Source organism: Photobacterium piscicola (assembly GCF_046058925.1).
Classification (GTDB): Bacteria; Pseudomonadota; Gammaproteobacteria; order Enterobacterales; family Vibrionaceae; genus Photobacterium; species Photobacterium piscicola.
Genome location: NZ_CP175534.1, coordinates 1,211,104 through 1,326,446, shown reverse-complemented (window position 1 = coordinate 1,326,446; position 115,343 = coordinate 1,211,104). Strand labels below are relative to the sequence as shown.

Annotated in this window: 105 protein-coding genes, 1 tRNA gene, 1 pseudogene and 1 riboswitch (2 of these 108 only partly in view); of the genes and pseudogenes, 50 read left to right on the top strand and 57 right to left on the bottom strand. The window is 39.9% G+C overall.

Features of this window, described 5'->3' with window-relative positions; genetic code table 11:
* Nucleotides 1-266: the final stretch of a diguanylate cyclase gene (locus tag ACJZU6_RS06560; RefSeq protein WP_408900835.1), read on the top strand. 1,336 nt of this gene lie to the left of the window's left edge; only the last 266 of its 1,602 coding nucleotides appear in the window; the start codon falls outside the window, past its left edge; it ends in the stop codon at nt 264-266.
* Nucleotides 267-306: 40 nt separating this feature from the next.
* Here the strand turns inward: ACJZU6_RS06560 and oppF are convergent.
* The 10 genes and pseudogenes from oppF to moaA form a co-directional block, all read right to left on the bottom strand.
* A pseudogene (oppF, locus tag ACJZU6_RS06555) lies at nt 307-1,293 on the bottom strand (murein tripeptide/oligopeptide ABC transporter ATP binding protein OppF).
* On the bottom strand, nt 1,290-2,258 hold the full coding sequence (locus ACJZU6_RS06550) for an ABC transporter ATP-binding protein (RefSeq protein ID WP_408900834.1): 969 nt from the start codon (nt 2,256-2,258) through the stop codon (nt 1,290-1,292). Before ACJZU6_RS06550 ends, oppF begins: the two are co-directional and overlap by 4 nt.
* Nucleotides 2,259-2,411: 153 nt before the next feature.
* Complete coding sequence (oppC, locus tag ACJZU6_RS06545) at nt 2,412-3,323, bottom strand: oligopeptide ABC transporter permease OppC (protein WP_080158160.1); 912 nt, start codon at nt 3,321-3,323, stop codon at nt 2,412-2,414.
* Nucleotides 3,324-3,339: 16 nt separating this feature from the next.
* Nucleotides 3,340-4,260, bottom strand: a complete 921-nt coding sequence (oppB, locus tag ACJZU6_RS06540) for an oligopeptide ABC transporter permease OppB (RefSeq protein ID WP_408900833.1) — start codon at nt 4,258-4,260, stop codon at nt 3,340-3,342.
* 76 nt (nt 4,261-4,336) lie between these two features.
* Complete coding sequence (locus ACJZU6_RS06535) at nt 4,337-5,968, bottom strand: ABC transporter substrate-binding protein (protein WP_408900832.1); 1,632 nt, start codon at nt 5,966-5,968, stop codon at nt 4,337-4,339.
* A gap of 468 nt (nt 5,969-6,436) precedes the next feature.
* Nucleotides 6,437-6,598, bottom strand: coding sequence for a hypothetical protein (locus ACJZU6_RS06530; protein ID WP_162841603.1), 162 nt, complete (start codon nt 6,596-6,598; stop codon nt 6,437-6,439).
* Between the two features lie 523 nt (nt 6,599-7,121).
* The gene (gene moaE / locus ACJZU6_RS06525) at nt 7,122-7,568 is read right to left on the bottom strand and encodes a molybdopterin synthase catalytic subunit MoaE (RefSeq protein WP_080157913.1); all 447 of its coding nucleotides are present in this window, start codon (nt 7,566-7,568) and stop codon (nt 7,122-7,124) included.
* A 1-nt stretch (nt 7,569) separates the two neighbouring features.
* On the bottom strand, nt 7,570-7,815 hold the full coding sequence (gene moaD / locus ACJZU6_RS06520; protein ID WP_080157914.1) for a molybdopterin synthase sulfur carrier subunit: 246 nt from the start codon (nt 7,813-7,815) through the stop codon (nt 7,570-7,572).
* Entirely contained in the window at nt 7,812-8,291 is a 480-nt protein-coding gene (moaC, locus tag ACJZU6_RS06515; RefSeq protein ID WP_045027816.1) for a cyclic pyranopterin monophosphate synthase MoaC, read from the bottom strand. Before moaC ends, moaD begins: the two co-directional genes overlap by 4 nt.
* A 91-nt stretch (nt 8,292-8,382) precedes the next feature.
* Entirely contained in the window at nt 8,383-9,372 is a 990-nt protein-coding gene (moaA, locus tag ACJZU6_RS06510) for a GTP 3',8-cyclase MoaA (RefSeq protein ID WP_107276389.1), read from the bottom strand.
* A riboswitch (molybdenum cofactor riboswitch) is annotated at nt 9,361-9,535 on the bottom strand. It overlaps the preceding gene by 12 nt.
* A gap of 184 nt (nt 9,536-9,719) precedes the next feature.
* On the opposite strand from moaA, the gene ACJZU6_RS06505 reads away from it, so the two are divergent.
* The 3 genes from ACJZU6_RS06505 (at nt 9,720) to yvcK (ending at nt 11,722) form a co-directional block, all read left to right on the top strand.
* Complete coding sequence (locus ACJZU6_RS06505; RefSeq protein WP_080157916.1) at nt 9,720-9,947, top strand: hypothetical protein; 228 nt, start codon at nt 9,720-9,722, stop codon at nt 9,945-9,947.
* Between the two features lie 193 nt (nt 9,948-10,140).
* Nucleotides 10,141-10,719: an LON peptidase substrate-binding domain-containing protein gene (locus ACJZU6_RS06500; RefSeq protein ID WP_107276388.1), complete on the top strand. Its 579-nt coding sequence runs from the start codon at nt 10,141-10,143 to the stop codon at nt 10,717-10,719.
* A 106-nt stretch (nt 10,720-10,825) separates the two neighbouring features.
* Complete coding sequence (gene yvcK / locus ACJZU6_RS06495; RefSeq protein ID WP_408900831.1) at nt 10,826-11,722, top strand: uridine diphosphate-N-acetylglucosamine-binding protein YvcK; 897 nt, start codon at nt 10,826-10,828, stop codon at nt 11,720-11,722.
* On the opposite strand, the gene ACJZU6_RS06490 is transcribed toward yvcK, so the two are convergent.
* From ACJZU6_RS06490 to pepE, 4 genes are all read right to left on the bottom strand, one after another.
* Nucleotides 11,684-12,043 carry an Hpt domain-containing protein gene (locus ACJZU6_RS06490; protein WP_080157919.1) on the bottom strand — a complete coding sequence of 120 codons (360 nt, stop codon included), beginning with the start codon at nt 12,041-12,043 and terminating at the stop codon, nt 11,684-11,686. The two genes, yvcK and ACJZU6_RS06490, sit on opposite strands and share 39 nt — an antisense overlap.
* Nucleotides 12,043-13,503, bottom strand: coding sequence for a quorum-sensing sigma-54 dependent transcriptional regulator LuxO (luxO, locus tag ACJZU6_RS06485; protein ID WP_408900830.1), 1,461 nt, complete (start codon nt 13,501-13,503; stop codon nt 12,043-12,045). Before luxO ends, ACJZU6_RS06490 begins: the two co-directional genes overlap by 1 nt.
* Nucleotides 13,504-13,887: 384 nt before the next feature.
* Complete coding sequence (gene uvrB, locus ACJZU6_RS06480) at nt 13,888-15,915, bottom strand: excinuclease ABC subunit UvrB (protein ID WP_080157921.1); 2,028 nt, start codon at nt 15,913-15,915, stop codon at nt 13,888-13,890.
* A 1,102-nt stretch (nt 15,916-17,017) separates the two neighbouring features.
* Complete coding sequence (gene pepE / locus ACJZU6_RS06475; RefSeq protein WP_080157922.1) at nt 17,018-17,755, bottom strand: dipeptidase PepE; 738 nt, start codon at nt 17,753-17,755, stop codon at nt 17,018-17,020.
* A gap of 407 nt (nt 17,756-18,162) precedes the next feature.
* Here pepE and rsxA point away from each other — a divergent pair, with 407 nt between their 5' ends.
* The 7 genes from rsxA to nth all read left to right on the top strand — a co-directional run bounded on the left by rsxA (nt 18,163) and on the right by nth (nt 25,051).
* Nucleotides 18,163-18,744: an electron transport complex subunit RsxA gene (rsxA, locus tag ACJZU6_RS06470; protein ID WP_080157923.1), complete on the top strand. Its 582-nt coding sequence runs from the start codon at nt 18,163-18,165 to the stop codon at nt 18,742-18,744.
* Nucleotides 18,744-19,328, top strand: a complete 585-nt coding sequence (rsxB, locus tag ACJZU6_RS06465) for an electron transport complex subunit RsxB (RefSeq protein WP_080157924.1) — start codon at nt 18,744-18,746, stop codon at nt 19,326-19,328. The genes rsxA and rsxB overlap by 1 nt, the downstream gene beginning before the upstream one ends.
* Nucleotides 19,329-19,330: 2 nt before the next feature.
* Entirely contained in the window at nt 19,331-21,865 is a 2,535-nt protein-coding gene (gene rsxC, locus ACJZU6_RS06460; protein ID WP_408900829.1) for an electron transport complex subunit RsxC, read from the top strand.
* A gap of 2 nt (nt 21,866-21,867) precedes the next feature.
* Nucleotides 21,868-22,914: an electron transport complex subunit RsxD gene (gene rsxD, locus ACJZU6_RS06455; RefSeq protein WP_080157926.1), complete on the top strand. Its 1,047-nt coding sequence runs from the start codon at nt 21,868-21,870 to the stop codon at nt 22,912-22,914.
* A gap of 14 nt (nt 22,915-22,928) precedes the next feature.
* Complete coding sequence (gene rsxG, locus ACJZU6_RS06450; protein ID WP_080158161.1) at nt 22,929-23,561, top strand: electron transport complex subunit RsxG; 633 nt, start codon at nt 22,929-22,931, stop codon at nt 23,559-23,561.
* A 2-nt stretch (nt 23,562-23,563) separates the two neighbouring features.
* On the top strand, nt 23,564-24,268 hold the full coding sequence (locus tag ACJZU6_RS06445; RefSeq protein ID WP_080157927.1) for an electron transport complex subunit E: 705 nt from the start codon (nt 23,564-23,566) through the stop codon (nt 24,266-24,268).
* Between the two features lie 147 nt (nt 24,269-24,415).
* Complete coding sequence (gene nth, locus ACJZU6_RS06440; protein ID WP_080157928.1) at nt 24,416-25,051, top strand: endonuclease III; 636 nt, start codon at nt 24,416-24,418, stop codon at nt 25,049-25,051.
* Nucleotides 25,052-25,130: 79 nt separating this feature from the next.
* On the opposite strand, the gene ACJZU6_RS06435 is transcribed toward nth, so the two are convergent.
* The 3 genes from ACJZU6_RS06435 to motY form a co-directional block, all read right to left on the bottom strand.
* Complete coding sequence (locus tag ACJZU6_RS06435) at nt 25,131-25,340, bottom strand: hypothetical protein (protein ID WP_408900828.1); 210 nt, start codon at nt 25,338-25,340, stop codon at nt 25,131-25,133.
* A gap of 101 nt (nt 25,341-25,441) precedes the next feature.
* Entirely contained in the window at nt 25,442-25,579 is a 138-nt protein-coding gene (locus ACJZU6_RS06430; protein WP_408900827.1) for a hypothetical protein, read from the bottom strand.
* Between the two features lie 92 nt (nt 25,580-25,671).
* Entirely contained in the window at nt 25,672-26,568 is an 897-nt protein-coding gene (motY, locus tag ACJZU6_RS06425) for a flagellar protein MotY (protein ID WP_080157930.1), read from the bottom strand.
* A gap of 201 nt (nt 26,569-26,769) precedes the next feature.
* Between motY and rnt the strand changes: the two genes are divergently transcribed.
* From rnt to ACJZU6_RS06405, 4 genes are all read left to right on the top strand, one after another.
* Nucleotides 26,770-27,432, top strand: coding sequence for a ribonuclease T (gene rnt / locus ACJZU6_RS06420; protein WP_080157931.1), 663 nt, complete (start codon nt 26,770-26,772; stop codon nt 27,430-27,432).
* A 239-nt stretch (nt 27,433-27,671) separates the two neighbouring features.
* Nucleotides 27,672-28,934 (top strand): outer membrane protein transport protein, encoded by a 1,263-nt coding sequence (locus tag ACJZU6_RS06415; protein WP_408900826.1) that lies wholly within the window; start codon nt 27,672-27,674, stop codon nt 28,932-28,934.
* Nucleotides 28,935-28,968: 34 nt separating this feature from the next.
* The gene (locus tag ACJZU6_RS06410) at nt 28,969-31,377 is read left to right on the top strand and encodes a VolA/Pla-1 family phospholipase (protein WP_408900825.1); all 2,409 of its coding nucleotides are present in this window, start codon (nt 28,969-28,971) and stop codon (nt 31,375-31,377) included.
* Between the two features lie 266 nt (nt 31,378-31,643).
* Complete coding sequence (locus tag ACJZU6_RS06405; protein WP_080157934.1) at nt 31,644-32,966, top strand: Na+/H+ antiporter family protein; 1,323 nt, start codon at nt 31,644-31,646, stop codon at nt 32,964-32,966.
* A 91-nt stretch (nt 32,967-33,057) separates the two neighbouring features.
* Here the strand turns inward: ACJZU6_RS06405 and ACJZU6_RS06400 are convergent, their stop codons facing one another.
* Nucleotides 33,058-33,396 carry a Grx4 family monothiol glutaredoxin gene (locus tag ACJZU6_RS06400; RefSeq protein WP_080157935.1) on the bottom strand — a complete coding sequence of 113 codons (339 nt, stop codon included), beginning with the start codon at nt 33,394-33,396 and terminating at the stop codon, nt 33,058-33,060.
* A gap of 330 nt (nt 33,397-33,726) precedes the next feature.
* Here ACJZU6_RS06400 and sodB point away from each other — a divergent pair, with 330 nt between their 5' ends.
* Entirely contained in the window at nt 33,727-34,317 is a 591-nt protein-coding gene (gene sodB / locus ACJZU6_RS06395; RefSeq protein ID WP_045027784.1) for a superoxide dismutase [Fe], read from the top strand.
* Between the two features lie 69 nt (nt 34,318-34,386).
* On the opposite strand, the gene asd is transcribed toward sodB, so the two are convergent.
* Nucleotides 34,387-35,502, bottom strand: a complete 1,116-nt coding sequence (gene asd / locus ACJZU6_RS06390) for an aspartate-semialdehyde dehydrogenase (protein WP_408900925.1) — start codon at nt 35,500-35,502, stop codon at nt 34,387-34,389.
* 709 nt (nt 35,503-36,211) lie between these two features.
* Here asd and nhaC point away from each other — a divergent pair.
* From nhaC to ACJZU6_RS06370, 4 genes are all read left to right on the top strand, one after another.
* A complete protein-coding gene (gene nhaC / locus ACJZU6_RS06385; RefSeq protein ID WP_080157938.1) occupies nt 36,212-37,663 on the top strand; it encodes a Na+/H+ antiporter NhaC in 1,452 nt (483 codons plus the stop codon).
* A 429-nt stretch (nt 37,664-38,092) separates the two neighbouring features.
* Nucleotides 38,093-38,824, top strand: coding sequence for a nucleoside recognition domain-containing protein (locus ACJZU6_RS06380; RefSeq protein WP_327762575.1), 732 nt, complete (start codon nt 38,093-38,095; stop codon nt 38,822-38,824).
* Complete coding sequence (locus ACJZU6_RS06375; protein WP_080157940.1) at nt 38,824-39,285, top strand: YjiG family protein; 462 nt, start codon at nt 38,824-38,826, stop codon at nt 39,283-39,285. Before ACJZU6_RS06380 ends, ACJZU6_RS06375 begins: the two co-directional genes overlap by 1 nt.
* Before the next feature lie 87 nt (nt 39,286-39,372).
* Complete coding sequence (locus tag ACJZU6_RS06370) at nt 39,373-40,497, top strand: M20 family metallopeptidase (protein WP_408900824.1); 1,125 nt, start codon at nt 39,373-39,375, stop codon at nt 40,495-40,497.
* Nucleotides 40,498-40,640: 143 nt separating this feature from the next.
* On the opposite strand, the gene ACJZU6_RS06365 is transcribed toward ACJZU6_RS06370, so the two are convergent.
* Both ACJZU6_RS06365 and yejK read right to left on the bottom strand, forming a co-directional pair.
* Nucleotides 40,641-41,009, bottom strand: a complete 369-nt coding sequence (locus ACJZU6_RS06365; RefSeq protein ID WP_080158162.1) for a nitrous oxide-stimulated promoter family protein — start codon at nt 41,007-41,009, stop codon at nt 40,641-40,643.
* 296 nt (nt 41,010-41,305) lie between these two features.
* A complete protein-coding gene (yejK, locus tag ACJZU6_RS06360; RefSeq protein WP_080157942.1) occupies nt 41,306-42,319 on the bottom strand; it encodes a nucleoid-associated protein YejK in 1,014 nt (337 codons plus the stop codon).
* A 76-nt stretch (nt 42,320-42,395) separates the two neighbouring features.
* Between yejK and ACJZU6_RS06355 the strand changes: the two genes are divergently transcribed.
* Together ACJZU6_RS06355 and ACJZU6_RS06350 are read left to right on the top strand one after the other, a co-directional pair.
* Nucleotides 42,396-42,614, top strand: a complete 219-nt coding sequence (locus tag ACJZU6_RS06355; protein WP_045027757.1) for a YejL family protein — start codon at nt 42,396-42,398, stop codon at nt 42,612-42,614.
* A gap of 52 nt (nt 42,615-42,666) precedes the next feature.
* A complete protein-coding gene (locus tag ACJZU6_RS06350; RefSeq protein WP_080157943.1) occupies nt 42,667-44,535 on the top strand; it encodes a DUF3413 domain-containing protein in 1,869 nt (622 codons plus the stop codon).
* A 62-nt stretch (nt 44,536-44,597) separates the two neighbouring features.
* Here the strand turns inward: ACJZU6_RS06350 and ACJZU6_RS06345 are convergent, their stop codons facing one another.
* On the bottom strand, nt 44,598-44,855 hold the full coding sequence (locus ACJZU6_RS06345) for a hypothetical protein (protein ID WP_235865934.1): 258 nt from the start codon (nt 44,853-44,855) through the stop codon (nt 44,598-44,600).
* 307 nt (nt 44,856-45,162) lie between these two features.
* On the opposite strand from ACJZU6_RS06345, the gene ACJZU6_RS06340 reads away from it, so the two are divergent.
* The 3 genes from ACJZU6_RS06340 (at nt 45,163) to ACJZU6_RS06330 (ending at nt 47,666) form a co-directional block, all read left to right on the top strand.
* Nucleotides 45,163-46,788, top strand: a complete 1,626-nt coding sequence (locus ACJZU6_RS06340; protein WP_327769493.1) for a GGDEF domain-containing protein — start codon at nt 45,163-45,165, stop codon at nt 46,786-46,788.
* A gap of 104 nt (nt 46,789-46,892) precedes the next feature.
* Nucleotides 46,893-47,441, top strand: a complete 549-nt coding sequence (locus ACJZU6_RS06335) for a DUF2975 domain-containing protein (protein ID WP_080157946.1) — start codon at nt 46,893-46,895, stop codon at nt 47,439-47,441.
* Between the two features lie 9 nt (nt 47,442-47,450).
* Complete coding sequence (locus ACJZU6_RS06330; protein WP_065168142.1) at nt 47,451-47,666, top strand: helix-turn-helix transcriptional regulator; 216 nt, start codon at nt 47,451-47,453, stop codon at nt 47,664-47,666.
* A gap of 105 nt (nt 47,667-47,771) precedes the next feature.
* Here the strand turns inward: ACJZU6_RS06330 and ACJZU6_RS06325 are convergent, their stop codons facing one another.
* From ACJZU6_RS06325 to ACJZU6_RS06305, 5 genes are all read right to left on the bottom strand, one after another.
* Nucleotides 47,772-49,724, bottom strand: a complete 1,953-nt coding sequence (locus ACJZU6_RS06325; RefSeq protein WP_408900823.1) for a DNA topoisomerase III — start codon at nt 49,722-49,724, stop codon at nt 47,772-47,774.
* Nucleotides 49,725-49,940: 216 nt separating this feature from the next.
* The gene (gene mnmH / locus ACJZU6_RS06320; RefSeq protein WP_080157948.1) at nt 49,941-51,029 is read right to left on the bottom strand and encodes a tRNA 2-selenouridine(34) synthase MnmH; all 1,089 of its coding nucleotides are present in this window, start codon (nt 51,027-51,029) and stop codon (nt 49,941-49,943) included.
* The gene (selD, locus tag ACJZU6_RS06315) at nt 51,029-52,063 is read right to left on the bottom strand and encodes a selenide, water dikinase SelD (protein WP_080157949.1); all 1,035 of its coding nucleotides are present in this window, start codon (nt 52,061-52,063) and stop codon (nt 51,029-51,031) included. Before selD ends, mnmH begins: the two co-directional genes overlap by 1 nt.
* A gap of 258 nt (nt 52,064-52,321) precedes the next feature.
* Nucleotides 52,322-52,870, bottom strand: a complete 549-nt coding sequence (locus ACJZU6_RS06310) for an NAD(P)H nitroreductase (protein ID WP_080157950.1) — start codon at nt 52,868-52,870, stop codon at nt 52,322-52,324.
* Nucleotides 52,871-52,946: 76 nt separating this feature from the next.
* Nucleotides 52,947-54,959 carry an FAD-dependent oxidoreductase gene (locus tag ACJZU6_RS06305; RefSeq protein ID WP_408900822.1) on the bottom strand — a complete coding sequence of 671 codons (2,013 nt, stop codon included), beginning with the start codon at nt 54,957-54,959 and terminating at the stop codon, nt 52,947-52,949.
* A 218-nt stretch (nt 54,960-55,177) separates the two neighbouring features.
* Here ACJZU6_RS06305 and sppA point away from each other — a divergent pair, with 218 nt between their 5' ends.
* The 3 genes from sppA to ACJZU6_RS06290 all read left to right on the top strand — a co-directional run bounded on the left by sppA (nt 55,178) and on the right by ACJZU6_RS06290 (nt 59,092).
* Nucleotides 55,178-57,025 carry a signal peptide peptidase SppA gene (sppA, locus tag ACJZU6_RS06300; protein WP_408900821.1) on the top strand — a complete coding sequence of 616 codons (1,848 nt, stop codon included), beginning with the start codon at nt 55,178-55,180 and terminating at the stop codon, nt 57,023-57,025.
* Between the two features lie 233 nt (nt 57,026-57,258).
* Nucleotides 57,259-58,272, top strand: a complete 1,014-nt coding sequence (ansA, locus tag ACJZU6_RS06295) for an asparaginase (RefSeq protein WP_080157953.1) — start codon at nt 57,259-57,261, stop codon at nt 58,270-58,272.
* A 145-nt stretch (nt 58,273-58,417) separates the two neighbouring features.
* Complete coding sequence (locus ACJZU6_RS06290) at nt 58,418-59,092, top strand: glutathione S-transferase family protein (protein ID WP_080157954.1); 675 nt, start codon at nt 58,418-58,420, stop codon at nt 59,090-59,092.
* Between the two features lie 3 nt (nt 59,093-59,095).
* Here ACJZU6_RS06290 and ACJZU6_RS06285 read toward each other — a convergent pair whose 3' ends face one another.
* A complete protein-coding gene (locus tag ACJZU6_RS06285; RefSeq protein ID WP_408900820.1) occupies nt 59,096-59,419 on the bottom strand; it encodes a YeaC family protein in 324 nt (107 codons plus the stop codon).
* Nucleotides 59,420-59,653: 234 nt separating this feature from the next.
* Here ACJZU6_RS06285 and ACJZU6_RS06280 point away from each other — a divergent pair, with 234 nt between their 5' ends.
* Nucleotides 59,654-60,442, top strand: a complete 789-nt coding sequence (locus tag ACJZU6_RS06280) for a DUF2989 domain-containing protein (RefSeq protein WP_080157956.1) — start codon at nt 59,654-59,656, stop codon at nt 60,440-60,442.
* Nucleotides 60,443-60,514: 72 nt separating this feature from the next.
* Here ACJZU6_RS06280 and msrB read toward each other — a convergent pair whose 3' ends face one another.
* On the bottom strand, nt 60,515-60,904 hold the full coding sequence (msrB, locus tag ACJZU6_RS06275) for a peptide-methionine (R)-S-oxide reductase MsrB (RefSeq protein WP_408900819.1): 390 nt from the start codon (nt 60,902-60,904) through the stop codon (nt 60,515-60,517).
* Between the two features lie 335 nt (nt 60,905-61,239).
* Here msrB and gap point away from each other — a divergent pair, with 335 nt between their 5' ends.
* Complete coding sequence (gene gap, locus ACJZU6_RS06270) at nt 61,240-62,235, top strand: type I glyceraldehyde-3-phosphate dehydrogenase (RefSeq protein ID WP_080157958.1); 996 nt, start codon at nt 61,240-61,242, stop codon at nt 62,233-62,235.
* A 349-nt stretch (nt 62,236-62,584) separates the two neighbouring features.
* Complete coding sequence (locus ACJZU6_RS06265) at nt 62,585-63,460, top strand: D-hexose-6-phosphate mutarotase (RefSeq protein WP_408900818.1); 876 nt, start codon at nt 62,585-62,587, stop codon at nt 63,458-63,460.
* Between the two features lie 50 nt (nt 63,461-63,510).
* Here ACJZU6_RS06265 and ACJZU6_RS06260 read toward each other — a convergent pair whose 3' ends face one another.
* Nucleotides 63,511-63,891: a VOC family protein gene (locus ACJZU6_RS06260; protein WP_080158163.1), complete on the bottom strand. Its 381-nt coding sequence runs from the start codon at nt 63,889-63,891 to the stop codon at nt 63,511-63,513.
* Between the two features lie 553 nt (nt 63,892-64,444).
* Between ACJZU6_RS06260 and ACJZU6_RS06255 the strand changes: the two genes are divergently transcribed.
* The 3 genes from ACJZU6_RS06255 to ACJZU6_RS06245 all read left to right on the top strand — a co-directional run bounded on the left by ACJZU6_RS06255 (nt 64,445) and on the right by ACJZU6_RS06245 (nt 69,312).
* Nucleotides 64,445-66,379: a PrkA family serine protein kinase gene (locus ACJZU6_RS06255; protein WP_080157960.1), complete on the top strand. Its 1,935-nt coding sequence runs from the start codon at nt 64,445-64,447 to the stop codon at nt 66,377-66,379.
* A gap of 25 nt (nt 66,380-66,404) precedes the next feature.
* Complete coding sequence (locus tag ACJZU6_RS06250; RefSeq protein WP_080157961.1) at nt 66,405-67,676, top strand: YeaH/YhbH family protein; 1,272 nt, start codon at nt 66,405-66,407, stop codon at nt 67,674-67,676.
* A 106-nt stretch (nt 67,677-67,782) separates the two neighbouring features.
* The gene (locus ACJZU6_RS06245) at nt 67,783-69,312 is read left to right on the top strand and encodes a SpoVR family protein (RefSeq protein WP_327766217.1); all 1,530 of its coding nucleotides are present in this window, start codon (nt 67,783-67,785) and stop codon (nt 69,310-69,312) included.
* Nucleotides 69,313-69,396: 84 nt separating this feature from the next.
* Here ACJZU6_RS06245 and fadR read toward each other — a convergent pair whose 3' ends face one another.
* Nucleotides 69,397-70,248 (bottom strand): fatty acid metabolism transcriptional regulator FadR, encoded by an 852-nt coding sequence (gene fadR / locus ACJZU6_RS06240; protein ID WP_080157963.1) that lies wholly within the window; start codon nt 70,246-70,248, stop codon nt 69,397-69,399.
* 520 nt (nt 70,249-70,768) lie between these two features.
* Between fadR and nhaB the strand changes: the two genes are divergently transcribed.
* Together nhaB and dsbB are read left to right on the top strand one after the other, a co-directional pair.
* A complete protein-coding gene (gene nhaB / locus ACJZU6_RS06235; protein ID WP_080157964.1) occupies nt 70,769-72,358 on the top strand; it encodes a Na(+)/H(+) antiporter NhaB in 1,590 nt (529 codons plus the stop codon).
* 142 nt (nt 72,359-72,500) lie between these two features.
* The gene (gene dsbB, locus ACJZU6_RS06230) at nt 72,501-73,013 is read left to right on the top strand and encodes a disulfide bond formation protein DsbB (protein ID WP_080157965.1); all 513 of its coding nucleotides are present in this window, start codon (nt 72,501-72,503) and stop codon (nt 73,011-73,013) included.
* An 89-nt stretch (nt 73,014-73,102) separates the two neighbouring features.
* Here the strand turns inward: dsbB and ACJZU6_RS06225 are convergent, their stop codons facing one another.
* Both ACJZU6_RS06225 and ACJZU6_RS06220 read right to left on the bottom strand, forming a co-directional pair.
* Nucleotides 73,103-73,528, bottom strand: coding sequence for a (deoxy)nucleoside triphosphate pyrophosphohydrolase (locus ACJZU6_RS06225; RefSeq protein WP_080157966.1), 426 nt, complete (start codon nt 73,526-73,528; stop codon nt 73,103-73,105).
* A complete protein-coding gene (locus ACJZU6_RS06220; protein ID WP_408900817.1) occupies nt 73,528-74,181 on the bottom strand; it encodes a YecA family protein in 654 nt (217 codons plus the stop codon). Before ACJZU6_RS06220 ends, ACJZU6_RS06225 begins: the two co-directional genes overlap by 1 nt.
* A gap of 182 nt (nt 74,182-74,363) precedes the next feature.
* Between ACJZU6_RS06220 and ACJZU6_RS06215 the strand changes: the two genes are divergently transcribed.
* The 3 genes from ACJZU6_RS06215 to ACJZU6_RS06205 all read left to right on the top strand — a co-directional run bounded on the left by ACJZU6_RS06215 (nt 74,364) and on the right by ACJZU6_RS06205 (nt 77,087).
* Nucleotides 74,364-75,041, top strand: coding sequence for an NAD-dependent epimerase/dehydratase family protein (locus ACJZU6_RS06215; RefSeq protein WP_080157968.1), 678 nt, complete (start codon nt 74,364-74,366; stop codon nt 75,039-75,041).
* A 76-nt stretch (nt 75,042-75,117) separates the two neighbouring features.
* Nucleotides 75,118-76,074 carry a tRNA dihydrouridine(16) synthase DusC gene (gene dusC / locus ACJZU6_RS06210; RefSeq protein WP_408900816.1) on the top strand — a complete coding sequence of 319 codons (957 nt, stop codon included), beginning with the start codon at nt 75,118-75,120 and terminating at the stop codon, nt 76,072-76,074.
* Nucleotides 76,075-76,220: 146 nt separating this feature from the next.
* On the top strand, nt 76,221-77,087 hold the full coding sequence (locus tag ACJZU6_RS06205; protein WP_080157970.1) for a neutral zinc metallopeptidase: 867 nt from the start codon (nt 76,221-76,223) through the stop codon (nt 77,085-77,087).
* Nucleotides 77,088-77,177: 90 nt separating this feature from the next.
* Here ACJZU6_RS06205 and ACJZU6_RS06200 read toward each other — a convergent pair whose 3' ends face one another.
* Nucleotides 77,178-77,621, bottom strand: a complete 444-nt coding sequence (locus tag ACJZU6_RS06200; protein ID WP_080157971.1) for a YcgN family cysteine cluster protein — start codon at nt 77,619-77,621, stop codon at nt 77,178-77,180.
* 292 nt (nt 77,622-77,913) lie between these two features.
* Here ACJZU6_RS06200 and ACJZU6_RS06195 point away from each other — a divergent pair, with 292 nt between their 5' ends.
* Nucleotides 77,914-78,165, top strand: a complete 252-nt coding sequence (locus ACJZU6_RS06195; RefSeq protein ID WP_080158164.1) for a YkgJ family cysteine cluster protein — start codon at nt 77,914-77,916, stop codon at nt 78,163-78,165.
* A gap of 30 nt (nt 78,166-78,195) precedes the next feature.
* On the opposite strand, the gene ACJZU6_RS06190 is transcribed toward ACJZU6_RS06195, so the two are convergent.
* Nucleotides 78,196-78,441, bottom strand: coding sequence for a TIGR02647 family protein (locus ACJZU6_RS06190; RefSeq protein ID WP_107276370.1), 246 nt, complete (start codon nt 78,439-78,441; stop codon nt 78,196-78,198).
* Nucleotides 78,442-78,723: 282 nt separating this feature from the next.
* On the bottom strand, nt 78,724-79,596 hold the full coding sequence (locus ACJZU6_RS06185) for a Tim44 domain-containing protein (RefSeq protein WP_080157973.1): 873 nt from the start codon (nt 79,594-79,596) through the stop codon (nt 78,724-78,726).
* Nucleotides 79,597-80,005: 409 nt separating this feature from the next.
* Here ACJZU6_RS06185 and ACJZU6_RS06180 point away from each other — a divergent pair, with 409 nt between their 5' ends.
* From ACJZU6_RS06180 to ACJZU6_RS06170, 3 genes are all read left to right on the top strand, one after another.
* On the top strand, nt 80,006-80,410 hold the full coding sequence (locus ACJZU6_RS06180) for a TM2 domain-containing protein (protein WP_080157974.1): 405 nt from the start codon (nt 80,006-80,008) through the stop codon (nt 80,408-80,410).
* 200 nt (nt 80,411-80,610) lie between these two features.
* Entirely contained in the window at nt 80,611-81,207 is a 597-nt protein-coding gene (locus ACJZU6_RS06175) for a TetR/AcrR family transcriptional regulator (RefSeq protein ID WP_080157975.1), read from the top strand.
* Between the two features lie 18 nt (nt 81,208-81,225).
* Nucleotides 81,226-83,100 (top strand): MFS transporter, encoded by a 1,875-nt coding sequence (locus ACJZU6_RS06170; protein WP_408900815.1) that lies wholly within the window; start codon nt 81,226-81,228, stop codon nt 83,098-83,100.
* A 55-nt stretch (nt 83,101-83,155) separates the two neighbouring features.
* Here ACJZU6_RS06170 and menE read toward each other — a convergent pair whose 3' ends face one another.
* The 5 genes from menE to ACJZU6_RS06145 form a co-directional block, all read right to left on the bottom strand.
* Nucleotides 83,156-84,580, bottom strand: coding sequence for an o-succinylbenzoate--CoA ligase (gene menE / locus ACJZU6_RS06165; protein WP_408900814.1), 1,425 nt, complete (start codon nt 84,578-84,580; stop codon nt 83,156-83,158).
* Entirely contained in the window at nt 84,568-85,542 is a 975-nt protein-coding gene (menC, locus tag ACJZU6_RS06160; RefSeq protein ID WP_080157978.1) for an o-succinylbenzoate synthase, read from the bottom strand. Before menC ends, menE begins: the two co-directional genes overlap by 13 nt.
* An 87-nt stretch (nt 85,543-85,629) precedes the next feature.
* Nucleotides 85,630-86,442, bottom strand: coding sequence for a 2-succinyl-6-hydroxy-2,4-cyclohexadiene-1-carboxylate synthase (menH, locus tag ACJZU6_RS06155; protein WP_408900813.1), 813 nt, complete (start codon nt 86,440-86,442; stop codon nt 85,630-85,632).
* Nucleotides 86,426-88,159: a 2-succinyl-5-enolpyruvyl-6-hydroxy-3-cyclohexene-1-carboxylic-acid synthase gene (gene menD, locus ACJZU6_RS06150; protein WP_408900812.1), complete on the bottom strand. Its 1,734-nt coding sequence runs from the start codon at nt 88,157-88,159 to the stop codon at nt 86,426-86,428. The genes menH and menD overlap by 17 nt, the downstream gene beginning before the upstream one ends.
* On the bottom strand, nt 88,156-89,490 hold the full coding sequence (locus tag ACJZU6_RS06145) for an isochorismate synthase MenF (protein ID WP_080157980.1): 1,335 nt from the start codon (nt 89,488-89,490) through the stop codon (nt 88,156-88,158). The genes menD and ACJZU6_RS06145 overlap by 4 nt, the downstream gene beginning before the upstream one ends.
* 399 nt (nt 89,491-89,889) lie before the next feature.
* Between ACJZU6_RS06145 and ACJZU6_RS06140 the strand changes: the two genes are divergently transcribed.
* The 3 genes from ACJZU6_RS06140 (at nt 89,890) to ACJZU6_RS06130 (ending at nt 93,222) form a co-directional block, all read left to right on the top strand.
* Nucleotides 89,890-91,104, top strand: coding sequence for a pyridoxal phosphate-dependent aminotransferase (locus tag ACJZU6_RS06140; RefSeq protein WP_080157981.1), 1,215 nt, complete (start codon nt 89,890-89,892; stop codon nt 91,102-91,104).
* Nucleotides 91,105-91,270: 166 nt separating this feature from the next.
* Entirely contained in the window at nt 91,271-91,855 is a 585-nt protein-coding gene (gene yfbR, locus ACJZU6_RS06135) for a 5'-deoxynucleotidase (protein ID WP_080157982.1), read from the top strand.
* Entirely contained in the window at nt 91,855-93,222 is a 1,368-nt protein-coding gene (locus tag ACJZU6_RS06130; protein ID WP_408900811.1) for an anti-phage deoxyguanosine triphosphatase, read from the top strand. The genes yfbR and ACJZU6_RS06130 overlap by 1 nt, the downstream gene beginning before the upstream one ends.
* 440 nt (nt 93,223-93,662) lie before the next feature.
* Here ACJZU6_RS06130 and ACJZU6_RS06125 read toward each other — a convergent pair whose 3' ends face one another.
* Nucleotides 93,663-94,271: a tRNA-uridine aminocarboxypropyltransferase gene (locus tag ACJZU6_RS06125; protein ID WP_408900810.1), complete on the bottom strand. Its 609-nt coding sequence runs from the start codon at nt 94,269-94,271 to the stop codon at nt 93,663-93,665.
* Between the two features lie 10 nt (nt 94,272-94,281).
* Here ACJZU6_RS06125 and rrtA point away from each other — a divergent pair, with 10 nt between their 5' ends.
* A complete protein-coding gene (gene rrtA, locus ACJZU6_RS06120; RefSeq protein ID WP_235865939.1) occupies nt 94,282-94,824 on the top strand; it encodes a rhombosortase in 543 nt (180 codons plus the stop codon).
* 68 nt (nt 94,825-94,892) lie between these two features.
* Here the strand turns inward: rrtA and ACJZU6_RS06115 are convergent, their stop codons facing one another.
* The 8 genes from ACJZU6_RS06115 to ACJZU6_RS06080 form a co-directional block, all read right to left on the bottom strand.
* Nucleotides 94,893-95,195 (bottom strand): ComEA family DNA-binding protein, encoded by a 303-nt coding sequence (locus ACJZU6_RS06115; protein ID WP_408900809.1) that lies wholly within the window; start codon nt 95,193-95,195, stop codon nt 94,893-94,895.
* A gap of 129 nt (nt 95,196-95,324) precedes the next feature.
* Nucleotides 95,325-97,217, bottom strand: coding sequence for a peptidylprolyl isomerase (gene ppiD, locus ACJZU6_RS06110; RefSeq protein ID WP_080157986.1), 1,893 nt, complete (start codon nt 97,215-97,217; stop codon nt 95,325-95,327).
* 425 nt (nt 97,218-97,642) lie between these two features.
* Complete coding sequence (gene hupB, locus ACJZU6_RS06105; RefSeq protein WP_080157987.1) at nt 97,643-97,915, bottom strand: nucleoid-associated protein HU-beta; 273 nt, start codon at nt 97,913-97,915, stop codon at nt 97,643-97,645.
* Nucleotides 97,916-98,131: 216 nt separating this feature from the next.
* A complete protein-coding gene (lon, locus tag ACJZU6_RS06100; protein ID WP_080157988.1) occupies nt 98,132-100,504 on the bottom strand; it encodes an endopeptidase La in 2,373 nt (790 codons plus the stop codon).
* 197 nt (nt 100,505-100,701) lie between these two features.
* A complete protein-coding gene (gene clpX / locus ACJZU6_RS06095) occupies nt 100,702-101,985 on the bottom strand; it encodes an ATP-dependent protease ATP-binding subunit ClpX (protein WP_080157989.1) in 1,284 nt (427 codons plus the stop codon).
* Between the two features lie 111 nt (nt 101,986-102,096).
* Nucleotides 102,097-102,720, bottom strand: a complete 624-nt coding sequence (gene clpP, locus ACJZU6_RS06090; protein ID WP_080157990.1) for an ATP-dependent Clp endopeptidase proteolytic subunit ClpP — start codon at nt 102,718-102,720, stop codon at nt 102,097-102,099.
* A gap of 105 nt (nt 102,721-102,825) precedes the next feature.
* A complete protein-coding gene (tig, locus tag ACJZU6_RS06085; protein ID WP_080157991.1) occupies nt 102,826-104,124 on the bottom strand; it encodes a trigger factor in 1,299 nt (432 codons plus the stop codon).
* 434 nt (nt 104,125-104,558) lie between these two features.
* Nucleotides 104,559-104,635 (bottom strand) — tRNA-Arg (locus tag ACJZU6_RS06080).
* Nucleotides 104,636-104,984: 349 nt separating this feature from the next.
* Here ACJZU6_RS06080 and folD point away from each other — a divergent pair.
* Nucleotides 104,985-105,842 carry a bifunctional methylenetetrahydrofolate dehydrogenase/methenyltetrahydrofolate cyclohydrolase FolD gene (gene folD / locus ACJZU6_RS06075; RefSeq protein WP_080157992.1) on the top strand — a complete coding sequence of 286 codons (858 nt, stop codon included), beginning with the start codon at nt 104,985-104,987 and terminating at the stop codon, nt 105,840-105,842.
* Nucleotides 105,843-105,918: 76 nt separating this feature from the next.
* On the opposite strand, the gene rfaH is transcribed toward folD, so the two are convergent.
* Nucleotides 105,919-106,422 (bottom strand): transcription/translation regulatory transformer protein RfaH, encoded by a 504-nt coding sequence (gene rfaH, locus ACJZU6_RS06070; RefSeq protein WP_080157993.1) that lies wholly within the window; start codon nt 106,420-106,422, stop codon nt 105,919-105,921.
* A gap of 448 nt (nt 106,423-106,870) precedes the next feature.
* Here rfaH and ACJZU6_RS06065 point away from each other — a divergent pair, with 448 nt between their 5' ends.
* Nucleotides 106,871-108,265, top strand: coding sequence for a peptide MFS transporter (locus ACJZU6_RS06065; protein WP_080157994.1), 1,395 nt, complete (start codon nt 106,871-106,873; stop codon nt 108,263-108,265).
* Between the two features lie 76 nt (nt 108,266-108,341).
* Here ACJZU6_RS06065 and ACJZU6_RS06060 read toward each other — a convergent pair whose 3' ends face one another.
* A complete protein-coding gene (locus ACJZU6_RS06060; RefSeq protein ID WP_408900808.1) occupies nt 108,342-109,391 on the bottom strand; it encodes a response regulator in 1,050 nt (349 codons plus the stop codon).
* Nucleotides 109,392-109,751: 360 nt separating this feature from the next.
* Here ACJZU6_RS06060 and ACJZU6_RS06055 point away from each other — a divergent pair, with 360 nt between their 5' ends.
* On the top strand, nt 109,752-110,636 hold the full coding sequence (locus ACJZU6_RS06055; RefSeq protein ID WP_408900807.1) for a LysR family transcriptional regulator: 885 nt from the start codon (nt 109,752-109,754) through the stop codon (nt 110,634-110,636).
* A 330-nt stretch (nt 110,637-110,966) separates the two neighbouring features.
* Here ACJZU6_RS06055 and purF read toward each other — a convergent pair whose 3' ends face one another.
* The 5 genes from purF to accD form a co-directional block, all read right to left on the bottom strand.
* Nucleotides 110,967-112,484: an amidophosphoribosyltransferase gene (purF, locus tag ACJZU6_RS06050; RefSeq protein WP_080157997.1), complete on the bottom strand. Its 1,518-nt coding sequence runs from the start codon at nt 112,482-112,484 to the stop codon at nt 110,967-110,969.
* Between the two features lie 86 nt (nt 112,485-112,570).
* Nucleotides 112,571-113,062, bottom strand: coding sequence for a colicin V production protein (gene cvpA / locus ACJZU6_RS06045; RefSeq protein WP_045035698.1), 492 nt, complete (start codon nt 113,060-113,062; stop codon nt 112,571-112,573).
* A gap of 64 nt (nt 113,063-113,126) precedes the next feature.
* A complete protein-coding gene (gene dedD / locus ACJZU6_RS06040) occupies nt 113,127-113,777 on the bottom strand; it encodes a cell division protein DedD (protein WP_080157998.1) in 651 nt (216 codons plus the stop codon).
* A gap of 62 nt (nt 113,778-113,839) precedes the next feature.
* A complete protein-coding gene (folC, locus tag ACJZU6_RS06035) occupies nt 113,840-115,102 on the bottom strand; it encodes a bifunctional tetrahydrofolate synthase/dihydrofolate synthase (RefSeq protein WP_408900806.1) in 1,263 nt (420 codons plus the stop codon).
* Nucleotides 115,103-115,300: 198 nt separating this feature from the next.
* A protein-coding gene (gene accD, locus ACJZU6_RS06030; RefSeq protein WP_408900805.1) for an acetyl-CoA carboxylase, carboxyltransferase subunit beta crosses the window boundary here: on the bottom strand, nt 115,301-115,343 show its final stretch. 881 nt of this gene lie beyond the right edge of the window; only the last 43 of its 924 coding nucleotides appear in the window; its start codon lies beyond the right edge, outside the window — the gene reads right to left on this strand; the stop codon is at nt 115,301-115,303.

The window sequence follows — 115,343 nt, the reverse complement described above, 5'->3', positions numbered from 1 at the left end:
CCGATTTAGAACAAGCATTATTAATGGCAGATCGCTTAGAATTAGCTATTTTTAGCGGCTATTTTTGTCATTATCATATAAAAGTAGCGATTTCTACTGGTTGTACGGTAATTAAGCCGAATGAAAATTTACATGATGCTTTAATTCGAGCTGATAAAACTTTGTATAAAAATAAAGAAAATAAAGCTGAAAATAGAAAAGCACTGCAACAGCAGCTAAATAATTATGTATTTAAATCTCCACCGTCTTTTCAAAAAAAAGAGTAACGCTCAATAAATAATTGAAACGTTACTCATCTTTTAGCCATTAAATCTGTAGGCACGAAACTGCATGTTGGTGAGTACCTACTAATACCGGTTTTTCTTTCGCACAATGGGCAACAGCTTTAGGGCAACGGGTACGGAAGACACAGCCTGATGGTGGGTTCATCGGTGATGGTAAATCCCCCTCTAACAACTCAATCTGCTTATTACGTTCTAACTCAGGATCGGGAATAGGTACAGCTGACATTAATGCTTTGGTATAAGGGTGCTGAGGATTAGCAAATAAAGCTTTACTGTCCCCCATTTCAACCGCATGGCCTAAATACATCACCAGCACTCTATCAGAAATATGTTTTACGACCGATAAATCGTGTGCGATAAAGATTAAGCTTAATCCCATCTCTTTTTGTAACGATTTAAGCAAATTCACCACTTGCGCTTGAATTGATACATCCAACGCAGAGACAGGTTCATCACAAATAATCATCTTGGGTTTTAAGATTAATGCACGTGCTATACCAATTCGTTGGCATTGTCCGCCAGAAAATTCATGAGGATAACGATTGATTACGTTCGGTAATAGTCCGACTTTGGTCATCATTGCTTGTACTTGTTGTTTGATTTCTTCAGCTGATAATTGGCTGTAAAATGCTTTTAATGGCTCGGCAATAATTTAGCCAACGGTCATACGCGGATTTAATGATGCTAATGGATCTTGAAAAATCATCTGAATCTGTTTGCGAGTTTCACGTCGAGCGCTGTGATTAAGCTTGGTCAGATCTTGTCCTAGCCATACCACTTGCCCTTCAGTCGCTTCGACCAAACCAATAATCGCGCGAGCAAATGTTGATTTACCACAACCTGATTCGCCAACAACACCTAACGTTTCACCTTCATAAACACTAACATTAATACCATCAACCGCTTTTAATTTGGTTGGTTGACTCCAAGGCCATGCTGATTTAGACGCAATACTAAAATGGACTTTAAGATTGGTAATATCTAATAATAATTTCTTTTCCGTCTTCATGACTGTGCTCCCATATCAGCAAAACAAGCACGTAATCTATCGTGTGCAAATGGCATTAATATTGGTGATTCTTGCTTACAACGCGGCAATACACGATGGCAACGTTCTTGATATGGACATCCAATAGGCAAGGATAATAAGTTAGGTGGGTTCCCCGGAATCGTTGGTAAATCGTCACCTTCGGTATCCAAACGAGGAATGGCGCGTAACAACCCTTCGGTATATGGATGGCTCGGACGATAAAAAATATCATTGATATCACCATATTCCATCGTCCGTCCGGCATACATCACTAACACTTTGTCACAGCTGCCAGCGACCACACCAAGATCATGGGTGATCATAATGATCGAGGTATTAAAATCAGATTTGAGATCGTTTAATAATGTCATAATCTGAGCTTGAACGGTTACATCAAGTGCTGTTGTCGGTTCATCAGCAATCAACAACTTAGGACGACATAATAACGCCATTGCAATCATAACCCGTTGACGCATACCACCAGAAAACTCATGGGGATACATAGTAATACGCTGACGCGCTTCTGGAATTTTAACTGCATCCAACATTCTTACGGATTCTTCAAACGCTTGAGATCTGCTCATGCCTTTATGCAGCATTAGTACTTCCATTAACTGTTCACTAACCTTCATATAAGGATTTAATGACGTCATTGGATCTTGGAAAATCATTGCTATTTGTTCTGCTCGAATACGATTTAATTCTTTTTCGGGTAAATTTAAAATCTCGCGACCTTCAAATTTAGCGCTGCCACTGATAATGCCGTTCTTGGCTAATAAACCCATGATTGCAAATACAGTTTGGCTTTTACCTGAGCCTGATTCACCTACAATACCTAAGGTTTGACCTTGCTCTAATGAAAAATTAAGATCATTTACCGCAGTAACATTGCCATCTGGCGTGGTAAATTCTACTCGTAAATCTTTAATTTCTAACAAACTCATACTACTTCCTTGTTATCAACAATAAGCACCGTACATTCGCTTCGGTTATTATTTATTATCAAGTGAATGATATTGGCGATACCTACTTTATTAGCTTCATAGTACTGTTCAATCACCGCTGCTATGATTAATAAAATAGGTCGCTGCTTATTTTTATCTATCTTTAGGATCTAACGCGTCACGTAAACCATCACCAACATAGTTAAAACAGAACAAGGTGATCACCATAAATCCCGCGGGGAATAAGAGCTGCCAAATAGCGACTTCCATTGTTTGTGAGCCTTCATTTAATAATGCCCCCCAGCTGGTCATCGGTTCTTGCACTCCAAGTCCGAGGAAACTTAAGAACGATTCGGTCAAAATCATAGCGGGTACTAATAATGTTGAATAAACGGCGACAATACCGAGCACGTTTGGCACAATATGACGGGTTATAATTCTCCAGCGGCTAACACCACAAACATGTGCAGCCTCAATAAACTCTTTACCTCGTAATGACAACGTCTGACCACGTACAATACGCGCCATATCCAGCCAAGAAATGGCACCAATAGCGATAAAGATCAGCATGATGTTACGACCAAAAAAGGTCACTAATACAATCACAAAAAACATAAACGGAATCGAATACAATATTTCCAAAATACGCATCATGACCCGATCAGTTTTACCACCAATAAACCCTGATGCGGCACCATAAAGCGTACCAATAATCACCGCAACTAAAGCACCTAATAGTCCTACCATCAGTGAAATACGACCACCAACTAAAGTACGTGTATAAAGATCACGCCCCAGACTATCCGTTCCAAAAAAATGTCCTTCAGCCCCTAATGATGGCGCAGCATGCAACGCATACCAATCGGTATCATCAAACGCATATTGACTGACCATCGGACCAAAAATTACCGCCAGTGTAATTAAACCTAAAATCACTAATGAGACCATTGCTGCCTTGTTACGAAAGAAACGTGAGCGAGCATCTTGCCATAAGCTACGGCCTTCTATTTCAAGGTTTTCAGAAAATTTCTCAAGAGCCTCGACATTATCTTTTTTTGTTAAAATCATAATTATCAGCCTCTTAATAACGAATTTTAGGATCGATCATCGCTAACACGATATCAACAATGGCATTGAAGATAATCGTTAACGAACCAATCAAAATCGTAACACCAAGCACTAATGAATAATCACGATTAAAAGCTGCATTAACAAACAACTTACCAATACCTGGCAGACCAAAAATTGTTTCAATCACAACAGAACCTGTAATAATGCCGACAAAAGCAGGTCCCATGTATGACACCACAGGTAACAATGCAGGTCGCAATGCGTGTTTTAAAATAATATGGCGGTAACTTAATCCCTTCGCTCGTGCTGTACGAATAAAGTTACTATTTAATGTCTCAATCATACTGCCACGCGTAATACGAGCAAATGTCGCAACATATAATAATGCCATTCCTAACATTGGCAGAATAACAAACTTGAGCGATCCATCTTGCCAGCCACCAGCAGGTAACCATTGTAAATTAATGGCAAAGATATAAATCAAAACAGGAGCGAGAATAAAGGAAGGCATCACTACCCCCGCCATTGCGGTGGACATAATGGTGTAATCAAGCCATGTATTCTGTTTTAACGCAGCCAGAGTACCAACAGATACCCCCATAACTAATGCAAAAATAAAAGCAAAAAAGCCTATTTTTGCTGATACAGGTAACGCTTTAGACACTAATTCGTTAACTGTAAAATCTTTATATTTGAATGATGGACCAAAGTCACCTTGAACAATATTGCCTAAATATGTCGTATATTGTTCAAATACAGGTTTATCTAGACCATATTTTGCTTCGATATTAGCAAGAACTTCCGGCGGTAAAGGGCGATCTGAAGTAAAGGGGTTACCGGGAGCGAAGCGCATTAAAAAAAATGAGATAGTGATCAATACCAACAGTGTCGGTATCGCTTCAAAAATCCTTTTAGCAATGAATTTAATCATATAAAGCTACCGTATTAGTTGTGCAAGCGAAGGCTGCCTTTATTATCAAAGGCAGCTAATTATTATGATGAAAAAATTATTTAGCGATGAAATACAGATCTTTAGAGTAGATATTATCTTCTGCATTCTTCATTGGATAACCGCCTAATTGTGGATTCACTAATCGCGCATTAACGTAGTGATAAATAGGCATAATTGGCATATCTTGCGCTAAACTTGCTTCTGCACGTTTATAATCTGCTGCACGCTCAGCCGCTGTTGGGGCAAGAATGGCATCATCAATCGCTTTGTCATAATCAACGCTAGCATATTTAGGGTAGTTCTGTGAGTGGCCTGTACGCATAATCGCTAAGAAGGTTGAGGCTTCATTATAATCGCCACACCAACCCGCACGAGAAACATCAAAGTTGCCTTGGCGTTTACTGTCTAAATAACTTTTCCACTCTTGGTTTTCAAGTTGTGCTTCAACACCCAATCCTTTTTTCCACATTGATGCAATCGCAACAGCAATCTTTTTATGGTTCTCAGAAGTGTTATATAACACTTTAAATGTCAGTGGATTATTCTGGCTATAGCCCGCAGCTGCTAATAATGCTTTGGCTTTTTCTAGGCGTTGCTTTTGATTTAATTTAGCGTAATCCGGCATCTCAACATCAAGGCCATTAGTTGCTAATGGCGTAAAGTTATATGCAGGTGTTTCTCCTTTACCCACGATAAATTTCGCCAATACATCACGGTCAATGGCGTACGATAACGCTTTACGTACATCGCCATTATCAAACGGCTTACGTGCGGTATTAAACTCATAATAATAAGAGCATAAATAAGGGGTTACTTTGACATCTTGCGGATAATCTTTGGTTAAACGCTTGAAATGCTCATTGGGCATTTCGTAAGTCATATCGACTTCACCAGCAAGGAAACGGTTCATTGCAGCAACTTGGTTTTCAATCGGTAAAAATGTAACTTGGTTAATTACCGTCTCTTTATTATTCCAATAATTATTATTGCGGGTTAAGACAATACGCTCGTTTACAACCCACTGATCTAACTGATAAGCACCATTTGATACGTAGTTGCCCACTTTCGTCCACTGATCACCAAATTTTTCAACTGCCTTTTTATTAACAGGTTTCATTGAGGTATGCACAAGCATTGATGCAAAATAAGATAATGGCTTATCTAGCGTTACTTTTAAGGTATGAGCATCAACAGCTTCAACACCTAATGTTGCGGGTAATTTCTTACCTGCAATAATATCTGTCGCATTTGCCATGGTCGTCATATCAAGATACGACGCATAAGGTGATGCCGTTTTAGGATCTGCAAGACGACGCCATGTATAGACAAAATCGTCAGCGGTTACGGGATCACCATTTGACCATTTAGCATCGTCGCGTAGATTAAAAATCCAAGTTTTGTTATCCGTTGTCTGCCATGATTTTGCGACACCAGCAACCAGATTACCATCGGCATCTTGATTAACTAACCCTTCAAGTAAATCACGAATAACATTTGATTCAGGAACACCTGATACTTTTTGTGGATCAAGAGATTCAGGTTCAGTGCCATTCGCACGAACTAACTCTTGTGTATCGGCCAATTTAACTTCAGTGGGAACTTGTGCTGCAAAAATTGAAAAAGAAGGAAGGGCAACAGCGAGGCCAGCACCAAGTAACAAAGCTTGGGTAATTTTATTCTTATACATGCATTAACTCCAATACATCAATTTATAACGTCCATGACATTTTCAGCCGGTCATATTGATTACTGACAAAATAGTTATTCTCAATCCTAGAGAACAACTATCAAACCGAAGAATTGTCTAAAACATTAACAGGAGTTATATTAATTTGCCACAAACAGACAAATAAAACACATTTCATACTACACATTTGGTTAACAACCACCAACATTAACTAGATCAATCTCACATTTATAGTTTATTACACCTATAATCATTAAGGTTAAAGCTATTAATATTAGTAAAAATGGCTCATTTGGCCTTTTTTAAGGTTATAATTTGTACATCAATTCAGAATCAGAATAAAAAACCACTGAAACCCAGCATTACCGAGCATAAAACAAACACTAGCATGACAAACTAAAGACAAAAAGAAACATAAAAAAAGGCACTACCTAAGTAATGCCTTTCTATAATAATACCGCATAATATTTACTTATTTTGACTGTCTAGTTCAATCAGCTGCTTGTCTTGACTCACGGCTTGTTCTTTTTGTTCGAGTAATAACGGCTCTTCGTTATCGTGGTTATTATCATCCATGCCAATATCAGCCATCATCTGCTTGATTCTTTTACAAGGTATACGTTTATGCATTATTAACCTCTCCGCTGTTAAATGATGCTAGTAGACCGTTACTGCCTCTTCACTGCTTGGTCTTATACCAGCCAAAAACTCTTACGCTTAATCTTCACCTTTTAAATATGGCACATAAATAGCAACTTCACTGGCTAATTTACCTTATTGTTGCTTATTTATAACAAAAGGATCTTAAAAAGATAACAGATAGATTATTTTAGCAAACAACATCATAAGCTGGTAAGGATCCTATAATTTAGCCAATAAGCCCGCTACTATTTAGCCACTAAGAAATATATCCTGTACCAACGTCAATTTCTTAGTAATACCTCTGTCATTTCATACGGTGAGAATAAGAGTAAAATTATGAGACCTACAGGCTGCATTTCACGACCAAGTCCATCCCGTTTTCGCACGAGTTACGTTCCAACTACCACGGCAAATCGAGATAAGAATAAAAATAAAAAATAATCTTTTTCGTTAATATCTACCTATAAAAAAAGGAGCTAAAATTAGCTCCTTTTCTATATCAATCAAAATCTTATTCTGACCATCTATCAGCGGCAGAATTGTCAGTTTCTCGCGCATCTACCCAACGACTTTCTAATGGTGTTTGCTCTTTTTTCCAAAACGGTGCTTTGGTTTTCAAGTAATCCATAATAAATTCGCAAGCTTCAAATGCAGCACCACGGTGAGCGCTTGTTACACCAACAAAGACAATTTGATCACCCAAATCAAGATCACCCACACGGTGAATCACACGTGTTTGTAATAATGGCCAACGGCTACGTGCTTGCACAATAATTTCTTGGAGGGCTTTTTCTGTCATACCAGGATAATGTTCTAAAGATAACCCAGTAACAGCATCGCCTTGGTTAAAGTCACGTACTTTACCAATAAACGTAACAACTGCCCCAGCTTCATTACCTTCAGCTAGTTTGGCGTACTCATCAGCAACAGAAAAATCATCGTGTTGTACTGAAATCATATTAACCCCCAGTAACGGGTGGAAAGAAAGCGACTTCATCACCATCTTTTATCGCAGTATCTAAGTGACAAATTGTTTGATTAACTGCAACCAATAATTTGCCTGATTCTAATGCTAACTGCCATTTGTCACCACGACTTAACAAGGCTTGACGTAAATCATCTGCTGTTGCAAATTCCGCAGCAACTTCAATCTTATCAACACCCACTAACTCTTTAATTTGAGCGAAAAACAATACATTAATCATGCTTCTGCCTTAAAGTGACCAGATTTACCGCCCGTTTTTTCAAGTAATCGTACTTGACTAATAACCATGTCTTTTTGAACCGCTTTACACATATCATAAATGGTTAATGCAGCAACAGATGCTGCCGTTAATGCTTCCATTTCGACACCCGTTTTACCTGCAAGCTTACAGCAAGATTCAATGCGAACTTTATTTTCAGCCGGTATCGCTTGCAACTGGACTTCAACTTTCGTCAGTAATAGCGGGTGACATAATGGAATTAAATCCCAGGTTTTTTTTGCCGCTTGAATACCGGCAATACGTGCTGTCGCAAACACATCACCCTTATGATGTTGGCCTGAAACAATCAATGCTAATGTTGCAGGAGCCATGTGTACAAAGGCTTCTGCACGCGCTTCTCGTACTGTTTCAGCTTTTGCCGAAACATCAACCATGTTAGCTTCACCTGAAGCATTAATATGGGTAAACTGATTCATTCTATATTCCCAATAAAAGCAATAACTTAAATGCAATTAAAATTCTTATTTCGATTGCTTATTTATTATTTATAATCATTCTTCGTACTATCTAGCCACCAATAGACGCCAAATTAGGTGTCATACCCGTCTTACCTTCATCAAGGAAGTGGCTCACCGCTTTTGTGTTTAAACTGGTTTGAATACGCTCAATAAGTTGTGGCTGCTGGCTATCGTCTGCCAACAAATCGCGTAATTCAACACCATCTTCACCAAAGAGACACAGGTGTAATTTACCTTTAGCTGAAATACGAAGACGATTACAGCTTTCACAAAAGTTCTTTTCATACGGCATGATAAGGCCAATTTCACCGATATAATCAGGGTGATAAAAAACTTGTGCAGGGCCATCATTATTATCTTTTACTTTTAGTAACCACCCATTAGCGATGAGATGATTACGAATACTCACACCAGAAACATGATGTTTACTAAAAAGACTGTCCATTTCACCGGTTTGCATTAACTCGATAAAACGTAATTGAATTGGGCGAGTTTTGATCCATTCTAAAAACTTTGGCAGTTCTTGAGAGTTAAGATCTTTGAGTAATACCGTATTGATTTTTACCTGTTCAAAACCAGCGTCAAAAGCTGCATCAATGCCTTCCATTACTTGATGAAACATATTTTCACCCGTAATTTGGTAGAACATTTTAGGATCTAAGCTATCAACACTCACATTAATATGAGTTAATCCAGCTTTACGCCATTCATGAACATGTTTTGCCATGCGGTAGCCATTGGTGGTGGTTGCCACCTTTGTGATACCCGGCTGACTCGCGACAGTACGAATAATATCGGTAAAATCACGACGCAAACTCGGTTCACCACCCGTGATACGCACTTTAGTGGTACCACAGTCAGCAAAAGCCGCAGTCACTCGATGAATTTCGTCCAGCGTTAAAAAAGAAGGTTTCTTCTGATCCGTAGGCTGGTAGCCATCTGGCAAGCAATAGGTACATTTGAAGTTACATACATCTGTAACTGAGAGTCGTAAGTAATAAAATTTACGATTAAAACTATCTTCTAATTGTTTAGCCACGGAACACCTTTCCAAATGCGGGAGGCCAGTTCATTTCTAAACCAACCCTGGTGACATTATGTCACTGGCGTTAATCACTTATTGACTATTGATTATTTCCTTTATGGATCAATCAAACAGCACGTAGCAACTTAGTGAAAAAAGCTCGGAGTTATGGCAGTTGTGCCCATCAGTCGTTGATTAACTATTAATGTCACACAACGGCATTTCTTATTTAAAAGTATCAGAGTTTTTCGAAAATTGACAAATAACTGAAAAAAACAGGCTGACATTCTACCTTTCGAGCAGAAACACGACAATACTAGTTAGGTATTTAACGCTAAAATCATGTCAATTGTGGAGGATTTATGTTCAATATAATGGAATCAGCAACACTGGATGATATTGCACTTTATCTGCAACGAGAAGAAAGCCTTGATTCAGATTCTGCTCGTGCAGCAGCCCAGCAAGTATTAGGTAATTTTATTGAAATGCGCAATAAAGGTCTAATAAAAGGATGGTACTTTGATGAATTTGGCCATTTAGAGTTGCTACCGACCGACAGTGTTCAATCATGGATCGATCAAACAAAATAAACCGCCACAGGCACAATGGTTTTTATTTTGCTTACCAATAAAACCCAATATTAATAAGTGGTATTTTAACATAAACACCTGATGGTTATTTTTGCTTAACAATCAACCACTTTAGTTGTCGACGTGTGTTTTTATAACTTCGGCACCAGACTTGCTTGCCTATAAAAAAAGACATCTCATCAATGGTGTAATCATGGCAACGCTACATATACCGCTCTTATTTCAAAAACGTCATATCCTGCCGACAGGACGGATGCAGCTTTATTTATCGACCATTACTGATGCAACAACACTAAAAATTATATTATCATCAAAAACAGGCATTGGTATCTGCATGTTTAGCGATAAAAAAAACCAACAACGCTTATGCCATATAGGCACACGAGTCACGGTTGAAGACTTTAACCATGAACCTAACAAACAACGGATTAAATTAAACATCTATGGCGAAGATCTGTTTAAAATAGCAAAAATAGAGCAAGGTGAAAATAATGTCATATGGGGGAATTGTCAGCAATTACCACTCTGGCCCCAACGTGAACTCACTCTAGAACAACAATTGTTATCGACTCGATTACAGTTAATGTTTAATAAACATCCCGATTTACACAAATTACATCATCAGCAAGAATTCCATAATCTAAGCTGGTTGTGTCAACGTTGGCTTGAAATCCTACCCGTACCGACACAAGAAAAGCAGACCCTACTCAACCGTCCTGATTGTCTTTATGCTTGCGACTATCTCATGAGCATGATCCAAACCCACCATTAATTTTTAAATAATATGATCCATATCGAAATCAGCATTAACCAATAAATGCACGAACGCATATCCTTTGTTAAAATATACTCATAATATAATAATTAGAACAAACATTATGTCTACAGAGAGTACAGCAGTAACACGTATTGTTGCCATTGGCGGCGGTCACGGACTAGGTCGAGTCTTATCATCATTATCTGATTATGGCTCACAGGTTACAGGCGTCGTCACTACAACAGATAACGGGGGCTCTACAGGTCGTATCCGTGCCTGCCAAGGTGGTATTGCATGGGGCGATATGCGTAATTGTATTAATCAATTAATTACTGAGCCGTCTATTGGTTCTATGATTTTTGAATACCGCTTCCGTGGTAATGGCGAACTTAATGGGCATAATTTAGGTAACTTAATGCTAACTGCATTAGATAACCTTTGTATTCGTCCTCTTGATGCGATTAATTTAATTCGCGATATGCTCAAAGTTAAGCCTTTCATCATTCCAATGTCTGAACACCCTTCTGATTTAGCAGCTATTACCCATGACGGTCAAATCATTAATGGTGAAACCAGTGTTGATGAATTAGCTGAAATTCCCAAACGCCTCTACTTAGAACCCGCAGTACCTGCAACAAAAGAAGCTGTAAATGCCATTATGGAAGCAGATATTATTCTATTAGGACCCGGCAGCTTTCTAACAAGTATTATGCCCGTATTACTACTGCGGGATATCGAACAGGCTCTAAAAATCAGCACGGCTAAAATTGCTTTTATTACTAATATAGATAAAGAAAAAGGCCCAGCTGGAGAGATGAGCCTTAAAACGATGCTATATTGGTGTGAACGCGCAATGGCAGGAAGAAAGATTGATACCATCATCACAGATGTACATCAACCACTACTCAATCCTAAGTATCAGCAGATGGTACTGGATTTAGCGTCAAATAATCATGAATGGCGTCATGATCGTAACAAATTAAAACATGCGGTTGATAGACTCATTGCTTCCCGCTAGTTGTTTATATTCAATTGCCATTCCTGCGACCATTTGCCTAAATTGAGGTAAATGGTCAATCATCCAATCATCTTGACCTTGCCTAACACGGTATTCACATTCTTGTGCCATTAATGCTAAATCATCAGCACCAAAACTTGCGGCACTGCTTTTAATCGCATGGCTAATATCACCAATTTGATTTATTGAAGGTTGGCTTGACAGCTTTTGACAGTACTGTTCAAGCTCATCACTAAAAACATTAAGCAAGATTGCGACCGTGTCTGCCCCGACTTCATCTGCTAATTTTTTTAATGTTTCTGCATTTATATTAATTGCCATTAATCAATCTCCCGACTACCCGCCGTCTCTTGCCAAGTTTGTAATTTACGATAAATTGTTGATGGACTCACTTCTAATAACCCTGCAGCACGAGGAATATTTCCATTACAAGCATCAATAGCCCATTGAATAGCACGTTTTTCTACTATCCATAGAGGTTCAATTTTATCTTTTTGTATTTCGTCAACAAATGATGTATTTGACGTATTTATCGTTGGTGTCAATGTCGTATTTAGTTGTGGATAGACTGATACGGGAGATGCAAATTCCGCACCAAAAATAGCATTAATCGGTGGCGGTACCATTTCTTTCGTTACTTCTTCAGCGGTATTTAGCACAACAATATTACGAATAATATTTTGTAGTTCACGCACATTTCCCGGCCAAGAATAAGATTCAAATAACTGCAATACTTCTTTAGAAAAACGGCTAAAATTCTTACCTTCTTCTAATGACATTAATCCTAATAATGCATGAGCAATTTCAATAACATCATCACCACGATCACGTAATGGTGGTAAGGTGATCGGAATCACATGAAGTCGATAATAAAGGTCTTCTCGAAAACGACCTTCTTGCACCTCTTGCCATGGATTTCTATTGGTCGCGCACACAAAACGAACATCAACATGGCATGTTTTAGATGAACCGACTTTTTGATAAGTGCCGGTTTGGATAAAACGCAATAATTTGCTTTGTAAATCCAAATCCATCTCACAAAGCTCATCTAACATTAAGGTGCCATTATGTGCTATCTCAACAGCTCCTTGACGTTCAGTTGATGCCCCCGTAAAGGCACCTTTTACATGACCAAATAATTCACTTTCAATCAGTTCTTTAGGAATTGCGGCACAGTTTAAAGCAATAAACGGTTTATCATGACGTGGGCTTGCTGCATGGATAGCTTCAGCACAGACTTCTTTTCCCGTTCCACTTTCACCGGTTATAAATACTGTTGCTTTACTTGATGCCGCAGATTCAATAACGCGATAAACAGCTTGCATAGGTAAGCTATTACCAATGAAGCCTTGATATTGTGCGCCATCAGATTGTTTTGAGGGGGTATTAGATAATGATTTAGTATTACCTTTAAATACATTATTGACCGTTATTCGTAACCGATCTGCCTCACAAGGCTTAATTAGAAAATCTTGAGCCCCCTGTCGAATCGCATCAACAGCAATATCGATAGAGCCATGAGCTGTCATAATAACAACAGGAATATTACCGTGATCTTGTCGAACTAACTGTAAGACTTCCATGCCAGTCATATCAGGTAAGCGAAGATCTAATAAGATTAAATCTGGAATAACACCTTTGATAAACTGCAATGCTTCTTCACCGGTACCCACAATACTTACATTGAGTCCGAGAGGATTTAAGTAAGATTTATATAAGGCAGCCACTGACGCGGTATCTTCAACCATTAATACTTGGCGTTGTCGTGTAATGCTTTCCATCGCTCCTCCAAAAACGAACTCCTTAATCTAATTGTAATCAATACAATTGAAAGTGGGATCCTAATTTACTTTTTTTATATTATGCCAGATTCAATTGCAGAATGGTTTGCATTTTGCGAATACCATTCGTTTTATGCGCATCAATAATGAAAAATAAAGGCACTCAATCACTAGAAACAGACAAAAAAAGCCGATAGATGCTATAAAAAAAGTTGGCATGGGGTATGCAACTATAACAATGACTCTTATCTTAGGGGTCAACCTAGCCAACTGACGTTGTTGTGGATTCTTTCACTTAACAATGAAGCCAACCGAACCTTTTTCTCGGCTGGCTTTTTTTTTATCTGCATATTTCAATAAATATACACTATTAGCTACAAGCAATTAACTGTTAGCAATAAATTGCTGCCTTAATTGATGAATTTTATCCCGCGTTTCAGCAGCTTGCTCAAACTCTAAGTTTTGTGCAAAATCATACATTTGTTTTTCTAAACGCTGAATTTCAAGCTCTAATTGTTGCGGTGTTAATACCGAATAAGTCCCTTTTGATTCCGCCACTTTATGTAGCTCAGCGGCTTTATTTCGAGATTTAGTTCTTCCACTCGGCGCACCCAGTTCTAATAAATCACCAATTTTCTTATTCAATTTTTGAGGAACAATATTGTGCTCAAGGTTATATATAATTTGTTTTTCACGGCGACGTTGGGTTTCATTAATAGCCCGTTCCATAGAACCAGTAATACGATCACCATATAAAATAGCCTTACCTTCAATATTACGTGCAGCTCGTCCCATGGTTTGAATCAAGGATCGTTCTGAACGTAAAAAACCCTCTTTATCCGCATCTAAAATAGCCACCAATGAGACTTCAGGAATATCGAGTCCTTCTCGAAGTAAGTTAATCCCAACTAACACATCAAATTTACCTAACCGTAAATCACGAATAATTTCAACCCGTTCAACCGTATCGATATCAGAGTGAAGATAACGTACTTTAACACCATGTTCAGTTAGATATTCAGTAAGATCTTCTGACATTCGCTTAGTTAACGTCGTCACTAACACTCGCTCTTGTTTAGCAGATCTTATGTGGATTTCAGAAAGTAAATCATCAACTTGTGTTGCTACAGGTCGAACTTCTATTTCAGGATCAAGCAAACCTGTAGGACGTACCACTTGCTCAGCAATATCACCTGCTGATTTTTCAATTTCATAAGTACCTGGTGTCGCTGAAACGTAAATTGTCTGAGGTGCTAGAGATTCAAACTCTTCAAACTTCATTGGACGATTGTCTAGCGCTGACGGTAATCGAAAACCATATTCCACCAGATTTTCTTTACGAGAGCGATCGCCACGGAACATAGCCCCTATTTGAGACACAGTAACGTGTGATTCATCAATAATTAATAAACCATCGGCAGGAAGATAATCAAATAATGTTGGTGGCGGCTCACCCTCAGCACGACCACTGAGATAACGTGAATAGTTTTCGATACCAGAACAAAAACCAAGCTCGTTCATCATTTCGATATCAAATTGCGTTCGCTGTGAAATACGCTGTTCTTCAACCAATTTATTATTATCTAACAATTGTTGCTTACGCTGGGTTAACTCTAATTTAATCCCTTCGATGGCTTCAAGAATTTTCTCTCTGGGTGTCACGTAGTGTGTTTTAGGATAAATCGTCGTACGGGCTAAATTACGTTGAATAATGGCGCCAGTTAAGGGATCAAATGATGAAATAACTTCAACTTCATCATCAAATAATTCTAATCGAATCGCTTCTTTTTCTGATTCGGCTGGGAAAATATCAATCACTTCCCCTCGAACTCGAAACGTACCTCGCTCAAAGACAGCATCATTACGTTTATATTGCAGTTCAGCTAAGCGACGAAGAATGTCACGTTGATTGAGTACATCACCACGACGTACATGTAACATCATTTTTAAATAAGATTCCGGATCACCCAAACCATAAATAGCCGATACTGATGCGATAATAATAACGTCGCGCCGTTCCATTAATGCTTTGGTTGCTGACAACCGCATTTGTTCAATATGGGCATTAACGGAGGCGTCTTTTTCAATAAATGTATCCGTGGTAGGTACATAAGCCTCAGGCTGGTAATAATCGTAGTAAGAAACAAAATACTCTACGGCATTATCAGGAAAAAAATCTCTCATCTCACCATATAACTGAGCTGCTAAGGTTTTATTGGGGGCCATAATAAGCGTGGGACGATTAGCTTGAGCAATCACATTGGCTATCGTAAAAGTTTTACCCGAGCCTGTAACCCCAAGTAGCGTTTGCTGTGCAAGACCAGAATCAAGCCCATCCATCAATTGTGCAATGGCCGTGGGTTGATCGCCCGCTGGTGAATAATCAGATACAAGACTGAACAGCTTACTCATTACATCTACCCGTAATAACAATACTGAGTATCATTGTGAGCACCTACCCAATAATGTCAATACTGGTGTAGTGAAGTTCAATAATTGTGGTGGTAGCAGGAAAAGGATAAAAATAGCTTCAGTAATAAAACATTACTTATTAAAATTTGAACACCAAACCCAATTTTAACAGCAAAAGCCGCAACCTAGTTATTAACATGGTTGTTAACGCTAGGCCCCCTTTGGACTTTACGTTTTATTACTGAAGCAAATCAACGAATGTTGAATTAAAAATAAAACAGATATTTACACATATAATCATTTTTGGATTAAGTATCTCACCTCTTTCTAGTTTTTACGTAGAAAGATAGAAAACAATAATGAATATGGAAATACTTAATACCTCAAAATAATAAGTAAAAAAACAAGAACAATAAATACCTACTAATGAATATATCGCCTCATATAAATAACCACAATTAATGAATGGTGATGTAATTTATCAAGCGAGCATATGCACAATGTTAATAAACAATAAAAAACGTTAAATATCAATAAAGTAAATAAATATCAGCTAAATTATAATTATAATTAAAATCAGCAATTATAATATATGAAGAAATTATTCATCAAATTTTATGTCTTTTTACTCTAGACGACTCTTTAATTATATTATCTTATTTATACCCTATGGCTATCGTTGAAATTACCGTTAATAAACGCTTTATTTTCCATCAATTCTATAACCATACTATAAACGGAGTGATCACTAACCATTCAAGCTTAAATACTCTCCACCGCTTTTCCAAACATGCTTGCTTTCAATATCATCACATTATTTTTTATATTTCTTCATTATTTATAATATTTACATCTCTATTTCTTTCTCGTTATTCCTTATCATCATTATTATGACAATAGAGCCCCTCATTACATTTCTTATCAACATCAATCAAAATAACCCCCTAACATCAACATAGTTATCCACAGAAATTGTGGACAACCACCAAAAAGCCAAGTGGTTAGGCACTTCTTAAAAATCAAGTCTTTTTTTTATCCCATAAAAAAAGCTAACCTAAATGGCTAGCTCCTTATTAATGTATTAACTATAACAACAATAATATTAGTAATTAAGATCCATCAAAAACTGTACGTCATCACCGGGTTGATAATAAACAGGCTCATTACCGTAGCTAAAGAATTTTAGCGGCTTCCCGTTAGCTGCATGATAACTAATCTTATTATCTGTAACTGCTAACCAGGTACCTTCAGGAATACCAATAACAGGTTCATGTTTATTGATTTCAAGGAACTCTTGAATACGTTCATCACGCGTCTCACCCATATGACCTTCAACAGAGGCTTCTAAGTAATGCGGATTAATTTGGAAAGGCACGAAATTTAATGAAGATAGAATTGCACCAGTTACTATCGGCATATCGTTCGTTGTACGAATAGTTGGGCAACCGATGTTAGTCCCAGCACTCCAACCAATATAAGCCGTTCCTTTTTTTAGTACTGCTTTACGAATTGGACCAACTAAACCTAAATCATGTAAGGTTTTATTAAGTACCCAAGTATTACCACCACTAACAATAATACCATCAGCTTGTTCGATAGCCGTAACAGGATCTTCAGCACGGTGTAAGCCTGTTGCAACACAATCCAAACCCAGTTTATCAAATGTCGCTTGAACTAATGCTACACGATCATCATGACTTGAACGAATAACAGCGTATGGGATCACGACAAAATGCTTCGCTCCAGTACGCTTTACCTGCTCAACAATTGCATCAGCAGCAAATTCCATTACATGCGTGTTACCAGCAATTTTACCATTACTGAGTAATAAAATATCCATTGTTCCATCCTATCGCTTATGTTTATTCGTTATACGTGTAATCACGAACATTATTTATATTAAACTCAGTTATATCAAACGCAGAATTCGCTAATTTTACAACCGCTACAATCACAATTTACAAAAACACTCAGAAAAAACAGCTAAATTTTCATAACAGTTAGCAACATGTTCACCATTTAAAAACACCACCAGCACAATTAAAATTCAAAAACAACGTATTTTATTAACAACCAAACACAAGCTATTCGCTTAAAAGAAGAAATTTATTGCACTAAAAACTTATATTTCAAACAACTACTCAAATTTAAGGCCATTAATAGATAAAACCCTACCCTTGAGGAGTTGTTATAGCGCTCACAAAATCAGATAATGTTGAGATCTCTTGCAATGATAATGAACTCGGTATGACTGAATACCTTTTACTCCTGATCGGAACAGTGTTGGTAAACAACTTTGTTCTCGTTAAATTCTTAGGTTTATGTCCTTTTATGGGTGTATCTAAGAAACTAGAAACCGCTATCGGTATGGGCTTAGCAACTACATTTGTGCTAACGCTTGCTTCTGTGTGCGCATATCTTGTTGAAACCTACATCTTGGAACCATTAGGTATCCAATACTTACGCACGCTTAGTTTTATACTCGTGATTGCCGTTGTGGTGCAATTTACGGAAATGGTCGTGCATAAAACTAGCCCAACGTTGTATCGATTATTAGGTATTTTCCTACCGTTAATCACAACCAACTGTGCGGTATTAGGTGTCGCTTTACTCAATACCAATGAGCACCATAACTTCATTCAATCTGTTATTTATGGCTTTGGTGCGGCAGTGGGTTTCTCATTGGTATTAGTATTGTTTGCTTCTATGCGTGAACGAATTGCAGCGGCCGATGTACCGGCTCCTTTTAAAGGCGCTTCGATTGCAATGATCACCGCAGGCCTTATGTCTCTTGCCTTTATGGGCTTTACTGGATTGGTGAAATTGTAATGAGCGGGATCTTAATTGCTGCCATTGTAATTGCTGTTTTAGCTGCAATATTTGGCCTTATTTTAGGTTTTGCTTCAGTGCGTTTTAAAGTTGAAGCAGATCCTATTGTTGAACAAATTGATGCTATTTTGCCGCAAACTCAATGTGGTCAATGTGGTTTTCCCGGTTGTCGTCCCTATGCTGAAGCAATAGCAAATGGCGAAGTCATTAATAAATGCCCACCCGGTGGTCAAGCTACCATTGAAAAACTTGCCGATTTAATGGGTGTCGAAGTGCCTCAGGCTTCGAATGAAGTAACTAATAGTATTAAGAAAGTCGCTTTTATTCATGAAGATATGTGTATTGGTTGTACCAAATGTATTCAAGCGTGCCCTGTAGACGCCATTGTTGGCGGCACTAAATCAATGCACACCGTAATAAAAGACGAATGTACAGGCTGTGACCTTTGTGTTTCTCCTTGTCCTACAGACTGTATTGAAATGATCCCAGTTAAAGAAACACCAGATAACTGGAAATGGCAACTCAACCAAATACCGGTTGTTAATATTGCTGCGACAGCGAATGCAGAAAAGGTTAAGCCATAGTCATGCTATCGATTATTGAACAAATTAAACAAGGTAAATTGTGGGATTTCCACGGTGGTATTCACCCTGCGGAAAATAAAACATTATCAAATACGCAGCCAATTAAAACTGCGGGCATTCCTAACGAATTAGTGTTGCCACTAAAACAACACATTGGTTCTCGCGGTGATATTATCGTCAATATTGGCGATCACGTTCTCAAAGGCCAACCACTCACGCAAGGTGATATTGCGATGTGTGTGCCTATTCATGCTCCAAGCTCTGGCACTATCACGGCGATTGAGCAACGAACAACCGCCCATCCTTCTGGCTTAACCGATTTATGTATCGTAATTGCAACCGATAACCAAGATACTTGGTGTCATGCAACGCAATACCCTGATTATCAAGATCGCGATCCAGCTGAACTGATTGAAGCTATTCGTCTTGCGGGTATAGCAGGCCTTGGCGGTGCCGGTTTTCCAACCGCACGTAAACTTCAAGGTGGTTTAGGTAACGTTGATATACTGATCATCAATGCTGCTGAATGTGAACCCTATATCACTGCCGATGACCGTCTCATGCAAGATTATGCGGATGAAGTTATCGAGGGCGTGCGTATTTTACGTCATATTATTGCGCCAAAATTAACTTTAATTGGTATCGAAGACAACAAACCTGAAGCAATCAAAGCATTAGAAGCCTGTATTAGTGAAGACGATAATATTATTATTCGTGTTATTCCAACCAAATACCCTTCAGGCAGCTCTAAACAACTGGTTAAGCTATTAACAGGCCGAGAAGTACCTAGCCAAGCACGCTCAACCTCAATCGGGGTTATTATGCAGAACGTAGGTACCGCTTTTGCAATTAAGCGCGCTATTGTTAACGGTGAGCCATTAATTGAACGCGTAGTGACCTTAACAGGTGAAGCCTTTAAACAACGCGGTAATGTGTTTGCCTTATTAGGAACACCAATCGCTTATCTACTTGAAAAATTTGGTTATCAAGCCGATAAAAAACACCCTCGCGTCATTATTGGTGGCTCGCTGATGGGCTTTACATTGCCACATGCCAATGTACCAATTACCAAAATTACCAACTGTATTTTAACGCCTAAGCGTAAAGAGTTACCGCTGCATACTTACGAAATGGCCTGTATTCGTTGTTCTGCTTGTGCTGATGTTTGCCCATCGTCATTATTACCACAACAGTTACAATGGTATGCAAAAGACAAAAACTACGACAAATGTGAAGAATATAATTTAAGCGACTGTATTGAATGCGGTGCTTGTGCTTATGTTTGTCCAAGTGAAATTCCATTGGTACAGTATTATCGCCAAGCCAAAGCTGAAATTTGGGAACGCCAACAAGATGAAATGAGTGCCGAACGTGCACGTCAACGTTTTGAAGCCAAACAGCAGCGTATGGAACGCGATAAAGCTGAACGTGAAAACCGCTTTGCTAAAGCAGCAACGGATCGTCGTCAAAATATGGCAGCATCTGGTGGCGATGATGCTGTTGCAGCAGCTATTGCGCGAGTAAAAGCGAAACAAGCAGCTGCGGCAACAGAAACAACAGCACCAACCATTAAACCTGCAGTTGCTGCCGCTATTGCTAAAGCAAAAGCCAGACAAGCCGCTTCAGTACCAGAAACGAATGCTGAGCCTGATAACAGTGAAATGGCCGCCTTACGTAAGCAGCGTAAACTTCAAGCTCGCGAGCAAAAAGCAGCCAAACATGCTGAATTAATACAACAACAGCAAGCCGACTCAGATCAATCACCAGCACAAAATACAGATAAGAAAGATGCAGTTGCTGCCGCTGTTGCGCGTGCAAAAGCCCGTAAAGCGGCGCAACAAGCACCTGTTAACGATACAACAACAGACACGGCGCCTGTTGCCGAAACAAACACCGACGTTGCAGTCGATCCTAAAAAAGCGGCAGTTGCTGCTGCCGTTGCACGTGCAAAAGCCCGTAAAGCGGCGCAACAAGCACCTGTTAACGACGTAACAACAGATACGGCGCCTGTTGCCGAAACAAACACTGACGTTGCAGTCGATCCTAAAAAAGCGGCGGTTGCTGCTGCCGTTGCACGAGCGAAAGCCCGTAAAGCAGCACAACAAGCACCTGCTAACGACGTAACAACAGATACGGCGCCTGTTGCCGAAACAAACACTGACGTTGCAGTCGATCCTAAAAAAGCGGCGGTTGCTGCTGCCGTTGCACGAGCGAAAGCCCGTAAAGCGGCGCAACAAGCACCTGTTAACGATACAACAACAGATACGGCGCCTGTTGCCGAAACAAACACCGACGTTGCAGTCGATCCTAAAAAAGCGGCGGTTGCTGCTGCCGTTGCACGAGCGAAAGCCCGTAAAGCAGCACAACAAGCACCTGCTAACGACGTAACAACAGATACGGCGCCTGTTGCCGAAACAAACACTGACGTTGCAGTCGATCCTAAAAAAGCGGCAGTTGCTGCTGCCGTTGCACGAGCGAAAGCCCGTAAAGCAGCACAACAAGCAAATAAAGTACAACCCAACATTGAGGAAGAATAATCGTGGCTTTTAATATTGCCAGCTCACCCCATGCACATAACCGTCGCAGCACAAGTACCATTATGCGAACGGTTATTTTATGTGCGATTTTTGGTGTTATTGCTCAATGCTATTTTTTTGGTTTGGGAACACTTATCCAAATTGTTTTTGCATCTCTGTGTGCTCTTGCATTTGAAGCCATTGTACTTAAATTACGCCAACGTCCATTAGCACCTTATTTACGTGATAATACTGCACTATTAACCGGGGTATTAATTGGTATTTCTATTCCACCACTGGCACCGTGGTGGATCACCGTCATTGGTGTATTCTTTGCGATTGTTGTCGCAAAACACCTCTATGGCGGTATGGGACAAAACCTATTTAACCCAGCAATGGTTGCTTATGTAGTGCTATTGATTTCATTCCCTGTTCAAATGACAACATGGTTACCACCAGCATCTTTAAGTGCTAACCCTGTGACATTTATGGATAGCCTGTCTGCAATCTTTACGGGTTACACCCCTGATGGTTTTAGTATTCAACAACTCAAAATGTCAGTTGATGGCTACACAATGGCAACGCCATTAGACACCCTAAAAACATCATTAAAAACCGGAATGACGATTGCAGAAGCAATGAAAAAACCAGTTTACGGCACACTAGCAGGTATTGGTTGGGAGTGGGTTAACATTGGTTTCTTATTAGGTGGTTTGCTACTGCTTAAATTACGTATTATTCAATGGCATATTCCGGTTGCAATGCTAACGTCATTACTGGTTATTAGTAGCATTATGCATGTGCTTGATCCAAGTGTCGCAGCTTCGCCGCTATTACATATGTTCTCTGGCGCAACAATGCTTGGCGCATTCTTCATCGCCACCGATCCAGTAACGGCCTCAACAACGGTAAAAGGTCGACTGATCTTTGGTGCTTTTATTGGCATAATGATCTATCTCATTCGTACTTGGGGTGGTTTCCCTGATGGGGTCGCCTTTGCAGTGCTACTCGCCAATTTATGTGTGCCAATCATCGATTACTACACTCGTCCACGCACTTATGGACACTAATAATGAGTATGCCCATGTTTAAATCCATGAAAAAAAATGGTCTAATTCTGGCTATTTTTGCCTTATTGTCGACAGCATTAGTCTCTCTAACTCACTATTTAACGGCTGATCGTATTTTTGAACAGCAGCAACAGCAATTACTGAATACACTTAACCAAGTTATTCCTGTCGCAAGCCATGACAACTTACTTTATAAGAGTTGTACGCTAGTTAAAGATCTACGCTATATCGGCACCAAAACACCGATGCCAGCTTATATTGCGACTCAAGCAGGTAAACCAACAGGGATTGCGATTGAAGGAATTGCACCGGATGGATACAGTGGCGCAATCAAATTAATTGTAGGCCTTGATACTAAAGGGGTTATCACTGGCGTTCGTATTTTAGAACAGCATGAAACGCCAGGACTGGGTGATAAAATTGAAACCACTGTCAGTGATTGGATCTATAGTTTCACAGGTAAGCGAGTCAATGGCGCTAACGATCCTAAATTTCATGTCCGTAAAGATGGCGGTGAATTTGATCAGTTTACTGGCGCAACCATTACTCCACGCGCAGTGGTTAAAGCAGTAAAAAATATCTCGTTGTACTGGCAAAATAATCAACAGCAGATTCTGAACCAGCCACTAGACTGTCCGAGTGAATAATTATGACAACATCTTATAAAGAGTTGATGAAAAATGGCTTATGGTACAACAACCCAACTGTCGTGCAGTTGTTAGGTTTATGTCCATTATTAGCGGTATCATCAACAGCAACCAATGCGCTCGGATTAGGTCTTGCGACGACCATGGTTTTGGTAATGTCTAACTTTACTATTTCCATCATTCGAAAATGGGTACCATCAGAAATTCGAATTCCTGTGTTTGTGATGATCATTGCATCATTGGTAACCTGTGTGCAGTTATTAATGAATGCCTATGTCTATGGCTTATATAAGTCATTAGGTATTTTTATTCCATTGATTGTAACTAACTGTATTATTATCGGTCGAGCAGAAGCCTTTGCCTCAAAAAATAAGCCATTACCTGCGGTATTAGATGGTTTATGGATGGGTCTAGGTATGACATCAGCGCTATTTTTACTGGGTGCTATGCGTGAAATTTTAAGTAAAGGCTCATTATTTGATGGTGCCAACCGCTTATTAGGTGATTGGGCGTCGGTGCTGCATGTTCAAATATTTCATTTTGACAGTAGCTTTTTACTCGCGATGCTACCACCAGGCGCATTTATTGGCGTGGGTTTCATGATCGCTCTAAAAAATATCATTGATAAATATAAAGAAAATAAACAATCAACCCAAGAACAACAACAACCGAAAGTGGAACGTGCACGTATTACTGATGTTAAGTAATACCGTATTTGTGACTTTTCAGAACTAAAACTGGCTTTTAAGCCAGTTTTACTCTTGCTATGAATATGCTCAAATATGCCAACTATCCCTATAGGTGCTCACCCTTGATCATGGTGATATTGGCATTATATTGCGTCAGGAAAGACTATGAATAATCAGAAACGGGTTCAAATATTAGAACGATTACAAGCCGAAAACCCACACCCACAAACTGAGCTACATTGGACGACACCGTTTGAGTTGTTAATTTCAGTTTTACTGTCAGCACAAGCAACAGATGTTAGTGTCAATAAAGCAATGGATAAGCTTTACCCTATCGCTAATACACCCCAAGCTATTTTTGATCTTGGTGTTGATGGCGTAAAACAATATATAAAAACCATTGGTTTATTTAATTCTAAAGCTGAAAACGTCATCAAAACATGCCGTATTCTATTAGATAAACATAATGGAGAAATTCCTGAAAATCGCGAAGCATTAGAAGCCTTACCGGGAGTGGGGCGTAAAACAGCAAATGTCGTCCTTAACACAGCATTTGGTTGGCCGACTATTGCAGTTGATACTCATATTTTTCGAGTCTGTAATCGCACCAAGTTCGCTATTGGAAAAAATGTTGAAGAAGTAGAACAAAAGCTACTAAAAGTGGTGCCTGCTGCATTTAAAGTCGATGTCCACCACTGGCTTATTTTACAGGGCCGTTATACCTGTGTTGCACGCAAGCCCCGTTGTGGTAGCTGTATTATTGAAGACCTTTGTGAATATAAAGATAAAATTGACATTTAAAAGTCGACATTTGAACATCATAACGCTATAAAAAAAGGAGCATAAATATGCTCCTTTTTTGTTTTTAATCACTGCTTAATTACAATGGTTGACAGTCTTTAGTAAAGCCATTTTGTTGACGTTTAGCCGCTAACTCTGCCGCCCCTTTATCAAGCGTATCAAATAACTTTTCACGCTGTTGAGGTGACATTTTTTTACCGCCCGCATCTAACGATTGTTGTAATTCTACTTCCGCTTTTTGCTTGTCGCCTTGAAGATAACTGTCTTGTGCTAGTGCAATATAAGCCATGCTTCGCGCTAAAGGTTGCCCTTCATGACCTAACGCTTGTAATTCCGTGGCTGCACCTGATTGACATAATTGTTGATTTTTTATTGCTTCAGCAACCGGTTTTAAATTGGCTTTAACAACTTTTTTACGGTTTCTTTAGTCGTCACAGGAGCTGTTTTTTCAACACTCGTTGTGTATGTTTTAATTCCAATAATGGCCGCAATAATAATCACGATACCAATGAGTAGACGCTTCTTCATACCCAAGTCATTATATGATAATTAACACCGCTATCATAAAGTATATTCAAGTAAGCAATGTCAACGCTAGATTAACATTGCACAAGAGCGTCTTATGCTTCACTTCTACCTAATGAAATCACCACTCGGCGATTTTGATTACGGCCAACAGGAGTCGAATTATCAGCAATCGGTCGTCTTTTTCCATATGCTTCCACCTGAATTCTATTTTCAGGTAAACCTAGCCCTTTAAAATAACTTTCAATTTTTGCAGCGCGCTGTTCTGATAAACGTTGCCCTTCAACGGTACCAAGAGCAGCATCGCTATACGCAGCCACCAGCACTAAATCAATATCATCGGAATAACGAACATAATCAGCAATTTGTGCCAATCGTTTTTGCGACATATTATCCAGCTTATCACTGTCATTATTATAATGCAGAATAGTGAAGGCAATATCATCAAAGCTAAATGGCATTAAGTTATTTAAACAATGACTAAAATCTTGATATGACTTATTAAAATTCACCGCCGACAAACCAACTTCCAATTGTCGTTGCTGCTGTACGGGCCATGTTTTATAACTAAATGTAGGATTACGCCCATCTTCTAATTCCGCTAACATTTGCCACGCAGTATTTCCGCCAATATACCCATCAAATTGTTTAAAAAACTTCAAATTTGTCATCGCATAAGCCGCATCACCCGGCATCCATGACGGTGGCATCGATGTAAGCTTAACATTACGCGTCGCCCCCAATTGACGATTCATTTTTAACTCAAAATGAAGATTCATTTGTTTGCTAGAACGTGCTGAAAATTGCGCACTACCATAACCCGGAATATCATGATTTAGACGACATTCTAAGGGAGTATCAACAATCACTTGCCATTGTGATTGGCTAGGTTGCGCTAAATAATTTTTAGCCATGGCTGCTGGCATAAAGAAAAAAACACTCATGATCAATCCAATTCGCAGCCAAGGTGTTAATAATTCAATTAAATTCATTTCATAACCAAATTAGAAGAAAATAATACAGCAACAATGACAACAGTATGCCTCTATATCGGCACCCATGACGTGAGCTTTAGCCTTGTCTTACTGTATAGAAATATCAATGCATTCAATTCGAGAACGATCGCGAACAGCAATGAAATTAAGCTATTAATCTGCCATAATACCTGATTCTATTATTTTGACAGCAGTGCTATGAGCCAAGATAACCAATTCAATACCCTAAAAAGTCGCTTTCGCGGCTACTTTCCTGTCGTCATTGACGTTGAAACTGCAGGTTTTAATTCAAAAACTGATGCCTTATTAGAAATTTGTGCTGTCACTCTACAAATGGATGAAGATGGTTGGTTAAAACCTGCAACAACCCTTCACTTCCATGTAGCTCCTTTTGAAGGCGCGATTTTACACAAAGAAGCATTAGAATTTAATGGTATTCGCGACCCATTTAGCCCATTACGTGGTGCAGTATCAGAAGAAGTGGCACTGAAAGAAATTTATAAGCAAATCAGAAAAGAACAAAAACACACTGATTGCACACGAGCGATCATGGTGGCGCATAACGCAACGTTTGATCATAGTTTTGTAATGGCGGCATCAGAGCGCGCAAAACTAAAACGTAATCCATTCCATCCTTTTGCGACCTTTGATACTGCGGCGCTAAGTGGTTTAGCATATGGACAAACAGTGCTAGCTAAAGCTTGTCAAACTGCAGAAATTCCATTTGATAACCGTGAAGCACACTCAGCGTTATACGATACCGAACGCACCGCTGAACTGTTTTGTAAAATAGTCAATAAATGGAAACAATTAGGTGGGTGGCCGTTATGCACTCCCACAGAAGAGCCATCAGTAGAGTAAATCTCAATCATTCAGCAGCTCTTGTTTAAGCCCATCTTAGTATGGGTTTTTTTATGCCCCGCAACACTCCATCACTAGTTACCTTCACACCTTTCATTGAAAATAATCATCAAAATTAATAATTAGCTCGCATAATTTAACAAATATACAACATTACTCTTATACTAAATCTGTAATGCGTTTTGTTTTTCCTCATGGATGAATAAAAAATGAAATAATGATCGTTGAGAGGCAGAATAATGTCCGTAAATATACGTTATATTTCCCTTGCTCTTTGTAGCAGTCTTACCGCCACCTCCGCCTTTGCTGCGGGGTTTCAAGTATCAGAACAATCAGCATCAGGTTTAGGCCGAGCCTTTGCAGGAGAAGCCGCTATAGCTGATAATCCAGCGGTTATTTCTCGAAACCCTGCTGCAATGACACACTTTGAAACAATGGCGGTTTCAGTCGTCGGCAGTATTGTTGCACCAGATATTGATATTACCGCCCATGACGCTCCCAATGGTGTCCAAACCGCTAAAAATGTTGCACCAATGGCTTTTGTACCTGCTAGTTACTTTGTGATGCCCATCAATGATCGTCTCTCTTGGGGGGTCGCTTTATTTTCAGGTTATGGCGTAACCACCGATTACCCTGCTGATTTTTATGATGGCACTTCAGCGGGGAAAACCTCATTAGTTGCCATTAATTTAAACCCCAGTGTCGCTTATAAAGTCACCGAGCAATTAAGCCTTGGCGTGGGAATCAATGCCGTTTATGCCTCAGCTGAACTCTACCGTCACTATGGTCAGAATGCGTTGCCTTTTTATCCTGCAATTAAGCCCAGTGATAAAACAATCAACATGGAAGGTGATACTTGGAGTTGGGGCTGGAATATCGGTGCATTTTATGAGGTAAACGACAATAATCGTTTTGGTATTGCTTATCGTTCTAAAGTCGATCTCGATTTTAAAGGCGATTTTACTGACTACTCTGGACTTGTGCTTGGCAGTAGCAATAGAGGTAACACCATCAAAGGCAAACTGCCCGTCGTACTTCCCGCAACCGCTGAGTTATCAGGCTTTCATCAACTCAACCATCAAATAGCGATTCATTACAGCCTGTTTTGGACCCAATGGAGCAGCTTTAAAGAGTTACGTGCCACTAATTCACAATGTAACTTTGGCGGCCAAATGCCCGGGGTGTGTTTATTAAAAGATGAAGATTACAAAGATGCATTCCGATGGGCGATTGGCACGACTTATACTCTACATCCCAACGTAACGTTACGGGCTGGGTTTGCCTATGACGAACAAGGCGGCAAAGCCACACTCAGTATTCCTGATACCGATCGTTTTTGGTACTCGGCCGGCGCAACTTATCACTATAACTCTCAATTAAGCATTGATGTTGGTTTTAGCTACGTCTATGGCAAAGAGAGTGATTTTATTGAAAATAACGACCGTTTTACGGCCAGCAGCGTTGCTTATATTGGTGCAGCACAACTTAACTACGCCTTTTAGCCCCCATGGATAACAACATTTAATAAGGGAATATATGAATAAGTATATTTTAACGATACTGACAACAAGTTTAGGGTTAATCGGTTGTGGTGGTGATAGCAAGATTGAAGGAGCACCCACCCTTGATCCCACTATTACCGAGAGTATAAATGCAGCCACTAAAATTAATTTTGATTTAATCAGCGATCCACAAAACCCTATTCTCGTTCAACCGACGTATTTATTAATGGATAGCCGTGATGGCACCTTAAATACCGAAGCCGCAGCCGTCGATCCAAATAATAGTAGTGATCCATTAGTCGCCATGGGACAAACGGATGGTTGGAGTACGAGTCAACCGCTACAATTGCAATTCGTCGGTGTGGATCTTGATACAACAACCTTAAATAATAGTTTTTATTTAATTGAATCAATTAATCCGACCAATGATGCCGACACAACAACGCCAATAAAACTCACTCAAGCTAACGGCGACTTTGCACTCTCTGCATCAGGCACCACTTTAACGGTAGTGCTATTAAAACCATTAAAACCAGCCCATAATTATATGTTTGCTGTCACCAATGATCTGCAAGACAATAATGGTGACAAGGTTGGTATGAGCAACACTTATGCAGTATTAAAAGCGCAAGCAACAGCTCCCACTCCAGCCTTAATTCCCGCTCAAACAATCACGCACAAAACAGAAACCGAGTTTGAAAAAATAGGCATCAATAAAGACAGCATTATTTTCTCCAGTTGGTTCACCACCGCCGCTGTTGGCGATGTATTGTTTAGTGTTAAAGCAGCCACAGCACTTGCCATTCAACAAGGAGCAAACACAGTATGGAAAGGTAGTGCTGTTGCCGATAACGTGACAACCTCTGATTTACGTAACCTATTTAGCTTCTCTAACCTCACTGACACAAAAACACAGACGCCAGCTGGAAAAGGAGAAATTTACACAGGTACCGTTGCATTGCCCTATTTTTTAAATAATAGCGCCAACAACTTTGCAACCACACCTTGGCAGAGCGGTATGCCAAGCATCGCCATTATCAGCTCAGTACTCGCCAGCGGAAGTGATGCTGATAAAGCCACAATTATTGCGCAATTGGCAACACTTAATATCACCCCAGCAGATATTGCAGCCGCGGCAGATCCTCAAGTTCAAAGCAAACTCTTGGTCGCATTAGCGGGGGCTACGCTGACTTTATCGAATGGTGAACAACTTGATCCACAGCGCCTGATCACCCGTTTTAGTCCATTACCAAAATTACAATCAGTACAATATATTGATTACACTTTAATTTTACCCACAGCCGCCAAGTGTGACAATATAGGGAAAAATAGCACCACTATTTATTTACATGGTATTACCAGCAACAAAGGCACAGTAATCGCACTTGCCGACAATATTATTAATGATCATTGTCAGGCTATTTTTGCGATTGACCATCCTCTACATGGAAGCCGCACTATTGATGGTGTTCCCGGCAGTGCCAGTGATGGTCATCCTGAATATTATTTAAATTTATCAGCACTTACCGTCGCCCGTGATAATTTACGCCAAAGCACTACGGATATTATTAATTTACGAGCAACCATTGGCAAAATATTAACAACAATTATTGAAGGTGACAGTTCTACAATCAATAAATTAGGACATTTAAAAACCTTAAATCCAACCCAAGGCATCACTTTTATTGGCCACTCTTTAGGTGCCATTACCGGGGTTAGTGTCGCAAATATTGCTAATCGTAGCCTAGGATCACCACCAATAGATGCCGCTTACTTTAATATCAATGCACTTGCATTCGCCAATCCTGGCGGCGAAATTCCTTATCTACTGCTGAATTCAGGTAGCTTTGGTGATTTTGTTAAAGGTAACTTAATGCTCAGTAGCAATGCTGAATTTAAAGCGTTTTGTGACCAACAATCATTAACGGCTGCGGCGTGTTTTAATGCTTATCAAACACAGTTAATATCACAAGGCGATCCCACATCACTCGCCACATTAGCCGCTATTTATACCACCTTTAACCGCTTTGCTTATGCTGCTCAAACTGTATTAGATACCATAGATCCCACCAATCATGCGCCACAAGTTAGTTCAAATACGGCATTATATTTAGCACAAGTAAAAGATGATGCGACAATTCCTAATATGACACCACTAGGGGCAACCGTTGAGGAGACGGATATCTTACAGTCCTATTCTCCTTTTACGGGCACGACCCCTTTAATTGCCGGACTTAACCTCACAGTAACCAATCAATCCATTACTGATCAGTTAATTCAAGCTGCGGTATTATTTAATCAAGGTGGTCATTCGTCATTACTCGATCCAACCCTAAGCCCTGCAGTCACACAAGAAATGCAACAGGAGATAGCGTCATTTGTAAATACAATGGGTAAAAACATCACCATTAACGATAAAAGTGTAATTACGGCAGTACCTTAAAATTTTATTTGGTAAAACTAACCATAATAAAAGCGGGTTAAATACTCGCTTTTTTTTATCATATAAAACAATATGATATTTTCATATGACCGTTGTTAGATATAAATATCAGCATAAAATTAGTGCTCGACAAATGCTGAAAATCAAGCACACTGTGAGATATGAGATCAAAGTCTCATATATAACAATTAAATCGCGTGTTGCAGTGATTATCACTGACAAACAAACGAAGTAATAATGCAAACAACGGATGGAACTCACGTTTTATGAACCCTGTAATTATCGCCGTATGCATCATGCTGGTACTCGCTTTAATGCGTGTCAATGTCGTGGTTGCGCTTACATTTAGTGCCATTATTGGTGGCCTCATCGGAGGATTATCCCTTACCGATGCTATTTCTGCCTTTGAAGGTGGTTTAGGCGGAGGAGCAACAACAGCCCTAAGTTATGCCATGCTAGGTGCTTTTGCCGTCGCTATTTCACGATCAGGCATTACCGATGTCCTTGCTCAAAAAGTGATTAAGCACATTAGTGGCCATGAAAATATCGCCGCCGCTACTGGTGTGAAATATAGCGTTCTTATCATTTTAGTGTTACTTGCCATTTCTTCTCAGAACGTTATTCCAGTCCATATCGCCTTTATTCCGATTGTTATTCCACCGCTATTGCATGTATTTGCCAAACTTAAACTTGATCGACGCTTAATTGCCTGTGTTTTAACGTTTGGTTTAGTCACGCCTTATATGGTACTTCCTATTGGTTTTGGCGGTATTTTTCTAAATAATATTCTGCTGAAAAATTTACATGATAACGGGTTAGATGTTGTAGCAAGCCAAGTGCCGATTGCCATGATATTGCCCGCTTGTGGCATGTTATTTGGTTTATTAACCGCTATTTTTGTAAGCTACCGTAAACCACGTGAATACTCAGTAGAAAAAATTCTTGCCAGTGAGCCAGAGAAAAAAGTCATTGATATGCGCCATGTTTATATTGCTGTTGGTGCTATTTTTGCCGCATTAGGTGCACAACTTTATAGTGGTTCAATGATTGTCGGGGGTTTAGTTGGCTTTATGGTGTTTACCTTTACTGGTGTTATCAAGTGGAAAGAAACCCACGATGTATTCACTAAAGGTGTCCATATGATGGCAATGATCGGTTTTATTATGATTGCAGCGGCAGGTTTTGCGGCAGTAATGAAAGCGACAGGTGGCGTTGAAACCTTAGTTAACTCATTAGAAGGTGTTATTGGCAATAACAAACCACTGGCAGCATTGTTAATGCTTGTGGTGGGTTTATTGGTCACTATGGGTATTGGCTCATCGTTCTCTACCATTCCAATTCTAGCGACAATCTATGTTCCTTTATGTTTGTCTTTTGGTTTCTCACCAATGGCAACGATTGCTATCGTAGGTACTGCAGCAGCACTTGGTGATGCAGGCTCTCCAGCTTCTGATTCAACCTTAGGTCCAACATCGGGTTTGAATGCCGATGGACAGCATGACCATATTTGGGATTCTGTCGTACCGACCTTTATTCACTACAACTTGCCACTGATAGCCTTTGGTTGGATAGCATCAATGATACTGTAGTGATCCAATACTAAGTATTAAATACAAAAAAACCGCCATAATAGTTGGCGGTTTTTTTATCAGTGCAAAACAACACACTTAACAAACTAACTTATTCAGCCGCTTGTGCATCACGACGTGCAGCAGACTCTTTAATTAGTGTTTGTAATTCACCTTTTTGGAACATTTCCAAAATGATGTCACAACCACCAATTAGCTCACCGTCAATCCATAATTGTGGGAATGTTGGCCACTGTGCGTAAACAGGTAGTTCAGCACGAATATCAGGGTTTTGAAGAATATCTACAAACGCAAATTTTTCACCACAGTTCATTAACGCTTGTGATGCTTGTGATGAGAAGCCACAGCTTGGTAATTTTGGAGAGCCTTTCATGTACAACAAAATAGCGTTATCTGCGATTTGTTGCTTAATTTTATCGATAGTTTCCATAGCTTCCTCGTACAAATTTAATAATCATTTATTATAAACCCTACCATTCTACTTGGTTATCGTCACCAATAAAAATACTTTCAAATTATGTTTCGGTTCTCTTTTCAATAATAAAGCGTAATCTTAGTTATATTGATATCTATTAAGTGGTTATTGACCTTACCAATAACGAGGTATAGGGTATTTTTTTAAGCATAATGCTTTTAATAAACTAAAAACTTGCTAAAATAAAACGGTCAGATTCAAATAATAAGTAGGCGCCAACGTCTACTAGAAGTAATGTCGTGGGTATTAAGCCCAATAACTAAAATTAAAATGGAGAATTGAGCAATGGCATTTGAACTACCAGCTCTACCGTACGCTATCAACGCTCTTGAGCCACATATCTCTCAAGAAACGCTAGAATACCACTACGGTAAACACCACAACACTTACGTTGTTAAGCTAAACGGTCTTGTTGAAGGTACTGACCTTGCTGAAAAATCTCTTGAAGAAATCGTACAGACTTCTACTGGTGGTGTTTTCAACAACGCAGCTCAAGTATGGAACCATACATTCTACTGGCATTGCCTAAGTCCAAATGGCGGCGGCGAGCCAACTGGCGAATTAGCAGATGCTATTGTTAAAGCATTTGGTTCTTTCGCAGAATTCAAAGCTAAATTCACAGATTCAGCAATCAACAACTTTGGTTCAGGCTGGACATGGTTAGTTAAAACTGAAGATGGCGCATTAGAAATCGTTAACACGTCAAACGCAGGTTGCCCTATTGCAGAAGAAGGTCTGAAAATGACACCACTTCTAACTGTTGATGTTTGGGAGCATGCTTACTACATCGATTACCGCAATGTTCGTCCTGATTACATGGCTGCATTCTGGGCATTGGTTAACTGGGACTTCGCTGCTAAAAATCTAGCTGCTTAATTTACAGTAATAAAAACACTAAAAACCCGCTTATTTAAGCGGGTTTTTTTATTGCTCTAATATTTAAAATTAGGCTTTTGCTGCTAGTAAAATTCGTAATGTACGTCGTAATGGCTCAGCAGCGCCCCAAAGCAACTGATCACCCACCGTAAATGCATTTAAATAATCATCACCCATTGCAAGTTTACGCAAACGACCCACAGGCACTGATAATGTCCCTGTTACTTTTGCTGGGCTCAATTCTTGCACCGTAATATCACGCTCATTTGGAATCACTTTAACCCAATCATTATGGGATGCAATGATAGCTTCCACTTCATCAAGCGGTACATTTTTCTTAAGCTTTAATGTTAATGCTTGGCTATGACAACGCATTGCGCCAATACGTACACACGTACCATCAATCGGAATCGGACTATCTTGAATACCTAAAATTTTATTGGTCTCAACCGATGCTTTCCACTCTTCTTTGCTTTGACCATTATCACGCTTAACATCAATCCATGGAATCAATGAACCCGCTAATGGCGCACCAAATTGTTGAGCTGGAAAATCTGCCGCACGCAGTGTTTGCGCAACTTTACGATCAATATCTAAAATTGACGACGCTGGATTCGCTAACTCACTAGCAACGGAATCATTAACCACACCCATTTGGCTGATTAACTCACGCATATTCTTGGCACCAGCACCCGATGCAGCTTGATAAGTCTGTGATGTCATCCACTCAACCAATCCCGCTTTATATAAGCCACCCACAGCCATTAGCATCAAACTAACCGTACAATTGCCGCCAACATAAGTATTAATACCACTATGAATACCTTGTTGAATCTGATCAAAGTTAACCGGATCTAATGTAATGATTGAGTCAAGCTGCATCCGTAATGTTGATGCCGCATCAATCCAATAGCCTTTCCAACCGGCTTGACGTAATGCGGGATACACTTTCTCTGTATAACTACCACCTTGGCAGGTAATCACCACATCAAGTCGCTTTAACGCTTCAAGATCAAACGCATCTTGTAATACACCAGCATCTTTTCCAAAATTAGGCGCCGCTAAACCCACTTGTGATGTAGTAAAAAAGACCGGATCAATAACCGCAAAGTCACCTTCCTCGACCATGCGCTGCATTAATACAGAGCCAACCATGCCACGCCAACCCACTAAACCTACTGTCATCATTTGCAACTACACTCCCTGTTGTATTGAAATTTCTTTATCCATCTATAGAGATTTACATGATTAAAAACAAGTATAATTTTCAATTATAAATAAAATATATCTGTGTTTAAGATAAGCATATTTTACTGTTTTCTTATCATTTGAGTTTCTTATTAGTCATATTAGGTTTTATTATCAGCAATAAAAAATCAAAAAAACGCATAAAAACCAACCGTAATTAACCTAAAAACAAGCTTTTATGTATATTTAAAGAGCTTATTCCTAACTTATGCAATCAACTTAATAAAAAGTGACTATTGTCATATCTTTGAAAAAAATGCCTTTCCCTGATAATCTTCAGCGCTGTGATTAAGTAGCTAGATAGTTCATAACCCTTATAGTTAATAGCTTTTTATACTTTATCTCTCGCTTTTTGTGCGATTTTTATAGATACACTACGACTTTATAATAAACATAAAACACAACATAAGAACCATCAATTAACACTAAAAGAACAACTAAAGTCAGTGTTTTACGAAAGATCGGCACCAAAAAGACTTAGATCACAGAAAGAAACATTATTTATCACGATGATAAATCAATTTGATAGAGTAGCGCCGATTCAAGCGCCGTCTTTTTCAATCCGATTTAAAAACCAATGATAAATAGTATTGATTGGTTGGGTTGGACCCAATTTCAACAAGCTCGATAAAACAAGGTTAGAAGTATGGAAAAACAGACAATCGTGAAACTACCGTCAGTAATGCAAGTCATTATTGCCCTCGGTATTTTCCTTGCCCTTGCATTCTCTTTTACCTCAAAATTGAATTTGCCAATCCAACTAGCATTATATATTGGTTGGTTTGTGATTATTGCATTAGGTATTAAACTCGGACACGATTACAAATCGTTAGAAAAAGCAGCCACTAAGGGCATCGCTAACGGTTTAGGTGCAGTATTAATATTACTAGCCGTTGGCTCATTAGTAGGTACTTGGATTGCTGGTGGTATTGTGCCAACCATTATCTATTACGGACTTGAAGCGATTCACCCTTCCATTTTCTTGCTAGCGACAATGATCATTTGTTCATTGACGGCATTAGCAACAGGTACATCTTGGGGCGCAGCAGGTACCGCGGGTATTGCAATGATGGGTATTGGCCAAGGCTTAGGTATTCCCGCACCAATGACTGCGGGTGCCGTACTTTCTGGCTGCTATTTTGGTGATAAAATGTCACCACTATCAGATTCAGTGATCCTGGCCTCTTCAATGTCTAACGTTGAGATTATGGAACACATCAAAGGCATGTTACCTATTGCACTGATCAGCTATATCATCACTGGCATTCTATTTACCGCGGTAGGTTTTCACTACGCAGGTAGTGTTGATATGTCACAAGTTGATTCTGTGATTGCAGCGATGGATAAACAATTTGTTATTTCACCATTATCCTTTATTCCAGTCATTATCGTGTTGGTGCTGTTAGCGTTCCGTTTACCGTCTTTCCCTGTTATTTCATTTGGTTCACTGCTAGGTATTGCATGGGCTGTTATGGTTCAGGGCATGGATCCGCTTAAAGCGATTAATGCAGCTTGGGCGCCATTCTCTATCAGTTCTGGGGTTGAATTTATTGACGCAATCCTAAACCGTGGCGGCATGTCATCCATGCTTGGTTCTGTGGCTGTTATTATCTTTGGCTTAGGTTTTGGTGGCTTACTTGATAAAGTTGGCGTACTACAAACAATTGCCCGTTTATTTGAACGTAAAGTAAATTCAGCAGGCAGTCTTGCAGTATCAACCATTGCAACGGCTTTCCTCGGTAACGTCTTTGGTTCTGCAATGTACGTATCATTAATTCTAACGCCAAAGATTTGTGCTAAGAACTATGACCGTTTAGGTTACCAACGTAAGAACTTATCACGTAATGCTGAATTTGGTGGCACACTTACCTCCGGCATGGTGCCTTGGAGTGATAATGGTATCTACATGGCGAGTATTTTAGGTGTCGCTACCTTCTCTTACGCGCCATTCATGTGGTTAAGCTTTGTGTGTATTATTGTGACGATTGTGACGTCTTACATGGGCTGGTTTGTGGATCGCTGTCCACCAGCAAGTGCAGAGCAATTAGCTGAAGATGACGAAGATGAATTAATGACAGTGAAGCGTTTAACGTCATAAGCTGCATTGCATCATCACAATAACATTAACGCACCTCTTTTATAGGTGCGTTTTTTTTATTAAAACAAAGATAGAAAACCACACTTCCCAACCAATAAATCATCGCACAACCAATTGATACCTAAAAGGTATTTATTTAAAACCCCCTTCTATTCCGTATTCCTCCCAGTCGCAACACTCCCCGTTATTGACCCAACAGTCAGCACCTTTATAGAGCCAGTTCACAAATATAAGAACCACATTTCATCAAACTTACTTTTCCATCCAACACCTTGACCCTCGTCAATATTTCAAATTCATTTTTAATGAAAATACCGTTATTACCGAATTAACCACTAAATACAACATTTGAAAACGTAGCCATAAAAATAATTATCGGTGTTTATTTGGTAAACCATTTTTTATTTTACGTTTTATAAGGATATATCTATGAGTAACAACGCAATAGAAGGTCGTAAAGTTACCATTGGCAGCTACCTTGCCCTCGCCTTTGCCGTCATTTTCTTTTCAGGAGCATTACAATCTAATCAGTGGTATGGCGTATTTGACTTCACAACCTTAAATGGCTCATTCGGTAATGTGGTTTATTCAGTTAACGATACTGCAGAAGGCGTGGAAGCAGCTTCAACATCATTTAGAGGTAAAGGTGGTAGCGGTGCGCGTGATGGCTTTATTTTTGCGTTAACGTTAATTCCAACAGTGATGTTTGCTTTAGGTATGATCAATGTACTTGAGCATTACGGTGCGCTCGATGCTGCTCGTAAATTATTAACCCCTCTACTACGCCCATTAATGGGTATTCCGGGTAACTCAGGTTTGGCTTTAATTGCCTCACTACAAAGTACTGATGCTGGCGCAGCGATGACTCGTCAATTACAGGATGAGGGTCACTTAACCAAACGAGAAACAGATATTTTTACCATGTTCCAGTTTTCTGCTGGTGCCGCGATTGTTAACTTCTTCTCATCAGGGGCAGTGCTATTTACCTTAACCACAGCATCAGGTGAACCCGCTGTTACTTCTTCTATCGGCCTTGCGGTTGCGATTATGTTTATCTTCAAATTTGTGGGTGCGAATATTTTCCGTATCTACTTAAACATCACTGAAGGCAAAGACAACAAAGATACTAAACCAACAACAGTAAGCACGGAGAACGCATAATGACGACTGCAAAAAAACCTATGGTTACTGATATTTTTGTTGAAGGCGCTAAAAAAGGCTGGGTAATTGCAACCACTTCAACAGTGCCTAACGTATTAATGGCGTTCGTGATCATCAAAGCGCTGCAAATCACCGGCGCACTAGAAGTAATGGGAACATTATTCTCACCTATCATGGCTATTTTTGGTCTTCCTGGTGAAGCGGCGGCGGTATTGATAGGCGCATGGATGTCAATGGGCGGCGCAGTAGGTGTGGTTATTACCTTATTTGACCAAGGTATTTTAAATGGCGAGCACATTGCGATTCTTGCTCCTGCTATTTATTTGATGGGCTCACAGGTGCAATACATGGGCCGAATTATGGGACCAATTCGTACCGAAGGTCGCTATATTCCAATCATGATTGCCATTTCGGTATTAAATGCCTTTGCTGCAATGTTTGTGATGAACGTTTTAGTGTAATTGCTGAGCGCACTGAAGCCATTTAATCTTTAGTGCGTTTTCTCTCTTTTATTACCGATAAGCCATCAATGGCTCGGAGCCTTTACTATGTCTTTTTCTCTGAATAATTATCTCGAAGAGCTACGCCCTCTTATTAATATTGATTGCGGTACATTAACCGTTGATGGTATCGATGTGGTTGCAACCATCATGGCGCAAAAATACCTTGATTTAGGTTGGCATGTTAAACGCATTGATTGTGGTATTGCAGGAACTGGCTTAGAAGTACGTAATAAGCCTGACGCTGATCATATTGATGTGATGTTAATTGGCCATATGGATACCGTCTTCCCAGCAGGCACTGCTGCCGCTCGCCCAATGACCCATGATAATGAACGCGCTTATGGTCCTGGTGTCTCTGACATGAAATCAGGCTTATTAAGTGTGGTTTATGCTTTGCGTGATCTGGATCCTACCGCGCTCGATGCTTTATCCATTTGTGTATGTATGAACCCAGATGAAGAAATTGGTTCACTACACTCAGAAGCATGGCTCAAGAGCGTTGCTATTAACGCTAACCATGTTTTAGTTGCAGAAGCTGCACGTGCTGATGGTTCATTGGTTAAAGCGCGTAAAGGCATGGCGCGTTATCGTTTAAGTTTCCACGGTAAAGCAGCGCACGCAGGTAATGAGCCTCAAAATGGTCGCAGTGCAATCACCGAAATGGCACATTGGATTCTAGCCATTAACACCATGACCAATTTTGAGTCAGGCACAACCTTAAACGCTGGCGTTGTCAGTGGTGGCGCTGGCGCTAATATCGTACCTGATTTCGCAGAAGTGGTGGTTGATGTGCGTTTCTGGGATAACGATGAGTATGCGGCGGTTGATGCTCAAATTCGTACACTAACAGAAACACCGTTTGTTGATGGGGTTACGATTACAGTTGAGCGAGAAGCACACAAACCATCAATGGTGCCAAGCCCACAAACTGAAGTGTTAATGGCGCAAGTGGAAGCGGTCGGTAAAGAGCTAGGCATTGATATTACGTGGCAAGCAGTTGGTGGTGGTTCTGATGCTAACCTAACCGCAGTCTTAGGTATTCCAACCTTAGATGGTTTAGGTCCAATTGGTGCAGGTTTCCACAGTGCAGATGAATGGTTAGATTTGGCTTCAATTGAGCCACGTATTCGCTTATTGCAGCAAGTACTTGTAAAAATCGCGCAACAATAACCTATAAAAAAACATTAAAAAAGGCTGCATTTCTGCAGCCTTTTTTCTTTGTAAATAATCCACATTGGCATGATTTACAAAGAGGTACAATCTTTTCAGTTGTTAGGTTAAATCAATATCGGTTCAACAAAATCAATATGGATTTAACTCGTTTTTGCGATAATATCGGCTTTTGCGGCTGACATTTGGACACTACGTAAATTGTCTAACTTAAAGTGTATAGCCCTAAATGGGTGACGCCAAAAATAATGTGGATAACTCCAACGTAAAACGTGGATCATCTGAAGACGCTTGGCAGATTGATAGCAATGCCCAATACAATGCATACAACTTGGCTTTTCTTCGCCAAGACGACAACCTGTTACTCTCTCCTCAACATACTCGATAAGACTTTCACATTCAGAGCACATTACTGCTCCACGGTGCAACGTTTTACAATATAGGCGAATCATCGCTTTCACTGTATTCAGTTCACGCTGCGAACGAACTGAATGATTGTTAATAACTATCATAGTTGTGCCATTATCCATCCATCCCCTGCAGTGCCAATGATAAAAATCAAATTTATGCAAAAATCAGAACCTAATGGGCAAAAATCATAACCAAAATTAGACCGATGGTTATTTATTAAACTTTAATACATTGTTCGAATAAATTGCGAACAATGTACAAATATAAAAAAACATCATCGATGTTCAAGATTGACGCTTTAAATAGCAAAAAACCACTGTGATATATGCAAATATTAGTGAGTGCATACTTCACAGTGGCTTTATTTATTACTAATAGTACTGCATAACAGTCGTTATTAATTATCGCTATTTAAACGACGTAATAACTGATCTTTCAAATTAGGCGGCGTGCCTTTGATGGTTAATGTATCGGTTTCTGCATCATAAAAAATACGTTCACCTAATAACATACTGTCAAAGTTAAGCGTCATACCACCGCCTGAGCCAACAAATTTGGTCAATTTACGCATTGCAGTACGATCGGCAGGGAAACTTTCTTCTAACTCGTAACCTTGCTTTGAAGTAAAATCGTAAAAATTAGTACCATCATCTGCCGCAGGTAACTCACCGGATAGCTCTTTTACGGTAACTTCATCACCCGCTTGCAGCTGACCATTACAGTAATCATAAACTTGTTTACGATATTGCTGCTTTTCTTCTTTATCTAGACGAGAATCCGCACAAAAATCCTCTACCGCTTGCATCAAGACTTGGTTTTGAACTTTAACGTCTAAACCTACTTCTGCTTGCATAAAATCAAGGAAGAAATCAGCGATCTTACGCCCTACGCGACCTTTAGCAAAAGTAAGATAGCGGGTTGATTCTGGGTTAGTTTCCCATGATGACAAATCAATACGTGCAACGATATCCATCTTATTAATATCAAGATAGTCAGTCGCACTGATACCTAATTGATCAGTGACTTTCATGCTATGACACGTCGGTAACATACCAATAAACAAATAGTCTGTTGCCAATGACTGGTATTCAGCCATCACTAAAGTACCCGCTTCAGAAAACGGATATTTCGCTAATTCAACCTGTAAACGTTGCACTGATTGATTTGAAAACGTCAGGAAATCTAACTCTCCTTGACGAAATTGTTTCAACCAATGAGCAAACTCACTATCAGCAGCAAAATGCGCGAAGCCTTTTGTTCCTTTGCTACTATAAATTCGATGTAATTCAGCAACAAGATCTTCTGTCGCAGAATCATTATCAAGGGTTTGATTTCTAAGATGAATTTCTAAATCATCTTGGTCGTTTTTTACTAATTGATGTAGAATGACGTTCGAAAGTGTAAGACTCATAATGGAAAAGGTTTTCAGGAAAACTGAACTCTAGGTTATCATAAGTCGTTATCCTAAACATTAAACAAGATTTCTTATGCCAATCACTTCAAAATATAGCACTAAAAAAGTTGAACAAATCATTGATGACGTGTTCGATGTTCTAGACAAACATAAAACATCACCAGAATTAGCCCTAATGGTTGTAGGTGATATTGCTACTAACATTATCAATGCCAATGTACCTGTTGCACAACGTGAAGTTCTTGCACAAAAATTTGCAAAAGCACTACAGGCCTCAATTAAAAAAGATTAAGTTTAGCTTGAGAGTTAAACATAGCATTGAAGACTGAGAAGAATTGACATTTATGGTCGCCAGCACATACAAAGACAAAGTTTCCCAGCTAATTAGTTGGGGACACTGGTTTAGCTTTTTCAATATCATCGCTGCCATGCTATTGGGCACGCGTTATATTATTTATTCAGAATGGCCGACAACAACGATCGGACAACTGTATCTAGGATTAAGCTGGATCGGGCATTTTGGTTTCCTTGTCTTTGGTATTTATATACTGATCCTCTTTCCTGCAAGTTTTCTTATTCCCTCACAGCGTTTAATGCGTGTGTTTGCGGTATTAGTTTCAACGGTAGGATTGACCGCATTACTGCTTGATACCTATGCTTATCAAAGTGTCGACTTACATTTAAGTCCGCTGGTATGGGATTTGTTATTAAGCGGTGAAAAAACAGAGCTAAATACGCGCTGGCAATACCTATTTATTGTCGTTCCAGTCATATTCCTGATCGAGATGATATTCTCAGAATGGATTTGGCGTAAACTTAGAAAGCTAACCCGTAAAAACGTCGGTGGTCCCATTGCCATCATGTTCGGTCTATGCTTTCTAAGTAGCCACATTATTTATATCTGGGCGGATGCTAACCTTTACCGTCCAGTCACAATGCAACGTTCAAATTTCCCACTGTCATACCCAATGACAGCGAAAACGTTCATGGAAAAACATGGCCTTTTAGATCGCCAAGAATATGTTAAACGCCAAGCACAACAAGGCATTAATAACAGTGAAATGATGCGTTATCCAATCGATAAAATTAATTTCATCGATAAAGGTACCAAGCAAAACTTACTGATTATTATGGTCGATAGTTTACGCAGTGACATGGTTAATACCACAACAATGCCTAATCTAACGGCTTTTGCTGATAACAATATTAACTATACTGATAACTACAGTACCAGTAATAATAATAGCGGCGTATTTGGCTTACTTTATGGTTTACCAAGTGGTTATGCCAACAGTATTCGTGCAGAAGGCAAATCACCACTGCTGCTTGATACGCTACAAAATCGTGGTTATCACTTTGGTCTATTCAGTGGTGAAGGGTTTGAACAACCTATTTATCGCGATGCTATTTTCTCTAAAACTCAGCTTGCAACTATAGATAACCTTGATAATGGAAAGCGCACGCCAAGTGATCGTTTAGCCTTTAATGATTGGCACCGTTGGCTAGAGAAGCAAAAAGCTGATGAGCCGTGGTTTAGTCTGCTTGAATTAACTTCAGTTGATCAATATGAAGAAAGTAGTGATTATCAAACTAAATTTACGCCATCTTTAGGCAGTAATTTACTTCATGATAAAAAAGTAGATTCTAATGTATTACTTAAAAATAGCTACCGTAACGCGGCTTATCATATTGATACGATTTTAGGTAAAGTGTTTGCGCAATTAAAAGCACAATCAATGTTAGATAATACTATCGTGGTTGTTACCTCAAACCATGGTACTGAGTTTAATGAAACAGGTAATAATACTTGGGGCTCTGATAGCAATTACAGCCAATATCAGATCAAAGTACCAATGATCATTCATTGGCCACTGCACCCACCTCAAGTTGTTACCCGTCCAACCAGTAACCTTGATTTAGTGCCAACCTTGATGGAGTCACTGTTTAATGTGGCGTCTAATCCATCAAATTACAGCTCAGGTATCAGCCTGTTTGATAATAACAGTGATCGTCGTTGGATATTAGCGGGTGATAATAATGATATTGTGGTGATTCAAAAAGGCACCACCACTGTTGTCGATAAATACGGTAACTATCGTGTTTATAATGATAATTATCAGCTAATGGATCAGGATAAACCTAAACTATCGACACTGATGCAAGTTATGCATGAGTTAAAACGGTTTTATATTCCTAATGACCTTAATAATTAGCATTATATAACACTAAAAAAGCAGCTTTCGAGCTGCTTTTTTTATACGATTAGCGGCAGTAGTTAGAGATAATCCGTTCGATTATCCGCGTAACAATGTTCAAATCCATCTTGCCAGCCATTACGGTATTTTAATATTGTTGCCATTCGTTCAGGATCACGTCGAAAACCATCAAGATACGTATTACCCGCAACTGAACGGCTATAACAACCATCCTGATACCCATCAAGATAGGCTCGTTCAAACCCCAACTCAGCTAACTGCTGATGACGGCTACTACTGCAACCATTTAATACACTCAAGCTTATAATACTTATCATATTTATCAATAATAGCCGCTTCATCTCGTTAACCTTTTACTTATATAAGTATCCAATAACGTTAATAACAACATTCATTATTTTTTAATATTATATTTTTTACTAGCATGGCTTAAAAATAGATAATAACGGCTGATTTAGTTGTAATATAAATAAGAATAAGTGTGACAAAAGGATGAATTAGATCTCACTTTTTAGTGTAAAACAGAATATATCGCTAACTTGTGGCATATATCCTGCTAATTTTGCAGATAATAGTTAACAATAACACCGTCACTCACTAACTGACTCATGGAATAGAGTATTAATGAACGCGCAGATTTCATCTTTCTATCAAACAGTTACTAAACAATGCAGTAATGCTCATAGCCTTAGAACTATTTGTGAATTAGTCTGCCGTAATCTTATTCAAAGTTTTTCAATTAATCATCTGCAACTTATTATTAAATCAAATAACGAGTGGAAATTATTATTAGAGCTAAACAGTAAAGGTATACAATATTATTTTCCACCAACAATAATACCGACAGCAAATGAATATTATTATAAAAACATTCATTACTATGCTAATAAAACTGAAGCATCAATTGATATATTTAAAAATTATCGTTATATATTAGTTCCATTAAAATACCATGCAAAGATTATTGGTCATTTAACTATTGCAGCACCATTAACCTCAACACTACAACCGAAACACCTCACGATATTAACCGCATTATTAGCCACAGAAATTACCGCAGGCTTAATAAAGCAAACGACAAAAAGCCATAGTCTCAGCCGTAAACACGCTGAAAAAGAATTACTTTCAAGTAAAGAACAACAACAATCATTATTAAACTACCTACAGGGTATGCATGAAATTTCTTTTCAATTATGGCGTAGTAACATAATGAAAGACATGCTGTTTATTGCTGTTGATGAAGGAAAAAAACGACTTAATATCGATAGAATGGCGATTTTTCTATTTGATGAACAACAAAAAATGCACGGTACTTTCGGCACTGATATTCAAGGGAATACTGTCGATGAGTTTTATTTTCATTCCGATATTCCTAATCAATGGTTTGCATCTAAGACATTAAAAGATAAAGAATATATCGCATTTCAAGAAAACACCCCACTCTACCATGATTTACAGCAAATTGGCTTTGGTTGGAGTGCTTATATTGCGCTATGGGATGAAGATACGCCTATCGGATGGATTGCTTGTGATAATTTACTTACAGGACAACCATTGCGTAATTATCACCATCAATTGTTGAAACAATATGGTTTTATTGTTTCACAACATATTTTACGACTACAAGCAGCAGATACACTTATCAAGCTCAATCATGATCTCGAACAACGAGTACAAAGCCGAACCAAAGCGCTCAATAAAGCCAATGAACAGCTGCAGAAATTATCTAGAATTGATGCACTTACAAATATTGCTAATCGCCGAGTCTATGATGAAACGGTAATGACTGAATGGCGTCGAGCAAATAGGCTCGGTTTACCACTATCATTACTCATCTTAGATATTGATAATTTCAAAACTTATAACGATAAACTCGGTCATGCCGCTGGTGATCAATGCTTAAAAACCATTGCCGCGGTGCTGTCTAAAGTTGAACGTCGAGCTGGAACGTTATTTGCCCGTTATGGTGGCGAAGAGTTTGTACTGTTATTACCAGGACAAGACCAACAAGCCGCGGTCAATAATGCGCAACGCTTACTTAATGCAATGCATAAAATAGCGTTGCCATTTCCATGTCTTGAATTAAATAATAACGCTCCCGCTATTGTCACAATCAGTATTGGTGTCAGTACTATTATTCCATCGCAAACAACAACCTATGATGCATTTTTCAAACATGTTGATACCGCACTATATCAAGCAAAAGCCGAAGGGAAAGATTGCTTCAGAGTGCTATCACCCACTTTATAAATAAACATTAACAATAAAAAATTATCGAATAACAATAATTTTTTATTGCAAAGCATTTTATTGTGCCATATTCTAGCTTCATCAACTGAATGAGGAACAATCATATGTCAAAAATTCAACAACAAAGTCGCAGAGTAAAAATCCTATTCCAGCTATTTTTTATTCTAACGCCAATTTTAGTCTGTTATTTTTGGTTAACAGTAGCAACACCTTATGACTTTTTAAGAAATACCGGCATAGTACAAACATCTTTTGATATTAATCAGCTAACAGAAACACCATTAACATTGACCACCCGTTTACTCGCGCTCGTAACAAGCTTAATTTACTGTTCGATTATTATGTATGCCTTAAAAATTCTTATTCGGTTATTTGGTAACTATGAAAACAAACACATCTTTACTTTAGAAAATGCCAACTGCTATCAAAAGCTTGGTTATAGTGTATTTTATTGGGTCGGCGGTTCACTTTTTTACCAACCATTAATGACGTTAATACTAACCTTTAATAATCCTCCCAATCACCGCATGATTATGATTAGCTTTGTAGGTATCGATTTTTTAACCCTATTAATAGGCGCTATTATTGTTATAATTTCATGGGTCATGAAAGAAGGCTATCACCTCGCCGATGAACAAAATTACACAATTTAAGAGTTTATTATGACTATTGTTATTAATTTAGATGTAATAATGGCGAAACGAAAAATACGGTTAAAAACATTAGCGCAAGCAATGGATATGACAGAAGCTAATTTATCAATACTAAAAAATGGTAAAGCAAAAGCTGTTCGATTTTCGACACTTGATAAACTTTGCGAACAACTTGATTGCCAGCCAGCAGATATTCTTGAATTTCAAAAAAACGATGATAATTAGCGTTTCGTTTATGGCGATAACTATTTTTAAAAAATATAAATAACAAAAAAGCAGCATGTTGATGCTGCTTTTTTGTAAGCTATCAGTCAGTAATTAAATCATCCACTACGATTTACGCTTTGGTGCAGCCTTAGGTTTGGCCGACGTCGATTTTTTGGCATAACTGCGTTTTTTAGCACGAGGCTTAAATTCAGGTGAAGTCAACGAACGTAAACTTGGTGGTACATCACTGACTTTTACCTGCTCCATTAAGGCTGTTACTTGTTGTTCTAATGCAGCCATAAATGGTTGATATGCACATTTTCTATCTGCCATATCATGCAGTTGATGCTCCCAATGCGCAGTCATATCAGGATATGTTGATGTATCGGGTAAAGCGTAAATTAAGCCTTTCCCCGCCTCAGAAGCATGAATAGCTTTACCTTGGCGCTGCAATAACTGGCGTTTAAACAACATTTCTAAAATACCTGCTCGCGTTGCTTCGGTACCTAAACCATCAGTATCACGCAGGATTTTCTTTAATGAAGCATCAGATACAAACCGCGCAATACCCGTCATCGCTTGTAATAATGTCGCTTCGGTAAATGCTTTTGGTGGCTCGGTCATCTTATCTTTGATTTCACCATCATGGCAGACCAATACCGTACCTTTATCTAGGGGTGGCACCTTATCGGCTAAATCACTGTCTTCTTTTTTATCATCACGCCCTAATAGCGCTCGCCAACCTGGTGACATTAACTGACGACCTTTAGCAATAAAGAGCCCATTAGCAATAGTGAATACTAACTTAGCATCAGCATATTCAGCTGCTGGATAAAATTGCATTAAGTACTGGCGAGCAATTAATTGATATATTTTCGCTTCATAACCCGTTAATACTGATGAAGATTTAGGGGTAGGAATAATCGCATGGTGAGCATCCACTTTTTTGTCATTCCATGCTTTTGATTTTAATGCTGTATTCGCATTATCCACTGCAGAAGCTAACTGATTATCCGTTGTCGCAATCGCACGACACACATCATTCGCTTGTTTCAAATGATCCAATGGTAGATGGCGACTGTCAGAACGAGGGTAAGTGATCACTTTATGTTTTTCATATAATGACTGACAAGTCGATAATACATCAGTCGCACTCATACCAAACCGTTTCGCCGCATCAATCTGTAACGCGGATAATGAATATGGTAACGGTGGCGCTTGTTTAGTTTGTTTACGCTCAGATTCGGTTACTTCTGCAGCTTGGCCTTTAATCCGTGCCACCACGTTTTCACATAACTTACGATTAAGCACTCGCCCTTCTGAATCTTGGTGAGGTTCACATGATTTACTTGGCTGCCACTTGGCATAAATCGTTTGTTCACCGTAAGTGATTAATGCCAATACTTCATAAAACGGTTTGGCGACAAAATTAGCAATCTCATCATCACGTCGAACAACTAGCCCTAAGATCGGTGTTTGCACTCGACCGACCGATAATACGCCGCGATAACCGCCCTTTTGCCCCAACAAAGTATAAGCACGGGTCATATTCATGCCATATAACCAATCAGCACGCGAACGTGCAAGGGCTGAAACTGATAACGGAATAAAATCACGGTTACTGCGCATTGTGGCTAAAGCTTTTTTAACTGCTGCTGGGTTTAAATCTGAAATAAGCAGTCGTTGTGCCGCTTCTTTTTTGGTTTTGGATATTTTGACGTAATCAATCACTTCATCCACCAGCAACTGTCCTTCTCGATCGGGATCGCCAGCATGTACCACTGCAGTTGCTGTTTTCGCCAATTTTTTGATCACCGCTAATTGTTGCTTAGCGGCTTTTCGAGGAATTAATTGCCATTGCTGAGGCACAATCGGCAAGTCTTCCAAGTGCCACTTTTTATAGCGTTCATCATAAGCATCAGGCTCGACTTGTTCTAATAAATGCCCAATACACCAAGTGACAATATCGCCATTCCCTACTTCAATATAGCCGGTATTATTTTTATGAGGGCGAGGTAATACAGCAGCGATTGCTCGGCCTAAGCTTGGTTTTTCAGCTATATATAAGCAACTCATGGGGATCTTTATCTAAAAGGATTAATAGTAAGACTGTACCGAAAATGGATGCTAACAGCAACATAACACTGGATATTAAACCAGTAGTTATCTGTTTGTTTTTTGCAATTGATCTTGCAAGATCATCAGGGTTGACATGACTAGCTAATAAAAAAGCCAAACACATCATATTAATAGATATATTTGGCTTTCATTTAATCTGTAGATATCAATAAACTATCGAGCGGCTAACCAATCTTGTACTTGGTGATAATCACCTCTAAATACAATACGATCTGCTTTTTTGCTTAATTGATAAGTATACATTGGATCATAATACTGCTCTAGCAAAGGCGCTAACCAAGCATCATGCTCAGTTAATGAGCCGTTAGATTGCATCATTTTCACTGCATGTTGCTGTGATTTCAGCATTACTTCATAACGTTCCAAACCTAAACGTTTACGAATATTGAACATGCCTTTTTCTAAATACTCAGCAAATAAAATCCAACCTTGTTCCTCACCGTAATGAGCCACATAATCACGTTGCATTTTAACGACATAATCATCTAATAGACGTGCTAAACGTACATCTACTGGATCATCAATAACAGCAATATCAGCTTCTTGCATTGCACGATTGATTGATAAAGGCACAGTAACACAACCAATGTTTTTACCTTCATCTTCAAACACGAAGTGTTCAATGCCACGATCTAATTTTTTAACCATCTGTACGGCAAGATCACTCTCAAATGCAATTTGAGTTCGTTGCGGCGTAACATAACGACCAAACGATGAACCACGGTGGTGTGCTGCACCTTCTAAATCAAGGCCATTAGCAAGAACATTGACCATAATTGTCTTACCGCTACCCGTATTACCGGCAACAATAGACATTGGTTTAGCAGCAACTTCATCAATAGTATCAACTAAATAACGACGTAATGCTTTATAGCCACCAGTGATAAACGGATAATCTATACCCGCTTCTTTAAGCCATTGTTGAGTAATTTGAGAGCGTAAACCACCACGGAAACAATAAAGATAACCGTCAGGATTTGCTTCACAAAATGCTTTCCATTGCGCTACACGTTCTGCTTTAACGTCACCATTAACCAGCTTATGACCAAGATCAATAGCTGCATCTTGTCCTTTATTTTTATAACACGTACCAACAGCTGCACGTTCATCATCCGTCATTAACGGACGACTATGAGAAGTTGGGAATGCACCTTGAGTAAATTCAACCGGTGCACGCATATCCATTAATGGTGTATCGTTCACAAACAGATGACGGAAATCTTCGCAATTGGGACGCGACATTAGCAAACCTCAATAAAGGTATCGCCATCCATCGGCACAAGTTCACCAATCGCTTCCAGCAAGATGTTATGTTTTTTAGCAATGGCTTGTACTTCAGCTTCGCTACTTGGATCAACGGCTAATAATAGGCCGCCTGATGTTTGAGGATCACATAATAATGCTTTTTGTTGATCCGTCATTTGACCCACTTTGTGGCCATAACTCATAAAGTTACGCTCTGTACCACCAGGAACACAACCTTGAGCGATGTAATCATACACACCCGGTAATGTTGGAATCTTATCAAACCAAAGTTTTGCTTTTAGGTTACTGCCTTCACAAATCTCAGTTAAGTGACCCATTAGGCCAAAACCTGTTACGTCAGTTAGCGCTTTTACGCCTTCGACATCAGCAAAGTCTGCACCAGGTTTATTTAGCTTACACATCCAATCGCGTGCCAAACCTTTATGCTCATCAGCCAACTTAGATTGTTTTTCAGCCGTTGTTAATACGCCGATACCTAATGGTTTAGTTAGGTATAAATGACAACCCGCTTCTGCACTGTCATTACGTTTAACACGATCAGTACTTACTAATCCTGTTACAGCAAGGCCAAAAATTGGCTCAGGAGCATCAATAGAGTGACCACCAGCAAGAGAAATACCTGCCTCTCGACACACTGAACGGCCACCATCAATCACTTTTTGCGCAATTTCAGGTGACAATACATTTACAGGCCAACCTAAAATAGCAATCGCCATAATAGGTTTGCCACCCATAGCGTAAATATCACTGATCGCGTTAGTCGCAGCAATACGACCAAAATCAAACGGGTCATCAACGATTGGCATAAAGAAGTCAGTGGTACTGATCACTGCTTGACCATTACCGATATCATAAACGGCAGCGTCATCTTTACTTTCATTACCAACCAGTAAATTAGGATCAGCAAAAGGTGCTAATTGAGTACGAAGAATAGTATCAAGTACTTGGGGAGAAATTTTACAACCACATCCGGCACCGTGGCTGTATTGTGTTAGGCGAACATTTTCCATGACACGCTCCAAAATATAGAAAGAACCAGCGATTCTACTCCTGCCCTCGACAACTGTCATCTTTCCAACTAAAAAGCGACCATTTTCTATTAAAACAAATCCACATTGGCAGTAATAGTCATCAATAAGGAATAAAAAAGGTGATGCTATTCACGGTTTAACACCGAAAAATAGCTATCACCTTCCATTTTTAACCCTGCAGTCACATCAGTGAAGAGTTAAATGCGAGTTAATGTTACATCTGTTGTATATCAGTAATTACAAATATTCAACGTATTGAGCAAGATCGCGTTCATGGACTTTCGCTTCACGGCAACCAATTGAACCGAGGTATAAAAAACCAACAATCATGTCTTCGCCCGTAACACCTAATGCTTCACGAACCACGGGATGATATGCCCAAGAACCTGTACGCCAAAAACCAGAGTATCCTTGTGCTACTGCTGCCATTTGCATTGCTTGTGCAGCACAACCAGCAGATAAATGTTGTTCTATAACTGGGACTTTATGGCCAGAGGTCACTTTACTAACAACAGTGATCACCATCGGTGCACGAAAAGGTGCTTTTGAGGCTTTTTCAATTACAAAATCATCGAGATGATCCGCTTTCGCTGCCGCAACTAAAATATTTGCTAGCGTGGTTAAACCTTCACCTTGAGAAACAATAAAGCGCCACGGCGTTAAGCCACCATGATCAGGAGCACGTAATCCTGCACGAAAGATATTCTCAAGAACATCACCTGCAGGTGCTGGCTCAACTAATTTTGGTAATGAGCGACGATTAAGCAGAAGTGATAGCGCGTCCATAACAACCTCAAAATGAAAATAATTATTGTTTCTCATATAATAAGGCAGTTAAAGCGCAGAACACAAGCCATCATAATTATAACTTAGCAGCTAATTCAACCCCTTGACGGATCACCCGTTTTGCATCGACTTCACTAGCATCTTCTGCACCACCAATCACATGCACTGACACACCTTGCTGGATTAACTGTTGCGATAAATTATCGACCGATGTTTGACCGGTACAAATAACAATATTATCGACATCTAATGTCTGTGGTTGCCCATCAATAATAAGGTGCAAGCCTTCATCATCGATAGCTTGATAATGCACTCCCGCCCATAGTTTAACGCCGCGTTTTTCTAATGTACGGCGGTGGATCCACCCCGTTGTGCGTCCAGGGCCTTTGCCTACTTTTCCTGGTCGACGTTGTAATAACCATACTTGTCGTGGACTAATATAATCGTCTGAAGGTAATAAACCGCCACTATGGCATAGACTTTTATCAATATCCCATTCACTCAACCAGCTATCAAGATCATACTCACTTGGTTCTGTCAGCATGGTAGCGACATCAACCCCTATGCCACCCGCACCAATGATAGCGACTTTTTCCCCTACAACTTTTTGCTGCCGAATTAAAGTTTGGTAATCAATCACCTTCAAATGATCAATACCCGTGATTGGCGGTATTCGAGGTTGTACTCCCGTAGCAATAATAACCTCATCATAATCAAGCAACTGCTCGACATTTGCTTCAACGCCTAACCGTACCACAACACCCGTTTGCTCTAAGCGCCGAGTAAAATAGCGGATGGTTTCTTTAAATTCTTCTTTACCGGGGATCTGCATCGCTAGATTAAACTGCCCACCAACATCGGTGTTTTTTTCAAATAAATCGACTTTAAATCCGCGCTCTGCCGCAGCAACAGCGCACGCCATTCCCGCAGGACCACCACCAATAACCGCCACTTTTCGCGACTTAGCAACCGCCGTTAACACCAATTCTGTCTCATAACATGCGTGAGGATTAACTAAACAACTGGCGCGTTTACCAACAAAAGCATGATCTAAACATGCCTGATTACAACCAATACAGGTATTAATATCATTGGCTCGGTTTTGCTCTGCTTTTAAGACAAATTCAGGATCGGCTAAAAATGGTCTCGCCATCGACACCATATCGGCTTGCCCTTGAGCCAAAATATTTTCAGCAACTTGCGGCGTATTAATGCGATTACAAGTCACTATTGGAATAGAGACTTGTTGTTTAATTTTCTCAGTAACCCAAGCAAATGCAGCTCGTGGCACTTGAGTGGCAATGGTAGGAACCCGTGCTTCATGCCAGCCAATACCAGTATTTAAAATAGTGACACCTGCCGCTTCTAATTCAAGCGCTAACTGCACCACCTCATCGTAAGTGCTCCCTTGTTCAACTAAGTCCAACATTGATAATCGAAAGATAATAATAAAATCATCGCCCACACGCGTTCGTACAGCGCGAACAATTTCAATGGCAAAACGAATTCGATTGTCATAACTGCCCCCCCAGTCATCGTAACGTTGGTTTGAACGCTGGCAAATAAACTGATTAATGAGATAGCCTTCAGAACCCATTAACTCAACCCCATCATAACCCGCTTCGCGCGCAAGCTCGGCACTGTGTGCAAAATCATTAATGGTATTATTAATTTGGCGATGACTCATTTTGCTTGGGGTGAATTTAGAGATAGGAGAACGAATAGCAGAGGCACTTACCGCAAACGGTGACATTGCATAACGCCCAGCATGCAATAACTGTAACGCAATCTTCCCCCCTTGCTGATGCACTGCAGTGGTAATATTGCGGTGTTTACGCACATGGCGATTGTTACTAAATTCAGCACTAAACGGATGTAATCGACCACGAAAATTAGGAGAAAAACCGCCCGTAACAATAAGCCCAACCCCAGCTTTTGCTCTAATGGCATAAAACGTCGCGAGTTTATGAAAGCCTCCCCGTTCTTCTTCTAATCCGGTGTGCATTGAGCCCATTAAGACTCGATTACGTAATTGAGTAAAACCCAGATCCAGCGGCGTCAATAAATGAGGAAACGGTTTATCATTCATAAGCAGCTCCTAATCATCATGGTCAGACCAGTATATTTGAGCTTAGACCGCAATATCAACCCAAATTAACAAAAAAGCAACATTTACATGATGCGCCTCACTATTTATAATCAATCACGTACGTTTATTTTACTATTAATAACAATTACACCGTAAAAACACTGTAATTCAGCAGTGACTACGCTACGATATCGCTATCACCATTATCAGGAATTTTCATGAAAGCCATATTCTCAAGGATTGGAAAATTCTTCCTCGCTATCGGGAAGTTGATTAACTTTACTCGCAAATTTGTCCTCAACCTTTTATTCGTTCTAATTATTGGCGCGATAATTTTTGCATTAACCGATGAAGATAAGACCACCGATACTACTGAACCCTCAGCGTTAGTGCTCAACCTCTCAGGTCCAATTGTTGAACAAAGTAATTATGACAATCCACTTGATAGTGTAATGAGTGAGGCGTTAGGTAAGCCTGATGTAAAACAAAATGTATTATTTGATATTGTTGAAGCGATTCGCGCAGCAGCAACAGATAAAGACATCACAGGTTTGGTACTTAACCTTAAAGACATGTCTGAAACCAGCTTAACCAAAATGCGTTATATCGCAAAAGCCATTGAAGAATTTAAAGCATCAGGCAAACCTGTTTATGCTTATGGTGACAATTACACCCAAAGCCAGTACTACCTCGCCAGTTATGCAGATAAAGTCTTTTTATCGCCAGACGGTGGCGTAATGCTAACAGGTTATGGCACTTACACTCTATATTATAAGAGCTTACTGGCTAAACTAGATGTAACCACCCATGTGTTCCGCGTAGGTACTTATAAGTCATTCGTTGAACCTTATATTCGTGATGGCATGTCAGCCGCAGCCAAAGAAGCTAATACCGTATGGTTAACCCAGTTATGGGGCGCATTCAGTGACGATGTCGCAAAGAACCGCAAAATAAAACCGCAAACATTAACACCCAATATCGATGAGTTTATTACTCAACTGAAATCTGTTAATGGCGACTTTGCTCAATTGAGTAAAAAATTAGGTTTAGTTGATTCACTCGTCACTCGTGATCAAATGACCCAATATTTAATAGATACTTTTGGTGCTAACGACAAACATAGCTTTAAACAGATTAGCTATTACGATTACCTACCATTACTGGTTGATGATCAACAACCATCACCAAATAAAGTGGCCGTTGTTATCGTAAACGGTGCCATTGTTGATGGTAAAAGTAGCCAAGGTTCTGCTGGCGGTGACACTATTGCCTCACTATTAAACCAAGCACGCTTTGATAAACAAGTGAAATCAGTAATCTTACGGGTTGATAGCCCAGGGGGTAGCGCTTTCGCCTCAGAGGTTATTCGTAATGCCGTTGATGCTCTCAAAAGAGCGGGCAAACCAGTTGTAGTCTCAATGTCGAGTGTTGCAGCCTCTGGCGGTTATTGGATCTCCTCCAGTGCCGACGAGATCATTGCTCAACCAACAACAATCACCGGCTCTATTGGTATCTTTGCAATCTTAACCACCTTTGAAAAAGGCTTAGAAAAACTGGGCGTTTACAGTGATGGGGTTGGTACAACACCATTCTCTGGTGTGGGTGTTACGCGTGCGCTACCTGACGGTGTTGCAAAAGTATTCCAACTTGGGGTTGATAATGGTTACCAACGTTTTATTGGCTTAGTCAGTAAATACCGCCATATGACGTTAGCTCAAGCAGATAAAATTGCTCAAGGCCGCGTATGGACAGGTAAAGATGCGCAGCAACGTGATCTAGTTGATAAATTAGGTGACTTCGATACCGCCATTACTGCTGCTGTTGAATTAGCGAAAGTAAAAGATTATCAATTAGTATGGATGCAACAACCACTCTCACCAGTACAACAATTCTTTAAAGAAATGTCTGGCGAAGTAACCGCTAAAATCGCAACTATGGTGCTGGGCGATATGCCATCCACGTTAGCGCCAGTGACAAAAGTTGCTAAAGATCTTACTTCACTCACTAATTTTAACGATCCTAATGGCCGTTATGCTTTTTGCTTAAATTGCAGCACGGTTAATTAAAGACAACAATTGTCAGTAGCCCGGTCAATATTGGCCGGGTTTTTTAATGTCTTCACACACCACAACCCACCATTAGTTAACAGTCATTTACACTGATACTGTGTAATAAATCAGCATACTCCGCTACGATCACATTTTAACTCATACAATCACACTACAAATCTAACTAACCTCGCATCTTCATGCAGTTTGCGTATAATACGCGCACTCATTCGTTCATTCTGAGCTTAAAAATGGAAAGAAAACACATTTACATCGCTTACACTGGCGGTACTATTGGTATGCAAAAGTCGGATCATGGTTATGTTCCTGTTGCTGGTTTTATGCAGCAACAATTGGCAAGCATGCCAGAATTCCATCGTTCAGAAATGCCAGAGTTCACTATCAATGAGTATGAACCACTGATTGATTCATCAGATATGACCCCCATGGATTGGCAGCGAATTGCAGATGATATAAAAGCTAATTATGATAAATATGATGGTTTTGTGATTTTACATGGTACTGATACCATGGCTTACACCGCATCAGCATTATCATTTATGTTTGAAAATTTAGACAAACCTGTGATTGTGACTGGTTCACAAATTCCATTGGTTGAATTACGCTCTGATGGTCAAAGTAATTTGTTAAATGCTCTTCATATTGCAGCTAATTACCCAATCAATGAAGTCACCGTATTTTTCAATAACCAATTGATCCGTGGTAATCGCAGTACTAAAGCACATGCTGATGGTTTTGGTGCGTTTATTTCGCCAAACTTACCACCGCTATTAGAAGCGGGAATCAATATTACTGTTAATAACATTGCCCAAATAGATAAAAAGCCTGACGGCGCATTTCAAGTCCATACTATTACACCGCAACCAATTGGGGTTATCACAATGTATCCGGGCATTTCTCCTGAAGTGATCCGTAACACATTACGTCAACCCGTCAATGCAATGATACTACTGACATTTGGTGTCGGTAATGCGCCACAAAATAAAGAATTGCTTGAGCAACTCAAAGCGGCAACAGATCGTGGCGTTATTGTAATGAACTTAACTCAATGCCTATCAGGTAAAGTGAATATGGGTGGGTATGCAACAGGCTGTGCGCTTGCTGAAGCAGGTGTCTTAAGTGGTTATGATATGACCCCTGAAGCTGCATTGGCTAAATTACATTATTTATTAAGCCAAGACCTTACCACTGAAGCGGTCCGTAGTCTGATGCAACAAGATTTACGTGGTGAATTAACCCATTAATCGATAATCACACTGTTGATTACCGATGCAAAAAAGAGCCGCTATGGCTCTTTTTTTGATCATGATTTCTACCACCAACAATAACAAAGCCAACTACACTTATTGCAATATTATCGCTCATTGAGCCAAGCAATAAGTGACCACTATGATTTTACATGGCACCTCGATATCTCCCTTTGTACGAAAAATAATGCTAGCACTCAATTACAAAGGTATTCGCTATGAACTCCAACCGCTTAATCCTTATCTTGAAAAGGAACTTGCACACAAACGCCACCCCATGGGAAAAGTTCCAGTACTTGAGCATGGAACATTAACCATCATTGATTCCGCAGTTATTGCGCATTATTTAGATGATGTTTATCCCATTCCACCACTATATCCAGGCAATGCACAACAACGAGCTCAAATACGCTGGCTTGAATCATACGCAGCAACTCGTGTTACATCATTAATTGGAGGAGTACTGTTTTATCAAAAAATATTACGTCAAAAAATGCAAAACAAAAGTTGCGATCAAGAAGCCGTTGAGCAATGTTTAACTCATCATCTTCCAGATGTACTGCACTACCTTAACCAACAAATTCCACAGCAAGGTTATGTCAGCGATCATTTTTCAATGGCTGAAATTAGTTTATGGAGTATTTTTCGAAGCGGATGGATGAGTGGGTTACGTTTACAACCGCATTATCCACAGTTACATGCTTATCTACAGCGAATAGAACAGGAACCATGGATAGCCAATCTTATCGCAGAAGAAGATCATCAATTGCAAGATTTCTATTGTGAACCCATGATTTTACCGCACTCATCAACATGATAATTACAACTGATCATGATCAAAGCGAGCAATATCATTGTCATGGGACGTATTTTCAGTGTCACGAGGCATCGCAGTGATATCAACAGCAAAGTCCCGTTTAAATTCCGCTTTTGATTTAAATTTAATATCACCACCAGCAGCAACCGTCATGTGATCGGCCTTGATATTATGCCGAGACTGATACAGCATCACCGCTTGCATTGCACTATCACGTAATGGAGGAGTTAATGTTGAGCCATCCAACCATTTACCTGTCTCAACTGCGGTTAAAATACGCTGATAAACGTCAGGCGTCATTGCCGCTAAGAGTTGATTAACATCCATATTCTTATCCTTATTTACCATGGTTGCATGACATATTTTAGGTCAATATCAAAAAACATATTTATTCATTGTAGACCTATCATATTAAATTACTTTGCAGTAACAGTTTCATTTACAAAAAAAATAATACTGCTAAATTTAATTATCGCTTTTTTATGAGTTTATCTTTTGAACTTTGTTTTATTGTTCGCACGTACAGTATCGTCACACTCACTACGAAATGTAAAAGCCATAATGTTATTACCACTTTTACTGAGTGGTTGCTTTGATCATTACCGTACCACAGAGAATCTATGTGATGATAACCCCGACGTATGCCAGCCATTAAATCTTAATGATGGTCAATGTCGCATTCAACGAACGAACCTTATATGGCAACGTTATGACACCTTGCAAACCCCCTCAGAACAACACAAATTTAAAGAGTTAAAAGCAACCAAGGAATATCAGTTCTGTCTTGAGTATGCCGCACGCATTGAGCCAACAGAATTAAAGCAACGTAAGACCAAACGCATACAAGCGCTGTATCATAGTTATGAAAGTATTGAACGGCTCAATCAAGAATTACAATCCTCTCAAGATCCACATATTATTTATTATCGTTGGAGTCAGGGTGACCCAATAGCTAAACAACAATTTATTGCACTTGAAGGTGATAAAAAACTTGAACACCCTGAATTACAATTAGCACTGGCTCGCTATTATGTTAATAAAGATAAGCCTAAGACAATCGATCTTCTGCATCATAGCCTCAGCCTTTATAAAGCAAAAGATAATATTAATATCAGTATATTACACTCTCTTTCAACCTTATATTATCAGCAACACAACATGGCAGCAGCTTATGTCTGGGCTAATATCAGTACCCATTATCAACCCAATAATACACCTCAAAAAATAACACTTCATAACCCATTTAAGTTAACTGAAAACGAGCGAAAAAAATTAGATAGTGTGACACTCAACATCATTGCAACCTTGAATAACGGTCAATACCATCGCACTGATATTATGATGCAATAGCCATAACAACTCACCATAGTATAAAGATCTCAGCGCGATTATCTTAAACCGTCACGAATACACAGCAGCAGATTAATTATCGGTAGAGAAAAGCAGTGAAATTGAATTAACACAAAATCGCTCACCTGTTGATGGCGGTCCATCAGGAAAAATATGCCCTAAATGGCTATCACACTGTGAACACCGAATCTCCGTCCGTACCATGCCATGACTATTATCATTTAAATAACGAATACACTCTTTCGTGATAGGTGCGTCAAAGCTCGGCCAACCACAGCCAGAATCATATTTATTAGCAGAAGCAAATAAAGGCTGCTCGCAGCAAGTACAACTATAAACACCAGTCTCACGATTATGTAACAGTGTGCCACTAAAGGGAGCTTCTGTTGCTTGCTCACGACACACTCGATAAGCATCAGTAGATAACTTATCCTGCCAATATGCATTATCTTTTTGATTCATTCTTTTATTGCCTTTCTTGTATTTTAAGTAAATTGAATAAATATATTTGCAATTTGGGGTCACTGTACCACATACTTCTTGTGCAAAAAGTCACATAGACTCGAAAATAGTTTTTGATTATTGCAACAAACAGTTAAGAGTAAATAATTACTGCGCCGTTAATTTAAACAACATTTGTATAAATTAACGGCGATGTAGTGGAAATGTAAAGAAATCCGAACTTTTTTTTGACCTCAAGCAATTTAAACGTTTTTTTTGCTTGCAGGCTTGCAAAGGATTCTGTAATTTTACTGCCAGTTATATTTCATTAGAAATTAAGTTGTGGAGCAACTGTAATGACAATTAAAGTAGGTATTAACGGTTTTGGCCGTATCGGTCGTTTTGTTTTCCGTGCATCTCAAGAGCGCACAGACATCGAAGTTGTTGGTATCAACGACCTAATCGACGTTGAATACATGGCATACATGCTTAAGTACGACTCAACTCACGGCCGTTTCAACGGTACTGTTGAAGTTGAAGGCGGTAACTTAATCGTTAACGGTAAAACTGTACGTGTAACTGCTGAGCGTAACCCTGAAGATCTTAAGTGGGATGCAATCAACGTTGACGTAGTAGCTGAAGCAACTGGCCTGTTCCTAACAGACGAGACTGCACGTAAGCACATCACAGCTGGCGCTAAGAAAGTTGTTCTAACTGGCCCATCTAAAGATGCTACACCTATGTTCGTAATGGGTGTTAACGATACAACTTACGCTGGTCAAGACATCGTTTCTAACGCTTCTTGTACTACTAACTGTCTAGCGCCTATCGCTAAAGTTCTAAACGACAACTTCGGTATCGTTTCTGGTCTTATGACAACAGTTCACGCTACTACAGCAACTCAAAAAACTGTAGATGGTCCTTCAGCTAAAGACTGGCGTGGCGGTCGTGGTGCTTCTCAGAACATCATCCCTTCATCAACTGGTGCTGCTAAAGCAGTAGGCGTTGTTCTTCCAGAAATCAACGGCAAACTAACTGGTATGGCTTTCCGCGTACCAACTGCTAACGTTTCTGTAGTTGACCTAACAGTTAACCTAGAAAAAGGCGCATCTTACGCAGCTATCTGTGCTGCAATGAAAGAAGCTTCTGAAGGTTCTCTAAAAGGCGTTCTTGGTTACACTGAAGATGCAGTTGTTTCAACTGACTTCAATGGCGACACTCGCACTTCAATCTTTGATGCTGCAGCTGGTATCGCACTTAACGATAACTTCGTTAAAGTTGTATCTTGGTACGACAACGAAATCGGTTACTCAAACAAAGTTCTAGACCTAATCGCTCACATCTCTAAGTAATGTAAGCAATTAGCTGACTTTCTTTGAAAGCAGATAGTAAAAGGCGACGCTTAAGGGTGTCGCCTTTTTTACATCTAAAATATGGTAATTATCAATTCAACCGAAAATAACATGCCGTCATCATTCTCACTTAGAACGAATAAATTATAAAATAACCACCGCAGCCCTGTTTAATGTATAGCACATGAAATATTCAGATCAAATATGTTACAAAAATAACAAATAAATCTTAATATTCTTTGATATTTTAAAACGAAAAATAAGTTTTCATTGTTTATGATTTTGCGCTGAATATAACCAAAATCATCACCAATGGGCGCTTTCGCCACTCAACATTAAGGAAAAGAAGATGGATTTACGTCAACTTTCGACAATTAATGCATTATCTGATGCTGTTACTGTATGCGAATATCAAGGTGTGAAAATTATTCGCATTATTCACCCAATGGTAGAAGCGGGAATTTCTCTCCATGGTGGCCATCTACTTTGGTTCAAACCTGCGGGTGAAAAAGATGTTATTTGGCTAAGTGAAAATGCTGAATTTGATCTAACAAAAGCAGTTCGTGGTGGTATTCCTGTTTGTTGGCCATGGTTTGGTAAAGCAGGAACTCCTTCTCATGGTTTTGCTCGTACAAGTGAGTGGACATTATCGCAACACCGTGAAAATGAGCATGGCATTATTGTTTCTTTGACCCTTGAAGATAACCAACAAACTCGTGAAATTTGGCCACATAAATTCCATAACCAAATCACATTTGAAATGAATGCTGAGCTAAAAGTGAGTTTATCATCAACCAATACAGATACTCAGCCTTGGTCATTTGGCGGTGCACTACACACTTATTTTAATATTGCAGATATCAACAATGTTTCAATAACGGGTATGGGTCACGCATATTTAGATAGCACTCAAGCAGGAAAAGCATGCCAAGGTAGTGATGTATTAACCTTTAGCGCAGAAACGGATCGTGTATATACTCAGCCTCAACCAACGATTCTAATTGCAGACAAAAATAACCAACGTACTATTGCAGTAACGAATGACGGTGATAATGCAGCCGTTATTTGGAACCCTTGGCAACAATTATCAATAAGCATGGCTGACATGGCAAACAATAGCTTTGAAACCATGGTGTGTGTTGAATCAACAATTCATACCCCAACTATTGAGCTACAACCAGGACAGTCACATACCTTAGCAACTCGTATTGCCGTCCAGCACTAATTCATAATGCTTTCTCCATCACTAGCAAGATTACGATCTGGCTAGTGATGTTATGCTAGCATGGTGCCATTTGATTCAATCAATACCCAACCATTGCCATCAGGATCATTAAAGGTCGCAAATCGCCCTTCCATCATTGTAATAATTTCAGATAGTGCCACACCTCGACTGCTAAGCTCCTGATATGTAGATTGAATATCATGCGTTTGAACCACTAAACCTTGTACCCCTCCCGCTTCCATCCCCGCAAAAGGTTTTACTAAACTGATCGTTGTTTCAGCCCCTTTTGGCACCAGTTGTACCCACCGAGTTTGTTGATTCTCAGCATGATCTCTAATTAATTCAAACCCTAATACATCACGATAAAATTGCAGTGCTTGATTTTGATCTGTGACTGGAATTGATACCGTATCAACTCGACAAATAGACATAACATCTCGCTCCATACTTTTAAACACTAACATGACCGTCCATATTGAGATTAAATCAGTCATTTGCCTTTTGTGTTAAAAAATGAGTATGCCCCCTTAGATTCTTACAATTTATCATTCGCTCTTAATGTTAAGACAGAGCAAAAAAATCACGCTATGACAAAAAAACACAATAAAACTGCCTTTAATACATAATCAAAACATTTACTTCATAACTAAATACTTAATCAGTAATAAAAACTAATAAGCATATAAGTCATAGCATTTACATCCAACTGATAAACTCATCATCTACAAACACAAAAACAACATAGATACAATAACTTTGCAACAAATTAGCTTGCGAAACCCTTTAAATTAAAGGATAGTGATTGGTATCGGTTATTTAATCGGCAATTTTATCCTATCAACTGTGAAAAAATTTATTCACCAATCAGTAATTCTGCAATACAAAGTAGCAAGTTCAGACTAGGCTTAAATAAGTAAGCAATGCAAAAACACTATGTTTTTCATTAATTACTCTCAAATATAAGAACGATTCAGGGGGCATACTATGAGTATTTTTGACCACTATCGTCAGCGCTATGAAGAAGCTAAAGACGAAGAGCTTTCATTACAAGAATTCCTTGATATCTGTAAAGACGATCGTAGTTCTTACGTCAACGCAGCAGAGCGTCTTCTAATGGCTATTGGCGAGCCAGAAATGATTGATACCGCACAAGATCCACATCTTAGCCGCTTATTTTCCAACCGCGTAATATCACGTTATGACACCTTTAAAGATTTTTATGGCATGGAAGAAGCCATTGAACAAATTGTGTCTTACCTTAAACATGCGGCTCAAGGACTTGAAGAACGTAAACAAATTCTCTATTTATTAGGCCCTGTTGGTGGTGGTAAATCATCATTAGCTGAAAAACTTAAAAGTTTAATGCAAAAAGTGCCGATTTATATTCTTACGGCTAATGGCGAACGTAGCCCAGTCAATGATCATCCTTTCTGTTTGTTTGATAAACAAGAAGATGGTGGATTACTAAAAGATGAATATGGCATTCCTGGCCGTTATCTTAATAGTATTATGTCGCCATGGGCTGCCAAACGATTACATGAATTTGGTGGTGATATCACTCAATTTAAAGTGATAAAAGTACGCCCTTCGATTCTTGATCAGGTCGGTATTGCTAAAACGGAACCGGGTGATGAAAATAATCAGGATATTTCATCATTGGTCGGTAAAGTTGATATTCGCCAACTTGAGCATTTCTCGCAAGATGATCCCGATGCATACAGTTATTCAGGAGCCTTATGTAAAGCAAACCAAGGCTTAATGGAGTTTGTTGAGATGTTTAAAGCACCATTAAAAGTGCTACATCCATTATTAACAGCGACTCAAGAAGGTAACTATAACGGTACTGAAGGACTATCAGCATTGCCTTTTGATGGCATGATTTTAGCGCACTCAAACGAATCAGAGTGGCAGACATTCCGTAATAATAAGACTAATGAGGCCTTCCTCGATCGTGTTTACATCGTTAAAGTTCCTTATTGTTTACGGGTTTCTGAAGAAATGCGTATTTACGAAAAATTATTACAAAACAGTGAGCTATCATCGGCACCATGCTCACCAAGTACCCTTGAAATTCTAGCGCGTTTCACTGTGCTATCACGTCTAAAAGAGCCTGAAAACTCAAGTGTATATTCAAAAATGCGTGTCTATGATGGTGAAACACTTAAAGATACCGATCCAAAAGCAAAATCATATCAAGAGTACCGTGACTATGCGGGCGTTGATGAAGGCATGAATGGATTATCAACCCGTTTCGCCTTTAAGATCCTCTCACGTGTATTTAACTTTGATCATGCTGAAGTTGCGGCTAACCCTGTTCACCTATTCTATGTGCTTGAACAACAAATAGAGCGTGAACAATTCCCACAAGATATTGCTGAAAAATATCTAGAGCATCTCAAAGGCTTCTTAACGCCTAAATATGTTGAATTTATTGGTAAAGAAATTCAAACCGCTTATCTGGAATCTTATTCAGAATACGGCCAAAACATCTTTGATCGTTATGTAAGTTATGCTGACTTTTGGATTCAAGATCAAGAGTATCGTGATCCTGATACAGGCCAATTGTTTGACCGTTCTGCGCTCAATAATGAACTCGAGAAAATTGAGAAACCTGCAGGTATCAGTAATCCAAAAGATTTCCGAAATGAAATTGTTAATTTTGTTCTTCGTGCTCGTGCCAATAATGCAGGTAAAAATCCAAATTGGACTAGCTATGAAAAGCTACGTACTGTAATTGAGAAAAAAATGTTCTCTAATACAGAAGAGCTGTTACCGGTTATTTCCTTTAATGCGAAAACCTCAACAGACGAGCAGAAAAAACATGATGATTTTGTTGCTCGAATGATGGAGAAAGGCTATACCCGCAAACAAGTTCGCTTATTGTCTGAATGGTACTTACGCGTGCGTAAGTCGTCGTAACCAACTGACAACAAAGGGGGGAACTATGGCACACTTTATTGATCGAAGGCTCAATGGTAAAAATAAGAGCACCGTCAATCGCCAACGTTTTTTACGCCGTCATAAACAGCGAATTAAAGAGTCAATCGCTGATGCAGTAAATAAACGTTCGATTACTGATGTCGATAGTGGTGAGGATATAACCATCCCCTCTCGCGACATTAGCGAACCAACCTTTCATCAAGGTAAAGGTGGGCAACGAGAAGTCGTTCACCCAGGTAATGACCAATTTAGTCCCGGCGATCGCATCGAACGACCACAAGGAGGTGGTGGTCAAGGCGGCGCGGGCGAAGGTCAAGCAAGTCCTGATGGCGATGGACAAGATGATTTTGTTTTCCAAATTTCAAAAGACGAATACCTTGATCTATTGTTTGAAGACTTAGAATTACCTAATTTACAAAAAAACGCGATTAATCAACTTGTAGAATGGAAAACGTTTCGTGCTGGGTATAAATCACAAGGCGTACCATCAAATATCGCTATCGTAAAATCATTGCAAAATTCACTCGCAAGACGAACCGCAATGACTGCAGGTAAGCGGCGTAAAGTACGAGAGCTAGAGCAAGCACTGGCGTTATTATTTACAACTGAGCCTGCTCAACCGTTTGAAGAAGAACGGATTAAACAAGAGATTGACGTGCTACGGAAAAAGATTAACCGTACTCCATTTATTGATACATTTGACTTACGATATAAGAACTACGAACGTCGTCCACAACCATCAAGTCAGGCGGTTATGTTTTGCTTAATGGATGTATCCGGCTCAATGGATCAGGCGACAAAAGATATTGCTAAGCGGTTCTATATATTACTGTATTTATTTTTAAACCGTACTTACAAAAATGTTGAAGTGGTGTTTATTCGTCACCACACTCAAGCAAAAGAAGTGGATGAGCATGAGTTTTTCTACTCTCAAGAAACCGGTGGCACAATAGTATCAAGTGCATTGAAAATGATGCATGACATTGTTAAACAACGCTATCGTCCCGAAGAGTGGAATATTTATGCGGCACAAGCATCTGATGGCGATAATTGGGCAGATGATTCCCCAGGTTGTCGTGAATTGCTTGATAAACACATACTTCCAGTAACACGTTATTATTCATACATAGAAATCACTCGTCGAGCACATCAAACATTATGGCGAGAGTATGAAGCGTTACACAGCAGCCATGAGAATTTTGCGATGCAAAATATTAAAACTGTTGAAGATATTTTCCCCGTGTTTAGGGAATTATTTAAAAAACAAGTCAGTTAAATTAACGCTACTCCATGATACTAACCATAATCGGCACAGCATAAGCCTTGTGCCGATTTATACCAACTTATCAGTATCGAGTGGACAAACATGGGGAGATTGAGTGATGGCAATAATGACAACAACAAAACCACTCAGTGATGGACCAGATTGGACTTTTGATTTGCTTGAACAATATCACGTTGAAATTAAGCGTGTAGCTGCACACTATCGCCTTGATACTTACCCAAATCAAATTGAAGTTATCACTGCCGAACAAATGATGGATGCCTATTCCAGTATCGGAATGCCTATCAACTATCACCACTGGTCATTTGGTAAGCGCTTTATTGAAACTGAGCGAGGCTACAAACATGGCCAGATGGGCTTAGCCTATGAGATCGTAATTAATTCCGACCCTTGTATCGCTTATCTGATGGAAGAAAACACCATTACTATGCAAGCCCTCGTAATGGCACATGCATGTTATGGGCACAACTCTTTCTTTAAAAGCAATTACCTGTTTAAAACTTGGACTGATGCCAGTTCTATCATTGATTATCTATTGTTTGCCCGTAAATATATTACAGAATGCGAAGAAAAATATGGGGTTGATGATGTAGAAAAACTGCTCGATTCATGTCATGCCTTGATGAATTATGGCGTTGATCGCTACAAGCGCCCTCAAAAAATATCACTAGTTGAAGAAACTGCACGCCAGAAGGCCCGTGAAGATTATTTGCAATCTCAAGTCAATTCTTTATGGCGCACCATTCCCCAACACCAAGCCAAAGAAACCATATTAGAAGAAGAACGTTTTCCATCAGAACCACAAGAAAACATTCTCTATTTCTTTGAAAAACACGCCCCACTACTGGAACCATGGCAACGAGAATTAGTGCGCATAGTACGTAAAGTTAGCCAATATTTTTACCCACAAAAACAGACCCAAGTCATGAACGAAGGTTGGGCAACATTTTGGCATTATTCAATTCTAAACCACCTCTATGATGAAGGATTGGTAACAGATCGATTCATCATGGAATTTTTACACAGCCATACTAATGTGGTCGCACAACCTGAATACAATAGCCCTTATTACAATGGCATAAATCCTTACGCGTTAGGATTTGCAATGTTCCAAGATATTCGTCGTATTTGTGAGCATCCAACCGAAGAAGATAAATATTGGTTTCCTGATATTGCTGGATCAAATTGGCTCGATACTCTCCATTTTGCAATGGAAAACTTCAAAGATGAAAGCTTTATAAGCCAGTTTTTATCACCAAAATTAATGCGTGACTTTAAGCTTTTCGCTGTCGATGATGATGACCGTCATAACTATGTTGAAGTCAGTGCTATCCATAATGAAGAAGGTTATCGCGCCATTAGAGAAAAGTTATCGTCTCAATACAACCTCAGCAATAATGAGCCTAACTTACAAGTTTGGAACGTGGCACTTCGAGGAGATCGTTCATTAACATTACGTTATATTCCACACAATCGAATACCATTAGCAGACAGTCATGCCGAAGTGATAAAACACCTGCACCGACTATGGGGATTTAGAGTGACCCTCGAAGAGGAATTACCAGATGGACGTGGAAAAATTATAGCAACTTGTCCGGCAAATACGCAGTACAACACTGATATATAACAACAGCCTCAGCCACAATATAAAAAAGGGGGAACCAACATAACGTTGATTCCCCCGTTTTAATTTTTTTAAGAACAGTAACTATTACTGTTCTTCTTCATATAAATATTTAGAGATTTTAACGCGATGGGTATACCAAATCGCCCCACTTTCTCGGCCATATTTTTTAATGCGATCAGCAACTAACTCTGGTTGATGACCATCACAGTATGATTGCAAATCACTATAGAAATTAAGCGCTAATTGACATGCTTCTGGATTCATAAAGTAATAACCGCCAACGCGAGTATAAATTTTACGTAATCCATTAATTGTCAGCACATATAGCGTATTACCTGATTTTCCTGCCATTCCTTGGAATAAACGGTAATCATAGTAATTAAAAGCACGGGCTCGACAAACTTCCTCACATAACTGAGGATCATTTTTACCGTATTTATCAACGATCTTCTTTACTTCTTGCAGTAAATCTAATCGATCATCACTATTTTCAATAAACTCAGCAAAACTCTCAGCTGCGAGTAATCGTTGACATGATTCAATTACATGTTGAATTAATTCACTGGAATTTTCTGGATTACCTTTGACAGCATAACGCATAAAAACACTACTGATATCAGTACGAGCCGCTAATAAATCAGCTAATACGCGTTGAACATCCTGTCCATCTAATGTAATTAACGTATCTAAAATGCTTAAACCAGAGGTCTCCATGTAATTATTTACACGGGTAGGTTTACCATGTTGAATAGTTAGCCAACCATCTCGAGCCAAACGTTGTAATACTTCACGCAGCGTTGTTCGAGTTACGCCAATCAGTTCTGAAAGTTCACGTTCAGCAGGAAGAATAGAGCCCTGAGGAAAGTGATTATTCCAGATACTTTCAATAATGTATTTCTCAGCAAACGTCGCTGGGCTATCTGCCTTAATAACCATCTAAGTTCAATCCAATTCGCTTCTTGTTTATATTATTTATTAACACTCATCATACCACTAGTTGTTCAATAGCTGAAATCTAGTACATAACTCTGACATAGCGCAGATAGATATGTACAAAAATAAACCATCTATCCCCTTAAAGGTTGCATTGGTTGCATTATTTTATCAGCTAGCGATATTTTGCCTTTAACATTCTGTATATTGTACCCTTAATGTCTTAGGTATCACCCTCAGTTTGTGATGAAAATGTCATAATAATTTTACATAGTTATGTCTGCGATTGACTAATCATTTTCAATCGGTAAAGTTATCATTAACAAACTGGGAGCAAATGGACGCTGCTGCCTGCTTTAAGTTAAATATCATCATCGGTTATTTATGGTGTTTATCTTAAAGAACTTATCACTGCTAAAAATTCTTGGCATGACGCCATCAATTCTCTGCTGATTAGTGCTCGCGGGCGGCTTTTAGACCATTTCGTACCTTTAAATTTGCACTAATAATAAGAGATTCAAACATGGCTATATCGCTAGGGAATGCCTTCATAAAGAACTTTTTAGGTAAGGCGCCTGACTGGTACAAGATTGCAATTATTTCTTTTCTTATCATTAACCCACTGGTTTTCTTTCTCGTTGATCCTTTTGTTGCTGGTTGGTTATTGGTAGTGGAATTTATTTTCACTTTAGCAATGGCACTTAAATGTTACCCGCTCCAACCTGGTGGCTTACTTGCTATTGAAGCTGTCGCCATCGGCATGACCAGTGCTGAACAAGTAAAGCACGAGCTTGTTGCAAATATCGAAGTATTATTACTGCTTGTCTTTATGGTGGCTGGCATCTACTTCATGAAGCAGCTGTTGCTGTTTATTTTCACCAAAATACTCATTAGCATAAAATCTAAGATACTGCTTTCTCTCGCTTTTTGTATCATGGCGGCATTCTTATCTGCCTTCCTTGATGCATTAACCGTTATTGCCGTCGTTATTAGTGTAACGGTTGGCTTCTATAGCATTTATCATAAAGTCGCTTCAGGGCAAGATCCAAGCGCCAATCATGATCATACCGATGATGATCATGTTCAAGAACTGAGCCGTGACGATTTAGAAAACTACCGTGCCTTTTTACGTAGTTTATTAATGCATGCCGGTGTAGGTACGGCACTCGGTGGTGTAATGACCATGGTTGGTGAACCACAAAACTTAATTATTGCCGATCAAGCGGGTTGGCAATTTGGTGAGTTCATTATTCGTATGTCACCGGTTTCTATTCCAGTGCTAATTTGTGGTCTCTTTACCTGTGTGTTGATTGAGAAATTTAAAATTTGTGGTTATGGCGCAAAATTACCTGAAAATGTTCGCACGATTTTGGTTGATTTAGACAACGAAGAACGTAAACGTCGCACTAACCTTGATTACGCTAAATTTATCGTTCAAGGTATTATTGCGGTATGGTTAATTGTTGGTCTAGCAATGCACTTAGCGGCGGTAGGATTAATCGGTTTAACGGTCATTATTTTTGCAACCGCATTTACAGGCATAACTGAAGAACATGCATTAGGAAAGGCGTTTGAAGAAGCTTTACCTTTTACCGCACTACTTGCAGTCTTTTTCTCGGTCGTTGCCGTTATCATTGATCAACAACTATTTACGCCAATTATCGGCTGGGTGTTAAGCCTTGAAGGTAGTTCACAATTGACCATGTTCTATATTGCCAATGGTGTCTTGTCGATGGTTTCAGATAATGTGTTTGTTGGCACGGTATACATTAATGAAGTTAAAGCAGCATTACTTCATGGTGTTATCGATCGCAATCAATTTGATATGTTAGCTGTTGCTATCAATACTGGTACTAATTTACCGTCAGTGGCGACACCTAATGGTCAAGCGGCCTTCTTATTTGTTCTAACCTCTGCGTTGGCACCGCTCATTCGACTTTCTTACGGACGTATGGTGTATATGGCTTTACCTTATACAATCGTATTAACCTTTGTGGGTTTAGCCGGTATTGAACTGTTATTAGTTCCGATGACTGATTGGTTTTATAGTATGAATTGGTTAACACAAGGCACAGTAGATGCTGCGGCATTAATTCCTGCGGTAGGTCATTAAAAGAACACAATCGACTTATATGACGATTTACTTATCTTCAGAGCTATGATTGAATAACGTTCAGTAATAAGTGCCATTTATCATTTCAAGGCCCTGATGTTCAGGGCTTTGTTTTATCCAGTTAGCCATTAGAGTATCCAGAATGAAAGTGCTTAATTCTTTTTCAAAAACACGTTTAGCTTGGTTGCTATTGCTACTGTCCATTATTTTCTTTGAAAGTTCTGCACTCTTTTTTGAACATGTAATGAAACTCGCACCCTGTGTAATGTGTGTTTATGAACGTGTTGCAATGATGGGGATTGGTATTGCCGCTCTAATTGGTTTATTGGCGCCTAAAAATGGCCTATTACGCTGGTTAGGATTAGCTGGCTGGGGATTTAGTGCTTACCGTGGTCTTGAATTAGCCTATCAACATGTAGGATTTCAATTTAACCCATCACCCTTTGCTACTTGTGATTTATTTGTCCAATTTCCTTCATGGGCACCACTTAACCATTGGGTTCCATGGATGTTTGAAGCCTATGGTGATTGTGCCAAAGTGGTATGGACCTTCCTTGATCTTTCAATGCCACAATGGCTAGTAATCATTTTTGCTGCCAACCTTATTGTTTGGGCCGTCATGGTTATTGCACAATTTTTTGGTAACAAGCGCTAAGCTATTACAGCTACATAAAAAACGAATATAAAAAAAGCGAAGCACAATGCTTCGCTTTTTTTATGCGCCACTATAGTAGCAACGTGTACTTAGCTAATATCGCTATCTCTTGAAGCTATATACTGTTGTAACGCGGCAATAATAGGATAATCAGCAGCACAAAACTGATAATCCGCTAATTGTCGTAATGAAACCCACGCTATTTTTTGATGGCTATTGAGCATAATATCCCCTTGCCGCCAATGGGATAAATAACCTTTAAGCTCAACGACTTTATCACCATAATCAAACACACTATCAGCAAGCCACATTCCCGTTGTAGTCGTTATCGACAGCTCTTCAGACAGTTCTCGTTCAAGGGCTTGTATTGGGGTTTCACCCTGCTCAACTTTGCCACCAGGAAATTCCCACAGCCCCCCCTGACTCGCATCATCAAACCGTTGGGCAATAAAATAATATCCCTGCTTTTCAATCACCCCCGCAACAACAATGACATGTGGCTTTGCTATTGTCATTACAGCGTTTTACCACAACATTGTTTAAATTTCTTGCCACTTTCACATGAACAAGGATCGTTACGTCCAATACCTTTAAATGGATTAATTGCTTGAGCTCCAGAACCTATTTGCAATTGATCCGCCGCCATCATCACTTCGGTTAGCATTAAAGGTAACTGTGTATATAACTCACTGGCTGCCGGCATACCAGTAACACCCGCTTGTTCCATTTGCGCCAATGTTGCCGCTTCATCCACCAGTAACATTAATGTCGTTAATAGTGCTGACAACATGCGCATGGTGCCATCAGAAACGGTTTGCTGTTGCCAATTAGGCTCAATGAATGCCCACACAGCCAAAAATCCTTGCGCAAACTCACGTAACGCATTTTGATTACTGCCATCTTGCTGCCAAATCAAATTCGTTGGTAATTGGTATTCACCCGCTTTAACCTTACGATATTGCATTTCAAAATGACTAAGAATTGGCATTTTATCGGCGTCATCAACCATGACAACCGCAGCTTCATCACCACCACCATTGATTAAAACTGGCAGCCATATTTCTGGCTCCATTGGCTTTGGGTTAGCATTCGCAGCAAATAAAGCACCTTCAATAAAAGCCGCTGACATCCCTTGCCAATGTGATGGTAACGTCATTAATGTATTCATTCGATGTCCTACAGGTTAATTCTTTTGATTCACTTTGCCGCTATTATACGTCGAATATGCATGGCAATAGCCATAACGACACCATTAATCGCCGTTAATCGCTAAAATTTGATAAAGTTAAAAGCAAATTAAATAAAAATACGTTATTTATAGCCCTCGACTTATATATGATGGATACACTTATGTCACCCCGTTCACTGAATGCGATTATTGCTGGAGCCAGCGGCTTAGTCGGTACTGAGCTATTACATCAATTACTCGACCACCCACGTTTTGATCATATCTACGCTTTAGCTCGTCGACCATTACCTTTTCATAGTAAGAAATTACACCAAATTATAGACAGTCAATTACGTATTATTGCTTGGGAGAATGATCAACCCGTACCTGAATATGGTTTTATCTGTTTAGGAACAACCAAAAAAAAGGCGGGCACAAAACAAGAGCTTGAAGCGATTGACGTTGATTTAGTTAAAAATGTCGCTATTACGATGAAAAATTTGGGTGTAAAGCACCTTTTCGTGGTATCCAGCTTAGGCGCCTCTAAATACTCCCCTTCTCATTATTTACGCTGTAAAGGGAAGATGGAACAAGCATTAACCACTTTAGCATTTGAACATTGTGTCTTTGTTCGTCCAGGTCCACTTAAAGGCGAACGAAATCAACCCCGCCAAGATGAATTAGTTATTCAACGTATTTTTGATGTTATTCATCCATTAATGGTTGGCCCACTGCAACACTACCTGCCTATTCCTGCCGAAGATGTCGCAACCAGTATGCTAAAACTAGCCATCACATGTGATAAGCACCAATTACGACCAACCACAATTATTTCAGGCTATCATCTACAATCAAAGTAAAAACAAAGATGACAAATTAGCCAACTCGCACTAGACTCTTGCCCCTTAGCTATTTACCAGTAGAGCAAACACCCCTATGCGAGTTATTTTAGGCCCGATGGAAGGCGTATTAGATCATCTAATGCGTGAGATGCTAACCGAGATTAATGACTATGATCTTTGCGTAACTGAATTTGTACGTATCATTGATAGCCTACAACCCAATAGTGTTTTCTATCGTTTATGTCCTGAATTACATCAAGGCGGTAAAACACGCTCTGGTACACCAGTTCGTGTTCAACTATTAGGTCAAGATCCACAATGGATGGCTGAAAATGCTCACCGTGCGTGTAACCTTGGTTCTGCTGGCATCGATATTAACTTTGGTTGCCCAGCCAAAGCAGTAAATAAAAGCCGTGGTGGTGCGGTATTACTAAAAGAACCTGAGTTAATCTATCAGATAGTAAAAGCCACTCGTGCCGCGGTTAATCCAACCAAACCTGTAACCGCTAAGGTACGTTTAGGTTGGGATGATCCGCAACAATGCTTTGAGATTGCCGACGCAATTGCGCAGGCTGGCGCTGATGAAATGGTTATTCATGCTCGAACAAAAAATGATGGTTATAAAGCAGACACCATCAAATGGGATTACATTCGTCAACTTCGCCAGCATGTTACATTACCGATTATTGCCAATGGCGAAGTCTGGAGCCATGCTGATGGCCAGGCATGTTTAGCCGCAACCCATACTGATGCATTAATGGTTTGCCGTGGTGCATTAAACTTACCCAATTTAGGTAATGTGGTTAAATATAACCAAGCCCCGATGACATGGGAACAAGTGTTAGCCTTATTATTAACCTACTCGCAATTTGAAATCAAAGGCGATAAAGGCTTATATTACCCCAACCGTGTTAAACAATGGTTTGCTTATTTACGTCATCAATATCCACAAGCGAAATTATTATTTACTGATATTCGTTGTCTCAATAAAGCAGCGCCAATTATTGAACGATTAGAACTTGCACAACAACAATTGTCGTTAACCGCTTAAAAAATATATCTAATCATAGCGTTAGATATATTCACGGCTATCACTCGCTGGCTCATCAATATATTCTTGTTAAGAAAAATACCACTAACGTATGTTTTTGAGCCATTATTTAATCAGCGACTCCCCACAAAAGTAAAGGATTGATAATGCGTTGGAAGAATTCTCGCCAAAGCTCAAACATTGAAGATCGACGTGGCGATAGCCCTGCTCAAGCTGGTCTACCAGCGGCAGGATTATTGCGTTTAGTTCCCTTACTGATGCGCAGTAAAATAGGTCGAATCATTTTAGTCATCGGCGGCTTATTTTTAGCTTTTCAATATTTCACTGGTGGCGGTTCCTCCCTTGGTCTACAACAATCTCACACACCGAAGAAAGCCGCACTACAATCAAATGATGAGAATAAGCAATTTGTCGCCGCTATTCTTGGTACCACAGAAAGTGTTTGGGACAAGCAACTATCGGGGAAATATCAACCACCAACACTAGTGCTGTATAACAATGTTACTCGCACAGGTTGTGGCACAGGTTCAGCACAAACGGGTCCCTTTTATTGCCCTGCAGATCAAAAAATCTATCTTGATCTTGGCTTTATTAAAGAGCTTAATAAATTAGGCGCACCAGGTGATTTTGCCTTTGCATATGTTATCGCTCATGAAGTTGGTCACCATGTTCAAAAGTTACTTGGTACGAGTGATAAAGTGCATCAACTACAACAGCGAAGCGATAAAATCACCGCCAATAAACTCAGTGTAAAGTTAGAGCTTCAAGCCGACTGCTACGCTGGTGTTTGGGGTCACTATGTCAATCAACAAGGCATGCTTGATGCGGGTGATATAGAAGAAGGGATCAATGCTGCTAGTGCCGTTGGCGATGATCGTTTACAAAAATCAGCAGGACAAGCTGTACAGCCAGATGCCTTTACCCATGGCAGTTCACAACAGCGTATTTCATGGTTTAAAAAAGGTTTTAAATCAGGCGATCCAAAAGTCTGTAATACTTTTGCTCGTCCATAATTTGCACTAAGAGTGTAATCAAATTAAAAATGCCCTCGAAACGGTCAGTGACGAGGGCATTTTTTATTAAATCAACAAACAATTAGCGGCTTATTCACTAATACGATTAGGATGATTTAGGATGTGGTCTTCCCAATCAATCACGTCGATTTCATACACGATTTTATTGCGCACAGATTCATCTGCAGCATGCATTGCTTCTTTAGACCCCGTGATCAATGGGTGCCACTCAGGTAAAGGTTTACCCTCAGCAAGCAAACGATAAGCACATGTTTCAGGTAGCCATACAAACTCATCAATGCGCTCACGAGTTAATTTAAGACACTCTTCGCCTGACTCAAATCGGTTTGCGTAATCTTTACATGAACATGTTTGATTATCGAGCAGACTACACGCGACATTGGTGTAATAAATATCATCGGTATCATCATCAATTAACTTATGTAGACAACATTTACCGCAGCCATCACAAAGTGATTCCCACTCTTGATCTGTCATTGTCGCTAAGTCTTTCTGTTGCCAAAAATGGGTCATGATACTTACACCAGTATTGTTATTTGTGTCGTTCAATACGCCACAATAATGAATGAGCTTATCAAAAAATAAAGCAGGCGGTTTTTATAGCGATCAATACGGTAAACTGCAAATTAAAAATACCTATTAATCACCAATACCGACAGAAATAATAGCTATTATCATTTAGCGTAGGAATAAATTACCAACCTGTAAATAATCGAGATCGATAAAATCACCAAGTCATTTGGCTTTTAGGATTAACAATGGTAATTTGCGCAACCAATTTGTAAAGCAGAAAGAGATAAATATGATGGAATGTCGTTTGGGTTGTGGAGCATGCTGTATTGCTCCGAGTATATCATCTTCGATTCCAGGAATGCTGAATGGTAAACCTGCGGGGGTACGTTGCGTGCAGTTAAATGAAAACAATTTATGCAAACTCTTTGGTCACCCAGAACGCCCAGCGGTGTGTCATAATTTTAAAGCTTGCTCTGATATTTGTGGTAATACCAACGAGCAAGCCTTAACAATTATTACCGAGCTTGAGCAAATAACCGAGTGATTATTGCTGTTTGCTTACTGAAGAATAATGCTATTCTTTGGCCGCGCCAGTCAGAATACGTAATGCATTTTTAGCATTTTCTACCACTTGATGGCCAGAATATGTCAAATATCCTCCATCCTCTTCAGTCACTAATCCTTTCGCATACAAACGTTGCGCTGCAGAGATAACAGTAGGACTTGCATCGCTATGAACCTTAATACCTTCCATATTGCTGTGCATAGGGAATTTTACCAGCAGATTCATTTCATCAACGATATCGGGAGTGTACAGCATAGTCACCTCTTAATATGGAAAATCCCAGTGGGATAAATAATCTATTATTAATATTAGCGTTTGTTGGTAAGAAAACTAGGTGCAGAGATCAATATCTGAAGATCTTTCTCTACCAAGATGAGATCCACGTCAAAAAATTGAACATCTATCAGTCATTAAGTTTCAGCGTTGTATGAAAAACAACCTAAGTTATTGAGAGATATAAAAAAGCCGCTTCACAAAATCATCATAATATATGAAACAATTTGCTATTAGCGGCTTTTTGACTGTTCTTTGTCGCGATTATGCTTGAATACCAACAATTAACCATGGTGCATTAGGTTTGCGTAAATCACGCTCTAAATGCCATACATCATTAATATCTTCTTCTACACCTTCAACGCTATCTTTATAACGGCCACTGAACTTAATACTTAACTGAGCCATATTTGCATCATGATCAGCACGTACAAGTTCTGCATCAACGTACATCACTTCTGTATGTTGTTCTTCAGACAGCTTTGCACGCTCAGCAGTTAAATCCACTAATAAAGCGGGAGACACGTACTCACGAATTTTTTCTAATTCGTTATGATTCCATGCGCCTTGAATAATACGATAATGATCACGCGAACCATTTAGGAATGCATTCATATTAAAGTTTGGCGGTAAGTTAAACGGCACATCGCTATCTGTTGATTCAAAACCAGATGATTGTTGTTGTGCTGCACCTTGACGGAATTGTTGCTGTTGTTGACGTTGCTGTTGAGGCTGACGAGGAGAATTTCCAGCATAAGACTCACGGTGCCCCATCGGTGTACCTTTATTCGCACGCATTGCTTTAAATAGTTTAAACAATACAAAAGCAATCACACCGATAATAAGAATATCCATAAACTGGATACCATCAAATGCGCCACCAAAGAAAGCGGCTAACAAACCACCAGCAAGAAGACCACCTAACAAACCACCCATTAGGCCTTTTTTCGCCGATGATGCTGCGGTTGGATTTTGTTTACGAATAGTGTCAGTCTGTTGTGGTTGCTGCTTACGAACCGGAGCGGTTTTAAAGCTTTTACCAAATGACTTACCACCACCGAATCTTTTTGCTTCTGCATGTGATGCTGTAAACGATACAGCCACAATAAGAGCAAATACGGTAAAAAAGCGTTTCATAATAATCGATATACCTTCGTCATTAACTCTAAGCATCGTAGCTATTCGCTACAAAATGTCAATTTAATCACTCATTAAAATTGTTACTAACGTTTAACATCTATTACGCATATTTCAAATAATAAATTAAACGCAGAATAATCAGACATCTAACACTAATAATACAGGCATCATTTTACGTATTTTTTTATATAATTAAACATAAAGCCATTTAATGCGCATAGTTATGCGTAATAAATTGAACTAATACAACCTAAAAGGTGAAAATTCCAATATCATTCCATATATTATCCGCAGTAAACGTTTATTATTATATACTGTTTTTTATGTCATCAACGAAAGTTAACAATATCTGTTCAACAATGTTACTTTCATTAATTATTATGATCTTTTCTCAATGGAGCTAGCTATGCAAGAGAACAATACACATAGTAAATTTGTGGGTTATCTATTGTGGATTTTTGGTTTTACAGGTGCTCACCGTTTTTATTATGGTAAACCAGTAACAGGTACCATTTGGTTTTTAACACTCGGTTTGTTTGGCATTGGCTGGTTAATCGATTTATTTTTAATCCCGTCAATGAACCGTGAATCTGATTTACGCTTCGCCGGCGGTGAAATTGATTATAATATTGCGTGGCTACTATTAACCTTCCTTGGTGTATTTGGTGTTCATCGCATGTACATGGGTAAATGGTTAACTGGTATTCTCTATCTATGTACTTTTGGCTTTTTCCTCATCGGTATTTTAATCGATTTTTGGACGCTAAATGATCAAGTGTCGCTTGAAAATATCAAAAAACAAAAAGCATAGTATTTATATTTGATGACTCATATTGTGGCATTATATGCACCGCTTATTACAGCCGCATCAATGCCGCAATACTTACATTATGTGAAATTTATAATTTCCATAATGGTTCAAAATAACAATTATTAGAATAATTAAAAAAGCAGTCTATCACTAGGCTAATTACGACAACTGCAAACATATTTAAAGAGTATAATTCCATGATGGCAAGAAGAAATGACCACACCCGCGAAGAATTGGTAAGTATGACTCTTGAGCAAGTAAAAAACTTTCTCGATGAGCACCCACACCATGAACTGAGCTTACGTAAAGTCGCGGCGATGATTGGCTATGTTCCAAGTACTTTAGTGAATGTGTTTGGTAACTATAATCTATTACTCCTTCATGCCGTAGCTCAAACACTTGACGAATTATTCCAACAAGCAGAAATGTGTGTTCGCGACTCAACCTCTTCTCAAGAAGCACTGCGTAATCTTGCTTTCTGTTATCTTGATTTTGCTACCGCACACCCTTATCGCTGGCAGTTAATTTTCCAACATACCATGAATGGCGAAGATCTACCTGAATGGCAAACAGATCGTATTGATAATATGACGGGTATGCTTGAAGCGTTAATTGGCCAAATTAATGGTGAGATGAGCGATAAAGAAGTACTTGAAGCTAGTCGTGTTATCTGGGCTGGTGTTCACGGTATTACATTATTAACTGTAGACGATAAATTATTCACCTCAACACCTGTTGATGGTAAAGCATTGATCAATAATTTATTAGATACCTACCTTAATTCATGGCATAAATAATTTAACGAGAACAACAGAATGTCCCCTAAACCTCAGTCAAGCTTATTAACTAAACGACGGTTTTTACCTTATTTTCTAACACAGGCTTTAGGGGCATTTAATGATAATGTTTATAAAAACATTCTATTGATTTTCATTGCTTATGCTTCAGTACACACACTTCCACTTAATGCTGATCTATTAATTAATTTAGCTGCGGGATTATTTATTCTGCCCTTTTTCTTATTTTCAGCCTCAGCCGGTATTCTCGCTGATATTTATGATAAAGCGAAAATAATGCGAATAGTCAAACTGGCTGAAGTTATTATTATGTGTTGTGCTGCCATTGCCTTTATTTACCAAAGTTATCTATCGCTATTATTTTTGTTGTTTTTGATGGGCACCCAGTCTGCATTTTTTGGCCCAGCTAAATATGCATTATTACCTCAACACCTTAAAAAAAGTGAATTAGTCTCTGGCAATGCACTGGTTGAAACCGGCACATTTCTGGCTATTTTACTTGGCACTATTATCGCTGGTGTTATTGCTAACAGTGACAATAGCCGTTACATTGCTGCCATTAGTGTGATTCTGTTTGCTATTTTAGGCTATGTCACTTCGCTGGCGATTCCACCAGCACCACCCAGCCAACCTCATATCAAATTTCATTGGCGTCCATGGCAACAAACGCGTCATACCATGAAAATTGCCCAGCAAGATAAAATCATATTTCAATGTATCATCGGTATTAGTTGGTTTTGGTTCCTTGGCGCGTGTTACTTAACCCAGTTCCCGAATTTTGCCAAATCCAATTTAGGTGGCCAAGCCTCTTCTGTTTCTTTCTTACTGACCTTATTTTCAATCGGTATCGCTATTGGTTCAATGTTATGTGATCGATTATCACACCACCGTATTGATCCCGGCATCGTTCCTATCGGCTGTTTTGGCATCAGTCTGTTTGGTTTCGGGCTCTACGCCATGACCCCAAGTATTATTCCGGTTAGTGACTCTATCTTAACGTTTGTGGCACAACCCTCACTATGGCCTGTTTTTATCTCGCTATTGTTGCTCGGTGTCGCTGGCGGTATTTTTATTGTGCCGCTGTATACTTTAATGCAACAACGTGCCCAAGAAGATCAACGCGCTCAAATTATTGCAGCTAATAATATTTGGAATGCGGTATTTATGGTGATCAGTGCCATTACTGCCATTATTTGTTTATCACTACTACACCTGTCTATTCCTCAATTTTTCTTATTATTATCAGGATTAAACGGCTTAGTCTTAGTATATATCTATTTTCAAGCCCCTGATTTTTTCTGGCGTTTCGTGGTATGGATTGTCACTCACACCATGTACCGCGTTCAGCATCAAAATCTTAACAACCTTCCTCAACAGGGAGGTACATTGCTCGTTTGTAACCATGTTAGCTATATGGATGCGTTATTATTAGCAGGCGCTTGTCCTCGCCCTATTCGCTTTCTAATGGACGAAAACATTTATAACTTGCCACTTGTGAATACCTTTTGTCGTGCTTGCAAAGCGATTCCTGTTGATTCAAATGATAGAAAATCTGTCCGTACTGCATTTGCACTCGTTGCGTCTTATTTAGAGAATGGCGATATTGTGTGTGTATTTCCAGAAGGACACTTAACGCAAGATGGTGAAATAGCCCCTTTCATGCGAGGCATCGATTTAATCATTAAGCGTTCAAGCGTTGCGGTGATCCCTGTTGCTTTACAAGGATTATGGGGCAGTTATTTTAGTCGCGAAGGTGGACATGCCTTACTAAAATGGCCGAAACGGTTTTGGTCAAAGGTGACCATTGTTGCTGGAGATTGTGTACATTCAGAAGCAACCAATAGCCAATTACTGCGTCAACAAGTCATCGAATTACGTGGTAATAAGCGCTAAAATAAAAAGGCGAAGCCATAATGCTTCGCCTTTATACTCATATCTGTTTTTAGTTTTAATCTTGTGATGCTAACCACTTAGTCAAATCTGAACGAGAAACCTTTACATTTTGAGTAAAGCATTCAGGTAATGAAAGATAGCGAATCGGTCGCTTATGTGGCGCTACATTTTGCGACATATAAGTCACAAGCTGATCGACTAAATAACTGTCTAACGGTTGCGCTGTGGTTACTATTGCCACCGGTCTAGCACCAAAGTCATGATCATCTATTGGCAGTACAATAACTTGATTAACCGCGGCGTGTTGTAATAACACTTGTTCGATATCTTCAGGTTGTACATTTTCCCCCCCTGAAATGAACATATTATCAGCACGACCTCGAATAAATAATTCATCATCATGCCACTCACCTAAGTCTTTGGTTGCAAACCAATTATCATCGTCATCATAGCCCAATAACGAAAAAATCGTATTATTGCGGTAATATCCTAAACATAATACTTTACCGCGTACCCAAATTTCACCCTCACGTAAGATAAGCTCACGATTAGGTAACACCGTCCCAACACCCGCACTACTATTGGCACGTTTAGCGGTTATAGTTGATGCCATTTCTGTCATTCCATAACCACTCCAACATTCAATCCCGGCTTGCTCTGCTGCCGTGGTTAAACTCACCGGAATGGTAGCCCCACCCAATAGCACTTGTTGTAACTTGTGCTGGTGTGCATAGTCAGAATCAAGAAAGCGTTGCAATTGCGTTGGCACCAATGAAGCATGACTGACCCATTGTAGTGCTTGTTGCTGTAATGCTGGTTCTACCAAGATGATACGTGCACCACGGTATAGCCATCGCCAAACAATCGCTAATCCTGAAATATGAAATAACGGCAGTGACAATAGCCAACTATCGTCAGCGGTAAAGGTCATTTGCTTTAATAACCCACTCGCACTGGCTAAATGCGATTGTGGATGGTGCACAACTGCTTTAGGTAAACCTGTCGAACCTGATGTTAACGTCAGTGAAACCGGACGGTGTTCTTGCCACATCACCGGAATAATACGTTCAGACGTTACTGCAGGATTCAAAGAAAGCGTATGCCCATGTAATTGTTCTGCCGTATCTATCTCTGGGCACCAAATGTGATCATTATCCAATGCCGTTAATTGCTCAATTAGCACCTTAGCTGGCAATTTAGGATTGAGGCCAACATAACGGGCACCAACACGAATAATCGCTAATAACAGCCACAACACGTCGATACTGTTTGGCGCAACCACTGCAACTAATTGATCGCGTTTGACCCCTTGAGCCACAAGTCGCTGTGCATAAGTTTCAATATTAGCGGTAACTTCAATCCAATTCCACGTAACTGCACCGGCGTTTACATCACCTAATGCAATCGCAATTTCAGTAGGTCTTTGTTCGGCCCAATATTGCCAAGGCCACTTTTGAAATTCTGCTGTTATTTGTGCCATACCATGTCTAATTCAGATAAAGAAATCACTGGTAATTCACAACCAGGCCATGACTGCATTAACTGGGTTTGAAATAATTGCATAGTGTCTAATCCAGGAATCACATTGGGTGTTTGCCATTGTGCTAAACGTGCCAATTGATTTAACCCTAAACTTGATTCAAGACTAGAACTGATCACCGCGGTCAATCCAACAGCATGTGCTTGCTCGATCAATGTAATGCATCGCGCAAGAGAACCAATTAGTGTCGGTTTTATAATAATCGCGGCCACACCAGGTTCAGCTTTTACTTCAAATCCAGCATCGCGTACTGTTTCATCCCAAGCAATATTGATTCCAGTTTGTTGAGCAAACGCTAAACTGTCACTGGGTAAACGACAAGGTTCTTCTAAAAAGGCAATGCCGCTACGGTGTTCAGGCTTAACATACTTCGCAAATTGTTGGGCTTTTAATGGTGTCCATTGACGGTTTGCATCAAGTCGTAATTGCATATCAGGAATCGCTTCCAGTAGCATATTTGCCACAATGCCATCACGTACAGCTTCATACATACCGACTTTAATCTTAGCCACTTTATCACCCGGCATCTGATTAAAACGTTCCACTAAATCATCAGGATCACCACAACATAATGGCGCAACTAAATAATTACCAGTAACGGGAAGTTCAGCGGCCAATTCCGCAATAGCACAACTAATACCAAACGCAACAGAAGGAAAAGCAGCATCTAAATCAAGTGCTTCACCAGCAACCCATTGTGAGAGTAATTGTTGTGCTTGCTCGCCTGCTTCTATAGCAGTTTCAACACTAAACTCTGGTAATGGCGCAATTTCACCATAAGCTAATTGTTGATCTTGGCATAACTCAACCACCCAACCTTCACGTGTAACCAATCGTTGATCTCGTAAAATAACCCCAGAATCCATTGGAAGTTGGTATTGAAATAACTTAGCGCTGCGCATTACATTTCCTTATATTTTGCTAAAGCTGTATCTAACAAACACTCTAGCCAGAAAACAGAGTATCTTCTTTACTTTATAACCTTATTATTAACCAAGAAAGGCTAATAATGCCGTCGTAAAAGCAACAGGTTGTTCAATATGAATATTGTGACCAGCATTATCAATGACTGTCACGGCTAAACCACAAGCCGCAGCTAAGTCTCGAAACTTAGTATCATGCTCACCACAAAGATAATGTACTGGAACAGAAAGCTGTTGTAATTGAGGTAATAATTGTGGCTGTTTAGCAAGCGAGGTCGCCAACATCATTTTAGCAATACCAGCACCTAAATTATCACTTCGTTTAGTAACCAAAGCTTGTCGCTGTGCTGTCGTCAATGATGTAAAAACGGACTGTTGATACCAATCTTGTAATACATCGATTAATGGTTGCTGAGCAAACCGTGCCGCCCAACGCTGATCATGTTGATAGCGAGGCTCTCGTTCAGCACTTGGTAATCCAAAATGCCCGCCTTCAAGCAACACTTTAATTAATCGAGGTCCATTAGAGGATACAGAAGGATCAGCAGCTAATGCACATGCATGATACATAGCTAATCGCGCCCCCATCGAATACCCAATAAGCACGTAATCAGTAACGCCACGATGAGATAAGGTTGTATTCAGTGCGTGATGAATAGCATCAAATCCCCCGTCTAAAGCTGCGGCTGTCATGCCAACATCAACAAACGCACTCAGCCCATGACCGGGTAAATCGATAGTCATGCATTGTTGAGTCATGGCCAGTTGGCTAATCACATAACGCCAATCATGACCATTACCCAATAAGCCATGCAAAAAAACGAGAGTAGGTTGATTAGCATTCGCTTTAGAACCGAAAGTTTCAGAATAAAGTAGCATGCTCAACCTCAGCAAATAATGCCTTTAGCATTGCTCCAGCTTCACCCGCTGGCGTTTTAATTTCAACCAGAGTTGTACCTATATGTGCTTGACCATTACGGATAGCTGTTTCAGCAGCATTCAATGAAGTTGGTGCGCAATACTGTAAACCGAACATCGCCGCCGCATGGCTAAACTCAAACCCATGAGGCATGCGATAAAAATCATCTTTTTGCTGATCAGGCACAGGCAACATATCAAAAATACCACCACCGTCATTATTGGTGACAATAACCACAATCGGGTATTGATGTTGATTCAATAATGCCAATGAATTGAGATCATAGAGTAGCGAAGTATCGCCAATCAGACACACTAATGGCGCTTTACGAGCACGCTGCACACCAGCAGTCGTTGCAATAAGACCATCAATGCCAGACGCACCACGATTAGCAAATGTCGCGGTTAAAGGTAATTTAGCGCACATATCCAACAATCGAACAATCATGCTATTACCCAAAAACAATTCTGTTTGAGGCGCTATCCACGGCATAACTTGTGCGGCTAAGCCTAATTCAGAAAAACGATTACTGTGAGCTGCAACAATATCAAAATAACGTTGCGATGCTTCAGCTAACGGCAGTGCCCATTGTGAATATAGTGACTCAGTTGTTAACGCTATTGCTGCTTGCGCCCATGCATCAATGTTGGCTTGAATACGCTGACTACGGCGATGATGAGAGTCTAATCGTCCAGCCAGCGGATCAATCAGTAAAAACGCCTGCCATTGATGCTGACCAATAAACTGTAATAACCGTTTTGAAACGATACGGCCGCCAAATTGCAGTAGCACCTGCGCTTGTTGAAGATGATGCTGACAGGCACCGTTTTGTAACCAGCCATCAAAGCCAGCATAATCACTACTGCCACCCGCTTGCGGATCCACCAGCAATGGCCAACCTAATATTGACGCTAATTGTTGAACAGTTTTAAGCTCACTCGCCGCTAATCGTCCAGCAACAATCACCCCTTTCTGAGCACATAATGCTTGCCATTGTGTTGCATCAATAGTTGCCATTGCCGATGACAATAGCGCTTGATGCTGACAGTAAGGGATAGCATCCTGCTGCCATTGTGCAACAGGGGTAAGGTAATCACTAAAATCAACATCATCGCCATACAACGGTTCTGGATAATGACAGTTAAAATGTACCGAACCACCACGCAATTGTTGCTGCTGCATCGCATCATCAATAGCACATAACAACCAATTAGGACTAATATCCAAACTTGGACTTGGTATATCTAAAAAGTGACTTACATGATCAGAAAAGATCCCATGCTGCCGAATCGCTTGGTTGGCACCACATTGAAGTAATTCAGCGGGGCGATCAGAGGTTAACAGTACCAGTTTTTCACCAGTAAGCCCTGTTTCAGCCACCGCAGGTAATAAATTCGCGACCGCAGTACCCGATGTCACAATAACCGCTACCGGAGATTGAGATGCTTTAGCTAAACCTAAAGCTAAAAAACCCAAACCTCGCTCATCAAAATGGGTATGAATCGTAAGTTGCGTTAGTTTTGCTGCCGCTAACGTCAATGGTGTCGAACGAGAACCTGGCGCAATACAGACATGTTGCACACCCAGTCTCATTAACTCTTCAAGCATTAAGCTTGCCCAACAACCATTTAATGCAGCTCGGTATGATTGGCTCGTTGTTAATGGTGGCTGTATCATGCGCTTTTATATCCCATCTTATCCATAATATTCACATCATCAGAACAGGGTTGTTCAAACAAACTGCACAGGGTGGATGTTTTACGATCGAGCTCTTTCCATTCACTATCGGCAACAGAACCCGGCACAATACCCGCCCCTGCAAACAAATGTAAATCATCACCACTGATCATCGCACTACGTATCGCGACACAAAACTCACTGTGTTTTTGTCCAATGTACCCCACAGCACCGCTATACCAACCACGGGCAAATGGTTCGTGATCTGCAATAAAATTTAACGCCGCATCACGGGGTAAACCAGCAATAGCCGCCGTTGGCTGTAGGCTATCAAGTAGATTGGCACTAAAAACAGCATCATTAAGCTGACCATCAATACTGCGTTTTAAATGCTGCACTTTGCGTAACTGCACCAATTCAGGCACTGGCGCAACATTCATTGATTCACACTGAGGAACCAAACGTTCAACAATATCATCAACCACTAAACGGTTTTCATAGCGATTTTTTGTATCCGCCAATAACCACTGTGCCAATTGTTGATCTTCTTGAGTATCGGCTCCGCGTCCAATCGTGCCCGCCAGAGCTTCTGTTTGTAATGCACGCTCATGACGTTGAAATAAACGCTCAGGTGTCGACCCAACAAAACAATGCTCAGCATCTAGCGCCATTAAAAAATGGAAACTATTACTATTACTGGCGCGACTTGCTTTAAGCAATTGTGCTGGCAATACGGGATGATCAAGTTGCAATGTTGTGCGTCGAGCCAACACCACTTTTTCAAATTCATCATTAGCGATTCCCGTCAGAGCTTGATCAATCATGGTTGACCAACCTGCAAAGTCAGGGCTATAGCTACGACTTAAAATACGGCTATCAATATCAGTGACGATATCAGGGCTGATAACGATTTTTTCTAACATCGCTAACATACGCGGCTTATCGTCACTCATATTTGCAGCAAGGTGCCACTCACCATCAAAACGAATGATTTCAAGTAATGGCAAAAAGAAGAAAGACGACAGGCAACGTCGATTACGATCGGTATGCCCATCAAAAGAACGTCCACCCCAAACACGCTGATCGTCATTAATCACTTGTTCAGCGATTAACGGATCGGTAAACGTTTTTATCTGCCCTAAAGCAACCACTTCTTCACGGCAATCTCGAGATTGCCAATAGAATTTAGGAAATAAAGATTGCGCATCCATCCAATCAATTAAATCAGTATTTGCAGGCAGTTCTAGTTTTACTAGTAATCGTTGAGTTGTTGCTGATGCTTGTTTAATGTTAGCAATCAATAATGCAACGGCTTGTTGTAACGCAGTCAAGATAACCTCGCTCAGCTAAATATCACCAATACGGCTCATCCCTGGCTGAAAGATAAAAATATGCCAATCATGGACATACTTGGTTCTTTGCTAATAATCGTTCTTATTTCAATGGTTACTTAGCTAGAAAACCATTGATTATCAGCAAAGACGAATGATCTGAGTATTCTACCTCACTCAATAGCATCTGACTAATGAAGTAACGTCATTCCTTTTGGCTATATTTCAGCATAAATAGCTGAACCTTAACAATAACTGTAGTTAATACCACAGCTAGTATGGGTTCGAAATAACACAAAAAACTATTTTTCCAAATTTTATGCTGAAAGGTGTTCCTTTAAACTGGTTTTATAGTGTAATTTGTGGAGATACTAAAAATTATCATCAGGAAAGTATTATATGCAAAATTTCGGGATGTCATCCAAGCTCAATAATGTTTGTTATGACATACGTGGTCCCGTTCTTAAGCATGCAAAACGCATGGAAGAAGAAGGCCAAAAAATACTTAAGCTTAATATTGGCAATCCGGCGCCATTTGGGTTTGATGCCCCTGATGAAATTCTGGTTGATGTGATTCGTAACTTGCCAACATCACAAGGCTACTGTGATTCAAAAGGCATTTATTCGGCGCGTAAAGCCGTAGTACAGCATTATCAAAAAAGTGGCTTATTAGACATCGATGTTGAAGATGTTTTTATTGGTAATGGTGTCTCTGAATTGATTGTAATGGCAATGCAAGCATTACTAAATCATAAAGATGAAATTTTAGTACCGTCCCCTGATTACCCATTATGGACGGCCGCTGTATCACTTTCTGGTGGCACCGCGGTACATTACACCTGTGATGAGCAATCTGATTGGTACCCAGATCTTGATGATATTAAAAAGAAAATTGGGCCTCATACACGTGGTATCGTACTGATCAACCCTAATAACCCAACCGGTGCTGTTTATAGCCGTGAGTTTTTATTAGAAATTGTTGAAATTGCACGTCAGCATAATCTGATTATTTTTGCCGATGAAATCTACGATAAAATTCTCTATGACGGTGCAAAACACACTTCGATTGCACCATTAGCACCAGACGTATTCTGCATCACGTTTAATGGCCTGTCTAAATCATACCGAGTATGTGGTTTCCGTGCGGGTTGGATGGTGTTATCTGGCGCAAAACACAAAGCAAAAGGCTATATTGAAGGCTTAGAAATGCTGTCTTCTATGCGCTTATGTGCCAACGTACCGATGCAACATGCGATTCAAACAGCACTTGGTGGTTACCAAAGTATCAATGAATTAATTTTACCCGGTGGCCGCTTACTAGAGCAACGCGATAAAGTTTATGATCTATTGACTCAAATTCCTGGGGTTTCATGTGTAAAACCTAAGGGCGCACTGTACTTATTTCCCAAACTAGATCAGAAAAAGTTCAATATCGTTGATGACCAACGCTTTGCAATGGATTTCTTACTCCAAGAAAAAGTCTTAGTGGTTCATGGCACTGGCTTTAACTGGAAACAACCGGATCACTTCCGTATTGTTACCTTGCCTCGAGTTGATGATCTTGAACTAGCAATGGTGCGTTTAGAGCGCTTCCTGCACAGCTATCGTCAATAACAACCACGATAATAATACCGTTAAATAACGCCTCTCATTAGCCTCGATTTTTATCGAGGCTTTTCTTTATTCGCACCGTCAAACCATTCACAACTAATTCCCCCACCAACCCAACAGTATTGGTATACTCAAGCCATCAGTATTTTAGCTATAAGGGAACTCTCCCATGGAAAAAAGCCATTTTTTTGCGCATCTCGCTCGAATGCGTTTAATTCAACGCTGGCCACTCATGCGTTGTGTTGAAACTGAAAATATTTCAGAGCACAGTCTTCAAGTCGCTTTTGTCGCTCATGCGCTAGCACTGATTAAAAACCGTAAGTTTGGCGGCAATGTTAATCCTGAACGTATTGCATTATTAGGCATGTTTCATGATGTCAGTGAAGTGATCACCGGGGATATGCCAACCCCGATAAAATACTTTAACCCTACCATTGCTGAAGAATACAAAAAGATCGAGCTCGCTGCTGAACAAAAATTACTGTCGATGCTACCTGAAGAATTTCATGATGATTACGCACCACTGCTTGATAGCCACAAATTAGATCCTGAAAATGCCGCTATCGTGAAACAAGCCGATACTTTATGTGCTTATCTCAAATGCCTAGAAGAATTAAGTGCAGGTAATCATGAATTTACTAAGGCAAAAAAACGCCTAGAAGAAACCTTAGCTGAACGCCGCACACCTGAAATGGACTACTTTCTTACCACCTTTGCCGATAGCTTTAATTTAACGTTAGATGAGATCAGCTAATGACAGCTTTTATTATTGATCCTTGTTGGCAGCAACGTCACAGCGACGAACAAAAAATGCGTCGCGATGATCACCGCTCGGCCTATCAACGTGATCGTGCACGAATCTTACACTCAGCCGCATTTCGACGTCTGCAAGCCAAAACCCAAGTACATGGTGCTGGCAATCATGATTTCTACCGCACCCGTTTAACTCACTCACTTGAAGCCTCACAGATAGGCACTGGCATTGTGGCACAGCTAAAATTAAAACAGCCCCAATTCCATTCATTACTCTCATCAACCAGTTTGATGGAGAGCCTTTGTCTGGCACATGATATTGGTCATCCCCCGTTTGGTCATGGTGGTGAAGTTGCATTAAATTATATGATGCGCAATCACGGGGGTTTTGAAGGTAATGCGCAAACCTTCCGTATCGTTACTTTACTGGAACCCTACACTGAACATTACGGCATGAACCTTTCTCGGCGTACGTTATTAGGGCTACTTAAATACCCAGCATTACTGAGCCAAACAACAGCAGCAGAACGCGCTGCGGATGTGATGAACTTTCGTCATTTAAAAGCCAAACAATGGCACCCAGCAAAAGGGATTTATGATGATGATAAAACGGTCTTTGATTGGGTCTTAGCACCATTATCAGAGCACGACCGTCAATTATTTAAACAAATGCGTAATCACTCACCACGACCCGATCAACATAATAAAACACGCTTTAAATCACTTGATTGTTCAATCATGGAATTGGCGGATGATATCGCTTATGGGGTTCATGATCTTGAAGATGCAATCGTGATGGGAATCGTTAATCGCGATCAATGGCAAGAAGCTGTCGCATCAAAAATTGCTGAATGTGGTGATCCATGGCTAGAGCAACGAATTGGTGAAATAAGTGAACATATGTTTGCTAGTCATCATCAACGTAAAGATGCAATCGGCGCGTTAGTTAATGCTCTACTCACTTCAATTAGTATTGCACCAACCATTCAAGATGGCTTGCACAGTTTTGAAGAGCCATTATTAAAGTGGAATGCCTTTCTATCACATCCAATGGAAAATGCATTGAATGTGTTGAAACAATTTGTCAGTGATTATGTGGTTAAAAAGCCTGAAATTCAGTTACTAGAATATAAAGGCCAACAATTAATCATGGAATTGTTTGATGCGTTTGCATCAGATCCTGAACGTTTATTGCCAGAAGCAACGCGTAAGCATTGGCAGCATGCGGTAGATAAAGGCGACAATGAAATGCGAATCATCGCTGATTATATTTCAGGTATGACAGATGGCTTTTCGCAGCGGCTGTACAACACTCTCTTTCAACCATCAATTACCTTGGAAATAGGTAACGAAGGGCATGGGGTGTAGAGGGGCGAGGGTCAAGGGTCAAGGGTCAAGGGTCAAGGGTCAAGGGTCAAGGGTCAAGGGTCAAGGCTCAAGGCTCAAGGCTCAAGGCTCAAGGCTCAAGGCTCAAGGCTCAAGGCTCAAGGCTCAAGGCTCAAGGCTCAAGGCTCAAGGCTCAAGGCTCAAGGCTCAAGGCTCAAGGCTCAAGGCTCAAGGGTCAAGGGTCAAGGGTCAAGGGTCAAGGGGCGGTATTCTCAAGACCCTTAACTCATAGTCAAGTACCAAAAAGAGAGTATCCAAAATTCTCGTTACTTGCTTCTGCTTTTTCTCGCCCCTGCTCTTACCTAGCTTCAGCCCTTACTCGTCACTCGAAACCTCACCCCTGCTCTTGCCTAGCTTCAGCCCTTACTCGCCACTCGAAACCTCGTCCCTGCTCTTACCTAGCTTCTACTCGTCCCTTCTTCTCACAAATAATTCTTCTCAAATACCCCGTGTGGCATATGTTTTATCTGAAAATCTATCATGTGATTAAAGGTGGTTAGTAAAGGCATAAACTTATCAGCATCAGCTTCAAACGCAGATAAGGCTAAATAGCCGGCTTCTACGGTTGAAACACCCTGCTCTTTGGGTGATTTGCGAATACGATAATTACCATTGTCTGCATTGTCTAAATTAACTAACGGCAAATGGTGTAAATTGGTTGCCAATAGCCACATTTTATACGCTTTTTTCCATGTGCCATCTAATAGAATAACCGTCTGTAAACGTTGCTTCTTTGCTGTCGCAGCAACACTTGATATCGGCACCGAACCTTCACCAGGATAGACGACATACACATCACGTTCAGGATCAGCCAGTAAGCTATTAAGTTCATTATTATCAGAAAAATCTTCTCCAACCCAAAGTCGGCTATTTGGTAGAGAAAGTGATAATATTCTTGCTGTACCTATCGCACGTTTGATTTCAGATGGATGCTGTAAGATCCAGATTTCCGTTGTTGCTGTGATGTTTTCAATCCAGTGGCAAATACAGGCTTTTTTTGCCTTACCACAGTATTCACAATACCGACTCATTGAGGTTGCCTTGTCTATTCGCAATTACATTATTATCGCATTAATTATAGGGATTATTGCTCAAATCCCCCAACTACAGCCACTGTTAGTATGGGATCGCCAAGCGATACTTAATGGCGAGGTATGGCGGATCCTAACAGGAAATATTACCCACACCAATTGGATTCACCTCGCTATGAATGCGGGTGCATTTATTATTATCAGCTTTATTTTCCGCGCCCATTTTACACCGCGTTATTATAGCTTATTAATTTTAAGCATCAGTACCATCATAGGTTTAGGGCTCTTTGCCACACAGATTACTTGGTATGCAGGGTTTTCAGGCGTATTACATGGCTTATTTGCATGGGGAGCGGTACGTGATATTCAAACTAAAACCAAAGGCGGTTGGTTGTTATTTGTCGGGCTCATAGCCAAGATAGGTTGGGAACAATGCTTTGGCGGCTCAGCAAGTTCAGCTGAATTAATAGGGGTACAAGTTGCCACTCAAGCCCATTTAATAGGGGCTATATCTGGTGCAATTATCGCGCTTGTCACAACCCGTAAAGCTTAAATAGTGCTCAATAAAAACGACAGGCGCTGGTGGCCTGTCGTAATAAATAAAGCCTATGTAATTGTTCACTACAACTTAATGCGCTTACGATTTTTATCGACTGTTGACACACCAATACCTTTGACTTTTGCAAGATCATCAGCGGAAGCAAACTTGCCATACTTAATACGATATTGAATGATATTTTCAGCTTTATCCGGCCCGATTCCTACTAATAATTTATCAAGCTGTTCTGCATTGGCATCATTAATATTCACAATAATATCAATACCTTTATGCTGATCAGGATTGGCATAAGTTACAGGGGCTAATACTAATGTTCCCGCTATAACGATAGCTTTAAACAGCTGATATTTTATTGTCATGTTCATTCTATTCCTTTTGAAAGTGAATACGAATAATATGCAATAAAGTTCTCACTGTAATAATAATGGCTATTTTATAGTTAAAAAAAAGACGGGTCGCACAAGGCGACCCGTCTGTTTACATTACAATTTCAATTAATCTTTCGATGCGTCTTGCATTGGGTAGCTAATCTCAGCTGATTCACGCAATGTTTTTAGCGTCGCAGCTAGATCTTCTTGAGCAAACATCTGCCCAATTTGCTCTGCAAACTGACCATTTACTTTTTCGCCAGCCAATTTCATGTTAACAACTTTATCAAGTGCGATGATTTCAACATTACCGTTGTTATCACGAGCCATACCGTAAGTTGCTTTACCTGCCGTTGGTTTAGGTAAACCAAATGCGACATTTGAAATGTTTGCATTTGGGCCTGAACGATTGATTGTTTGTTCGCCAGAGAAGCTGAAGCCATCTTTAGCAACAATATCATTCTTACCTTTACGAAGATCAGCGATGATCTCATCAGCTTTAGCTTGTGCTTGTTGTTCACCTTTTTGGTTCGCAACCAATGCATTCACCTTAGCAGCAACCTCTTTAAACGGTAATACAGCTTCAGCTCGCGCATCATCAACACGTACCACAACCACATGCTCAGGACCCACTTCAATCACGTCAGAGTTCATACCATCATCATGAACTTCAGGGCTCTGTAGTGTTTCTTGAACTTGCTTATTAGCCAACACGCCTTTTTCAGCCGCTGGTGTGATGTAACCTGTGTTAATAATTTTCGCATCAACAGCTTCAGCGGCAGCGTCAAGTGAATCTGGAGATTCAAACGCCACTTCAGCTAGCTTACTTTTCAGCTTATAGAACTCGTCAGCCGATTGCTGTTGTTGTAATTCAGCAACAATTTTTGCTTTAACATCAGCAAATGGTTTTACTTTTCCAGGTTTAATACCATCAAGTAAAATGATGTGGTAGCCAAATGATGACTTCACAAGGCCAGACATATCACCAGGCTTAGCAAGTGCAAAAGCTTCTTGCTCAAATGCTGGATCCATCATGCCTTTAGTGAACCACTCTAATTTACCGCCATCTTTAGCACTGAACGTATCATCAGATGATTGCTTAGCAACTTCAGCAAAGTTAGCGCCGCTCTGTAGCTTCGCCAGTAATGCTTCAGCTTTCGCTTTAGCCGCTGTTGTATCGCCTTTAATTAAGATGTGGCTAACTTCACGCTCTTCAGCAGAGCTAAACTTAGCTTGGTTATCTTTGTAGTATGTTTCAGCAGCTTGCTCTGATACTTTAATATCTTTAGTTAAGCCTTTATCTGATAGCTCGATGTAAGATACTTTGATTTGTGCAGGTCGAGTGAACAAGTTTGGATTTTGGTCGTAAAAATCTTGCGCTTCTTTATCGGTAACTTTTACTTTTTGAGTAAAGTCAGCAAGGTTCAGCGTTAATGTACGAACAACACGTTGTTGTGATTCAAGCTTACGCAACTCATCAGCTTCATCAGCTAACACAAAGTCACTGCCTTGTAATGCTGAAAGGAATTGCTGACGTAGCATATCTTTACGGATCGTTTCTGCAAACTGATCAGGCGTAAAACCAGCACGACGTAAAGCCATGTTGTATTGCTCGTTATTGAAAACACCATTAACGGCAAATGCAGGCATCGCAAGAATTTCTTGTTTTACTTGTGCATCGCTAACACTAAGACCAAGTTTATTTGCACGTTGTTGAATAAGTTCATCATTCACCATACGATCTAATACACTTTGACGGAATTGCTTCACATAAGCAGGATCGCTCATCAAAGTTGAAAAATAATCGCCCATACGCTGTTGCATACGGTTACGCTCATTTTGATAAACTTGCTCAAACTGACGCTGGCTAATATCTTTACCATTAATCTTTGCTGCAACTTGCTCATTTCCACTCGCCAGATAACTGCCGACGCCAGCAAATACAAAAGATAAAATAATTAGGCTTAGAATAATCTTAACCCAGATGCTGTTAGCGCCTTCGCGCAATCGCTCCATCATAATCTGCCGTCTCTCCTACTGTTCGATCTGGCTCGGTTTCGAACTACTATCAAATTAATGCACACTGCTACTGACATCACCATGATGACTGCACCATACTATTTACTACATGTTATATAACAACAACTGAATAGCTACTGCTATATCGATACTCGGTTTTAATTAACTTAGCTTTATCAATATAGATAACCTATGGCCGATAAGCCACATACAGCACTGAGAATTGTTACATAAACGCAATTAAACAACGCTATGATGAATATCACACAAGATATTTGTCGTAGTCTGTTGCTATGAGGCTATTTTAAGTAAAAAAAACGCATCAACCGATGCGCTTTGATTGTACCGAGTGAGTATACCCTTTCCGGTAGCAATTTTTAAGCCATGAAAACATGACAAAATACTGGCACAACGGCCAATATTTTTTAGTTTACAGAATCTTTAAGCGCTTTACCTGGTTTAAAACCAGGAACTTTTGCAGCTGCAATTTGAATCTCTGCACCTGTTTGTGGGTTACGGCCAGTACGTGCAGCACGCTCACGAACAGAAAAAGTACCAAAACCAACTAATGCAACTTGATCACCGCTTTTTAGGGTTTCAGTTACAGTTTCAATGAAGGCATCAAGAGCACGGCCAGCAGATGCTTTAGAAATATCAGCACTTTCTGCGATTTTATCAACTAGTTGAGTTTTGTTCACAATTAGATCCTCTGAATGAACCTTGATTACCACGCGGTAGTTAAGTCTGTACTCGCATAAAGGGTAATCAAGTAAAAAACATTATTACTTTGATAGATCATGATAAATAACTATCAAGGCTTAAAATTAGTTCGCATAATGCGGATTAGATGTACCTTATAGCCACACAAAAAAACGCTGACAAGTTTTTTAATCTTGAAAGCGTTTTTTCTTTAACTAATTTAGCTCTAGGTCACTATTTTGTACATTGACTAACTCAATGCCTGTCGGATTATTCTGCAATGCCAACATTAACACTTCATCAATCCAACGTACTGGACGCACTTCCAAATCAGCAATAACATTCTCTGGAATTTCTTCTAGATCACGTTCGTTCTCTTTTGGAATTAATACCGTCTTAATGCCGCCACGGTGTGCTGCTAGCAACTTCTCTTTCAAGCCACCAATCGGCAATACTTCGCCACGTAACGTGATTTCACCCGTCATCGCAACATCAGCACGCACAGGGTTACCTGTTAAGCTTGAGACCAAGGCTGTACACATAGCGATACCCGCACTTGGGCCATCTTTAGGTGTTGCACCTTCAGGTACGTGAACATGGATATCACGTTTTTCGTAGAAATCACTCGCAATGCCTAAACGTTCAGCGCGACTACGTACCACTGTCATTGCCGCCTGAATAGACTCTTGCATTACATCACCTAAAGAACCGGTGTAGGTTAGCTTACCTTTGCCCGGCATAGATTCAGTTTCGATAGTTAATAAATCACCACCAACTTCTGTCCATGCAAGACCTGTCACTTGACCAACTCGGTTACTTTCGTCAGCTTTGCCGTAATCACAACGCTGTACACCTAAGTAATCTTTAAGATTATCTTGGCTAATCGATACGTGCTTAATGTCTTTGTTTAATAAAATTTCTTTCACCGCTTTTCGGCATAGTTTAGAAATTTCACGCTCAAGACTACGTACACCCGCTTCACGAGTATAGTAACGAATAATCCCCATTAATGCTGAGTCTTCAATCGTTAACTCGCTCGGCTTTAATCCGTTACGTTGAATTTGCTTCTCAAGTAAATGATTTTTCGCAATGTTCAGTTTTTCATCTTCGGTATAACCAGAAAGACGGATCACTTCCATACGATCAAGCAATGGCCCTGGAATATTCATTGAATTCGAGGTTGCCACAAACATGACATCAGATAAGTCGTAGTCAACTTCTAAGTAATGATCGTTAAATGAACTATTCTGCTCAGGATCTAAAACTTCAAGTAATGCTGAAGCGGGATCGCCACGCATATCAGAAGACATCTTGTCAATTTCATCCAATAGGAACAGTGGGTTTTTCACTTCCACTTTTGCCATCTTCTGAATCAACTTACCCGGCATTGAACCAATGTAAGTACGGCGATGGCCACGGATTTCCGCTTCATCACGTACGCCACCTAATGCCATGCGCACGTATTTACGTCCGGTTGCAGCAGCAATAGATTGACCTAACGAGGTTTTACCTACACCAGGAGGACCGACAAGACAAAGAATTGGTCCTTTAAGCTTGTTAACACGGCTTTGCACTGCGAGATATTCAAGGATACGTTCTTTAACCCGCTCTAAACCGTAGTGATCGGCGTTAAGAATTTCTTCAGCTTTAGCAAGATTCTTCTTCACTTTAGAACGCTTATGCCAAGGCACGCTTAACATCCAATCGATGTAACCACGTACAACAGTCGCTTCAGCAGACATCGGTGACATCATCTTTAGCTTTTGCAGCTCTTGCTCAGTTTTTTCACGTGCTTCAGCTGGCATCTTTGATGCTTCAATCTTAAGCTTTAACGCTTCAAATTCATCTGGTGCATCGTCAAGCTCACCCAACTCTTTCTGGATAGCTTTCATTTGCTCGTTAAGATAGTACTCGCGCTGACTTTTCTCCATCTGCTTTTTAACGCGTCCACGGATACGTTTTTCAACTTGCAGCAGATCGATTTCAGATTCCATCATTGCCATCAAGAACTCTAAACGCTCTGTGATATCAACAATTTCAAGCACTTTCTGCTTATCCGCTAACTTCAATGGCATGTGCGCAGCGATGGTATCAGCCAAACGCGCAGCATCATCAATGCCATTTAGCGATGTTAAGACTTCAGGTGGAATCTTTTTATTTAGTTTGATGAACCCTTCAAACTGACTTATCGCAGTTCGAACGAGAACTTCTTGCTCACGCTCATCCATTTCTGGCGTAACCAAAAACTCAGCATTTGCAGTAAAAAACTCATCATCAGTTAGATCTTCAACTTTGGCACGTTGTTGGCCTTCAACCAACACTTTTACCGTACCATCAGGTAGTTTCAATAACTGCAGAATCGTTGCAACTGTACCAACATCATAAAGATCAGTGATCGACGGTTCGTCTGTGGCTGCTTCTTTTTGAGCGACCAACAGAATCTGTTTATTGTTTTCCATTGCCGACTCAAGGCAACGAATTGATTTTTCCCGGCCCACAAACAATGGAATAACCATATGAGGGTATACCACTACATCACGTAGAGGTAGAACCGGGATCTCAAGGCGCTCAGAACGCTCCAGGTTCATATTCTTCTCTCTTCCTGTCCATACTAATCGTATTAAATAACTCGACTGGATACAGCATAGTTACTTAATACGATTAGAGTTAGCTTATATTGAGTATATGGGGGTGAAGCATCAAGTTTCAATGTATGAAATGTCAGAAAATAAAAAAGGAGGCAAAAGCCTCCCTTTTTTAGCTTTTATGTGCAGATATTGAGCACTTACTCAGCACTAGCCGCTTCTTGTGGTTCTGTATTTTCGTAAATCAGTAATGGTTCTGACTCACCGTTAATTACAGACTCATCAATCACAACTTTACTCACACCAGCTAGAGACGGAAGCTCATACATGGTATCAAGTAATACTGCTTCAACAATAGAACGTAGGCCACGAGCACCTGTTTTACGCTCCATCGCTTTTTTAGCAATAGCGATCAACGCATCATCACGGAATTCTAATTCAACGTTTTCAAGCGCTAATAATGCTGCATACTGTTTAGTAAGGGCATTTTTAGGCTCACGTAAAATTTGAACTAACGCATTTTGGTCAAGTTCGCCAAGTGTTGCAGTAACAGGTAGACGACCGATGAATTCAGGAATTAAACCGTACTTCACCAAATCTTGTGGTTCAACTTTCTTAAACAAATCACTTAATGTGTCTGTTTGATCTTTTGAACGAACATCAGCACCAAAACCGATACCTGTACCTGTTGCTACACGTTGCTCAACCACTTTATCTAGGCCGGCAAATGCACCACCACAGATAAATAGGATCTTAGAAGTATCAACTTGTAAGAACTCTTGTTGAGGATGCTTACGACCACCTTGTGGTGGCACAGAAGCAACGGTACCTTCGATTAGCTTCAGCAATGCTTGCTGAACGCCTTCGCCTGATACATCACGTGTAATTGATGGATTATCCGACTTACGTGAAATCTTATCGATTTCATCGATGTAGACAATGCCGCGCTCGGCTTTAGCTACGTCGTAATCACATTTTTGTAGCAACTTCTGAATGATGTTTTCAACGTCTTCACCAACATAACCTGCTTCAGTTAATGTTGTTGCATCAGCCATTGTAAATGGAACATCAAGCATACGCGCTAGTGTCTCAGCTAATAATGTTTTACCACTACCAGTTGGACCAATAAGTAGGATGTTACTCTTACCTAATTCAACGCCATCACTATTCTTATCGCCATTACGTAGACGCTTATAGTGATTGTATACAGCAACAGCCAACACTTTTTTAGCGTGTGATTGACCGATGACATAATCATCTAAGTTGTCACGAATTTGTTGTGGTGTCGGCAGCTCGTCGCTATCGCTTTTCGTCATTACTTCTTTTATTTCTTCGCGAATAATGTCGTTGCATAAATCAACGCACTCATCACAAATATAAACAGAAGGACCGGCAATTAGCTTGCGAACTTCATGCTGACTTTTGCCACAGAAAGAGCAGTAAAGTAGCTTGCTACTACTTCCCTCTTTGCGCTTATCTGTCATTCGCTAACCTCTTTTATTGGGGTATCCCATCATTGTCTTGTCTTGAGTGTATAACAAGTCGACTTATTTTGCTTTACTAAACCCGCATCGCGAATTGCAAAATAAAACAGTTTAGTCACGCTTACTCAATACAGCATCAACAAGACCGTACTCTACTGCCTGATCTGCAGACATAAAGTTATCACGATCTGTATCACGCTCAATAATTTCTAATGGTTGACCAGTATGTTCAGCCAATAAGCCATTCAAACGTTGTTTAATCGTTAGAATTTCTTGTGCATGGATTTGAATATCCGATGCTTGACCTTGGAAGCCACCTAGTGGTTGGTGGATCATGACGCGAGAGTTAGGTAGACAATAACGCTTACCTTGAGCACCGCCAGCCAATAGGAATGCACCCATTGAACATGCTTGGCCCATACATACTGTACTAACATTTGGTTTAATAAACTGCATGGTGTCATAGATAGACATACCCGCTGTTACTGAACCGCCTGGAGAGTTAATGTAAAGGAAAATGTCTTTGTCTGGATTCTCTGACTCCAAAAATAGCAACTGGGCTACAACTAAGTTAGCCATATGATCTTCAACCTGACCGGTTAAGAAAATCACACGCTCTTTTAGGAGACGGGAATAAATATCGTAAGAACGCTCACCACGAGAAGTCTGCTCGACCACCATCGGTACCAGCGCATCCATAATCGGTGACATGCCGTTTTGTGCTTGGTAGCTCATAATCTTATTTCCCTAAAATAAATGGCCCGAATGAAAATATTCACACGGACCATTGTTAGCAGAAGACTTGAGAGAATGTCAAATCTCTACAGCAATTTCAGTAAATTAAGCAGCAGGATTCATTAGATCGTTGAAGCTAACTTCTTTATCTGAAACCTGAGCTTTAGCTAGAAGTGCATCAATTGCTTGCTCTTCTAGAGCAACGTTGCGCATATTATTCATTAGCTGCTCGTTGCTTGCGTAGTATTTAACTACTTCTGTTGGATCTTCGTATGCAGAAGCCATTTCAGCGATGATTGCGTTAACACGCTCTTCGTCTGCTGTTAGTTCTTCAGCTTTAATTACTTCACCAACTAATAGACCAACAACTACACGACGCTTAGCTTGCTCTTCGAACAATTCACGTGGTAGTTCAGGCATGTTCTTAGCATCGCCGCCAAAACGTTGTGCTGCTTGCTTACGTAGTGCTTCGATTTCTTGATCGATAAGCGCTGCAGGAACAGTGATGTCGTTTTGCTCAACAAGACCGTTAAGAACTTGATCTTTAATGCGGCCTTTAACAGCTTGCTTAAGTTCACGTTCCATGTTCTTACGAACTTCAGTCTTAAGACCTTCAACAGAACCGTCTTCAACACCAAACTTAGCAACAAACTCTTCAGTTAGTTCAGGTAGCTGCTGTGCTTCAACTTTGTGAAGAGTGATAGCAAATACTGCTGACTTACCTTTTAGGTTTTCTGCATGGTATTCTTCAGGGAAAGTTACTTCTACAGTAAACTCTTCGCCTGCTTTATGACCAACAACACCTTCTTCGAAACCAGGGATCATACGACCTTGGCCCATAGCAAGTGCGAAACCTTCAGCTTTACCGCCGTCGAATTCTTCGCCATCGATAGTACCAACGAAATCGATAGTTACACGGCTATCAGCTTCAGCTGCTGCTTCAACGTCAGTCCAAGTAGCTTGTTGCTTACGTAGTGTATCTAGCATGCCGTCAACGTCAGCATCAGTTACTGTAACAACTGGCTTCTCAACAACAACTTTGTCTAGACCAACTAGTTCGATTTCAGGGAAAACTTCAAAAGAAGCTTTAAATACTAGATCTTTGCCTTCAGCCATTTCTACTGGAGTAAAAGTTGGCGCGCCTGCTGGATTGATCTTTTCTTTAACGATAGCTTCGATAAAGTGGCGGTGCATTACTTCACCTAGGATGTCTTGACGTACAGAAGCGCCAAACATTTTAGCAACCATCTTCATTGGTGCTTTACCTGGGCGGAAACCGTCGAAACGACGAGTTTTAGCAATTTTACGTAGTTCAGCAGCAACAGCATCTTCGATGTTTGCAGCAGGAACTGTAATAGTTAGGTGGCGTTCTAGACCTTCAGTGGTTTCAACGGTAACTTGCATTATATTTAACCTCAAAACTTACTCAGCTTTTCTGAGTGGTGTTGCCGAACAGCCATTTACTGACGGTGGCATCCTTTCATGTTACAGCTCGAAAACCATAACGCCTAAATTCTTTCATCAAGATTCTGATAGTAGGTCACCTACTTATCAGAGCGCGCTATTATAACGACACGTAAGCGTGACGTCGAGGTAGATACCTTTAAACGCGAGCGATCTCTTTAACTGCCTTACAAGATAGGGGCTAGAAATATCATTTCAAGGGGAAAAATGAAAATAATCGCTTTAAAACCCTTTTTTTTGGTTTAAATGTCGGAAAAACGAGCTAATTAGGAAAAATTTCAACAATAGTAGAATAGAAAAATAGTCGTGAAATAGATCTAACACTAGAAAATAAGAGATTGATGATTCAAAGAAATGATAATGAAGAGAAGAGATGGTACGCCCTGCAGGATTCGAACCTGCGACCACATCCTTAGAAGGGACGTGCTCTATCCAGCTGAGCTAAGGGCGCATCATTGTGTAGCAAGGAGCTACGAGGCAGGATTATACGTAGCTGTAAGGTAAGGTCAATCCCTTTACTCTATTTTTCCGATATCAAATGGCTAACTGGTTAAATATACAACAAAAACACCCTATTTAAGCAAATATTTCAAGCAAACCACGTCAAACATTCCTCCTCTTCCCTACTGATAATTTCTTTCGGCAACATTCTTTTTATTCGTCATTATCTACTCTTACCTTAATTCTTGATTCAATTTCAATATATTATCAAATAGCAAACGTTTGCTTAATGGTAATTACATTTGTAATCTGCCACAATATCAGCGTTGATACGTTAACCAACACAACAAAGGATCACCATGAGCGCTCAAATTATTGATGGGAAAATCATATCCCAAACTGTACGACAAGAAGTTGCTGCAAGAGTCAAAGCTCGCACCGATGCCGGATTACGCGCACCTGGGTTAGCGGTTGTTCTCGTAGGTCAAGATCCTGCCTCGCAGATTTACGTTGGTAGTAAACGCAAAGCGTGTGAAGAAGTTGGCTTTATTTCAAAATCATACGATTTACCCAGCACAGCATCTGAGCAGCAATTACTCGATTTGATTGATGAACTCAATCAAGACCCCACAATGGACGGTATTCTCGTGCAATTACCGCTACCTGCGGGTATGGATAGCACACGAATTCTTGAACGCATCGATCCAGAAAAGGATGTTGATGGCTTCCACCCTTATAATGTCGGCCGTCTTAGCCAGCGTATTCCTAAATTACGCTCATGCACTCCAAAGGGTATTATCACGCTTCTTGAACGTTATAATATTGAAGTGCGCGGTAAGCATGCCGTGATTGTTGGCGCATCAAACATTGTTGGACGCCCAATGACATTAGAGCTATTACTAGCAGGAGCAACGACAACAACCTGCCATCGCTTTACGCAAGATCTTGAAGGTCACATTCGCCAAGCTGATATATTGGTCGTCGCTGTCGGTAAACCTAATTTCATTCCTGGAGATTGGATTAAACCTGGCGCAACAGTGATTGATGTAGGTATTAATCGCCTTGAAAATGGCAAATTATGTGGGGATGTTGAATTTGATGTTGCTTGTCAACGTGCAAAGCATATTACACCAGTTCCGGGTGGTGTAGGACCAATGACGGTAGCAACCTTAATTGAGAATACGTTGCTCGCCTGTGAACAATACCATTCAGCATAAACACATGAGCGAACAACAATAGCGTATGATGGGATATACAAAAGCGAGTAGCAACATACTCGCTTTTTTATTGCTATTATTCTTTGTTTTTTACTAAATCAGTATTCTCTACACTGACTTTTACTTGTTTACCCAGCAAATTAATCAGCATAAATGAGCGTTTCTCACCATCAGGCTCATGATAAATAGCGTCAAGACCTTTAAATTTACCTTGCTCTAAGACTAATTTATCCCCCTGCTGAGGTAATGATTCAAACATATCTTTATATGAATCATTATCTTCATTAAGCATCAAATTATAAACAAGCTCTTCGCTAACAATTTGTGGCATTGCCCCCTGACGAATAAAATCTGCGACCCCACGCGTTGAACGTACCGTAGTGAAACTTAATTGTTCAGGATCAAAAGTAACAAAAACATAGCTTGGGAATAACGGCTCATAGCATTCACAACGTTTACCACGAACAATTTTTTCTACCACAACCTGAGGGTAATAACATTCAGCCCCTTGACGATCAAGATTGATCACTGCGCGTTCTTGTTCACTACGCTTACAATAAAGTAGATACCAATCTTTCATTATCAACCCCAATAAAATCTTAACTTTTATTAGTATATACAAAATTAATACTGATTTACATCTCTCACCTTTTACCTCGATTTTAGGATGGCATAGTGCCTTTATATTCTATGGCTATAGGTTTAAACGATATTATTGGCTAATATTCACCACTGAAATTGTAACATACATGAATATTCCCAACTGATGATATAAGCGACCAATATAAGACTCAAAAACAATATAAAAAGCTAATTTTAAAAGACAGAATAGTGTAAGATACAGCTCTGCATGATGGAATTTGATTTTTCATAACTGAGCAATAAACACACAATCGCTTATTTATCAGCTTCTTATAATGTTTTATTATTGTTCGTTAAATGTAAAAACTTGCAGTTAAATATATTGTGCTTTATAAACCTACATGAATGAGCAAACACACACTAATTAAAATAAAATAGAGAATCCTATGAGTCATAATAGTAGTGGTACCCTTCTGGGCCACCCAAAAGGCTTGTTCCTTTTATTTGGAACAGAGCTATGGGAACGCTTTTCTTATTACGCAATGCGAGCAATTCTGGTTTTATATCTAACAGATAAAACCATTGATGGCGGTCTTGGGTGGACCACAGAAGAAGCGCTTAACTTATACGGTATCTACACTGGCTTAGTTTACTTTACTCCTCTTATTGGTGGTTGGGTTGCCGACAACATTTTAGGTCAACGTCGCTCCATTATTATTGGTGGCGTATTGATGGCTATTGGTCAATTTACGCTAGCCCTACCTCACAGCGTTGTTGATCCCCATGCTGTTACCGCTTTCTATGTTGGTTTAGCGTTCCTTATTGTGGGTAATGGTCTATTTAAACCAAATATTTCAACTATGGTAGGTGACTTATACCCTGAAGGTGATAACCGTCGTGATGGTGCTTTCACTATTTTCTACATGGGTATTAATATTGGTTCACTACTAGCCGGTGTTATTGCAGGTACAGCATCTGCTGTCTATGGCTGGAAAGCTGGCTTCCTATGCGCAGGCGTAGGTATGTTAATGAGTTTATTAATTCAAGTTTTCTTTGCTCAACGTTACCTAGGTGATATCGGTACTGTACCGGCAGCTGTACGTGACGCGGCAAATAATGCTAGCGGCAAAAAAGAACCACTAACGAAAATTGAACGTGATCGTTTAAAAGTAATTTTGGTAATGTGTACTTTTGTTATCGTATTCTGGGCAGGCTTTGAACAAGCCGGCGGCCTAATGAATATTTACTCTCAAGAATACACTAACCGTATGATTGGTAACTTTGAAGTACCAGCAGCATGGTTCCAATCACTGAACCCATTCTTCATTATTCTATGTGCACCATTGCTTGCTGCATTATGGGTTAAAATGGGTAAAAGTGAGCCAAATTCACCGGTTAAATTTGCGTTAGCAATGTTCTCTCTTGCACTGGGTTTTGCTTGTATGATCGGTGCTGCGCTAGAACAAAATGGCGACGTAACTGTTAAAACATCAATGATGTGGCTAGTCGGTGCATACTTCTTCCATACAATTGGTGAGTTATGTCTATCACCAATTGGTCTATCAATGGTAACGAAATTAGCACCATTACGTCTTGCGTCATTAATGATGGGTGCATGGTTTGGTGCTAACGCCATTGCAAACTACATTGCAGGTGTTGTTGGTGCAAGTATCGGTCAAGCAGGCCCACTTGCTATCTTCTCTGGTATTGCAATTACAGCGGTTGTTGCAGGTGTACTACTGCTGTTGTTCTCTAACAAGCTTATCTCGTGGATGCACGGCGCTGAAGGCGCAGCTTATAACGATGACAATGATACTAAACCACAACCAGCAAATGCTTAAGTTGTGATGTGAAATAAAAAAGGGGATGCCATGCATCCCCTTTTTGTTTGTCTTCTTTTTACTAACAGATATTCGTTTAGGTAACCGTTTCAAAGTTAACACTAAAATTAGCATGATTAATATCACAAAGAGACAATCGACCACCAATATCAGACATGGGTAAAATAACGAGTGGATTATCACAAGCTCGATCCCCTAACCATTGTCCTGCAGCTATCATTGCACATTGCTCACCCACTTGTAGCTTTCCGCCAAGCCCTGCTGCAATAAGATGTAATTGTTTCTCAGCTAAATTGAAAACACCAAATAAGCCTTTTACTGGTGTAGCGTAACCTGAATATTGCAAACCTAACTCGATTTGAGCCACTAAATGCTGCACACTGCTTAGATAGTTACCTTGCTGACGTAAGAAGTCGTTAAAACAAGCTCTGATCAATAATGCAGTCGCAGTGCTATTTTCACCACCAGAGCTAGTATCAACCATATAGAACGCCAACTGGCCATCAATCAACCAGATATAATCAAAGATAATCGGTGAGATCTCAGCAGCTTGTAACGCCCGATAACTCAGTTTCCAACGTCCGTAACGAGATTGAAGATCAGGCATTAACCCCATTAATAATTCACGGGCAGCCTGAGGATTATTTTTTAACTCTGAAATATGCCATTGTAGTTCTTCTTCAACTAACCCTGAATCATCGCCATCGATAACCCAGCGTTGAGAAAAATCCTGTTGCTTTTGTCGTGCACTGTCTTGCATTTTTAATACAGAGATAATCGATGACTTCAGCACCATAATATTATCAATCGGTTTAATTAAGAAGTCCTTAACCCCTAAGCGTAATGCTTGAGCGACATCGGTCATATTACCAGTCCCTGAGATCACAATAATAGGTATCATTGGGTATTGTAGTGCGACTTCTTCTACGAACTCCATACCTGTCATAACCGGCATCGACAAATCACATAATAATAAGTCTGGAATCTCGTCTTTTAGGGCTCTTAATCCAATCAGACCATCTTCAGCTTCTCGTACCTGACATCCTTGGCTATTTAAAAAGCCAACCAGCATAGTGCGAAACACAGGATCATCTTCTACGATAAGTATGTTTTTCCCTTTAAGCAAAAGTATCTCCTTTTTCATAACTACGTCTATGAGTGTATAAGCTAAAGTTAGCAACACCAACTACGATCACCAAATTTTATAATGGGCTATTATTTCAAGAACACACTATCACTAAGCATAGAGAATAATTAGCAGCTTATAACGGTTTATATTTACCACCAAAATAGTCACCTCATAAAACATTTAATAAGCAAATGATAAATAACTCAAACTCAAACAAAAAATTTATAAAATATCCACCTCAGACCAATAAATATAGTGCCTAACATATTTTTATTAAAAATACATAACAAAAGGGGGTGATTTTGACTCGTTTTGTTATACAATTACCCATTATCAGTTTTCACAAATGACTTTGATATGAAACTTGACGATCTAAACCTATTCCGCATGGTTGTGGAAAATGGTAGTTATACCGCTGCATCACGCAAGACACAGGTACCCGTTGCGACGCTAACCCGCCGCATCCAAGCACTTGAAGAAGGCCTTAACATTCGCCTTTTAAATCGTCATGCTCGTAAGCTGTCGCTGACTGAAGCCGGTCAGAAGTTTTATCATGACTGTGCGCCATTGTTACAACAGCTACTTGATACCACTGAGCATATCAGTGAAGAGTGCAAAGGCGCTGCTGGTAAATTACGAATTGCTGCACCGACCAATATCACCAAGGTGATGTTACAGCCGTTGTTAACTGCATTTATGCAGGAACATCCAGCGATCAGTATTCAGTTATTTATGAGCAATGAACCCGATCAACTTGATCCAACCGACTGGGATGTTATGTTCCGTGTTGGTCCTCAACGCGATTCAACGCTTATTGCACGTCGTATTAACGAAGTAAAAGATCTTCTAGTCGCAAGTCCTGATTATCTTAAGAAAAACCCAGAACCTAAGCATGCTCAGGATCTCCATGAACACACGCTATTAAAAGGTAATCCGCTGTTACGTTGGCGTTTAACCAACCAAAATGGCGAAACGGTTACAATTAACGAGCGCGCACGCTTTGAAGCAAGTGAACTCAATGTAATTCGTAAAGCATGTAGTGCAGGCCTTGGTATTACTCTTATGCCAAACGTAATGTTAGAAAAATACATTGCCGCTGGTGATGTGGTACAGGTACTTAAAAACTGGTCAGCTAACCCACGTGACGTATATTTGATTTATAACCACCGTGATTACCAACCAGAAAAACTACGTCTATTTATTGATTTTGCAAGTCATTACTTTGATCTTGAAAAACACTAATTAGAATTAGTTTCCTCAAAAAAACAGAGAAAAATGCCGCCAAATAATTAGGAGCGGCATTTTCATTTGTTGTTATTTATAACAGCCTTACCCATAATTTTTGTGCATTGCATTTTATCATTCTGCATTAGTATTTAAAGCATTCTCACGCCAGCATTATCTCTGTTGTTTCATCATCTTGTTTTGCGATCACCTTCATCACTCATAACAGATTTAATAAGTGCACCTAGCATCAACAAAACTGGCACAAACGAAAACACACCAACAAAAAAGCGATGGTGATCAAACCATCGCTTTGTCGTGTTCGTTACTGTGACTTAACAAATAAAATCACATACCTTCGTTATACAACTCAAGGCTAGCTAAATCTTGTTGTAATTCAGACTGTAATTTTGAATCTTCATTACGTAACGCATCAAGATAATCAAGATATTGTTGATCGACATCGCCTGTCACATAACTGCCATTAAAGACCGATGTTTCAAATAGCGTAATGTCAGGATTACCTTCGGCTACCGCTGCCACTAAATCACTTAAATCTTGAAAAATCAGGCCATCAGCACCAATCAATTTACCGATTTCATCCACTTCACGACCATGTGCAATTAACTCATTAGCACTTGGCATATCAATACCGTAGACATTTGGGAAACGAACTTCAGGTGCGGCTGATGCTAAATAGACTTTATTCGCTCCTGCATCACGAGCCATCTCAATGATCTGCTCTGATGTAGTACCACGCACAATCGAATCATCCACCAGCAATACGTTTTTATCTTTAAATTCAGAACGAATCGCATTTAACTTACGACGCACAGATTTACGACGCATCTGCTGGCCGGGCATGATAAAGGTACGGCCAACATATCTATTTTTAACAAACCCTTGGCGATAAGGCTTATCCAACGTACGCGCGATTTCCAGCGCACTATCACATGAGGTTTCAGGAATAGGGATCACCACATCAATATCAATGTCAGCCCACTCGCGCTTAATTTTTTCACCTAGCTTAGTGCCCATCGCTAAACGCGCACCATACACTGACACTTTATCGATAAAGGAATCTGGGCGGGCAAAATAGACAAACTCAAACACACATGGATTAAGCTGTGGGTTAAGTGCGCATTGCTGCGTGTAAAGCTCACCATTAAAAGTGATATAAATCGCCTCACCAGGGGACACATCACGCATAAAATCAAAACCAACCGCATCCAATGCCACTGATTCTGACGCAACCATATACTCAATTTGGCCGTTTTCTTCACGTTTACCTAAACACAATGGACGAATACCATTAGGATCACGAAAAGCAATTAAACCATGGCCAATAACTAGAGCAACAACCGCATAAGCTCCTTTTACAATATTATGGACATCGCTTACTGCTTTAAATATATCGTTCGGACTAATGGGATAAGTTTGGCTCTGTGCTAATTGGTTCGCCAGCACATTCAGTAAAATTTCCGAATCAGAGGTGGTATTCACATGACGCTTAGTTTGTTCAAACAAGGTTTCTCGAATATCCGCCGCATTGGTTAAATTACCATTGTGCGCTAAAGAAATACCATAAGGAGAGTTAACATAAAACGGTTGCGCTTCTGAAACACTAGAGCTCCCAGCCGTTGGATAACGCACATGTCCAATACCCACATTACCTTGTAAGCGCTGCATATGTTTAGCTTCAAAGACATCACGAACTAAACCATTCGCTTTACGCAGACGGAAACGATTGCTTTCTAAGGTACAAATACCCGCAGCATCTTGGCCGCGATGCTGTAACACTGTAAGTGCATCATAGATAGACTGGTTTACCGGGGTAGATCCCACGATTCCAACAATACCACACATTCCCTTAATCCTCGTTCTGCATAAAATAACAGCTGCTAACATTACTGCTTATTACAATAACGTCAGCAACCGCAGTTAATCTTGCACTATTTAATGCTATGTAAAAAACTAGAGCTTTCTTTGATATATTCGAAGAACCATTCTATTACTGCACCAAATTGAGGTATTAACTCAGATTTCTTCCACCACTCTGAGCTAGATAACCCGGTAAAGGTGTCAGTAAAGAACAATACCGCAGCGACAATAAGCACACCACGAACCGCACCAAAAACAACCCCTAGAACACGATCAGTACCTGATAAACCAGTTTTTTGTACTAATTGACCGATAACATAGTTCACCACTGCACCAACAATCAGTGTCGCAATAAACAGCACGGCAATCGCACTACCATTACGCAACATCTTGTCATTGAAGTTAGTAAAATAAACCGCCAATTCAGTATAAAAATTACTTGCGACAAAAAACGCAGTAAACCAAATCACTAATGACAGTGCTTCTTTAACAAAACCACGGACCAAACTTACCATTGCTGAAAAGCAGATCACGCCCAGTATTACATAATCAATCCAGATCATTTTTGTTATTGCTCGTTTTGTTGATGGGTATTCTAACAGAAAAAACGCTTACGCAAACGTTTACCTAAGGATTTATTGCATCAAATCGGTTCAATTTACCGTTTAGACCCGTAATTTTTTTCAATTCCGCAATTTGACCAGCTAGCTTCGCTTTTGATACATCAGGACCAACAACAACCTTTACATATTGACCTGGTTTAGCATTACGCGGAATTAATTGTGCTTGATAACCATTCAAACGCAGTTTTGCAATTAAAGCATTGGCGTTGTCAAAATTACCAAAAGTACCCATTTTAATTACCCAAGCTGAACTTGTTGTAACGGGTGTTTTTATTACAGGTTTTGGTTTTTCAACTGGTTTTACAGTAGGTTTTACTACCGGCTTAACAGCAACTGTTTTTTCAACCACGGGTTGTGGCTCAGCTGACGGTTGATTATCAGATTCAATGGTATAGGTTTCATCACCAGATGAGGTTGACGTTTGTGTATCCGTCGTCGCAACAACGGGCTCTTGAGGCAACACAACATTTGCATTTTCAGGCTCAGGAATCGTTTTAGCTTCACTTTCGCCTCCCATTTTTGGCTGTAATGGGATACTTGCAAACTCTTCTTTATAATGTTCTTTCTTGCCATCGAAAAAATCGGGTAGAAAAATAACACCTACCGCGACTAAAATAATGGTTCCAATTAGTCGATTTTGAAATTGACTCGCCACAATGACTCCTGTTGGTATCTAAACGAGAACACTGCACAATCACAATGTGCTCTCTTCACGTTCTACAACTTTAAATGAGTGGTTATTTGACCGACAGTGTAAAACGAGCCAAACACGATTACCACATCGTCAGCCCCTGCTTGTGTTAATGCTTGGTCAAATGCTAACTCAGGACACTCAAATCCACGACATCCTGTTGGTAAATGCAACAAAATCTCATCAGCAACCGCAGCACGAGGTCCAGTTAATGAAGCCGGATACCAATAATCAACACTGTCACGCATAGCGGCAACGGTAGCGGCAATGTCTTTATCATGCAGCATTGCAACCACAGCATGGACTTTGTTTTTACCTTGTTGTGCTTTAATAGTGGCTAGTTGGGTCGCAAAATATTGTGCAGAATGTGGATTATGTGCCACATCCATAATAATTAATGGTTGTTCACTTACCCGCTGCATCCGCCCGGGTAAACGTGCATTACGCAAACCATCAACAATATTTTGATCGCTAATATCGAGATCAGTGACCGACAACGCCATTAATGCTGTCGCAGCATTGGGTAAAGGCAGTTGTGGTAAAGGCAAGTCCGTCAGCGCAAAAGCACCAGATTGCCACTGCCAACGATCACCCTCAACATGATAATCAAACTGATAACCCACTTGGTAAAGCTCAGCACCAATATCATCAGCATGTGCCGGCACTGTTGCTGGCGGATGTGGCTGTCCACAAATCGCAGGCTTGCCACCACGAAAGATACCCGCTTTTTCATAACCAATAACATCAATGTTATCGCCAAGCCAATCAACATGATCAATTGCTAAGCTAGTGATCACACATACATCATGATCAACAATATTGGTCGCATCCAAGCGGCCACCTAAACCAACTTCTAATACCACCACATCAACTTGATGCTGCTTAAATAATGTCAGCGCAGATAACGTACCAAATTCAAATAAACTTAAACTGGTTTCACCACGTGCCGCCTCTACACTCGCAAATGCTTGGCAATGTTCACTATCATCAAGTTCTTGGTTGTTAATTCGTACTCGTTCGTTATAACGCACTAAATGAGGCGAACTATAAACCCCGACTTTATAACCAGCAGCCAATAGAATAGCTTCAAGCATGGCGCAGGTTGAGCCTTTACCATTGGTTCCCGCAACGGTGATCACACACGGAGCAGGCTTGATAAGCTCGGCACGTTGCGCGACTAAGCGAACGCGGTCAAGTCCTAAATCAATGGCGCTAGTATGAAGTTGTTCAAGATATTGTAGCCATGTTGAAAGCGCGGCTGTCGCTTGAGGAGGAGTCAATCCTGACATTGAAATCATTCACTTGTAGTAACGAACTGAATCATTAATTTACCACTGAATGCTAAAGAACTTAATCATCAAGGGTAATAAATTGCAGATTCGACCTAGAAAAAAAATGCCACACTAATAATAATTCATTAGGGTGGCATTTATTAACATTAATCGTTGTGATTACTAAGCGTAAACCACACTCGATTAAAGGCAATATTAGTCTTCTTTTTCTGCAGCGTTAGCAACAGGTTGAGCCTCA

Coding starts and splice junctions, on each gene's coding strand:
- ACJZU6_RS06550 (WP_408900834.1), bottom strand. CDS start 2,258: ATGAGTTTGTTAGAAATTAAAGATTTACGAGTAGAATTTACCACGCCA.
- oppB (WP_408900833.1), bottom strand. CDS start 4,260: ATGATTAAATTCATTGCTAAAAGGATTTTTGAAGCGATACCGACACTG.
- ACJZU6_RS06535 (WP_408900832.1), bottom strand. CDS start 5,968: ATGTATAAGAATAAAATTACCCAAGCTTTGTTACTTGGTGCTGGCCTC.
- ACJZU6_RS06530 (WP_162841603.1), bottom strand. CDS start 6,598: ATGCATAAACGTATACCTTGTAAAAGAATCAAGCAGATGATGGCTGAT.
- moaE (WP_080157913.1), bottom strand. CDS start 7,568: ATGATTTCAGTACAACACGATGATTTTTCTGTTGCTGATGAGTACGCC.
- moaD (WP_080157914.1), bottom strand. CDS start 7,815: ATGATTAATGTATTGTTTTTCGCTCAAATTAAAGAGTTAGTGGGTGTT.
- moaC (WP_045027816.1), bottom strand. CDS start 8,291: ATGAATCAGTTTACCCATATTAATGCTTCAGGTGAAGCTAACATGGTT.
- ACJZU6_RS06505 (WP_080157916.1), top strand. CDS start 9,720: ATGTTCAATATAATGGAATCAGCAACACTGGATGATATTGCACTTTAT.
- ACJZU6_RS06500 (WP_107276388.1), top strand. CDS start 10,141: ATGGCAACGCTACATATACCGCTCTTATTTCAAAAACGTCATATCCTG.
- yvcK (WP_408900831.1), top strand. CDS start 10,826: ATGTCTACAGAGAGTACAGCAGTAACACGTATTGTTGCCATTGGCGGC.
- ACJZU6_RS06490 (WP_080157919.1), bottom strand. CDS start 12,043: ATGGCAATTAATATAAATGCAGAAACATTAAAAAAATTAGCAGATGAA.
- luxO (WP_408900830.1), bottom strand. CDS start 13,503: ATGGAAAGCATTACACGACAACGCCAAGTATTAATGGTTGAAGATACC.
- uvrB (WP_080157921.1), bottom strand. CDS start 15,915: ATGAGTAAGCTGTTCAGTCTTGTATCTGATTATTCACCAGCGGGCGAT.
- pepE (WP_080157922.1), bottom strand. CDS start 17,755: ATGGATATTTTATTACTCAGTAATGGTAAAATTGCTGGTAACACGCAT.
- rsxA (WP_080157923.1), top strand. CDS start 18,163: ATGACTGAATACCTTTTACTCCTGATCGGAACAGTGTTGGTAAACAAC.
- rsxB (WP_080157924.1), top strand. CDS start 18,744: ATGAGCGGGATCTTAATTGCTGCCATTGTAATTGCTGTTTTAGCTGCA.
- rsxC (WP_408900829.1), top strand. CDS start 19,331: ATGCTATCGATTATTGAACAAATTAAACAAGGTAAATTGTGGGATTTC.
- rsxG (WP_080158161.1), top strand. CDS start 22,929: ATGTTTAAATCCATGAAAAAAAATGGTCTAATTCTGGCTATTTTTGCC.
- ACJZU6_RS06445 (WP_080157927.1), top strand. CDS start 23,564: ATGACAACATCTTATAAAGAGTTGATGAAAAATGGCTTATGGTACAAC.
- nth (WP_080157928.1), top strand. CDS start 24,416: ATGAATAATCAGAAACGGGTTCAAATATTAGAACGATTACAAGCCGAA.
- ACJZU6_RS06435 (WP_408900828.1), bottom strand. CDS start 25,340: ATGGCTTATATTGCACTAGCACAAGACAGTTATCTTCAAGGCGACAAG.
- ACJZU6_RS06430 (WP_408900827.1), bottom strand. CDS start 25,579: ATGAAGAAGCGTCTACTCATTGGTATCGTGATTATTATTGCGGCCATT.
- motY (WP_080157930.1), bottom strand. CDS start 26,568: ATGAATTTAATTGAATTATTAACACCTTGGCTGCGAATTGGATTGATC.
- rnt (WP_080157931.1), top strand. CDS start 26,770: ATGAGCCAAGATAACCAATTCAATACCCTAAAAAGTCGCTTTCGCGGC.
- ACJZU6_RS06415 (WP_408900826.1), top strand. CDS start 27,672: ATGTCCGTAAATATACGTTATATTTCCCTTGCTCTTTGTAGCAGTCTT.
- ACJZU6_RS06410 (WP_408900825.1), top strand. CDS start 28,969: ATGAATAAGTATATTTTAACGATACTGACAACAAGTTTAGGGTTAATC.
- ACJZU6_RS06405 (WP_080157934.1), top strand. CDS start 31,644: ATGAACCCTGTAATTATCGCCGTATGCATCATGCTGGTACTCGCTTTA.
- ACJZU6_RS06400 (WP_080157935.1), bottom strand. CDS start 33,396: ATGGAAACTATCGATAAAATTAAGCAACAAATCGCAGATAACGCTATT.
- sodB (WP_045027784.1), top strand. CDS start 33,727: ATGGCATTTGAACTACCAGCTCTACCGTACGCTATCAACGCTCTTGAG.
- asd (WP_408900925.1), bottom strand. CDS start 35,502: ATGACAGTAGGTTTAGTGGGTTGGCGTGGCATGGTTGGCTCTGTATTA.
- nhaC (WP_080157938.1), top strand. CDS start 36,212: ATGGAAAAACAGACAATCGTGAAACTACCGTCAGTAATGCAAGTCATT.
- ACJZU6_RS06380 (WP_327762575.1), top strand. CDS start 38,093: ATGAGTAACAACGCAATAGAAGGTCGTAAAGTTACCATTGGCAGCTAC.
- ACJZU6_RS06375 (WP_080157940.1), top strand. CDS start 38,824: ATGACGACTGCAAAAAAACCTATGGTTACTGATATTTTTGTTGAAGGC.
- ACJZU6_RS06370 (WP_408900824.1), top strand. CDS start 39,373: ATGTCTTTTTCTCTGAATAATTATCTCGAAGAGCTACGCCCTCTTATT.
- ACJZU6_RS06365 (WP_080158162.1), bottom strand. CDS start 41,009: ATGATAGTTATTAACAATCATTCAGTTCGTTCGCAGCGTGAACTGAAT.
- yejK (WP_080157942.1), bottom strand. CDS start 42,319: ATGAGTCTTACACTTTCGAACGTCATTCTACATCAATTAGTAAAAAAC.
- ACJZU6_RS06355 (WP_045027757.1), top strand. CDS start 42,396: ATGCCAATCACTTCAAAATATAGCACTAAAAAAGTTGAACAAATCATT.
- ACJZU6_RS06350 (WP_080157943.1), top strand. CDS start 42,667: ATGGTCGCCAGCACATACAAAGACAAAGTTTCCCAGCTAATTAGTTGG.
- ACJZU6_RS06345 (WP_235865934.1), bottom strand. CDS start 44,855: ATGATAAGTATTATAAGCTTGAGTGTATTAAATGGTTGCAGTAGTAGC.
- ACJZU6_RS06340 (WP_327769493.1), top strand. CDS start 45,163: ATGAACGCGCAGATTTCATCTTTCTATCAAACAGTTACTAAACAATGC.
- ACJZU6_RS06335 (WP_080157946.1), top strand. CDS start 46,893: ATGTCAAAAATTCAACAACAAAGTCGCAGAGTAAAAATCCTATTCCAG.
- ACJZU6_RS06330 (WP_065168142.1), top strand. CDS start 47,451: ATGACTATTGTTATTAATTTAGATGTAATAATGGCGAAACGAAAAATA.
- ACJZU6_RS06325 (WP_408900823.1), bottom strand. CDS start 49,724: ATGAGTTGCTTATATATAGCTGAAAAACCAAGCTTAGGCCGAGCAATC.
- mnmH (WP_080157948.1), bottom strand. CDS start 51,029: ATGTCGCGTCCCAATTGCGAAGATTTCCGTCATCTGTTTGTGAACGAT.
- selD (WP_080157949.1), bottom strand. CDS start 52,063: ATGGAAAATGTTCGCCTAACACAATACAGCCACGGTGCCGGATGTGGT.
- ACJZU6_RS06310 (WP_080157950.1), bottom strand. CDS start 52,870: ATGGACGCGCTATCACTTCTGCTTAATCGTCGCTCATTACCAAAATTA.
- ACJZU6_RS06305 (WP_408900822.1), bottom strand. CDS start 54,959: ATGAATGATAAACCGTTTCCTCATTTATTGACGCCGCTGGATCTGGGT.
- sppA (WP_408900821.1), top strand. CDS start 55,178: ATGAAAGCCATATTCTCAAGGATTGGAAAATTCTTCCTCGCTATCGGG.
- ansA (WP_080157953.1), top strand. CDS start 57,259: ATGGAAAGAAAACACATTTACATCGCTTACACTGGCGGTACTATTGGT.
- ACJZU6_RS06290 (WP_080157954.1), top strand. CDS start 58,418: ATGATTTTACATGGCACCTCGATATCTCCCTTTGTACGAAAAATAATG.
- ACJZU6_RS06285 (WP_408900820.1), bottom strand. CDS start 59,419: ATGGATGTTAATCAACTCTTAGCGGCAATGACGCCTGACGTTTATCAG.
- ACJZU6_RS06280 (WP_080157956.1), top strand. CDS start 59,654: ATGTTATTACCACTTTTACTGAGTGGTTGCTTTGATCATTACCGTACC.
- msrB (WP_408900819.1), bottom strand. CDS start 60,904: ATGAATCAAAAAGATAATGCATATTGGCAGGATAAGTTATCTACTGAT.
- gap (WP_080157958.1), top strand. CDS start 61,240: ATGACAATTAAAGTAGGTATTAACGGTTTTGGCCGTATCGGTCGTTTT.
- ACJZU6_RS06265 (WP_408900818.1), top strand. CDS start 62,585: ATGGATTTACGTCAACTTTCGACAATTAATGCATTATCTGATGCTGTT.
- ACJZU6_RS06260 (WP_080158163.1), bottom strand. CDS start 63,891: ATGTCTATTTGTCGAGTTGATACGGTATCAATTCCAGTCACAGATCAA.
- ACJZU6_RS06255 (WP_080157960.1), top strand. CDS start 64,445: ATGAGTATTTTTGACCACTATCGTCAGCGCTATGAAGAAGCTAAAGAC.
- ACJZU6_RS06250 (WP_080157961.1), top strand. CDS start 66,405: ATGGCACACTTTATTGATCGAAGGCTCAATGGTAAAAATAAGAGCACC.
- ACJZU6_RS06245 (WP_327766217.1), top strand. CDS start 67,783: ATGGCAATAATGACAACAACAAAACCACTCAGTGATGGACCAGATTGG.
- fadR (WP_080157963.1), bottom strand. CDS start 70,248: ATGGTTATTAAGGCAGATAGCCCAGCGACGTTTGCTGAGAAATACATT.
- nhaB (WP_080157964.1), top strand. CDS start 70,769: ATGGCTATATCGCTAGGGAATGCCTTCATAAAGAACTTTTTAGGTAAG.
- dsbB (WP_080157965.1), top strand. CDS start 72,501: ATGAAAGTGCTTAATTCTTTTTCAAAAACACGTTTAGCTTGGTTGCTA.
- ACJZU6_RS06225 (WP_080157966.1), bottom strand. CDS start 73,528: ATGACAATAGCAAAGCCACATGTCATTGTTGTTGCGGGGGTGATTGAA.
- ACJZU6_RS06220 (WP_408900817.1), bottom strand. CDS start 74,181: ATGAATACATTAATGACGTTACCATCACATTGGCAAGGGATGTCAGCG.
- ACJZU6_RS06215 (WP_080157968.1), top strand. CDS start 74,364: ATGTCACCCCGTTCACTGAATGCGATTATTGCTGGAGCCAGCGGCTTA.
- dusC (WP_408900816.1), top strand. CDS start 75,118: ATGCGAGTTATTTTAGGCCCGATGGAAGGCGTATTAGATCATCTAATG.
- ACJZU6_RS06205 (WP_080157970.1), top strand. CDS start 76,221: ATGCGTTGGAAGAATTCTCGCCAAAGCTCAAACATTGAAGATCGACGT.
- ACJZU6_RS06200 (WP_080157971.1), bottom strand. CDS start 77,621: ATGACCCATTTTTGGCAACAGAAAGACTTAGCGACAATGACAGATCAA.
- ACJZU6_RS06195 (WP_080158164.1), top strand. CDS start 77,914: ATGGAATGTCGTTTGGGTTGTGGAGCATGCTGTATTGCTCCGAGTATA.
- ACJZU6_RS06190 (WP_107276370.1), bottom strand. CDS start 78,441: ATGCTGTACACTCCCGATATCGTTGATGAAATGAATCTGCTGGTAAAA.
- ACJZU6_RS06185 (WP_080157973.1), bottom strand. CDS start 79,596: ATGAAACGCTTTTTTACCGTATTTGCTCTTATTGTGGCTGTATCGTTT.
- ACJZU6_RS06180 (WP_080157974.1), top strand. CDS start 80,006: ATGCAAGAGAACAATACACATAGTAAATTTGTGGGTTATCTATTGTGG.
- ACJZU6_RS06175 (WP_080157975.1), top strand. CDS start 80,611: ATGGCAAGAAGAAATGACCACACCCGCGAAGAATTGGTAAGTATGACT.
- ACJZU6_RS06170 (WP_408900815.1), top strand. CDS start 81,226: ATGTCCCCTAAACCTCAGTCAAGCTTATTAACTAAACGACGGTTTTTA.
- menE (WP_408900814.1), bottom strand. CDS start 84,580: ATGGCACAAATAACAGCAGAATTTCAAAAGTGGCCTTGGCAATATTGG.
- menC (WP_080157978.1), bottom strand. CDS start 85,542: ATGCGCAGCGCTAAGTTATTTCAATACCAACTTCCAATGGATTCTGGG.
- menH (WP_408900813.1), bottom strand. CDS start 86,442: ATGCTACTTTATTCTGAAACTTTCGGTTCTAAAGCGAATGCTAATCAA.
- menD (WP_408900812.1), bottom strand. CDS start 88,159: ATGATACAGCCACCATTAACAACGAGCCAATCATACCGAGCTGCATTA.
- ACJZU6_RS06140 (WP_080157981.1), top strand. CDS start 89,890: ATGCAAAATTTCGGGATGTCATCCAAGCTCAATAATGTTTGTTATGAC.
- yfbR (WP_080157982.1), top strand. CDS start 91,271: ATGGAAAAAAGCCATTTTTTTGCGCATCTCGCTCGAATGCGTTTAATT.
- ACJZU6_RS06130 (WP_408900811.1), top strand. CDS start 91,855: ATGACAGCTTTTATTATTGATCCTTGTTGGCAGCAACGTCACAGCGAC.
- ACJZU6_RS06125 (WP_408900810.1), bottom strand. CDS start 94,271: ATGAGTCGGTATTGTGAATACTGTGGTAAGGCAAAAAAAGCCTGTATT.
- ACJZU6_RS06115 (WP_408900809.1), bottom strand. CDS start 95,195: ATGAACATGACAATAAAATATCAGCTGTTTAAAGCTATCGTTATAGCG.
- ppiD (WP_080157986.1), bottom strand. CDS start 97,217: ATGATGGAGCGATTGCGCGAAGGCGCTAACAGCATCTGGGTTAAGATT.
- lon (WP_080157988.1), bottom strand. CDS start 100,504: ATGAACCTGGAGCGTTCTGAGCGCCTTGAGATCCCGGTTCTACCTCTA.
- clpX (WP_080157989.1), bottom strand. CDS start 101,985: ATGACAGATAAGCGCAAAGAGGGAAGTAGTAGCAAGCTACTTTACTGC.
- clpP (WP_080157990.1), bottom strand. CDS start 102,720: ATGAGCTACCAAGCACAAAACGGCATGTCACCGATTATGGATGCGCTG.
- tig (WP_080157991.1), bottom strand. CDS start 104,124: ATGCAAGTTACCGTTGAAACCACTGAAGGTCTAGAACGCCACCTAACT.
- folD (WP_080157992.1), top strand. CDS start 104,985: ATGAGCGCTCAAATTATTGATGGGAAAATCATATCCCAAACTGTACGA.
- rfaH (WP_080157993.1), bottom strand. CDS start 106,422: ATGAAAGATTGGTATCTACTTTATTGTAAGCGTAGTGAACAAGAACGC.
- ACJZU6_RS06065 (WP_080157994.1), top strand. CDS start 106,871: ATGAGTCATAATAGTAGTGGTACCCTTCTGGGCCACCCAAAAGGCTTG.
- ACJZU6_RS06055 (WP_408900807.1), top strand. CDS start 109,752: ATGAAACTTGACGATCTAAACCTATTCCGCATGGTTGTGGAAAATGGT.
- purF (WP_080157997.1), bottom strand. CDS start 112,484: ATGTGTGGTATTGTTGGAATCGTGGGATCTACCCCGGTAAACCAGTCT.
- cvpA (WP_045035698.1), bottom strand. CDS start 113,062: ATGATCTGGATTGATTATGTAATACTGGGCGTGATCTGCTTTTCAGCA.
- folC (WP_408900806.1), bottom strand. CDS start 115,102: ATGTCAGGATTGACTCCTCCTCAAGCGACAGCCGCGCTTTCAACATGG.